At 63.4% G+C, this 104,377-nt stretch carries 99 protein-coding genes and 1 pseudogene; 61 read left to right on the top strand and 39 right to left on the bottom strand.

From position 1 onward, the window contains the following. Positions 1 to 215: 215 nt before the first annotated feature. The 4 genes from gyrB to dnaA are packed head-to-tail and all read right to left on the bottom strand — an operon-like array spanning position 216 to position 6,346. A complete protein-coding gene (gene gyrB, locus NAO55_RS18080; protein ID WP_102839114.1) occupies positions 216 to 2,630 on the bottom strand; it encodes a DNA topoisomerase (ATP-hydrolyzing) subunit B in 2,415 nt (804 codons plus the stop codon). Beyond that, positions 2,627 to 3,739: a DNA replication/repair protein RecF gene (gene recF / locus NAO55_RS18085; protein ID WP_102839113.1), complete on the bottom strand. Its 1,113-nt coding sequence runs from the start codon at positions 3,737 to 3,739 to the stop codon at positions 2,627 to 2,629. The genes gyrB and recF overlap by 4 nt, the downstream gene beginning before the upstream one ends. Before the next feature lie 9 nt (positions 3,740 to 3,748). After that, positions 3,749 to 4,852: a DNA polymerase III subunit beta gene (gene dnaN / locus NAO55_RS18090; protein WP_063540258.1), complete on the bottom strand. Its 1,104-nt coding sequence runs from the start codon at positions 4,850 to 4,852 to the stop codon at positions 3,749 to 3,751. A 33-nt stretch (positions 4,853 to 4,885) separates the two neighbouring features. After that, positions 4,886 to 6,346, bottom strand: a complete 1,461-nt coding sequence (dnaA, locus tag NAO55_RS18095) for a chromosomal replication initiator protein DnaA (protein ID WP_102839112.1) — start codon at positions 6,344 to 6,346, stop codon at positions 4,886 to 4,888. Positions 6,347 to 6,852: 506 nt separating this feature from the next. Here dnaA and rpmH point away from each other — a divergent pair. The 22 genes from rpmH to NAO55_RS18205 all read left to right on the top strand — a co-directional run bounded on the left by rpmH (position 6,853) and on the right by NAO55_RS18205 (position 29,413). Next, positions 6,853 to 6,987, top strand: coding sequence for a 50S ribosomal protein L34 (gene rpmH, locus NAO55_RS18100; protein WP_003290924.1), 135 nt, complete (start codon positions 6,853 to 6,855; stop codon positions 6,985 to 6,987). 14 nt (positions 6,988 to 7,001) lie between these two features. Continuing rightward, entirely contained in the window at positions 7,002 to 7,397 is a 396-nt protein-coding gene (gene rnpA, locus NAO55_RS18105; RefSeq protein ID WP_063540256.1) for a ribonuclease P protein component, read from the top strand. Beyond that, a complete protein-coding gene (gene yidD / locus NAO55_RS18110; RefSeq protein ID WP_102839111.1) occupies positions 7,390 to 7,635 on the top strand; it encodes a membrane protein insertion efficiency factor YidD in 246 nt (81 codons plus the stop codon). Before rnpA ends, yidD begins: the two co-directional genes overlap by 8 nt. Positions 7,636 to 7,637: 2 nt before the next feature. After that, positions 7,638 to 9,308 carry a membrane protein insertase YidC gene (gene yidC, locus NAO55_RS18115; RefSeq protein WP_102839110.1) on the top strand — a complete coding sequence of 557 codons (1,671 nt, stop codon included), beginning with the start codon at positions 7,638 to 7,640 and terminating at the stop codon, positions 9,306 to 9,308. A gap of 72 nt (positions 9,309 to 9,380) precedes the next feature. Next, on the top strand, positions 9,381 to 10,748 hold the full coding sequence (gene mnmE, locus NAO55_RS18120; RefSeq protein ID WP_102839109.1) for a tRNA uridine-5-carboxymethylaminomethyl(34) synthesis GTPase MnmE: 1,368 nt from the start codon (positions 9,381 to 9,383) through the stop codon (positions 10,746 to 10,748). 501 nt (positions 10,749 to 11,249) lie between these two features. Next, complete coding sequence (mnmG, locus tag NAO55_RS18125) at positions 11,250 to 13,142, top strand: tRNA uridine-5-carboxymethylaminomethyl(34) synthesis enzyme MnmG (RefSeq protein ID WP_102839108.1); 1,893 nt, start codon at positions 11,250 to 11,252, stop codon at positions 13,140 to 13,142. Next, a complete protein-coding gene (gene rsmG, locus NAO55_RS18130) occupies positions 13,142 to 13,789 on the top strand; it encodes a 16S rRNA (guanine(527)-N(7))-methyltransferase RsmG (protein WP_102839107.1) in 648 nt (215 codons plus the stop codon). The genes mnmG and rsmG overlap by 1 nt, the downstream gene beginning before the upstream one ends. Before the next feature lie 18 nt (positions 13,790 to 13,807). Then, the gene (locus NAO55_RS18135; RefSeq protein ID WP_003303699.1) at positions 13,808 to 14,596 is read left to right on the top strand and encodes a ParA family protein; all 789 of its coding nucleotides are present in this window, start codon (positions 13,808 to 13,810) and stop codon (positions 14,594 to 14,596) included. A 9-nt stretch (positions 14,597 to 14,605) separates the two neighbouring features. After that, positions 14,606 to 15,478, top strand: a complete 873-nt coding sequence (locus tag NAO55_RS18140; RefSeq protein WP_102839106.1) for a ParB/RepB/Spo0J family partition protein — start codon at positions 14,606 to 14,608, stop codon at positions 15,476 to 15,478. A gap of 133 nt (positions 15,479 to 15,611) precedes the next feature. Beyond that, positions 15,612 to 16,010, top strand: a complete 399-nt coding sequence (locus NAO55_RS18145) for a F0F1 ATP synthase subunit I (RefSeq protein ID WP_073865897.1) — start codon at positions 15,612 to 15,614, stop codon at positions 16,008 to 16,010. A 14-nt stretch (positions 16,011 to 16,024) separates the two neighbouring features. Next, positions 16,025 to 16,897, top strand: a complete 873-nt coding sequence (atpB, locus tag NAO55_RS18150; RefSeq protein ID WP_063540249.1) for a F0F1 ATP synthase subunit A — start codon at positions 16,025 to 16,027, stop codon at positions 16,895 to 16,897. A 70-nt stretch (positions 16,898 to 16,967) separates the two neighbouring features. Next, complete coding sequence (gene atpE / locus NAO55_RS18155) at positions 16,968 to 17,195, top strand: F0F1 ATP synthase subunit C (RefSeq protein ID WP_003290909.1); 228 nt, start codon at positions 16,968 to 16,970, stop codon at positions 17,193 to 17,195. Positions 17,196 to 17,287: 92 nt separating this feature from the next. Beyond that, positions 17,288 to 17,758 carry a F0F1 ATP synthase subunit B gene (locus NAO55_RS18160; RefSeq protein WP_102839105.1) on the top strand — a complete coding sequence of 157 codons (471 nt, stop codon included), beginning with the start codon at positions 17,288 to 17,290 and terminating at the stop codon, positions 17,756 to 17,758. A 12-nt stretch (positions 17,759 to 17,770) separates the two neighbouring features. Next, positions 17,771 to 18,307, top strand: a complete 537-nt coding sequence (locus NAO55_RS18165) for a F0F1 ATP synthase subunit delta (protein WP_011915194.1) — start codon at positions 17,771 to 17,773, stop codon at positions 18,305 to 18,307. Between the two features lie 15 nt (positions 18,308 to 18,322). Continuing rightward, a complete protein-coding gene (gene atpA, locus NAO55_RS18170; RefSeq protein ID WP_019405952.1) occupies positions 18,323 to 19,867 on the top strand; it encodes a F0F1 ATP synthase subunit alpha in 1,545 nt (514 codons plus the stop codon). Positions 19,868 to 19,917: 50 nt separating this feature from the next. Continuing rightward, on the top strand, positions 19,918 to 20,784 hold the full coding sequence (atpG, locus tag NAO55_RS18175) for a F0F1 ATP synthase subunit gamma (RefSeq protein WP_063540246.1): 867 nt from the start codon (positions 19,918 to 19,920) through the stop codon (positions 20,782 to 20,784). A 30-nt stretch (positions 20,785 to 20,814) separates the two neighbouring features. Beyond that, complete coding sequence (atpD, locus tag NAO55_RS18180; protein WP_003284839.1) at positions 20,815 to 22,191, top strand: F0F1 ATP synthase subunit beta; 1,377 nt, start codon at positions 20,815 to 20,817, stop codon at positions 22,189 to 22,191. Between the two features lie 74 nt (positions 22,192 to 22,265). After that, positions 22,266 to 22,694 carry a F0F1 ATP synthase subunit epsilon gene (locus NAO55_RS18185; RefSeq protein WP_003303687.1) on the top strand — a complete coding sequence of 143 codons (429 nt, stop codon included), beginning with the start codon at positions 22,266 to 22,268 and terminating at the stop codon, positions 22,692 to 22,694. 145 nt (positions 22,695 to 22,839) lie between these two features. After that, positions 22,840 to 24,204, top strand: a complete 1,365-nt coding sequence (gene glmU / locus NAO55_RS18190; protein WP_102839104.1) for a bifunctional UDP-N-acetylglucosamine diphosphorylase/glucosamine-1-phosphate N-acetyltransferase GlmU — start codon at positions 22,840 to 22,842, stop codon at positions 24,202 to 24,204. 110 nt (positions 24,205 to 24,314) lie between these two features. Then, positions 24,315 to 25,097, top strand: coding sequence for a DeoR/GlpR family DNA-binding transcription regulator (locus tag NAO55_RS18195; RefSeq protein WP_102839103.1), 783 nt, complete (start codon positions 24,315 to 24,317; stop codon positions 25,095 to 25,097). Between the two features lie 2 nt (positions 25,098 to 25,099). Beyond that, positions 25,100 to 26,950 (top strand): glutamine--fructose-6-phosphate transaminase (isomerizing), encoded by a 1,851-nt coding sequence (gene glmS, locus NAO55_RS18200; protein ID WP_102839102.1) that lies wholly within the window; start codon positions 25,100 to 25,102, stop codon positions 26,948 to 26,950. A 501-nt stretch (positions 26,951 to 27,451) separates the two neighbouring features. Then, the gene (locus tag NAO55_RS18205) at positions 27,452 to 29,413 is read left to right on the top strand and encodes a methyl-accepting chemotaxis protein (RefSeq protein ID WP_180981608.1); all 1,962 of its coding nucleotides are present in this window, start codon (positions 27,452 to 27,454) and stop codon (positions 29,411 to 29,413) included. A 48-nt stretch (positions 29,414 to 29,461) separates the two neighbouring features. On the opposite strand, the gene NAO55_RS18210 is transcribed toward NAO55_RS18205, so the two are convergent. The 4 genes from NAO55_RS18210 to NAO55_RS18225 all read right to left on the bottom strand — a co-directional run bounded on the left by NAO55_RS18210 (position 29,462) and on the right by NAO55_RS18225 (position 35,221). Continuing rightward, positions 29,462 to 30,016, bottom strand: coding sequence for a biliverdin-producing heme oxygenase (locus NAO55_RS18210; RefSeq protein ID WP_102839101.1), 555 nt, complete (start codon positions 30,014 to 30,016; stop codon positions 29,462 to 29,464). Next, entirely contained in the window at positions 30,009 to 32,414 is a 2,406-nt protein-coding gene (locus NAO55_RS18215) for a response regulator (RefSeq protein WP_102839100.1), read from the bottom strand. Before NAO55_RS18215 ends, NAO55_RS18210 begins: the two co-directional genes overlap by 8 nt. Positions 32,415 to 32,480: 66 nt before the next feature. Further along, positions 32,481 to 32,951: a response regulator gene (locus tag NAO55_RS18220; protein WP_102839099.1), complete on the bottom strand. Its 471-nt coding sequence runs from the start codon at positions 32,949 to 32,951 to the stop codon at positions 32,481 to 32,483. Continuing rightward, positions 32,951 to 35,221 carry an ATP-binding protein gene (locus NAO55_RS18225; protein WP_102839098.1) on the bottom strand — a complete coding sequence of 757 codons (2,271 nt, stop codon included), beginning with the start codon at positions 35,219 to 35,221 and terminating at the stop codon, positions 32,951 to 32,953. Before NAO55_RS18225 ends, NAO55_RS18220 begins: the two co-directional genes overlap by 1 nt. A gap of 227 nt (positions 35,222 to 35,448) precedes the next feature. On the opposite strand from NAO55_RS18225, the gene NAO55_RS18230 reads away from it, so the two are divergent. After that, positions 35,449 to 35,856, top strand: a complete 408-nt coding sequence (locus NAO55_RS18230) for an SMI1/KNR4 family protein (protein WP_102839097.1) — start codon at positions 35,449 to 35,451, stop codon at positions 35,854 to 35,856. Positions 35,857 to 35,938: 82 nt separating this feature from the next. Further along, positions 35,939 to 36,313, top strand: coding sequence for a DUF3301 domain-containing protein (locus tag NAO55_RS18235; protein ID WP_102839668.1), 375 nt, complete (start codon positions 35,939 to 35,941; stop codon positions 36,311 to 36,313). Between the two features lie 4 nt (positions 36,314 to 36,317). Here the strand turns inward: NAO55_RS18235 and NAO55_RS18240 are convergent, their stop codons facing one another. Beyond that, positions 36,318 to 37,286 (bottom strand): CobW family GTP-binding protein, encoded by a 969-nt coding sequence (locus tag NAO55_RS18240; protein ID WP_500862665.1) that lies wholly within the window; start codon positions 37,284 to 37,286, stop codon positions 36,318 to 36,320. Between the two features lie 88 nt (positions 37,287 to 37,374). Here NAO55_RS18240 and NAO55_RS18245 point away from each other — a divergent pair, with 88 nt between their 5' ends. After that, positions 37,375 to 37,737, top strand: coding sequence for an NADH:ubiquinone oxidoreductase (locus NAO55_RS18245; protein ID WP_102839095.1), 363 nt, complete (start codon positions 37,375 to 37,377; stop codon positions 37,735 to 37,737). A 60-nt stretch (positions 37,738 to 37,797) separates the two neighbouring features. Here NAO55_RS18245 and NAO55_RS18250 read toward each other — a convergent pair whose 3' ends face one another. Next, positions 37,798 to 38,325, bottom strand: coding sequence for a DUF3617 domain-containing protein (locus NAO55_RS18250; RefSeq protein ID WP_102839094.1), 528 nt, complete (start codon positions 38,323 to 38,325; stop codon positions 37,798 to 37,800). Between the two features lie 166 nt (positions 38,326 to 38,491). Between NAO55_RS18250 and NAO55_RS18255 the strand changes: the two genes are divergently transcribed. From NAO55_RS18255 to NAO55_RS18270, 4 genes are all read left to right on the top strand, one after another. Then, positions 38,492 to 39,007, top strand: a complete 516-nt coding sequence (locus tag NAO55_RS18255; protein ID WP_102839093.1) for a sigma-70 family RNA polymerase sigma factor — start codon at positions 38,492 to 38,494, stop codon at positions 39,005 to 39,007. After that, positions 39,007 to 39,969 (top strand): FecR domain-containing protein, encoded by a 963-nt coding sequence (locus tag NAO55_RS18260; RefSeq protein ID WP_102839092.1) that lies wholly within the window; start codon positions 39,007 to 39,009, stop codon positions 39,967 to 39,969. The genes NAO55_RS18255 and NAO55_RS18260 overlap by 1 nt, the downstream gene beginning before the upstream one ends. 100 nt (positions 39,970 to 40,069) lie before the next feature. Further along, positions 40,070 to 42,607: a TonB-dependent siderophore receptor gene (locus NAO55_RS18265; protein WP_102839091.1), complete on the top strand. Its 2,538-nt coding sequence runs from the start codon at positions 40,070 to 40,072 to the stop codon at positions 42,605 to 42,607. A 68-nt stretch (positions 42,608 to 42,675) separates the two neighbouring features. Then, the gene (locus NAO55_RS18270; RefSeq protein WP_102839090.1) at positions 42,676 to 43,881 is read left to right on the top strand and encodes a PepSY-associated TM helix domain-containing protein; all 1,206 of its coding nucleotides are present in this window, start codon (positions 42,676 to 42,678) and stop codon (positions 43,879 to 43,881) included. A 320-nt stretch (positions 43,882 to 44,201) separates the two neighbouring features. On the opposite strand, the gene NAO55_RS18275 is transcribed toward NAO55_RS18270, so the two are convergent. The 5 genes from NAO55_RS18275 to NAO55_RS18295 all read right to left on the bottom strand — a co-directional run bounded on the left by NAO55_RS18275 (position 44,202) and on the right by NAO55_RS18295 (position 48,331). Continuing rightward, complete coding sequence (locus tag NAO55_RS18275) at positions 44,202 to 44,837, bottom strand: SCO family protein (protein WP_102839089.1); 636 nt, start codon at positions 44,835 to 44,837, stop codon at positions 44,202 to 44,204. A gap of 178 nt (positions 44,838 to 45,015) precedes the next feature. Continuing rightward, positions 45,016 to 45,915 (bottom strand): heme o synthase, encoded by a 900-nt coding sequence (gene cyoE / locus NAO55_RS18280; protein WP_011915172.1) that lies wholly within the window; start codon positions 45,913 to 45,915, stop codon positions 45,016 to 45,018. 17 nt (positions 45,916 to 45,932) lie between these two features. Further along, a complete protein-coding gene (locus tag NAO55_RS18285) occupies positions 45,933 to 46,988 on the bottom strand; it encodes a COX15/CtaA family protein (protein ID WP_102839088.1) in 1,056 nt (351 codons plus the stop codon). Between the two features lie 52 nt (positions 46,989 to 47,040). Continuing rightward, complete coding sequence (locus NAO55_RS18290; RefSeq protein WP_102839087.1) at positions 47,041 to 47,619, bottom strand: PA_0111/PP_0108 family redox-active disulfide protein; 579 nt, start codon at positions 47,617 to 47,619, stop codon at positions 47,041 to 47,043. Then, a complete protein-coding gene (locus NAO55_RS18295) occupies positions 47,594 to 48,331 on the bottom strand; it encodes an SURF1 family protein (protein WP_102839086.1) in 738 nt (245 codons plus the stop codon). The genes NAO55_RS18290 and NAO55_RS18295 overlap by 26 nt, the downstream gene beginning before the upstream one ends. A 70-nt stretch (positions 48,332 to 48,401) precedes the next feature. On the opposite strand from NAO55_RS18295, the gene NAO55_RS18300 reads away from it, so the two are divergent. Beyond that, on the top strand, positions 48,402 to 48,605 hold the full coding sequence (locus NAO55_RS18300; protein ID WP_102839667.1) for a twin transmembrane helix small protein: 204 nt from the start codon (positions 48,402 to 48,404) through the stop codon (positions 48,603 to 48,605). 7 nt (positions 48,606 to 48,612) lie between these two features. On the opposite strand, the gene NAO55_RS18305 is transcribed toward NAO55_RS18300, so the two are convergent. The 6 genes from NAO55_RS18305 to NAO55_RS18330 form a co-directional block, all read right to left on the bottom strand. Then, a complete protein-coding gene (locus tag NAO55_RS18305) occupies positions 48,613 to 49,509 on the bottom strand; it encodes a cytochrome c oxidase subunit 3 (RefSeq protein WP_102839085.1) in 897 nt (298 codons plus the stop codon). Continuing rightward, positions 49,506 to 50,081: a cytochrome c oxidase assembly protein gene (locus NAO55_RS18310; protein ID WP_102839084.1), complete on the bottom strand. Its 576-nt coding sequence runs from the start codon at positions 50,079 to 50,081 to the stop codon at positions 49,506 to 49,508. Before NAO55_RS18310 ends, NAO55_RS18305 begins: the two co-directional genes overlap by 4 nt. Before the next feature lie 88 nt (positions 50,082 to 50,169). Then, positions 50,170 to 51,807, bottom strand: coding sequence for a cytochrome c oxidase subunit I (gene ctaD, locus NAO55_RS18315; protein ID WP_102839083.1), 1,638 nt, complete (start codon positions 51,805 to 51,807; stop codon positions 50,170 to 50,172). 12 nt (positions 51,808 to 51,819) lie between these two features. Next, positions 51,820 to 52,953: a cytochrome c oxidase subunit II gene (gene coxB / locus NAO55_RS18320; RefSeq protein ID WP_102839082.1), complete on the bottom strand. Its 1,134-nt coding sequence runs from the start codon at positions 52,951 to 52,953 to the stop codon at positions 51,820 to 51,822. Positions 52,954 to 53,185: 232 nt separating this feature from the next. After that, positions 53,186 to 53,416: a hypothetical protein gene (locus NAO55_RS18325; RefSeq protein ID WP_305123938.1), complete on the bottom strand. Its 231-nt coding sequence runs from the start codon at positions 53,414 to 53,416 to the stop codon at positions 53,186 to 53,188. 405 nt (positions 53,417 to 53,821) lie between these two features. Further along, positions 53,822 to 54,886, bottom strand: a complete 1,065-nt coding sequence (locus NAO55_RS18330; RefSeq protein WP_102839080.1) for a PA0069 family radical SAM protein — start codon at positions 54,884 to 54,886, stop codon at positions 53,822 to 53,824. Between the two features lie 275 nt (positions 54,887 to 55,161). Here NAO55_RS18330 and NAO55_RS18335 point away from each other — a divergent pair, with 275 nt between their 5' ends. Continuing rightward, positions 55,162 to 56,232: an acyltransferase family protein gene (locus tag NAO55_RS18335; RefSeq protein ID WP_102839079.1), complete on the top strand. Its 1,071-nt coding sequence runs from the start codon at positions 55,162 to 55,164 to the stop codon at positions 56,230 to 56,232. 135 nt (positions 56,233 to 56,367) lie between these two features. Here NAO55_RS18335 and NAO55_RS18340 read toward each other — a convergent pair whose 3' ends face one another. Genes NAO55_RS18340 through prlC form a run of 3 tightly spaced genes read right to left on the bottom strand, consistent with a single transcriptional unit; the run spans position 56,368 to position 59,465 of the window. Beyond that, positions 56,368 to 57,135 carry a DUF1835 domain-containing protein gene (locus NAO55_RS18340; protein WP_102839078.1) on the bottom strand — a complete coding sequence of 256 codons (768 nt, stop codon included), beginning with the start codon at positions 57,133 to 57,135 and terminating at the stop codon, positions 56,368 to 56,370. 3 nt (positions 57,136 to 57,138) lie between these two features. Further along, positions 57,139 to 57,417, bottom strand: coding sequence for a YheV family putative zinc ribbon protein (locus NAO55_RS18345; RefSeq protein WP_095460327.1), 279 nt, complete (start codon positions 57,415 to 57,417; stop codon positions 57,139 to 57,141). Then, positions 57,414 to 59,465 carry an oligopeptidase A gene (prlC, locus tag NAO55_RS18350; RefSeq protein WP_102839077.1) on the bottom strand — a complete coding sequence of 684 codons (2,052 nt, stop codon included), beginning with the start codon at positions 59,463 to 59,465 and terminating at the stop codon, positions 57,414 to 57,416. Before prlC ends, NAO55_RS18345 begins: the two co-directional genes overlap by 4 nt. A 225-nt stretch (positions 59,466 to 59,690) precedes the next feature. On the opposite strand from prlC, the gene NAO55_RS18355 reads away from it, so the two are divergent. After that, on the top strand, positions 59,691 to 60,227 hold the full coding sequence (locus NAO55_RS18355) for a gamma carbonic anhydrase family protein (protein ID WP_013984495.1): 537 nt from the start codon (positions 59,691 to 59,693) through the stop codon (positions 60,225 to 60,227). Positions 60,228 to 60,233: 6 nt separating this feature from the next. Here the strand turns inward: NAO55_RS18355 and NAO55_RS18360 are convergent, their stop codons facing one another. Then, entirely contained in the window at positions 60,234 to 60,659 is a 426-nt protein-coding gene (locus NAO55_RS18360; protein ID WP_102839076.1) for a VOC family protein, read from the bottom strand. A gap of 108 nt (positions 60,660 to 60,767) precedes the next feature. Next, positions 60,768 to 61,301: an REP-associated tyrosine transposase gene (locus NAO55_RS18365; RefSeq protein WP_102839666.1), complete on the bottom strand. Its 534-nt coding sequence runs from the start codon at positions 61,299 to 61,301 to the stop codon at positions 60,768 to 60,770. 284 nt (positions 61,302 to 61,585) lie between these two features. On the opposite strand from NAO55_RS18365, the gene NAO55_RS18370 reads away from it, so the two are divergent. Further along, on the top strand, positions 61,586 to 62,569 hold the full coding sequence (locus NAO55_RS18370) for a zinc-dependent alcohol dehydrogenase family protein (RefSeq protein WP_102839075.1): 984 nt from the start codon (positions 61,586 to 61,588) through the stop codon (positions 62,567 to 62,569). 112 nt (positions 62,570 to 62,681) lie between these two features. Next, a complete protein-coding gene (locus NAO55_RS18375; RefSeq protein ID WP_013984493.1) occupies positions 62,682 to 62,855 on the top strand; it encodes a hypothetical protein in 174 nt (57 codons plus the stop codon). A 21-nt stretch (positions 62,856 to 62,876) separates the two neighbouring features. Here NAO55_RS18375 and pgm read toward each other — a convergent pair whose 3' ends face one another. Continuing rightward, positions 62,877 to 64,541, bottom strand: coding sequence for a phosphoglucomutase (alpha-D-glucose-1,6-bisphosphate-dependent) (gene pgm / locus NAO55_RS18380; RefSeq protein ID WP_102839074.1), 1,665 nt, complete (start codon positions 64,539 to 64,541; stop codon positions 62,877 to 62,879). Positions 64,542 to 64,792: 251 nt separating this feature from the next. Here pgm and NAO55_RS18385 point away from each other — a divergent pair, with 251 nt between their 5' ends. Continuing rightward, positions 64,793 to 64,990, top strand: coding sequence for a DUF2934 domain-containing protein (locus NAO55_RS18385; protein ID WP_102839073.1), 198 nt, complete (start codon positions 64,793 to 64,795; stop codon positions 64,988 to 64,990). Between the two features lie 184 nt (positions 64,991 to 65,174). Further along, complete coding sequence (locus tag NAO55_RS18390; protein WP_102839072.1) at positions 65,175 to 66,656, top strand: YdgA family protein; 1,482 nt, start codon at positions 65,175 to 65,177, stop codon at positions 66,654 to 66,656. 120 nt (positions 66,657 to 66,776) lie between these two features. On the opposite strand, the gene NAO55_RS18395 is transcribed toward NAO55_RS18390, so the two are convergent. Continuing rightward, the gene (locus tag NAO55_RS18395) at positions 66,777 to 67,679 is read right to left on the bottom strand and encodes a LysR substrate-binding domain-containing protein (RefSeq protein WP_014598114.1); all 903 of its coding nucleotides are present in this window, start codon (positions 67,677 to 67,679) and stop codon (positions 66,777 to 66,779) included. Positions 67,680 to 67,806: 127 nt separating this feature from the next. Then, positions 67,807 to 68,346, bottom strand: coding sequence for a DUF421 domain-containing protein (locus NAO55_RS18400; protein WP_102839071.1), 540 nt, complete (start codon positions 68,344 to 68,346; stop codon positions 67,807 to 67,809). Between the two features lie 459 nt (positions 68,347 to 68,805). Here NAO55_RS18400 and NAO55_RS18405 point away from each other — a divergent pair, with 459 nt between their 5' ends. The 8 genes from NAO55_RS18405 to NAO55_RS18440 all read left to right on the top strand — a co-directional run bounded on the left by NAO55_RS18405 (position 68,806) and on the right by NAO55_RS18440 (position 75,806). Continuing rightward, positions 68,806 to 69,627, top strand: a complete 822-nt coding sequence (locus tag NAO55_RS18405; RefSeq protein WP_102839070.1) for a putative phage abortive infection protein — start codon at positions 68,806 to 68,808, stop codon at positions 69,625 to 69,627. Between the two features lie 42 nt (positions 69,628 to 69,669). After that, a complete protein-coding gene (locus tag NAO55_RS18410) occupies positions 69,670 to 70,014 on the top strand; it encodes a hypothetical protein (protein ID WP_146030717.1) in 345 nt (114 codons plus the stop codon). A gap of 598 nt (positions 70,015 to 70,612) precedes the next feature. After that, a complete protein-coding gene (locus tag NAO55_RS18415; protein ID WP_102839069.1) occupies positions 70,613 to 71,179 on the top strand; it encodes a DUF1993 domain-containing protein in 567 nt (188 codons plus the stop codon). 344 nt (positions 71,180 to 71,523) lie between these two features. Then, positions 71,524 to 73,359, top strand: coding sequence for an ABC transporter ATP-binding protein (locus NAO55_RS18420; protein WP_102839068.1), 1,836 nt, complete (start codon positions 71,524 to 71,526; stop codon positions 73,357 to 73,359). A 149-nt stretch (positions 73,360 to 73,508) separates the two neighbouring features. Beyond that, positions 73,509 to 74,129, top strand: coding sequence for a Type 1 glutamine amidotransferase-like domain-containing protein (locus NAO55_RS18425; protein WP_102839067.1), 621 nt, complete (start codon positions 73,509 to 73,511; stop codon positions 74,127 to 74,129). Between the two features lie 143 nt (positions 74,130 to 74,272). Continuing rightward, positions 74,273 to 74,566, top strand: a complete 294-nt coding sequence (locus tag NAO55_RS18430; protein ID WP_102839066.1) for a GNAT family N-acetyltransferase — start codon at positions 74,273 to 74,275, stop codon at positions 74,564 to 74,566. Between the two features lie 170 nt (positions 74,567 to 74,736). Then, the gene (locus NAO55_RS18435) at positions 74,737 to 75,141 is read left to right on the top strand and encodes a hypothetical protein (protein WP_102839065.1); all 405 of its coding nucleotides are present in this window, start codon (positions 74,737 to 74,739) and stop codon (positions 75,139 to 75,141) included. Positions 75,142 to 75,302: 161 nt separating this feature from the next. Continuing rightward, complete coding sequence (locus NAO55_RS18440) at positions 75,303 to 75,806, top strand: DUF4126 family protein (RefSeq protein ID WP_102839064.1); 504 nt, start codon at positions 75,303 to 75,305, stop codon at positions 75,804 to 75,806. Between the two features lie 148 nt (positions 75,807 to 75,954). On the opposite strand, the gene NAO55_RS18445 is transcribed toward NAO55_RS18440, so the two are convergent. After that, complete coding sequence (locus tag NAO55_RS18445; protein WP_102839063.1) at positions 75,955 to 76,731, bottom strand: hypothetical protein; 777 nt, start codon at positions 76,729 to 76,731, stop codon at positions 75,955 to 75,957. Positions 76,732 to 76,959: 228 nt separating this feature from the next. Continuing rightward, the gene (gene yghU / locus NAO55_RS18450) at positions 76,960 to 77,802 is read right to left on the bottom strand and encodes a glutathione-dependent disulfide-bond oxidoreductase (protein ID WP_102839062.1); all 843 of its coding nucleotides are present in this window, start codon (positions 77,800 to 77,802) and stop codon (positions 76,960 to 76,962) included. Between the two features lie 259 nt (positions 77,803 to 78,061). On the opposite strand from yghU, the gene NAO55_RS18455 reads away from it, so the two are divergent. From NAO55_RS18455 to NAO55_RS18470, 4 genes and pseudogenes are all read left to right on the top strand, one after another. After that, on the top strand, positions 78,062 to 78,298 hold the full coding sequence (locus NAO55_RS18455) for a helix-turn-helix domain-containing protein (RefSeq protein WP_224109194.1): 237 nt from the start codon (positions 78,062 to 78,064) through the stop codon (positions 78,296 to 78,298). Continuing rightward, positions 78,295 to 79,536, top strand: a complete 1,242-nt coding sequence (locus tag NAO55_RS18460; protein ID WP_102839061.1) for a type II toxin-antitoxin system HipA family toxin — start codon at positions 78,295 to 78,297, stop codon at positions 79,534 to 79,536. The genes NAO55_RS18455 and NAO55_RS18460 overlap by 4 nt, the downstream gene beginning before the upstream one ends. Positions 79,537 to 79,697: 161 nt before the next feature. After that, a pseudogene (locus NAO55_RS18465) lies at positions 79,698 to 80,070 on the top strand (hypothetical protein). Positions 80,071 to 80,072: 2 nt separating this feature from the next. After that, on the top strand, positions 80,073 to 80,261 hold the full coding sequence (locus NAO55_RS18470) for a DUF1289 domain-containing protein (protein WP_043217728.1): 189 nt from the start codon (positions 80,073 to 80,075) through the stop codon (positions 80,259 to 80,261). 171 nt (positions 80,262 to 80,432) lie between these two features. Here the strand turns inward: NAO55_RS18470 and trpA are convergent, their stop codons facing one another. Further along, complete coding sequence (gene trpA / locus NAO55_RS18475) at positions 80,433 to 81,254, bottom strand: tryptophan synthase subunit alpha (RefSeq protein WP_102839060.1); 822 nt, start codon at positions 81,252 to 81,254, stop codon at positions 80,433 to 80,435. Beyond that, positions 81,251 to 82,462, bottom strand: a complete 1,212-nt coding sequence (gene trpB, locus NAO55_RS18480; RefSeq protein ID WP_102839059.1) for a tryptophan synthase subunit beta — start codon at positions 82,460 to 82,462, stop codon at positions 81,251 to 81,253. Before trpB ends, trpA begins: the two co-directional genes overlap by 4 nt. A gap of 207 nt (positions 82,463 to 82,669) precedes the next feature. On the opposite strand from trpB, the gene NAO55_RS18485 reads away from it, so the two are divergent. Beyond that, positions 82,670 to 83,569, top strand: a complete 900-nt coding sequence (locus NAO55_RS18485; RefSeq protein ID WP_102839058.1) for a LysR family transcriptional regulator — start codon at positions 82,670 to 82,672, stop codon at positions 83,567 to 83,569. Positions 83,570 to 83,688: 119 nt separating this feature from the next. On the opposite strand, the gene NAO55_RS18490 is transcribed toward NAO55_RS18485, so the two are convergent. Next, complete coding sequence (locus tag NAO55_RS18490; protein ID WP_102839057.1) at positions 83,689 to 84,678, bottom strand: GlxA family transcriptional regulator; 990 nt, start codon at positions 84,676 to 84,678, stop codon at positions 83,689 to 83,691. 102 nt (positions 84,679 to 84,780) lie between these two features. Between NAO55_RS18490 and NAO55_RS18495 the strand changes: the two genes are divergently transcribed. Further along, positions 84,781 to 85,332: a cysteine hydrolase family protein gene (locus NAO55_RS18495; RefSeq protein ID WP_102839056.1), complete on the top strand. Its 552-nt coding sequence runs from the start codon at positions 84,781 to 84,783 to the stop codon at positions 85,330 to 85,332. A gap of 62 nt (positions 85,333 to 85,394) precedes the next feature. Here the strand turns inward: NAO55_RS18495 and galE are convergent, their stop codons facing one another. After that, positions 85,395 to 86,456 (bottom strand): UDP-glucose 4-epimerase GalE, encoded by a 1,062-nt coding sequence (gene galE / locus NAO55_RS18500; protein ID WP_102839055.1) that lies wholly within the window; start codon positions 86,454 to 86,456, stop codon positions 85,395 to 85,397. Positions 86,457 to 86,877: 421 nt separating this feature from the next. Here galE and NAO55_RS18505 point away from each other — a divergent pair, with 421 nt between their 5' ends. From NAO55_RS18505 to NAO55_RS18540, 8 genes are all read left to right on the top strand, one after another. Continuing rightward, positions 86,878 to 88,062, top strand: coding sequence for a glycosyltransferase family 1 protein (locus tag NAO55_RS18505; RefSeq protein ID WP_102839054.1), 1,185 nt, complete (start codon positions 86,878 to 86,880; stop codon positions 88,060 to 88,062). Next, positions 88,050 to 89,270 carry a UDP-galactopyranose mutase gene (glf, locus tag NAO55_RS18510; RefSeq protein ID WP_197932487.1) on the top strand — a complete coding sequence of 407 codons (1,221 nt, stop codon included), beginning with the start codon at positions 88,050 to 88,052 and terminating at the stop codon, positions 89,268 to 89,270. Before NAO55_RS18505 ends, glf begins: the two co-directional genes overlap by 13 nt. Before the next feature lie 86 nt (positions 89,271 to 89,356). Beyond that, positions 89,357 to 90,511, top strand: coding sequence for a glycoside hydrolase family 1 protein (locus NAO55_RS18515; RefSeq protein ID WP_102839053.1), 1,155 nt, complete (start codon positions 89,357 to 89,359; stop codon positions 90,509 to 90,511). Further along, the gene (locus tag NAO55_RS18520) at positions 90,508 to 92,313 is read left to right on the top strand and encodes an ABC transporter ATP-binding protein (protein WP_102839052.1); all 1,806 of its coding nucleotides are present in this window, start codon (positions 90,508 to 90,510) and stop codon (positions 92,311 to 92,313) included. The genes NAO55_RS18515 and NAO55_RS18520 overlap by 4 nt, the downstream gene beginning before the upstream one ends. Beyond that, entirely contained in the window at positions 92,310 to 92,525 is a 216-nt protein-coding gene (locus tag NAO55_RS18525; protein ID WP_102839051.1) for a KTSC domain-containing protein, read from the top strand. Before NAO55_RS18520 ends, NAO55_RS18525 begins: the two co-directional genes overlap by 4 nt. Positions 92,526 to 92,737: 212 nt before the next feature. Continuing rightward, on the top strand, positions 92,738 to 95,530 hold the full coding sequence (locus tag NAO55_RS18530; RefSeq protein ID WP_102839050.1) for an autotransporter family protein: 2,793 nt from the start codon (positions 92,738 to 92,740) through the stop codon (positions 95,528 to 95,530). A gap of 146 nt (positions 95,531 to 95,676) precedes the next feature. Further along, positions 95,677 to 96,384, top strand: coding sequence for an alpha/beta hydrolase (locus NAO55_RS18535; protein ID WP_308410938.1), 708 nt, complete (start codon positions 95,677 to 95,679; stop codon positions 96,382 to 96,384). 351 nt (positions 96,385 to 96,735) lie between these two features. Continuing rightward, complete coding sequence (locus NAO55_RS18540; RefSeq protein WP_003303828.1) at positions 96,736 to 96,951, top strand: dodecin; 216 nt, start codon at positions 96,736 to 96,738, stop codon at positions 96,949 to 96,951. Between the two features lie 22 nt (positions 96,952 to 96,973). Here NAO55_RS18540 and NAO55_RS18545 read toward each other — a convergent pair whose 3' ends face one another. The 4 genes from NAO55_RS18545 to NAO55_RS18560 form a co-directional block, all read right to left on the bottom strand. Further along, positions 96,974 to 98,308, bottom strand: a complete 1,335-nt coding sequence (locus tag NAO55_RS18545) for a cation:proton antiporter (protein WP_102839049.1) — start codon at positions 98,306 to 98,308, stop codon at positions 96,974 to 96,976. 143 nt (positions 98,309 to 98,451) lie between these two features. Continuing rightward, positions 98,452 to 99,450 (bottom strand): LLM class flavin-dependent oxidoreductase, encoded by a 999-nt coding sequence (locus NAO55_RS18550; RefSeq protein ID WP_102839048.1) that lies wholly within the window; start codon positions 99,448 to 99,450, stop codon positions 98,452 to 98,454. 40 nt (positions 99,451 to 99,490) lie between these two features. Then, complete coding sequence (locus tag NAO55_RS18555; protein WP_011915133.1) at positions 99,491 to 99,907, bottom strand: PA0061/PA0062 family lipoprotein; 417 nt, start codon at positions 99,905 to 99,907, stop codon at positions 99,491 to 99,493. Positions 99,908 to 99,999: 92 nt separating this feature from the next. After that, entirely contained in the window at positions 100,000 to 100,425 is a 426-nt protein-coding gene (locus tag NAO55_RS18560; RefSeq protein ID WP_102839047.1) for a PA0061/PA0062 family lipoprotein, read from the bottom strand. A gap of 143 nt (positions 100,426 to 100,568) precedes the next feature. Between NAO55_RS18560 and NAO55_RS18565 the strand changes: the two genes are divergently transcribed. From NAO55_RS18565 to NAO55_RS18575, 3 genes are all read left to right on the top strand, one after another. Beyond that, a complete protein-coding gene (locus NAO55_RS18565) occupies positions 100,569 to 101,627 on the top strand; it encodes an aminopeptidase (protein WP_102839046.1) in 1,059 nt (352 codons plus the stop codon). 216 nt (positions 101,628 to 101,843) lie between these two features. Continuing rightward, positions 101,844 to 103,013, top strand: a complete 1,170-nt coding sequence (locus NAO55_RS18570; protein WP_102839045.1) for a hypothetical protein — start codon at positions 101,844 to 101,846, stop codon at positions 103,011 to 103,013. Between the two features lie 10 nt (positions 103,014 to 103,023). After that, a complete protein-coding gene (locus NAO55_RS18575; protein WP_102839044.1) occupies positions 103,024 to 103,743 on the top strand; it encodes a ferritin-like domain-containing protein in 720 nt (239 codons plus the stop codon). Positions 103,744 to 104,377: the final 634 nt, after the last annotated feature.

Here is a 104,377-nt window from a genome sequence, read left to right on the forward strand (position 1 = left end):
AATCCAACATTGGCGACTTACCCCGTCAAAGTGTATTGGCCCTTAGGGCTCTTAAGATGAATGACTCGAATGAGACAAACTCTACTCCGCAGTAGGGATATTCCGAAATTGATTAAAACATTGGCGTCGATTCGATCTGTCTATTTTTAAAATGAAAACCCCGGCCGGGGCCGGGGCTTTCTTTGCACCACTTTGACTCTACAAGTGCCGCCGCATCAGAAGTCCAGATTGGAGACTGCCAAGGCGTTGGACTCGATGAACTCCCGGCGCGGTTCCACTGCATCGCCCATCAGCGTGTTGAAGATCTGGTCGGCCGCGATAGCGTCCTCGATCGTCACCTTGAGCATGCGCCGCACGTTCGGGTCCATGGTGGTTTCCCACAGTTGGTCCGGGTTCATCTCGCCGAGACCCTTGTAGCGCTGAACGCTGTGTCGACGGGTACCCTCGTTCATCAGCCAGTCCAGCGCTTCCTTGAAGCTGGCGACCGGCTTCTTGCGCTCGCCACGCTGCACGTAGGCACCTTCTTCCAGCAGACTGTTGAGCTTCTCGCCCAGCGCGGTCACCGTGCGGTAATCGTTGCTGCCGAAGAAATCACGGTTGAAGGTGATGTAGCTGGCCAGGCCGTGGGAGCTGATCTCCACCTCCGGGAGCCACAGGTGGCGTTCCTTGTCCTCGCGCAGGCTGAGGTTGTAGACCAGCCCCGAGCGCTCGCCACCCTTGAGCCGCGCGCTGTACTGCTCGAGCCAGGACTGCATCGCGGAGTGGTCAGCCAGCTGCTCGAGCGTAACCCGAGGCAGATAGATGAAGTGCTCGGTCAGCTCCAGCGGGTACAGCCGCGACAGGCGCTGCAGGGTCTTCATTACCGTACGGTAGTCGTTGACCAGCCTTTCCAGCGCTTCGCCGGCCAGGCCTGGCGCATCATCGTTGACGTGCAGGCTGGCATCTTCCAGGGCCGATTGAGTGAGGTACTCCTCCATCGCCTCGTCGTCCTTGATGTACTGCTCCTGCTTGCCGCGCTTGACCTTGTACAGAGGCGGCTGCGCGATATACACGTAGCCACGCTCGATCAGCTCGGGCAACTGGCGGAAGAAGAAGGTCAAGAGCAGGGTGCGGATGTGCGAACCGTCAACGTCAGCATCGGTCATGATGATGATGTTGTGGTAGCGCAGCTTGTCGATGTTGTATTCCTCGCGGCCGATGCCGCAACCCAGCGCGGTGATCAGCGTGCCGACTTCCTGGGACGAGAGCATCTTGTCGAAGCGTGCCTTCTCGACGTTGAGGATCTTGCCCTTGAGCGGGAGGATCGCCTGGGTCTTGCGGTTGCGGCCCTGCTTCGCCGAGCCACCCGCGGAGTCACCCTCCACGATGTACAGTTCGGACAGCGCAGGATCCTTCTCCTGACAGTCGGCAAGCTTGCCCGGCAGGCCGGCGATATCCAGCGCACCCTTGCGGCGGGTCATTTCCCGCGCCTTGCGCGCCGCCTCACGGGCACGCGCGGCGTCGATCATCTTGCCAACCACAGCCTTGGCTTCGTTGGGATGTTCCAGCAGGAAGTCGGCGAAGTACTTGCCCATTTCCTGTTCCACCGCCGTCTTCACCTCAGAAGAAACCAGCTTGTCCTTGGTTTGCGAGCTGAACTTCGGATCCGGCACCTTGACCGAGATGATTGCGGTCAGGCCTTCACGCGCATCGTCACCGGTGGTGGAGATCTTGTGCTTCTTCGCCAGACCTTCCTGCTCGATGTAGTTGTTCAGGTTGCGCGTCAGCGCGGAACGGAAGCCGGCCAGGTGGGTACCGCCGTCACGCTGGGGAATGTTGTTGGTAAAGCAGAGGATGTTCTCGTTGAAGCTGTCGTTCCACTGCAGCGCGACTTCGACGCCGACGCCATCGTCACGCTGGACGTTGAAGTGGAAGACCTGGTTCACCGCGGTCTTGTTGGTGTTCAGGTAGGCGACGAAGGCGCTGAGGCCGCCCTCGTACTTGAAGAGTTCTTCCTTGGCCGTGCGCTCGTCGCGCAGGACGATACCCACGCCGGAGTTGAGGAAAGACAGCTCGCGCAGACGCTTGGCCAGAATGTCCCAGCTGAAATGGATGTTCTGGAAGGTCTCGGCGGAGGGCTTGAAATGGATCTGCGTGCCCGACGTATCGGTTTCGCCCACCGCCGCGAGCGGAGCTTGCGGGACGCCATGGCGATAGAGCTGTTCCCACACCTTGCCTTCGCGGCGGATGGTCAGCAGTAGCTCCTCGGACAATGCGTTCACCACCGAGACACCCACGCCGTGCAGACCACCGGATACCTTGTAGGAGTTGTCATCGAACTTACCGCCAGCGTGCAGCACGGTCATGATGACCTCGGCTGCCGATACACCTTCTTCGTGAATATCCACCGGAATGCCGCGCCCGTTATCGCGCACGGTAATGGATTCGTCGGTATGGATGGTGATGGAAATATCGCTGCAGTAGCCGGCCAGCGCTTCATCGATCGAGTTATCGACGACCTCGAAGACCATGTGGTGCAGGCCGGTGCCGTCATCGGTGTCGCCGATATACATGCCAGGGCGCTTACGCACGGCATCAAGACCTTTCAGCACCTTGATGCTCGAAGAGTCGTACGTGTGGTTCTCACTCATGCCTTCACTCCCGAGGGGCCGTGGAGTTGGGTTATTTGCCCATGTTCCACGTGAAACATTGAGACTGGTGTCTGTTCACCCCAGCCTTCTTGCAAAACGGTTGAATCGACGCAGGTAATAAACACCTGACAGTTCAGCTGCTCGAGCAACCTGCACAACGCCAATCGGTGCTGCGCATCCAGCTCCGAGGGCAGGTCGTCGACCAGATAAATGCATTGCCCGCGCTTGGCCTCGCTGACGAGATGACCTTGGGCAATGCGCAATGCACACACCACCAGCTTCTGTTGCCCACGCGACAACACTTCAGCCGCGTTATGAGTACCCACCTTGAGTCGTAGATCCGCACGCTGTGGGCCGGACTGCGTATGGCCCATCGCACGATCGCGCTCCAGTGACGAAGCAAGCACATCGACCAATGGGCGACCCTTGTCCCAACCGCGGTAATAGCTCAGCGTCAGGCCATCCAGGTTCAGCAGCGCCTTGAGCGTCTTCTCGAAGACCGGTTTAAGCGCTTGGATGTAAGCCCGGCGATAACCATCGATCTCGTCGCTGGCCAGGCTCAGTTCCCGGCTCCACGCGGCGTCCGAAGCGCCGTCCAGTGTACCATGCCGGAGCCATGAGTTCCGTTGCCGCAGGGCCTGCTGCAGGCGCTGCCAGGCACTCATGAAACGATGTTCCACGTGGAACACACCCCAGTCTAGGAACTGCCTGCGCAGCTTGGGGGCCCCCTCCAGCAAGCGAAAACTGTCCGGGTTGATCAGCTGCAGCGGCAGGGTGTCAGCCAGCTCGGCGGCAGAGCGAACGCTCTGCCCATCGATACGAATCCTGACTTCGCCGCTGCGATCTCTGGAAACCCCCAGGGCTCGACTGTGCTGGTCCGGAAGCTCGACCTGGCCGAACACCGTGCAGGCCGGCTGCTCATAGGTGATCACCGGATTCAGTCGAATACTGCGAAAGGAACGTGCGAGCCCGAGCAGGTGGATGGCTTCCAGCAGGCTCGTCTTGCCGCTGCCGTTGTCGCCGAAGAGGATGTTGATGCGCGGGGAAGGGGTCAGCGTCACCGGGTGCAGATTGCGAACCCCGGTGACGGAGAGACGGCTGAGGGACATTAAGCGGGGTTACAGACGCATCGGCATCACGACGTAAGCGGAATCGTCGTTGTCGAACTCCTGCACCAGAGCGCTGCTGTTGGCGTCGGAGAGAATCAGACGCACCTGCTCGGTGGTCATCACGCCCAGGACATCGAGCAGGTAGCTGACGTTGAAACCGATCTCCAGCGATCCTCCGTTGTAATCGACTGCAACTTCCTCTTCGGCTTCCTCCTGCTCCGGGTTGTTGGCCTGGATCTTCAACAGGCCGCTTTCTAACTGCAGGCGAATGCCGCGGTACTTCTCGTTGGAGAGGATCGCCGTGCGGCTGAACGCCTCGCGCAGCAGCTGGCGATCACCGACCACCAGCTTGTCACCGCCCCGCGGCAGCACACGCTCGTAGTCCGGGAATTTTCCGTCCACCAGCTTGGAGGTGAAGGTGAACTCGCCAGTAGTCGCGCGAATGTGATGCTGACCCAGTACGATGCTGACTTCGGCATCCTGATCGTTGAGCAGGCGCGCCAGTTCCAGGATGCCCTTGCGCGGGACGATCACCTGATGGCGATCCGGCTGTTCGATGCCGGCCTGCATCGAGCACATGGCCAGGCGATGGCCATCGGTGGCCACGGCACGCAGCATGCCGCTGGACACTTCGATCAGCATGCCGTTGAGGTAATAGCGCACATCCTGCTGGGCCATGGCGAACGCGCTGCGCTCGATGAGCTTGCGCAGCTTGCCCTGCTCGACGGTAAACGACAGTGAGCCAGGACCTTCTTCCACTGTGGGGAAATCGTTGGCCGGCAGGGTCGACAGCGTGAAGCGGCTGCGCCCCGACTTGATGACGACCTTCTGGTCATCCAGGCGAATACTGATCAGCGCATCGCTCGGCAGGCTCTTGCAGATATCCATCAGCTTGCGTGCCGGCACGGTGATCTCGCCAGGCTCGGCGGCATCTTCGAGCGCGACGCGCCCCACCAGTTCAACCTCGAGATCGGTACCGGTCAGCGACAACTGCTGCCCCTGTACGACAAGAAGAACGTTGGACAGCACCGGCAAGGTCTGACGGCGTTCTACGACGCCAGCAACCAGCTGCAGGGGTTTCAACAGGGCTTCGCGCTGAATGGAAAAATGCATGGTCTGGTCCCTTGCCTATAGATTAGGTCGCACTCACGTTGTCAAAGTTCGCAGCAGATTTTTGTAATCTTCGCGTATATCCGCGTCTGTTTCCCGCAATTCGGCGATCTTACGACAGGCATGCAGAACCGTGGTGTGATCTCGACCGCCGAACGCATCGCCGATCTCCGGCAGGCTGTGATTGGTCAATTCCTTGGACAAAGCCATAGCCACTTGCCGCGGACGCGCGACCGAACGAGAACGCCGCTTGGACAGCAGATCGGAAATCTTGATCTTGTAGTACTCGGCCACGGTGCGCTGGATATTGTCGACGCTGACCAGTTTATCCTGCAACGCCAGAAGGTCCTTCAGCGATTCGCGTATCAGCTCGATGGTGATGTCGCGGCCCATGAAGTGGGCATGGGCGATCACCCGCTTCAGCGCACCCTCGAGCTCGCGGACGTTGGAGCGAATGCGCTGGGCGATGAAGAAGGCCGCATCGTGGGGCAGGTCCACCTTGGCCTGATCCGCCTTCTTCATCAGGATCGCCACACGGGTCTCCAGTTCAGGTGGCTCGACCGCTACGGTCAAACCCCAACCGAAACGCGACTTAAGACGCTCTTCCAGCCCATCTATCTCCTTCGGATAGCGGTCGCTGGTGAGAATGACCTGCTGGCCGCCTTCAAGCAGCGCATTGAAGGTATGGAAGAATTCTTCCTGGGAACGCTCTTTCTTGGCGAAGAACTGGATGTCATCGATCAGCAGCGCATCCACTGAACGGTAGAAGCGCTTGAACTCGTTGATCGCGTTGAGCTGCAGGGCCTTGACCATGTCGGCCACGAAACGCTCCGAGTGCAGGTACACCACTTTGGCGTTCGGATTCTTCTTCAGCAGATGGTTGCCCACCGCATGCATCAGGTGGGTCTTGCCCAGGCCCACCCCCCCATAAAGGAAGAGCGGGTTGTAACCGTGCTTGGGGTTGTCCGCCACCTGCCAGGCCGCAGCCCGCGCCAGCTGGTTGGATTTGCCTTCGACGAAATTCTCGAAAGTGAAGGTGCGATTCAGATAGCTGGTGTGCTTTAGACCACCTTCGACCTGGACGGTACGCTCGGTACGCGGCGGCTCCGGCTCTGGGGGGTCGGCAACCACCGGCTCGAACCGGGCCGCTTGCGGTTGCGCCACCGCTGCGGGCGTGACCGGCGTGGTTGTTGCTGGTTGCGGCTGGGCGCGCGCAGCTGCGGCCGCGGAGGGCAGGGCTGCGGACGAGGTGCGCTTGCTACCTATAAGAAGGGAGAGTGCCGGCGCCAGCCCGGTCGACCGTTCGGAAAGCAGCTCCAGCAGTCGCGACAGGTACTTTTCATTGACCCAGTCGAGCACGAAGCGATTGGGGGCATAGACGCGCAGTTCATCGCCGTCGCCCTCCACCTGCAGGGGACGAATCCATGTGTTGAATTGCTGAGCAGGCAGTTCATCGCGCAAAAGCTCAACACACTGCTGCCAAAGTTCCACCGACACGGAAGCTCCTATCGACTCTGTCGAGGTAAGACGGCGGCCATTGTAGCTGTGCACCGGTTGGTTATCCACAAGAACCCGACCCGTGCCACTGCGATTCCGGCTTAGCAGACAGAACGAAAAGCCACCCTGCAAGCCTGTTGATAACTCCACCTAAGAGCGGTGTTCAACCCTGTGGGAAAGCGATGGGCTATGTCCTCTGTGGATAAATCCGGACTTCATCCCCAGGCTGCACAGAGGCTCCCCACCCCCGCCGCACCGCTTTTCCACCTGCTTTTCAATCGCTGCAGCCCTTGCTGCGTATGGCCTGCAGAAAGGTATCCACAGATCGTGGTGGGTACATACATAAGCATTACATCTTAAGAGCTTATATTTCTTTTCTTTCTTATCTATTTTCTGGCTCGGCGGAACTGGTTGGAAATTGACCTGGCTGGACAGCTTCTCTACAATCGCCGGTCTCTTAAAAGGGGGCCATTCCGGCCCGCAATGGATCACCAGGTAACCGCACCATGAAACGCACTTTCCAACCCAGCACCATCAAGCGCGCTCGTACCCATGGCTTCCGTGCCCGCATGGCCACCAAGAACGGTCGTCAAGTTCTGTCCCGCCGTCGCGCCAAAGGCCGTAAGCGTCTGACCGTCTGATATCGGAACAGGTAGTGAGTCGGGGCTTCGGCCGGGAAAAGCGTCTGCTGACTCCCCGCCAATTCAAGGCAGTCTTCGACTCCCCTTCCGGTAAGGTGCCTGGCAGGAACGTCCTGCTGCTGGCACGCGAGAACGATCTGCAATACCCCCGCCTCGGGTTGGTGATCGGCAAGAAAAGCGTCAAGCTTTCGGTGGAACGTAACCGCATAAAGCGGCAGATACGGGAAACCTTTCGCCACCACCAACTGGAATTGGCGGGCTGGGACATCGTGATCATCGCTCGCAAGGGATTGGCTGATCTGGACAATCCCGAACTGGCGAAGCAGTTCGCCAAGCTCTGGAAGCGACTGTCACGCAACCCAGCCAAGGCCGCCGTCGAACCTGGAGCCGCCAACAGCACCCATGCGTAAATTGGCCATTGCTTCGATCAAGGTCTACCAGTACGCCATCAGTCCGATGATGGCCAGTCACTGTCGTTTCTATCCAAGCTGCTCCTGCTATGCACTAGAGGCCATCGAAACCCATGGTCTGTTGCGTGGCGGCTGGCTGAGCCTGCGCAGGTTGGGGCGTTGCCACCCGTGGAACCCTGGTGGCTACGATCCTGTGCCTCCTCACAACACTTCCAATTCATCTCCGATGGCCAAGTAACCATGGATATCAAACGCTCGATACTGCTCGTAGCTCTGGCAGTCGTTGCCTACCTGATGGTTCTTCAGTGGAACCAGGATTACGGTCAGGCAGCTTTGCCGACCGAAACCGCGCAAAGCCAGCCAGCCGCGCCGGCACTGCCGGACAGCCCGAGTGCGACGACCGAAGGCAATGCTGATGACGTCCCGGCCGTGGCCGGTCAGCAGCAGGCCAGCGCCCTGCCAGCCAGCGCACCGAGTAGTCAACTGATCCGGGTGCGCACTGACGTATTGGATCTGGCCATCGATCCGCGTGGCGGGGACATCGTCGAGCTGCATCTGCCGCAGTATCCTCGCCGTCAGGATCGGCCCGATGTGCCGTTCCAGCTGTTCGAGCGCAGCAGCGAGCGCACCTATGAAGCGCAGAGCGGCCTGATTGGCGATGGTCCGGACAAGGCCAGCGGCCGTCCGCAGTACAGCAGTGAGAAAACCGAGTATCGACTGGCCGAAGGGCAGGATGAGCTGGTTGTCGACCTGAACTACAACGCCGATGGGGTCAACTACACCAAGCGCTTCACTCTGGAGCGAGGCAACTACGCGCTGAAGGTCAACTACCTGATCGACAACCAGAGTGAAAAGCCCTGGACCGGCTATCTGTTCGGCCAACTCAAGCGCGACAACAGCGGCGACCCATCCTCGAGCACCGCCACCGGCACCGCCACTTATCTGGGTGCCGCGCTGTGGACCAAGGACGAGCCCTATCGCAAGGTCTCCATGGGCGACATGGATGAAAGCAACCTGCGTGAAAGCGTGCAGGGCGGCTGGATCGCCTGGCTGCAGCACTACTTCGTCACCGCCTGGATCCCGCAGGCGGACAACACCAACCAGGTGCAGACCCGCAAGGACAGCCAGGGCAACTACATCATCGGTTTCACCGGCCCGGCGGTCACGGTGCCGGCCGGTGCTCAGGGTGAGACCGGCGCCACGCTGTATGCCGGCCCGAAGAGCCAGGACAAACTGGAAGAGCTCTCGCCGGGTCTGCGTCTGACGGTCGACTACGGCATTCTCTGGTTCATCGCCCAGCCGATCTTCTGGCTGCTGGAGAACATCCACGCGCTGCTCGGCAACTGGGGCTGGTCGATCATTGTGCTGACCATCGTCATCAAGCTCGCCTTCTTCCCGCTCTCTGCCGCTAGTTACCGGTCGATGGCCCGCATGCGCGCGGTCTCGCCGAAGATGCAGGCGCTGAAGGAACAGCATGGCGACGATCGCCAGAAGATGTCCCAGGCGATGATGGAGCTGTACAAGAAGGAAAAGATCAATCCGCTGGGTGGCTGCCTGCCGATCCTGGTGCAGATGCCGGTGTTCCTGGCGCTGTACTGGGTCCTGCTGGAAAGCGTCGAGATGCGCCAAGCGCCCTGGATGTTCTGGATCACCGACCTGTCGATCAAGGATCCGTTCTTCATCCTGCCGATCATCATGGGCGTGACCATGTTCATTCAGCAGCAGCTCAACCCGACGCCGCCGGACCCCATGCAGGCTCGGGTGATGAAGCTGTTGCCGATCATCTTCACCTTCTTCTTCCTCTGGTTCCCTGCCGGTCTCGTGCTGTACTGGGTCGTCAACAACGTCCTGTCCATCGCTCAGCAGTGGTACATTACCCGCAAGATCGAGGCCGCGGCGAAGCCCGCCTGACGCCTCAGATGCTCATGCACAACGCCCCTTGATTGGGGCGTTCTGCTATCTGCGATCCAGAAAGGAGGCCGCATGAATCCAGTTCGCGACACCATAGCTGCCGTCGCTACCGCCCCGGGGCGCGGAGGGGTCGGTATCGTCCGGGTCTCAGGGCCACGGGCCAAGGCCATCGCCATTACCCTGACCGGTCGTGAGCCAACACCACGGCATGCGCACTACGGTGGATTTCACGCAGACGATGGCGAGGTGATCGACGAGGGCTTGCTGCTGTTCTTTCCAGGCCCGCATTCGTTCACCGGTGAGGACGTACTCGAACTACAGGGGCATGGTGGCCCGGTTGTTCTGGACATGCTCCTGCAGCGCTGCGTCGAACTCGGCGTGCGTCTGGCTCGACCAGGCGAGTTCAGTGAGCGCGCCTTTCTCAACGACAAGCTGGATCTGGCCCAGGCCGAGGCGATCGCCGATCTCATCGAAGCGAGCTCGGCACAGGCGGCGCGCAACGCGGTGCGTTCGCTGCAGGGCGAATTCTCTCGCCGCGTGCACCAACTGACCGAGAAGTTGATTCAGCTACGCATCTACGTAGAAGCAGCGATCGATTTTCCTGAAGAAGAGATCGACTTTCTGGCCGATGGGCATGTCCTGGCGCAGCTGAACGCCGTGATAGCAGAGTTATCCACAGTGCTGCGGGAGGCCGGCCAGGGTGCCTTGCTGCGGGACGGGATGACGGTAGTGATCGCGGGACGCCCGAACGCCGGTAAATCCAGCCTGCTCAATGCACTGGCGGGCCGCGAGGCTGCGATTGTGACCGATATTGCCGGGACCACCCGCGACGTGCTGCGCGAACACATCCTCATCGATGGCATGCCGTTGCATGTCGTCGACACGGCCGGTCTGCGCGACACCGACGATCAGGTCGAGCGCATCGGCGTGCAACGTGCGCTCAACGCCATCGGCGAAGCGGACAGAGTGCTGCTGATGGTCGATGCCAGTGCACCTGAAGCGCTGGACCCCATGGCCCTCTGGCCGGAGTTTCTCGAGTTCAGCCCGGCACCGAACCGGGTGACGCTGATCCGAAACAAAGCCGATCTGAGCGGTGAGCCGATCGCGATTCGCTTTGACGACAGCGGACAGGCAACCCTGAGCCTGTGCGCCCGATCAGGTGAAGGGATCGAGCTGCTCCGCGAACACCTCAAGCAGTGCATAGGTTACGAGCAGACTTCTGAAAGCAGCTTCAGCGCTCGGCGCCGCCATCTGGACGCACTGCGTCTGGCCGACCAGTATCTGCAGCATGGACATGCCCAACTGACACTGGCCGGCGCGGGCGAGCTGCTGGCCGAGGATCTGCGCCTGGCACAACAGGCGCTCGGCGAGATTACCGGAGCGTTCAGCTCGGACGACCTGCTCGGGCGAATCTTCTCCAGCTTCTGCATCGGCAAATGACTCAGAACGGGCGTTGATCGCGCCCGCTTCACTTCCTCTCCCTTCACCCACAACGCGCAACGTCGCGCTGAAGAAACCCAGCGCAGGCATTCGGCTGCCCGTTGTACCGTCAATAAGCCCTGTGGAAAAGCCCGCCTGAAGGCAGTAGAAAAGTCATCTTAAAAGCGGGTGTCAAATCCATATGTGCATAACCAGAGCTTTAATCCACAGGATGCGCGCCGCGTTCACACGGCTAACACCCAGCCGAAGCACAGCCTTATCCTTTTCTGGAGAACTAGAGCGACGCGGGCTTCAGAGGCTTATCCACAGGACGGTACTCCACCATACATAAACATAAAAATAAGCTTCTTATCTATTTCTTCTCTATTTCTATGTTTACCCACTGACATACCTCCGTCGAATGGTTGGTCATTTTTTGCTCAGAGCCCTTCTTTAGCTCCGGCTAAATCCCTATACTTCGCGGTTTCCCAAACTCCCATCTAGACAGGCACGAGGTGCGTGGTGGACTTCCCTTCCCGTTTTGACGTGATCGTTATCGGCGGCGGCCATGCCGGCACCGAAGCTGCGCTGGCAGCGGCACGCATGGGCGTGAAGACCCTGCTGCTCAGCCACAACGTGGAAACCCTCGGCCAGATGAGCTGCAACCCTGCCATCGGTGGCATCGGCAAGAGTCATCTGGTCAAGGAAATCGACGCTCTGGGCGGCGCCATGGCGACCGCGACCGACAAGGGCGGCATCCAGTTTCGTGTGCTCAACAGCCGCAAGGGACCTGCCGTGCGTGCCACCCGTGCACAAGCTGACCGGGTGCTTTACAAGGCTGCAGTTCGCAAAGCCTTGGAAAACCAGCCCAACCTGTGGATATTTCAGCAAGCGGCCGACGACCTGATCGTCGAGCAGAACGAGGTCCGTGGCGTCGTCACGCAGATGGGGCTGCGTTTCCTCGCCACGTCAGTGGTGCTGACCACCGGAACCTTTCTTGGCGGACTTATCCACATAGGTCTGCAGAATTATTCAGGCGGACGTGCAGGCGATCCGCCTTCGATCGCCTTGGCCAAGCGCCTGCGCGAACTGCCGCTGCGCGTCGGTCGGCTGAAGACCGGCACGCCGCCACGCATCGACGGCCGTTCGGTGGACTTTTCGCAGATGACCGAGCAACCTGGCGACACGCCGCTGCCGGTGATGTCCTTTCTCGGCAGCCGGGAGCAGCATCCGCCGCAGGTCAGCTGCTGGATCACCCACACCAACGCGCGTACTCACGAGATCATCGCCGCCAACCTCGATCGCTCGCCGATGTATTCCGGCGTGATCGAAGGCGTGGGACCGCGCTACTGCCCTTCGATCGAAGACAAGATTCATCGTTTTGCCGACAAGGACAGCCATCAGGTCTTCCTCGAGCCGGAAGGCCTGACGACTCACGAGCTTTATCCCAACGGCATCTCCACCTCGCTGCCGTTCGACGTGCAGCTGCAGATCGTGCAGAGCATTCGTGGCATGGAAAATGCGCACATCGTGCGGCCGGGCTACGCCATCGAATACGACTATTTCGATCCACGTGATCTCAAGTACAGCCTGGAGACCAAGGTCATTGGCGGGCTGTTCTTCGCCGGCCAGATCAATGGCACCACCGGTTACGAAGAAGCCGGTGCTCAGGGCCTGCTCGCCGGCGCAAATGCGGCGCTGCGTGCTCAGGGCAAGGACAGCTGGTGTCCGCGACGCGATGAGGCCTATCTCGGCGTGCTGGTCGATGACCTGATCACCCTCGGCACGCAGGAGCCGTATCGCATGTTCACCTCGCGCGCCGAGTACCGGCTGATTCTGCGCGAGGACAATGCCGACCTGCGCCTGACCGAGAAGGGCCGCGAGCTCGGGCTGGTGGACGACGCCCGCTGGGCGGCGTTCTGCGCCAAGCGCGAGGGCATCGAGCGCGAGGAACAGCGCCTGAAGAACAGCTGGGTGCGCCCCGGCACGCCGCAAGGCGATGCCATCGCCGAACGCTTCGGCAGCCCGCTGGCCCGCGAGTACAACCTGCTCAATCTGCTTGCGCGTCCCGAAATCGATTATCAGAGCCTGATCGAACTGACCGGGCCGGGCGAACCGGATCCGCAGGTCGCCGAGCAGGTTGAGATCAAGACCAAGTACGCCGGTTACATTGAGCGGCAGCAGGACGAGATCGAGAAGCTGCGGGCCAGCGAGAGTGTCGCGCTGCCGGCAGATCTGGATTACGCGACCATCCCGGGGCTGTCCAAGGAAATCCAGCACAAGCTCGGCCAGGCTCGCCCCGAGACGCTTGGCCAGGCCTCACGTATTCCCGGGGTCACTCCCGCTGCGGTGTCTCTGCTGATGATCCACCTGAAGAAGCGCAGCGCCGGTCAGCAGCTGGAGCAGAGCGCCTGATGAATCTGGTCAGCGAATCCCACGCCGAAGAACTTGTCCGCGGCGCCAGACAGCTCGGCATCCCGCTGGACGACCGCCAGCAACAACTGCTGCTGGCCTACCTGGCGCTGCTGATCAAGTGGAACAAGGCCTACAACCTGACCGCCGTACGCGACCCGGACGAGATGGTGTCGCGGCACCTGCTCGACAGCCTCAGCGTGGTGTCCTTCGTCGCCGAAGGTGGGCGCAACTGGCTGGATGTCGGCAGCGGTGGCGGCATGCCTGGCGTGCCGCTAGCGATCATGTTCCCCGAGCTGGCCTTCACCCTGCTGGACTCGAACGGCAAGAAGACGCGCTTTCTCACCCAAGTGAAGCTGGAGCTGAAACTGGCCAATCTCGAGGTGGTGCACAGCCGTGTCGAGCAGTTCCAGCCAGCCATCGCTTTCGACGGCATCACCTCGCGTGCCTTCAGCTCGCTGGAGGACTTTGCCAGCTGGACACGCCATCTGGGCGATACCGAAACGCGCTGGCTGGCGATGAAAGGCGTGCAGCCGGACGACGAGCTGCAGCGCCTGCCTGCGGACTTCCGCCTCGATGCCTGTCACGTACTCAAGGTTCCCGGTTGCCAAGGCCAGCGCCATCTGCTGATACTGCGCCGCACTTCATGACCCGGACTGACACTGACCATGGCTAAAGTCTTCGCCATTGCCAACCAGAAAGGCGGTGTCGCCAAGACCACCACCTGTATCAACCTGGCCGCTTCGCTGGTTGCGACGCGCCGGCGCGTGCTGCTGATCGATCTCGATCCGCAGGGCAACGCCACCACCGGCAGCGGTGTGGACAAGCTCGGCCTGGAATACTCGATTTACGATGTGCTGATCGGCGAATGCAGCCTGGTTGATGCCATGCAGTTCTCCGAGCACGGTGGCTACCAGTTGCTGCCGGCCAACCGCGACCTGACCGCGGCCGAGGTGGCCCTGTTGAATCTGCCGGCCAAGGAAAAGCGCCTGCGCGAAGCCCTGGCGCCGGTCCGCGAAAATTATGACTACATCCTCATCGACTGCCCCCCGTCGCTGTCGATGCTGACTATCAATGCTCTGGCTGCATCGGACGGAGTGATCATCCCAATGCAGTGCGAGTACTACGCGCTCGAAGGGCTCACCGACCTGGTCAACTCGATCCAGCGCATCGGTCAGGCACTCAATCCGAGTCTGAAGATCGAAGGTCTGCTGCGCACCATGTACGACCCGCGCAGCAGCCTGACCAACGATGTCTCCGAGCAGCTCAAGGCGCATTTTGGCGACAAGCTCTACGACACCGTCATCCCGCGCAACGTCAGGCTTGCCGAGGCACCCAGCCACGGTATGCCGGCGCTGGTCTACGACAAGCAATCCAAGGGCGCACTGGCCTACCTGGCCCTGGCCGGAGAACTGTCGCGACGCCAGCGCCAGTCGGCGCGTGGCGCCCTCGCATAAGGACTACTCATGGCGACCAAGAAAAGAGGCCTAGGCCGTGGACTCGATGCCCTGCTCGGCGGCGCCAGTGTTTCGGCCATGCAGGAAGAGGCTGCCAAGGTCGATACCCGCGAACTCCAGCATCTGCCGCTGGAGCTGATCCAGCGCGGCAAGTACCAGCCGCGACGTGACATGGACCCGCAGGCACTGGAAGAGCTGGCCCAGTCGATCAAGAACCACGGCGTGATGCAGCCGATCGTGGTGCGACCGCTGAGTGGTGGTCGCTACGAAATCATTGCTGGCGAGCGGCGCTGGCGGGCCAGCCAGCAGGCCGGGTTGGAGAAGGTGCCAGCGCTGGTTCGTGAGGTCCCGGACGAAGCGGCGATCGCCATGGCGCTGATCGAGAACATTCAGCGCGAGGATCTCAACCCGATCGAAGAGGCGGTGGCGCTGCAGCGTTTGCAGCAGGAGTTCCAGCTGACCCAGCAACAGGTCGCCGATGCGGTCGGCAAGTCGCGTGTCTCCGTCAGTAATCTGCTGCGACTGATAGCCCTGCCGGACGAGATCAAGACGCTACTTGCCCATGGTGATCTGGAGATGGGCCATGCGCGCGCCTTGCTGGGTTTGCCGGGTGACCAACAGGTCGAGGGCGCGCGGCATGTTGTCGCACGTGGTCTGACGGTCCGCCAGACCGAGGCCCTGGTACGTCAGTGGCTGAGCGATAAAGAAAAGCCGAAGGCCGAGGTCAAGAGCGATCCGGATATCAGCCGCCTGGAACAGCGCCTTGCCGAACGGCTGGGCTCGCCGGTTCAGATCAAGCATGGGCAGAAGGGCAGGGGCCAACTGGTGATCCGCTACAGTTCGCTGGACGAATTGCAGGGCGTTCTGGCGCACATTCGTTGATACAAAATCCATGTAGTGCCGGTCGGAAAATACTACCGGAGAGTTGAACCCCGGCTGGCCTGCTCCTATACTCGCCGCGCTTTTTTGACTGCGGACAATTATTTACGCGGCCCGCTGCAGCGATGGAAATCCGGTGAACATACGCAACAGAACACCCTTCCATCGCCTCCCGGCTTTTCGCGTATTGCTGATGCAGGCGATGGTCGTGGTTGCGACCGCTGTGTCATGTGGCCTGGTATTTGGTATGGTCGCCGGCTACTCCGCACTGTGTGGCGGTCTGATTGCGCTGTCGGCGAACGTGTATTTCGCGTACAAGGCCTTTCGGTACTTTGGCGCACGTTCGACTCGGGCAATCATCCAGTCCTTCTGGTCTGGCGAGATGGGTAAACAGATTCTGGCAGCAGCGCTGTTTGCGTTGGTGTTCGTGGGAGTGAAGCCGCTGGACCCGATTGCCTTGTTTGCCGGCTATCTGCTGGTTCTGGGTGTCGGAGCAAGCGCGCTCCTGCTGATGAAAAACAATCCGAAGCATTGAGCATTGAGGCGTTTATGGCGAGTACCCCCGCTGAATATATCCAGCACCACCTGCAAAACCTCACCTACGGCAAGCTGCCGGCAGGTTACGAGCGTGCTGATGGCTCCGTTCTCGATCAGGCCACCTGGACCATCGCCCAGACGGGGCTGGAAGCTCGTGACATGGGCTTCATGGCATTTCACCTGGATACCCTTGGCTGGTCGCTGCTGATGGGCGCCATCTTCATCCTGCTGTTCCGCAGCGCTGCCAAGTCTGCCACCGCCGGTGTACCGGGCAAGCTGCAAAACTTCGTCGAGATGTGCGTCGAGTTCGTCGAAGGCGTGGTCAAGGACACATTCCATGGCCGCAACCCACTCATTGCTCCGCTGGCGCTGACCATCTTCGTCTGGGTGTTCCTGATGAACAGCCTGAAGTGGATCCCGGTCGACTACATCCCGGGCATCGCTGGGCTGCTCGGTCTGCCGGCATTCAAGATCGTGCCGACCGCCGATCCCAACGGCACCTTCGGTCTGTCGCTCGGCGTGTTCATCCTCATCCTGTTCTACAGCGTCAAGGTCAAGGGTATCGGTGGTTTCAGCAAGGAGCTGGCTTTCACCCCGTTCAACCACTGGTCGCTGATTCCGTTCAACCTGTTCCTGGAAATCCTCGGTTTGCTGACCAAGCCGCTCAGCCTCGCGCTGCGTCTGTTCGGCAACATGTATGCCGGTGAGGTGGTGTTCATCCTTATCGCGCTGCTGCCGTTCTACGTGCAGTGGACCCTGAATGTGCCCTGGGCGATCTTCCACATCCTGGTGATCCCGCTTCAGGCGTTCATCTTCATGGTTCTGACCGTGGTGTACCTGAGTTCTGCTCATGAAGATCATGGGCACGCCGAGCTCACGCCGTAACAGCTGAACCGTTACAACCGTTTTGCTTTACCCAAGAAAACCTTAACCCCCTTAGCTTCAGGAGCTTTACATGGAACTCGTCTACATCGCCGCCTCCATCATGATCGGTCTGGGTGCCCTGGGCACCGGTATTGGCTTCGCCCTGCTGGGTGGCAAGCTGCTGGAATCCACTGCTCGTCAGCCAGAGCTGGCTCCTCAGCTGCAAACCAAGACCTTCCTGATGGCCGGCCTGCTCGACGCCGTACCGATGATCGGCGTTGGTATCGCGATGTACCTCATCTTCGTTGTCGCCGGTTAATCACTTTCCGGTTTGAGATGGGGTTCGCCGGGCGGACCCCGTCGCCGTGGAATGACTCCCGCGTTGAACGAGATAGCACGAGGTAAATCGCTGTGAACATTAACTTGACGCTGTTCGGTCAAACGCTCGCCTTCGCTATCTTCGTCTGGTTCTGCATGAAGCTCGTATGGCCGCCAATCACGGCAGCCATGGCAGCGCGCCAGAAGAAGATCGCCGAAGGACTGGATGCGGCAGGCCGTGCGCAGCAGGACCTGAAACTGGCTCAGGACAAGGTGTCCAACACCCTCCGCGAGACCAAGGAGCAGGCTGCCCAGATCATCGAGCAGGCGAACAAGCACGCCAATGCGATCATCGAGGAAGCCAAGCAGCAGGCACGTGCCGAAGGCGAGCGACTGGTCGCCGGCGCCCGCGCCGAGATCGAACAGGAAGTGAACCGTGCCAGGGACCAACTGCGCAGCCAGGTAGCGGCTCTTGCCGTCGCCGGTGCAGAGAAGATCCTGGAGTCCCAGGTGGACGCCAAGGTACACAACGAGCTGGTCGAAAAACTGGCCTCCCAACTCTAAGCGAGGCAAGCGATGATCAATACCCAGACGCTTGCTCGGCCTTACGCGAAAGCCGCTTTCGAGTTTGCCAGCGCCGCAGGACAGACCGATTCCTGGTCGAAAATGCTCAACCTGGCTGCCGTCGCTGTTGAAGTCCCAGAAGTCGCAGCGTTGCTGAACGACCCTCGTCTGACCAGCGAAAGCAAGGTCCAGGCGCTGGTACGTGTACTTGGTGACGATGCCGACGAGGCGTTCCGCAACTACGTTCAGACCCTTGGCGAAAACGATCGCTTGTCGGTCCTGCCGACCGTGTGGGAGCTGTACGAGGACATCAAGGCGCAAGCCGAGAAAACGCTCGAGGCAGAAGTTGAAACCGCCTTTGAGCTCAGCAACGCGCAACTCCAAACTTTGGCTGCCGCCCTGTCGAAGCGGCTAGATCGCACCGTCAACCTCCAGCAGGTCGTGAATCCTGCGCTGATCGGCGGCGTGTTGATTCGCGCCGGTGATGTGGTTGTCGACGGTTCGGTCCGCGGCAAACTGAGCCAGTTGGCCGAATCGTTGAAATCCTGATTTGAGGGTCATGGCATGCAGCAACTGAATCCTTCCGAGATTAGTGAAATCATCAAGCAGCGCATCGAGAAATCGAATGTCGCTGCTCAAGCCCGTAACGAGGGCACCGTCGTCAGCGTTTCTGACGGTATCGTACGCATCTACGGTCTGGCCGACGTCATGTACGGCGAAATGATCGAGTTCCCTGGCGGCATCTTCGGCATGGCACTGAACCTGGAGCAGGACTCCGTAGGTGCCGTGGTTCTGGGTAACTACCTGGGCCTGACCGAAGGCATGAGCGCCAAGTGCACCGGCCGCATCCTCGAAGTTCCGGTTGGTCCGGAGCTGCTGGGTCGCGTGGTCGACGCGCTGGGCAACCCGATCGACGGCAAAGGCCCGATCAACGCTCAGGCAACTGATGCGGTCGAGAAAGTCGCACCGGGCGTGATCTGGCGTAAGTCGGTCGACCAGCCGGTACAGACCGGTTACAAGTCGGTCGACGCCATGATCCCGGTAGGCCGTGGCCAGCGTGAGCTGATCATCGGTGACCGTCAGATCGGTAAGACCGCCCTGGCCATCGACGCCATCATCAACCAGAAGAACAGTGGCATCCGCTGCGTCTACGTTGCCATCGGTCAGAAGCAGTCGACCATCGCCAACGTAGTGCGCAAGCTGGAAGAGCACGGTGCCCTGCAGAACACCATCGTGGTGGCTGCTTCGGCTTCCGAGTCCGCTGCGCTGCAGTACCTGGCTCCGTATGCCGGCTGCACCATGGGCGAGTACTTCCGCGACCGCGGTGAAGACGCGCTGATCGTCTATGACGATCTGTCCAAGCAGGCCGTGGCCTACCGCCAGATTTCCCTGCTGCTGCGTCGTCCGCCGGGACGTGAAGCCTACCCGGGCGACGTGTTCTATCTCCACAGCCGCCTGCTGGAGCGTGCATCGCGCGTATCCGAAGAGTATGTCGAGAAGTTCACCAACGGCGCCGTGACTGGCAAGACCGGTTCCCTGACCGCTCTGCCGATCATCGAAACCCAGGCGGGCGACGTTTCCGCGTTCGTTCCGACCAACGTGATTTCCATCACCGACGGTCAGATCTTCCTGGAATCGGCCATGTTCAACGCAGGCATCCGTCCGGCCGTCAACGCCGGTATCTCGGTATCCCGCGTCGGTGGTGCCGCGCAGACCAAGATCGTCAAGAAGCTGTCCGGTGGTATCCGTACCGCACTGGCTCAGTACCGTGAACTGGCCGCATTCGCACAGTTCGCTTCCGACCTCGACGAAGCGACCCGCAAGCAGCTGGAGCATGGTCAGCGCGTTACCGAGCTGATGAAGCAGAAGCAGTACGCGCCGATGTCCATCGCCGACATGTCCCTGTCCCTGTATGCCGCCGAGCGTGGCTATCTGGCGGACGTGGAAGTGGCCAAGGTTGGCGCCTTCGAGCAGGCCCTGATCGCCTTCTTCAACCGCGAGTTCGCCGACCTGATGGCGAAGATCAACGTGAAGGGCGACTTCAATGACGAAATCGACGCTGGCCTGAAGGCTGGTATCGAGAAGTTCAAGGCCACGCAAAGCTGGTAAGCCGCAGCGGGAGCCGCGAGGCTCCCGCCTGCTAACCCGATAGGTGTCAAATGGCAGGCGCAAAAGAGATTCGCAGCAAGATTGCGAGCATCAAAAGCACGCAGAAGATCACCAGCGCCATGGAAAAGGTGGCGGTCAGCAAGATGCGCAAGGCACAGATGCGCATGGCTGCCAGCCGCCCTTATGCGGAGCGGATCCGGCAGGTAATCGGCCATCTGGCCTACGCCAACCCGGAATACCGTCACCCGTTCATGGTAGAGCGTCCGGTCAAGCGTGTCGGCTATATCGTCGTGTCTACTGATCGTGGTCTGTGCGGTGGCCTGAACATTAACCTGTTCAAGGTCCTGATCAAGAACATGAAGGAGTGGCACGATCAGAAGGTCGAAGTCGACCTCTGCGTGATCGGCAACAAGGGCGCGAGCTTCTTCCGCAGCTTCGGCGGCAACGTCGTCGCGGCGATCGGCAACCTCGGCGAAGAGCCATCGATCAACGATCTGATCGGCAGCGTCAAGGTCATGCTGGACGGCTTCCACGAAGGCCGTATCGATCGCTTGTACCTGGTATCCAACAAGTTCATCAACACCATGACCCAGAAGCCCACGGTCGATCAGCTGCTGCCCCTGGCCGCAGACGAGAACGCCGAGCCGGTCAAGAAAGGTCAGTGGGACTACCTCTACGAGCCGGACGCCCAGCAGCTGCTGGATGCCCTGCTGGTTCGTTTCATCGAGTCCCAGGCCTATCAGGCGGTGGTTGAGAACGGCGCAGCCGAACAGGCCGCGCGGATGATTGCCATGAAGAACGCAACCGACAACGCCGGTGAGCTGATCAGCGACCTGCAACTGGTCTACAACAAGGCCCGTCAGGCTGCGATCACTCAGGAAATTTCGGAAATCGTCGGCGGCGCTGCCGCGGTTTAAGAACGGTTCAAATATTCAGAGGAACCAAACATGAGTAGCGGACGTATCGTTCAAATCATCGGCGCCGTTATCGACGTGGAATTTCCGCGCGATCTGGTACCGAACGTCTATGACGCACTGAAAGTTCAGGGCGCCGAGACCACCCTGGAAGTCCAGCAGCAGCTGGGTGACGGCATTGTCCGTACCATCGCCATGGGTTCGACCGAAGGCCTCAAGCGCGGCCTGGACGTCGTCAACACCGGCACCGGTATCTCCGTACCGGTCGGCAAGCAGACCCTGGGTCGCATCATGGACGTCCTGGGTAACCCCATCGACGAAGCCGGCCCGATCGGCGAAGAAGAGCGCTGGACCATTCACCGCGCTGCGCCGTCCTATTCCGAGCAGGCTGGTGGCAACGAGCTGCTGGAAACCGGCATCAAGGTTATCGACCTGGTTTGCCCGTTCGCCAAGGGCGGTAAGGTCGGTCTGTTCGGTGGTGCCGGTGTCGGCAAGACCGTAAACATGATGGAGCTGATCCGTAACATCGCGATGGAGCACAGCGGTTACTCCGTGTTCGCCGGTGTGGGTGAGCGTACTCGTGAAGGTAACGACTTCTATCACGAGATGAAAGACTCCAACGTTCTGGACAAGGTAGCCCTGGTGTACGGCCAGATGAACGAGCCGCCGGGAAACCGTCTGCGCGTTGCTCTGACCGGTCTGACCATGGCCGAGAAGTTCCGTGACGAAGGCCGTGACGTACTGTTGTTCGTCGACAACATCTACCGTTACACCCTTGCCGGTACCGAAGTATCCGCCCTGCTGGGTCGTATGCCTTCGGCGGTAGGTTATCAGCCGACCCTGGCCGAAGAGATGGGCGTTCTGCAGGAGCGCATCACCTCCACCAAGAACGGTTCGATTACCTCCGTACAGGCCGTATACGTACCTGCGGACGACCTGACCGACCCGAGCCCGGCGACCACCTTCGCCCACCTCGACGCTACCGTCGTACTGTCGCGTGACATCGCCTCCCTGGGTATCTACCCGGCGGTCGATCCGCTCGACTCGACTTCGCGTCAGCTGGATCCGCTGGTCATTGGCCAGGAGCACTACGACACCGCTCGCGGCGTTCAGTACGTGCTGCAGCGCTACAAGGAGCTGAAGGACATCATCGCGATCCTCGGTATGGACGAACTGTCCGAGACCGACAAGCAGCTGGTATCCCGTGCTCGTAAGATCCAGCGCTTCCTGTCCCAGCCGTTCTTCGTGGCCGAAGTCTTCACTGGCTCGCCAGGCAAGTACGTGCCGCTGAAGGAAACCATCCGTGGTTTCTCCGGCATCCTCAATGGCGACTACGACCATCTGCCGGAACAGGCGTTCTACATGGTCGGCAGCATCGACGAAGCCATCGAGAAAGCCAAGAAACTGTAACTGGCGCGCCCGTTCGCGGGCGCCAACCAGCCTGACCCGCAGCTGCTGGTCAGGCTGATTACCGAGGCATGAACATGGCTATGACAGTGCATTGCGACATCGTCAGTGCGGAAGAAGAGCTGTTCTCGGGGCTGGTGGAAATGGTCGTCGCCCACGGCAACCTGGGTGACATCGGCGTTCTGCCGGGTCACGCGCCGCTGCTGACCGATCTCAAGCCGGGTCCGGTTCGAGTGATCAAGCAGGGTGGGGACGAGGAAATCTTCTACATCTCCGGCGGCTTCATCGAAGTCCAGCCGAACATGGTGAAGGTTCTCGCCGATACCGCTACCCGCGCCAAGGACATCGACGAAGCTGCCGCGCAGGCCGCCGTCAAGGCTGCCGAGAAGGCCCTGCACGAGAAGGGCGCTGAGTTCGATTATGGCTCCGCGGCCGCTCGCCTGGCCGAGGCTGCAGCCCAGCTGCGGACCATCGAGGCAATGCGCAAGAAGTACGGTCGTCACTGATCGACTCGCAACTTCATCGCGCACGAGTAAAAGGGTAGCCTTGGCTACCCTTTTTCTTTGTCTGCCATTTGTCGGCGCTGATACCAGCTGCACCCTGACTACCTACAGGTGAGCTGTCGGGCCGAACCCGTTCAGGAATCGCTTCATGTCCCTCGATATCGTCATTCTCGCCGCCGGTCAGGGCACCCGCATGCGTTCGGCACTGCCCAAGGTGCTGCATCCAGTCGCCGGCCAATCCATGCTCGGTCACGTCATAAGCACGGCGCGTGCGCTGCAGCCGCGCAGTATTCAGGTGGTGATCGGCCACGGTGCCGAGCAGGTGCGCCAGCGGCTGGTCGGGGACGACCTTAACTACGTGGTTCAAGCCGAGCAGCTGGGTACCGGGCATGCGGTGGCCCAGGCGTTACCGAATCTGTCGGCCGAGCGCGTGCTGATCCTCTACGGCGATGTGCCGCTGATTGAGGCCGAGACCCTTCAGCGTTTGCTGCAGAAGGTCGGACCCGAGCAGCTGGCATTGCTGACGGTGACCCTGGATGACCCGACTGGCTACGGCCGGATCGTCCGTGACGCACAAGGCGAAGTGCAGGCCATTGTCGAGCACAAGGATGCCAGTGCCGAGCAGAAGGCGATCCGTGAGGGCAACACCGGGATTCTCGCCGTACCGGGCAGCCGCATCGGCGAATGGCTTGGCCGCCTGTCCAACAGCAACGCCCAGGGCGAGTACTACCTTACCGACGTGATTGCCATGGCCGTGGCCGACGGCCTGCGGGTGGCCACCGAACAGCCACAGGACGCCATGGAGGTGCAGGGCGCCAACGACCGCATCCAGCTCGCCGAACTGGAGCGCCACTACCAGCTGCGTGCTGCGCGCCGGCTGATGGCCCAGGGCGTCACGCTGCGCGACCCGTCGCGTTTCGATCTGCGCGGCGAAGTGAGTGTCGGCCGGGACGTGCTCATCGACGTCAACGTGGTGCTCGAGGGCGAGGTGGTCATCGAGGATGATGTACAGATCGGCCCGAACTGCGTGATCAAGGACAGCACCCTGCGCCGCGGCGCTATCGTCAAGGCCAATTCCCATCTGGACGGTGCGGTGGTGGGCGAGGGCGCCGACTGCGGACCGTTCGCCCGGCTGCGTCCCGGCAGCACACTCGGTGCCAAGGCGCATGTGGGCAACTTCGTCGAGATGAAGAATGCGAGCCTCGGCGACGGCGCCAAGGCCGGTCATCTGAGCTACCTGGGCGACGCCGAGATCGGCGCGCGGACCAACATCGGCGCCGGGACAATCACCTGCAACTACGACGGCGCCAACAAGTTCAAGACGGTGATGGGCGAGGACGTGTTCATCGGCTCCAACAGCTCGCTGGTGGCGCCGCTGAATCTGGGCGACGGCGCCACTACCGGCGCCGGGTCGACCATCACTGCGGACGTTCCGGCGCATACCTTGGCACTCGGTCGCGGACGTCAGCGCAACATCGATGGCTGGCAGCGACCGGTGAAAAACAAATCCTGAGGAAAAAGGACCTTGGCCGGATGGCTTGTGCCGGCTGCCGGGCAGGGCTTGCGATCACCTCGGGCATATGTTTTGATTCGCGCCGTTAACTTTCGAATCGAAACATGTAAATGTCGAAGCGCAATACGCCACAACGTCGTCACGTCATCCTGGCGCTGCTCAACGAGCGCGGCGAGGTCAGCGTCGATGAGCTGTCGCGGCGCTTCGAGACGTCCGAAGTCACCATCCGCAAGGACCTCGCCGCCCTGGAAAAGAATGGCCTGCTGCTGCGCCGCTACGGCGGTGCCGTGTCGCTGCCGCAGGAGCTGATCGGCGACACTGCACAGCCCGTCTCGCCCTACAAGCAGGCGATCGCCCGCGCGGCTGTCGGCTGCATTCGCGAGCACGCGCGGGTCATCATCGACAGCGGCACCACCACTGCGGCGATGATCCCTCAGCTCGGCTACAAGCACGGGCTGGTGGTGATGACCAATTCGCTGAACGTGGCCAATGCCCTGCGCGAGCTGGAGCACGAGCCGGTGCTGCTGATGACCGGCGGCACCTGGGACCCGCACTCGGAGTCCTTCCAGGGCCAGGTGGCCGAACAGGTGCTGCGTTCCTATGACTTCGACCAGCTGTTCATCGGCGCCGACGGCATCGACCTGGAGCGCGGTACCACCACCTTCAACGAGCTGCTTGGGCTGTCGCGGGTGATGGCCGATGTCGCACGCGAGGTCATCGTGCTTGCCGAGGCCGACAAGATCGGCCGGCGCATCCCCAATCTGGAGCTGCCCTGGAGCAGCGTGCACACCCTGATCACCGATGAGCGCCTCAGCGACGAGGCGCGCACCAGCATCCTGGCCCGCGGCGTGAAGCTGATCTGCGTGGCCATCGAACCCCATTTGGAGACCTGAGTATGTGTGGCATCGTTGGCGCCGTCGCCGAACGCAACATCACCGCGATCCTTCTCGAAGGCCTCAAGCGCCTGGAATACCGTGGCTACGACAGTGCCGGTGTTGCCGTGCTGGACGAGAACGGCACACTCGAGCGCCTGCGCCGCAACGGCAAGGTTGCCGAACTGGAGCAGGCTCAGCAGCAGACGCAGCTGGCAGGCCGCCTGGGCATCGCTCACACCCGCTGGGCCACCCATGGCGCGCCCTGCGAGCGCAATGCCCATCCGCATTTTTCCGGTGATGACCTGGCGGTGGTGCATAACGGCATCATTGAGAACCACGAGGCGTTGCGCGCTCGGCTCAAGGAAATGGGTTACGTATTCGTCTCGGATACCGACACCGAAGTCATCGTCCATCTGCTACACCACAAGCTCGATTCGCTCGGCGACCTCACCGCTGCACTGAAGGCAGCGGTCAAGGAACTGCATGGCGCCTATGGTCTGGCAGTGATCAGCGCCAAACAGCCGGATCGCCTGCTCGCCGCACGCAGCGGCAGTCCGCTGGTGATCGGTCTGGGCCTGGGCGAAAACTTCCTCGCCTCCGACCAGCTGGCACTGCGGCAGGTCACCGACCGCTTCATGTATCTGGAAGAAGGCGATATCGCCGAGATTCGCCGTGACGCCGTGCAGGTCTGGGATGTCGATGGCCAGCCGGTGAAGCGCGAGGCCGTGCAGTACCACGAAGGCGCCGAGGCGGCGGACAAGGGCGAATACCGCCACTTCATGCTCAAGGAGATTCACGAGCAGCCCAAGGTCGTGCAGCGCACCCTGGAAGGCCGTCTGAGCGATCGTCAGGTGCTGGTCGAGGCCTTCGGTCCGCAGGCCGGCGAGCTGTTCGCCAAGGTCCGCAACGTGCAGATCGTCGCCTGTGGCACCAGCTATCACGCCGGCATGGTGGCGCGTTACTGGCTGGAAGAACTGGCCGGCATCCCCTGTCAGGTCGAAGTCGCCAGCGAGTTCCGTTACCGCAAGGTGGTGGTGCAGCCGGACACCCTGTTCGTCACCATCTCCCAGTCCGGCGAGACGGCCGACACCCTGGCGGCGCTGCGCAACGCCAAGCAGCTGGCCAGCGGCGAGGGCGGCTATCTCGCCAGCCTGGCCATCTGCAACGTCGGCATCAGCTCACTGGTGCGCGAGTCGGACCTGACCCTGCTGACCCAGGCCGGGCCGGAAATCGGCGTCGCCTCGACCAAGGCCTTCACCACCCAGTTGGTCGGGCTGATGCTGCTGACCCTCGCCCTGGGCCACGTCCGCGGCACTTTGAGCGCGGCCCGCGAAGCGGAGCTGGTCGACGAACTGCGGCGCCTGCCGACCCGCCTGGGCGAGGCGCTGGCCATGGATGCGACGGTGGAGAAGATTGCCGAGCATTTCGCCGAGAAGCACCACACGCTGTTCCTCGGCCGCGGCGCGCAGTACCCGGTGGCGATGGAAGGCGCGCTCAAGCTCAAGGAGATCTCCTACATCCACGCCGAGGCCTATCCGGCTGGCGAACTCAAGCACGGCCCGCTGGCCCTGGTGGATGCCGATATGCCGGTGGTCACCGTGGCGCCGAACAACGAGTTGCTAGAGAAGCTCAAGTCGAACCTGCAGGAAGTGCGCGCCCGTGGCGGCGAGCTGATCGTCTTCGCCGATCGCGAGGCGGGTTTCGACAATGGCGAGGGCATCTTCCTGGTGAACATGCCGCACATCCACGATGCGCTGGCGCCGATCCTCTACACCCTGCCGTTGCAGCTGCTGTCGTACTACGTCGCCGTGCTGCGCGGCACCGACGTCGACCAGCCGCGCAATCTGGCCAAGTCGGTAACGGTGGAGTAATACCGACCTCGCAGGGTTCTCGGCGTCGTCGTCGGTATTGATGATGACGCCGTGGTCGCCGCCGCCATTGGCCGGCCTGGCTCCTGGCAGCAGGTCTCCTCAGCGATTTCTCCGCGAGCGCGCCAGCCGTTCGCGGATGATCGCGAACATCCCTTCCTGCTGTCACAGTCCACGTCCGGGTGAGCATTGCCGGGCGCAACTCCATGGATGTGTGAACGCATGGCTGCGCTGCGTCGCTCAGCCGGCAGATCGCAATAGCGCGTTGCCAGGTGATTTCCGCCTTCGGCAAGCCTGTGCAAGCAGGGGCTGAGCGTCGTCGTAGCCCGTTCGTCGGCTAGCCGCTCGCCGCCATCACGAGACACTGCCAGCACCCGATACAGAGGCCAAATTCATAACCTCTGTGACTACCCGATTCGTTCGCTACTGGCCTTCGAATTCGAGCAGAAGATGCCTTGCACTACCCAAGCCCCAGTCAGGTCAGCTGGGGCCCCGAGGTGCCACATGCTGAAAAACATCTCCTTGAGCCGGAAACTGATTCTGATCGTACTGGCGCCCCTGTTGGGGTTTCTCTGGCTCGGAACGCTGTACGTCAATGAAAGCTACAAGACGTTGCGGCAGATGGAGTACACCGTCGAGGCCAGCTCTGCGGCGCAGCAGGTGAGTCAGCTGATCACCACCCTGCAGCGTGAGCGTGGCGCAAGCGGTGTGTTCCTCGGCAGCCAGGGACGGCTCATGAGCCGGCGGCTGCCGGGCCTGCGTCAGGCGACGGACGAAGCCTCCAACGCCGTTGCAACACTGGCGCTGAAAGACGACGCCCAGCTGGCCAGCGCCTTGCTCGCGCTGAGCGAACTGCGCGGCACTCGAGTGCAGATCGACAGTTTCGCGATCAGCAACGTGGAGTCCGGCGCCCGCTTCACCGGCATCATCAAATCACTGATCGGTTTCACCCACGCGCTTGAAGCGCGCGTCGAGGATGCCGAGCTGGCGCGGGCGCTGAGCGGGCTCAACCAGTTCATCGAGATGAAAGAACGCGCCGGCCGTGAGCGCGCCATGCTCGGTGTGGTGTTCGGCCAGGACCGGTTCGATGCCACGTTGCTGGCCTCATTCAGCCGCAACCTCGGCGAGTTCACCGCCTACCTGGACGGCTTTCGGCGTACGGCAGCTGAGCGTCTCGTCGGCCTGCTCGACCAGCAGATGCAGCAGGGCAGTGCACAGGAAGTCGCCCGACTGCAGCGTCTAGCCTTCGACGTACCGATCGGCCAGAGCCTCGGTGTGGACAGCGAAACCTGGTTCGAGACGGCCACCAGCCGGATCGATCTGATGGGCGAGGTGGAACGCCAGCTGGCCGAGCATGTGGGCGAGCTCGCAGCCGCCTCGCGCGATGAAGCACGCAGCGCCCTGTGGATGACTCTGACAGCGGTGATCATTGCCCTTGTTGCAGTCACGGTGTTGTCGTTGCTGATCATCCGCAACATCAAGACGGCGGTACATGAGGTCAACCACACCCTGCTGGCGCTTTCCGCACGAGACCTTACTGCCAAGGCCGACTACCAGGGGCGCGACGAATTTGGCGAGATTGCCAATAACCTCAATGTCATGGCCGGTGAGCTGCAGCAGATCGTCAGGGAGATCGGTAGCGCCACGGCACAAGTCGCGACGGCCGCGGAAGAGTCGTCGGCGGTGACGGTGCAGACCAGCGCCAGCATCGATCGCCAGCGCCAGGGAACCGAGCTGGTGGTGACCGCGATCAACGAGATGAGCGCGACTGTGCGCGATGTGGCGCGCAGCACCAGCGATGCTGCCGAACTGTCCCAGCGGCTGAACACGAACGCTGCACAGGGCCGCGCCGAAGTGCAGGACACCATCGACCTGATCCGTCAGCTGTCGGATCAGGCCGATCAGACCGCGCAGATCATCGAAAACCTGAAGCAGGAAAGCGATTCGATCTCCTCGGTACTGGACGTGATCCGTGGCATCGCCGACCAGACCAACCTGCTGGCGCTCAATGCCGCCATCGAAGCGGCACGAGCCGGTGATCACGGGCGCGGCTTCGCCGTGGTGGCGACGGAAGTGCGCATGCTGGCGCAGAAGACCCAGGAGTCGACCGGCAGCATCCAGACGATGATCGGCAACCTGCAGACGGGCGCTGACCGCGCGGCGCGCTCCATGCAGGACACCCTGAGCAAGGCTCAGGCAGGCTCCAGCAACATCGGCCGCACCGGCGAGCTGCTCGAGGAGATCGCCGCAGGGGTCGCCGCGATCAGTGACCGCAATATCCAGATCGCCACAGCGGCGGAGGAACAGAGCGCGGTTGCCGAGGACATCAACCGCAATGTCGTGGAGATCAACGACGTCGCCATCCAGGTCAGCGCCGGTGCCGAACAGACCGCCATGACCAGCCTGGAGCTGCCGCGCCTGGCCGAGCAACAGCAGCAGCTGGTCGGTCGCTTCAGGGTCGCCTGACCGGATTTCAGCCGAGCAAGGAAAGGCCCCCACGTGGGCCTTTCTCTCTCAGCCGTAGGCGCCCTTGGCTTCCAGCGCGGCGGCACTGGCGAATAGCCCGAAGGTGGCTTCGGCTGCAGCCAGCATCGGCGCCCATGAAGACGCCGAGGCCTGCTGCTCGAGGCGGCTGAGAAATGTCGGCCAGAGCCGGGCGACGTCGCCGTGTTCGAGGTAGCGAACGGGTGCGGTCGGATCGGCCTGACGAACCCGCCGTGCAAGCACCTGCCCGCCCAGACGGGAGCCTTCCAGAACATAAGCGGCGCCCCAGCAGCTGGCGATCTCGCTCAGCTCGGGAGCGGGCAGCGCGACGGGCGCCTGGCAGTCCAGATCGGCCAGGTCATCGAGCAGGGCATGCCGTCTTGCCCGCGCGGGCCAGTCCATCAGCAGGGTGGCGATGCCGGCCTGCTCCAGGGCTGTCTCCACCGCGCGCAGCGCCCGCGCATGGGCACGCAGGAAGCGACGGTAGTCCTCAGGCCGCCCGAGATCGAACTCCGAGTAGGCGGCATCGACCCGCTCGTGCAGCGGTGCCGTTGCTTCACGCAGGCGCAAACGCAGTTCAGCCATCCGCCAGACTGCCCTCACTAAGTGCCAGATGAAGCTTGTTCGCCAGCTGTTCCTCGCGAAACGGCTTCTGGATGATCGAGTAGCCTTCCAGGCCCAGTTCGCACAGCTCGGCATAACCGGTGACAAACACCACCGGCAGCTCCGGGTGACGTACTCGCACCGCACGCGCCAGCTCGCCGCCGTTCATACCCGGCATGGCGAAGTCGGCCAGCAGCAGGTCGACCTCCGCGCCCTGGGTGAGCAACTGCAGCGCGTCATCGCCGCTATCCGCGGCGATCACCGTAAAGCCCAGATTCTCGAGCATCTGGGCGGTCACTTCGCGCACGCTGTGGTCGTCGTCCACCAGCAGGATGCAATGCTGATTGTTGCTCTCGGCGGAGCCACTGCTCGCCGCGCTGGCCGGCTCCGGTTGGCGTGGCGCCGAAGTACGCGGGAGGAACACCTTCACGGTCGTGCCGACGCCTTCGCGGCTTTCGATGCGCGCACCACCACCGGACTGTTTGGCGAAGCCGAACACCTGGGCCAGGCCGAGCCCCGAGCCCTTGCCGACTTCCTTGGTGGTGAAAAACGGCTCGAACGCCTTGCTCAGCACGGCTTCGCTCATGCCGGACCCGGTGTCGGCGACCGACAGCATCACATACTCACCGGGGCTCGGGTCTTCGGCGCGCTGCGCCGGCTGGTCGATCACCACGTTGCGTGTACCCAGCGTCAGCCGGCCGCTATCAGCCATTGCGTCGCGGGCGTTGATTGCCAGGTTGAGGATGATCATCTCGATCTGGGTCGGGTCCACCAGGGCGTGCCAGATGTCCGCCTGGGTGTCCGTCTCGATGCTGACGCTGCCACCCAGGGTGCTCTTGAGCAGGCTGAGCAGGTTGACCAGGGTGTCGTTGAGGTCGATGGCGGTGGGTGCGAGCTGCTGGCGCCGGGCGAAGGCCAGCAACTGGCTGGTCAGGGTGGCGCCGCGCTCGCCCGACTCGCGGATGTACTGCAGGCGACGCAGGCTGCGCTCCAGTGGCGCGCCGTTCTGCAGGTCGTTTTGCAGGAAGCTGGCGCTGGTGAGGATCACGGTCAACAGGTTGTTGAAGTCGTGGGCGACGCCGGCGGTCAGCTGGCCGACGGCTTCCAGGCGCTGCATCTGCTGCAGTGTGGCCTCGACACGCTCGCGCTCCTGGATCTGCGCGCGCAGCTCGCGGTTGGCATCGGCCAGTTTGTCGACCGCGGCGATTTCGCTGGTGATGTCGCGTGCTGCCGAGTAGATACGGCCGCCATCGGCCACGGCCGACCAGGACAGCCAGCGGTAGCTGCCGTCGCGGTGGCGCATGCGATTGACGAAGCGGGTGGTGACCTTGCCACGGCCCACTCGCGCGGTCTCTTCCAGCGTCGCCTGCAGGTCGTCCGGGTGTACCAGGCGGGTCAGCGGATGCTCCATCAGCTGCTCCAGCGGCCAGTCGAAGGCCTGTTCCCACATCGGATTCAGCGCGACCGGCATCATGTCCGTATGGGTCACGGCGAGCAGATCGCGCGACAGCTCCCAGGTGCGATCGCGCTCTCGGGTGCGTTCCTGAACGCGCTCACCGAGGGTTTCGTTCATCTGCCGCAGCGTCTGGGTCGCCAGCTGCTGCTCGGTGATGTCCATCAGCACGCCGACGAAGCGCGTACAGCGCTCGCCGTCGAAAAACGCCTGGCCGCGGGTTTCCATCCAGCGCATGCGGCCGTCCTCGAACAGCACGCGATAGGTGGTGCTGAATTGGCCGGCGTCGCTACCGGAAATGGCGCGGGCAACCTGCTCGCGCATGCGTTCGCGGTCGTCCGGATGGCAGAGCCGCTCGAACAGCGGCATGTCGACCGGCGTCTCGGCAGCGATTCCCATCATCGCGCGGCAGCGCTCGTCCCAGATCAGCGTGCCGCTCTGCGGTTCGTAGTCCCACATGCCCAGGCGTGCCGCATCGATAGCCAGGCGCGCGCGTACCTCGACCTCGCGCAGCGCCTGCTCGGCCTGCAGCCGGCGCCGGCGCTCGTTGACCTCGCCCATCGCGCGTTCCACGGCCTTGGGCAGGAAGCCGAGGTTCTGCTTGAGCACGTAGTCGACCGCGCCGGAGCGCATCATGTTGACCGCATGCTCTTCGCCGAACACACCGGAGAGGAAGATGAAAGGGGTCTGCGGCGCGAGCCGACGCGCTTCCTGCAGCGCCTGGCTACCGGAGAAACCGGGCAGGATGAAGTCAGCCAGGATCAGGTCGAATTCGCGCCGTTGTAGGGCTTCGACCACACCGGCCCGGTCATATACCAGCTCGGTGCGCAGGTCGTAGCCGCTACGTTCCAGCGCCAACTGGGCCAGTTCGGCGTCGTGCGGGCTGTCCTCGATGAACAGGACGCTGATGTTCTTTGACGCTGGCATATCCAACCTGTCGAGGAAGCAGGAATCATCGAAACGGCCCGCCAGGCACGGGCCGGCAATGCTCGTTCAGTTCTTTTCGTCTTTGTTGCGCGCGCGCTTGAGACGCAGCGAACCGGGTGGCGGCTCGTTGAGCACGGCCCAGAAGATGCCGAGGTCGGAGATTGCGGCGACAAAATCTTTGAATTCGACCGGTTTGACGACGTAAGCGTTCACCCCGAGCTCGTAGGCTTTCATCAGGTCGGGTTCTTCCCGCGAAGAGGTCAGCATGACCACCGGAATGCTGCGCAGCTCGGCGGTCTCGCGGACGGTCTTGAGCACTTCCAGCCCGTCGACCTTGGGCAGCTTCAGGTCCAGCAGCACTGCCGGATTGCCATCGGCTCGATCGGCGTAGGCGCCGGTGCGCTGCAGGTAGTTCAGCGCCTCGGCGCCGTCACGCATGATCACCACCTCATTGGCCAGCTGGCTGCGCTCCAGCGCGATCAGGGTGAGTTCCAGGTCGTGGGGGTTGTCTTCGACCAGCAGTATCGGTTTCAGCATCAGATGTCTCGGTCCAGGAGGGACGATGTATAGGACAGTTTTGGGAGTGAGAAGTAGAACGTGGCGCCCTTGTCCAGCTGGCCTTCGGCCCAGACCTGGCCGTCGTGGCGCTCGATGATGCGGCGCACGCTCGCCAGGCCGATGCCGATACCTTCGAACTCCTCCATGCGGTGCAAGCGCTGGAACACGCCGAACAGCTTGCTCGAGTACTGCATGTCGAAGCCGACGCCGTTGTCGCGCACATAGACGACCACTTCGGCGGCGCGCTGTTCGGCACCCACCTCGATGACGGCCACCTCCCGGGTGCGGCTGTACTTGACCGCGTTGTCGATCAGGTTGCGCAGCACCATGTGAATGAAGGCGGCATCGGCGACTACGATCGGCATCGGCAGCAGGTGCCATTCGATCTGGCGACCTTCGCAGTCAGGCGCCAGCTCCTCGCGAATCGAGGCGACCAATGCACCGAGGTCGACATCCGACAGGCGCAACGCCGAACGGCCCATCTGCGAGAAGCTCAGCAGGTTGTCCACCAGCGTGCCGGCGAAGCGTGCGGCGTCGGCGATGTTGTCGAGAAAGCGCATCCCACGTTCGCTCAGTTGCTTGCTCTCCATCTCGCTGAGCAGCTCGGTGTAGCCGGCGATATGCCGCAGCGGAGCGCGCAGGTCGTGGGAAACGCTATAGGAGAAGGCCTCCAGCTCCTTGTTGCTGGCGCGCAACTCGCCGGCCAGCTGGGCCATCTCCTCGGCTTTGCGCAAGACAATCCCGAGCACCGCATTGCGCAGTTCCAGCGCGCCCTCGATCACCACCTGATCCCAGGGCTGTGCATAGCCGCGCAGGGTTTCCTGCCATTGTTCGAAGCTGTGTCGCGGAGTGAGCGCACCACTCTGACGGTCGATCTGTTTTTCCGGCTGACCGGCCCAGTTGACGGTCTTGATCTGCTCGTGGCGAAACCAGATCAGATAGTGCGCGTGCAGGCGCGAGATGGAGATGGCCATGACCCCGGCACAGTGCTCGCCGAGCGCCGGCATGTCGGGAATGTCGCGGCTGATGCAGTCACTGTGGAAGACCAGTTCGTCGCGCCGTTCGCCCAGCCACCGGGCCAGCTGCAGGATCTGTTCATGGTCCGGTGTGTCGCCGACGGTTTCGCACTTGTCGGCGGAAATGATCGCCGCGCCATCGGCACCGGCGAACCCCAGCACCACCTCGGGGAAGTGGCGGAAACCCTCGACCACGCTGTCGCGATCGGCCATGGCCGCTAGCAGGTGGACGATCTGGTGACGCAGTTCCAGCTTGCGCTGAGCAACGATCTCGCTTTCCCGCGCCTCGATTTGCAGCGAAAGGATGCGTCCGAGCAGCTCGCAGGCGGTGCGGGTCTGGTAGCTGACCGCACGCGGTTCGGCATCATGGCAGGAGATCAGCCCCCAGAGGCGGTCGCGAATGACGATGGAGATCGACATCGACGCCAGCGTGCCCATGTTGCGCATGTACTGCAGATGCACCGGGGAAACGCTGCGCAGTGCGGCGAAGCTCAGGTCGAGCGGCGCGCCGGAGATCGGGTTGAGCGCCGGCACCAGGGGCGAGGGTTGATAGTTGGCGTCCTGAATCACCCGGATCAGGTTTTCACGATACAGCCGGCGCGCCTGCTGCGGGATGTCGGCAGCCGGGAAGCACAGCCCGAGATAGCTTGGATAGCCGGGGTCGGCGACCTCTGCCAGCACTACGCCATTGTCTTCGGCATCGAAGCGATAGGCCTTGACGCGACCGAAGCCGGTGATGCGCTTGACCTCCCGAACCGCCAGTTGGCAGAGCGCTTCCAGCTCGCGGCTGTCCTGTAGCTGGGCGACGAAGGTGCGCATCAGCGGGTAGAGGGTGTCATAGGCCTGGCCGGAGGTTTCCGCGCGTTCGAACTCGAGGATCAGCTGGCCGCGATGGCGATGGCCGAGCAGGGCGAACGCCTGGCCGGGGACGCCGGTGAGACCGATGCTCACATCGCTTAGGTGGAAGGGATTGTGGTCGTCTTCGCTCAGTGCCGTGAGACCGGCTTCGATGCGTGCGGTGGGTAGCAGGTTCGACAGAGGCTGGCCGACCAGCGAGCGGGCGTCGATTCCGAGCCAGTGCTGAACGTTTTCACTGGCCTGCTGCACACGTAGCTCGGGCTCGCTGACCACCAGCAGGAAACCATGGGGCTGGATGCTACCGGGGATATGGATTGGTTCGTCGGCGCATCGATCGATGGCCTGGAGCAACTCCTGGGCTTCGGTAGTGGTCATTGCGTGTCCTTGTTCAGGTCCGAGCGGACCAGATGTGTTTGGCAGGCACCAATGCAAATTGCTACCTAATTTCTGCAATTGTGCGTATTGAAACGGGCAAGTCGCCGTGAATGTATTAACCGAGCGTTTCGCTAAGCCATGCACTTTAACGCGACAGAACTGGCTCGCCAATCCGGCGGGCTGTATAAACGGGGCCTTGCCTGGGGGGCATACGACAGGAGGTGGATGTGGAAGAAGTCATCGAACAGCTGCGCGAGCTCAACGAGCCGGTGCCGGTACCGCTGGAACTGCCCGACGACGATCTCTTGGTGGAGATCGAGGAACAGCTGTTGATCAACCTCCCGTTCGGCCTGCGCGAGTTCCTGCTTCAGGTCAGCGATGTGATCTACGGGCGCCTGGAGCCGGTCACCGCCACCGATCCGCAATCGCACACCTACCTGCCGGAAGTCGCCGCCAATGCCTGGGATGCCGGCGTGCCGCGCGATCTGATTCCGATCTGCCAGGACGGGCGTGACTACTATGTGGTCGACCTGGAAGGTGAAGTCACCCTGTGGGACGGCGACGACGGTGAACTCACCGAAGAAACCTGGGAGACGGTCTGGCACTGGGCGCGCGACGTCTGGCTGGAAAGCTGAAACGGATGTACGACGCTGTCCACACGGCCCCGCCGTGGCGGCCTGCTAAGCTGTGTACCCGCCGGTCACTTTGCCTTACTTCATGCTGACTCTTAGCAATCTCTTCCTGTTCATGTTGCTGGCAGCCGCGGCCGCCTGGCTCTGGCATTCCCATGGCATTCGCGAGCGTGCCCTGCAGGCAGTGCGGCGACATTGTCAGAAGCTCGATGTGGAACTGCTCGACGGTAATGTAGCGTTTCGCAAGCTGACCCTGTTGCCGGATGCACGCGGCCAGCGCCGGCTTGCCCGCATCTACGGGTTCGAGTTCACGGTCACCGGTGAGCAGCGGCACCCCGGTACCATCGTCATGTTCGGTGCCCAGGTCGGCCGTATCGAGCTGGCGGCACACCCGTTCCAGCCCGCCGACGAGCCGGGGCGGGTGATCCAGCTGGACGACTGGCGCCGCCCCCGCGATTGACGGGTCAGTCGTCGATACGACACGCCGTCATGCCCTGTTGCAATTCCGCCTGCGACTGCGGTTCGCTGAAGATCAGCTCTATCCGCGAATCCCGCCGCCACTCGCTGCTCCTGAAGACCAGCACCTGACCATCCAGTGCATTGGCTGACTGCCAGCCGCTGCGGCCGTGGACCACCAGTTTGGCGCGACGCCAGGACCAGCGCGCCAGCCATTGCGAGAGCTGGTCGAGATCGAAACGCTGGCTCGGGTGCCAGCGCCAGCCGATGCTCCAGTACTCCGCTGTCACCTGAACCTGGCAGATCGGCTGGCGCGGATCGAGCCAAACCTGCGCCAGCGTCGCCGACCCGCAGGGCAGGGTGGTCGCGCGTGCTGATTCACTGGCGCGAGCGTCGATACCGGGAAGCCGTTCCAGGGGCAACTGGCCTTGCGTGGTCCAGTAAAGCGTTTGCTTGGGCAGTTGCTCAGTCAGTCGTGTTCGACCGGATGCGTCCAGTGATTCGCTCTTGTTCATCAACAGCAGTCCGGCTTGCGTCAGGGCCTGCCGCTGGCTGTCGGGCAGGGCTTCGCCGCGGCTGAGTGCCTGCGCATCCAGCACCAGCACGCTCGGCTGGATGCTCAGCACGCTCTGCCATGGTGGCTGCCCAAGCTGACGCAGCAGTTCCGCCGGGTGACCCACGCCGGAGGGCTCGATCAGCAAGCGGTCTGGTTTTGCCTGGCGCAGCAGGCGCGCCAGGCCAACCTGGAACGGCACGCCGTTGACGCAGCACAGGCAGCCGCCGGGGATCTCAGCCAGACTGATACCGTCTGCTTCGGTCGTCAGCAACGCGGCGTCCAGGCCGATCTGGCCGAACTCGTTGATCAGTACGGCCCAGCGTTCGTCGGCGGGCTTCTGATCGAGCAGATGGCGGATCAGGCTGGTTTTGCCGGCTCCAAGCGGGCCGCCGATGAGATGGGTCGGGATATGTTCGAGCATGGCGGCTATGTTGCGCATTTTGCGCTGGGTCTGAAAGGGGCCGGTGGCTCATGCTAAAGTCGCCGGCGGTTCTCGGAGAGGTGAAATCGTGCGGCTACCGTTCTTGCTGACAGGCCTGTGCGGCCTGCTCGTCGCTGGCGATGTGATGGCTGAAGCGTGCGTCATTAACAGCCACGACGACCGCGTGGCAGTGAAGCTATGCCAGGCGAACATCAACATTCCCGCAGAGCTGTTCCGCACCGGCTTCTGTCAGCCGCAGTTGAAGGATCACGAGGTCGAAGTCGAGTTCGTCGATCAGTGCCCGGACGGTGCCTTCGGTGTCTGCCGCAACGCGCAGGTGTCGAACATGCCGTACCGGCAGGACATCCACTATTACGGCATCGCCAGTGATGCGCGCTTTCTCCAGCCCGCTTGCGAGCAGAACAACCAGGGCCGCTGGGAGAAGAACTGACGCCAGCCCAGCAGGCATAAGGGTTTCACGTGGAACCTCTGCTGATTTCCCGGTTGCCTCCTACCGAGCCGGTTTCAATGCGCCGCAATCGTCCGCTATCCAGCGCGCGTGGGATTGGATTCGTGACGTTCCAGTCTCGGTGCCCTGGCGGTATTGGCTTTCCACGGTGCTGACGAACTCCTTGTCGCTGATGAAGCGCGTCTCGCCCTGACCTTGGGCATCAGGGCACTCGAACCTGAATTTCCACAGCTTATCGCCACGCTCGGTGATCTCTTGGGTACAGGCCGGATCATCCTGGAAGGGCAGCTCATCGGCCTCCACCTGGGCCTTGCTCAGGCAGATGCGTACCCCGTTGGCGCCCAGCTGCACACCATGCGCGGCAAACATTCCTTCCATCATCCGGCGCTGGTCGGCAGGCAGGTTGCGCATCTGCTCCATCATCTGCTGCATGGCCGGCAGTTGCTGGCCGTCCACCTGGATGTCGCCACTGCTGAATTCCCACAGGCCCGGCAGGATCTGCTGCGCATGGGCCGGCAGCAGGGCCAGCGAGAGGCTGAACGACACGGCTAGTGATAGAGGGCGGATCATGCTTGAGCTCCTGAGGCTATGTCCCTCTCAGCCTAGCCGAACGGTCGCCGCAGTACCGGCCAAATGCTGACGGTCATCCGATCGATGAGCAAATGCGGCGATTGCCATGGATTTATGTTGTTGAGAAGCGTTAGCATTAACGCCTGCTGCGCTCATGGGAGGCCGCATGGCAACTGAAGGCATGCTTCGGCAACAGATGCTGCACCGTCTCTACGCCGATCATCACGGCTGGCTCAATGGCTGGCTGCGTCGGCAGCTGGGCTGCAATCAGCGTGCGGCTGACCTGGCGCAGGATACCTTCGTGCGCGTGCTCAGCAAGGATCAGGACATGGCTGCCATTCGCGAGCCCAGAGCCTACCTGCACACCATCGCCAAGGGGCTGCTGATCAACCATTGGCGGCGTCGGCAGATCGAGCAGGCCTATCTGGATGCGCTTGCCCTGCAGCCGGAACCGGTCGTGCCATCGCCCGAATCCCAGGCGTTGATCGTCGAAACCCTGTTGCAGATCGATGCCATGCTGATGCGTCTGCCGACCCGGGTCCGCAGTGCCTTCCTGATGTCGCAGCTGCACGGCATGACCTACGCGGCGATCGCCAGCGAACTCGGCGTCTCCGAGCGTATGGTGAAGAAATACATGAGCCAGGCCATGCTGCACTGCCTGATGCTGGTCGAGGACGATTGATGGGCATCGATTACCGCGTGCTGCAGGAGGCGGCGAAATGGTTCGCCGTGTTGCAGTCCGGCTCGGCCAGTCGCGCAGAGCATCAGGCATGGTCCGCATGGCTGGAACAGCCGGAACATGCCCGCGCGTGGGCTCGGGTCGAGCGCATCAGCGGGCAGTTCCAGCCCCTGGCGGCCGACCCGGTCGGCCGAAGCGCGGGTGGGCTTCTGCACAGCCGCCGATCGAATCGGCGCCAGGCGCTGAAGATGCTGTCGGTGCTGTGCGGTGGCACTGCGCTGAGCCTGGCCAGCGGACATATGCCGTGGCGACAGTGGGCCGCCGACGAGCGCACCGCGGTGGGCGAGGTGCGCGACATGAAACTGGCCGATGGCTCACGCCTGTGGCTGAACACCGATACGGCGCTGGATATCGCCTTCGATACCAAGACACGGCAGCTGGCGCTGTATCGTGGCGAGTTGCTGATCGAGGCCCCCGCCAGCCGGCGGGCGCGCCCGTTGCTGGTCACCAGCCGCGAAGGGCGCTTGTACAGCGAGCAGGCCGCGTGCTTTTCGGTGCGCCAGGACGATGGGCGGGCCCGGGTCAGTGTCTTCGCCGGAATAGTGGATATTCAGCTGGAGGGCTTCGGCATCACCAGCATCCCGGCCGGGCAGCAGACGGCGTTCGGCAGTCGCGGCGTCGAACCGCTCGAGGCGGCCAGCGCCGAGCACCAGGCCTGGACCACCGGCGTGTTGCTGGCCGATAACCAGCGCCTGGAGGACTTCCTCGCCGAACTGTCGCGCTATCGGCATGGCTACCTTGGCTGCGATCCCCGTATCGCCGATCTGCGTGTGGTCGGGGCATTTCCCCTTGCCGATACCGAGCGGGTGCTGGACGCGCTTGCCGCCACGCTGCCGGTGCGTATCGAGCGACGTATGGCCTGGTGGGTCAGTCTCGAGCCGGCGATCGAGCGCGCTGGCGTTTGAGCCAATACGGACACGAATAAAAAATATTCGCATCTGCAGTTCCCTTTCTTCGAACTGGCCGGGCATAGGACGAAACCCGTCACGTCGAACAGGATCATTCATGCGCTCTTCCGCCTTGCCTTTCACCCCCAATCGCTCCCGCGCCTTGGCGCTCGGCATTCGTGCCGCGCTGCTGTGCCTGCCGCTGGCCAGCGTCGTGCCCGGCGCTGCCATGGCGCAGTCTGCGACCCAGCAGGTGGTGCGCAGCTACGACATTCCCGCCGGCCCGCTCTCCAGCGCACTGAGCCGTTTCGCCGGTGAAGCAGGTGTGCTGCTCTCGGTGGATGGCAGCCTGCTGCAGGGCCTGGACAGCAACGGTCTGCAAGGGCAGTACGGCGTTGACGACGGTTTCGCTGCGTTGCTGCAGGGTAGCGGCCTGCAGGCCGTCCGCGACAGCCAGGGCAATTACTCGCTAGCGCGCCGTAGCGCGCAGACCGATGCCGTCGAACTGCAACCGATGACCGTCGAAGGTTTCGCCCTGGGCAACGCGCTGGGTTCGATGGAAGGCTACAACGCGACCCACAGCAGCGTGGCGACCAAGACCAGTATGCCGTTGGTGCGCACCTCGCAAAGCGTTTCCGTGGTCACGCGGGAGCAAATTGAGGATCAAGGGTCTCAAACTGTCTCGGAGGCGATTCGTTATGCCCCTGGTGTTGTGACAAACCCTTACGGGGCGACCAAACGCTATGACTATGTCGCCATGCGCGGCTTCAATGATGGTTCTGTGGATAACATCATCGTCGACGGACTCAAGTCGATGAGCGACGCGGGTACCTTCAGTAGCCTGCAGGTCGACCCATATTTCGTTGAGCGTATCGACGTGCTCAAGGGGCCGTCCTCGGTTCTGTATGGTAGAAGCAATCCCGGCGGCCTTGTTGCATTGACCACCAAGCGGCCCCAGTTCGAAGCGCGTCGTTCAGTACAGCTGTCTGCAGGGAGTAACGACTACAAAAGCATCGGATTCGACTTCACCGGTCCGCTGACCGACAGCGTTGCGTATCGCCTCGTGGGTATCGCCAAGGATGCGAATTCGCAGTTCGATCACGTTGAAGAGACGCGGTATACCTTGATGCCCAGCGTGGCGATCAATTTCAGCGACGATACCTCACTAAACCTGTATGCCTATCTGCAGAGTGATCCGCAAAGCGGATATCACGGTGGTCTGCCGGCTTCCGGGACGCTTTATCCCCACACCAACGGCCAGAGGATCTCGGACAGTTTCTTTGAAGGTGAGCCGGGTCTAGATACCGCGAAACGCGATCAGCAAATGTTTGGCTATGAGTTTCAGCATCGACTGAATGATGTTTGGAGCGTGCGGCAGAACTTTCGTTATTTGGATTCTGAGCATAGTCAGGAACAGATATACGCTTGGGGCTATGACAACTTTGATCCATACCCAGGGTACGTGCCGCGCCCGAATGAACTCTATCGGCAATATACCGGTGCTGAAGAAGCACTGCACTCCTGGATCATCGATAACATGGTCCAAGCGGAGTTCATGACTGGATCAGCGATCCATACATTGGTAATGGGGCTTGATTATCAGCGCATCAAGAATGTGGTCGACTGGGCGTATGGGCAGCCTAGCAATATTGATCCGTTTAACCCCAGCTATGGAAACGACGAGGTTGCCTATTACCCACCCTTTGACCTTTACAGTTACCTGCGCCGCAAGGAGCAGACTGGCGCCTATATTCAGGATCTGATTGAGGTGGGTCGCTGGAACCTTTCGCTGGGCCTGCGCAAAGACTGGTTCGAGGTGTCGGAAACCAACCGACTTGATGAATTCAGTTCTGTAACCGGTCTTCTCAGCCGAGCTAGCGGCACCGAAAACTCGCTTAATGATAGTAAGTTGACCGGTCGTGCCGGCGTGCTCTACCAGTTCGACAATGGCATCGCGCCGTATATCAGCTATTCAGAGTCCTTCAATCCGTCGACCTACAGTGATGCTGCCGGAAGCCTGATTGATCCCTCCGAAGGTAAGCAGTGGGAACTGGGGATGAAATATCAGCCAACAGGCACAGACGATTTTTATACCGTCTCGCTTTTCCACATCTCGCAGGAAAACGTCGCGACCAAACAGGCCAGCGAAGACTTTTACCGCAACGCCGGCGAGGTGGAATCCCAAGGGGTTGAGCTGGAAGGGCGGGTTCATCTAACCGAGAACCTGAGAGTATTGGGCAGCTATACGTATACGGAGGTCGAATACACCAAGCCTTACTTCAACCGGGCCGCCGATAATATTACTCGCAACGTAAAGGGCAACACACCGGCACAGACGCCAGAGCATATGGCTAGCCTGTGGGCAGACTACAGGTTCACCGCTGGCGGCCTAGCAGGGCTTAGCGCAGGGCTTGGCGTGCGCTACATGGGTAAGAGCTGGGCTGATGCCGAGAACACCGTACATGTTCCGTCGTACACCCTGTATGACGCATCGCTAAGCTACGATCTTGGCCAGGTTGGTATGAAAGGTACGGAGGTCCGTCTGAATGCCAATAATCTAACTGACGAAAGCTACGTAGCCTCCTGTGGAAGTCTCAACTTCTGCTACTACGGTGCTGAGCGCAGCGTAACCGCAACAATCAGCCACGAGTTCTGATCGATAAACCAGCCGCCGGCCCCACAGGGCCGGCGGCTTTGTGCTTTCTGAAGGACGGACAACCGACGATGCGTTCGATTCTTGTGCTCCTGCACCGCTACATCGGCCTGGCCACGGCGATCTTCCTGTTTCTCGCCGGCATTACCGGCAGCATCCTGGCCTTCCATCACGAGCTGGATGAATGGCTCAACCCGGAGTTCTACCACACCACCAGCGAGGGGCCGGTGCTGGCGCCGGGGACGCTGGTGGAGCGCGTCGAGCAGGCCAACCCGCGCATGCAGGTCTGGTACATGGAGTTCCCCAGCGAGCCCGGCCATGCCGCGCTGATGGCGCTGGTGCCGCGCAACGATCCGGCCACCGGCAAACCGTATGACGAGCGCCCGGTGGTGCAGTACATCGACGCGGTAACCGGCGAGCCGGTGGGTACACGCTACTGGGGCGAATGCTGCTTCTCGCGCAAGAACTTCGTGCCCTTCATCCTCGAGTTCCACTACAACCTGTCGTTGCCGGGCAACTGGGGGCTGTGGTTGATGGGTATCGTGGCCATCGCCTGGGTGATCGATTGCTTCGTCTCGCTGGTGCTGACCTTTCCCCGTGGGCGGCCGTTCCTTTCCAAGTGGTGGACGGCCTGGAAGATCAAGCGCCAGCGCATGAACCACGACGTGCACCGTGCCGGTGGCCTGTGGCTGTGGCTGCTGCTCACCCCGGTGGCGGTCAGCAGCGTGGCGATGAACCTGCCGGAGCAGGTGTTCAAGCCGGTGGTTTCACTGTTCTCGCCCGTTGAGCCGAGCGTCTACGAGGCCCGCGGGCGGATGCCGGCAGAGCAGCTGGGCACTACCGCCTACGACTTCCACCAGGCGTACGAATACGCCATGCAGCACGCCTCCGAGCTCGGCCTGAGCGAGGCAATCACCGAGCTGTACTACAGCTTCGAATACAACTTCTACGGCGCCGGCTTCGGCGAGCACGACAGCAACCAGGGCAACGCCTGGCTGTTCTTCCATGGCACCGACGGTCGTCTGCTGGGGCAGGAGATTCCCGGCCAGGGCACGCTGGGGCAGCAGTTTCATCTGCTGCAGCCGGCGATCCATGGCGGGCGCATCCTCGGCCTACCAGGGCGCATCCTCATCGCCGTGCTGGGCGTGGCGATCGCGGTGTTGTCGGTCACCGGTGTGGTGATCTGGTGGCGCAAGCGACGAGCACGCATCAGCGCGGTGCTGCGTGAACCTCGTAGGGGAAGCGCGGCGTCGGTAAGTTCGGTCGGTGAGCCATGATGGTCATGAGGTGAAGCGTCCCCTCAACCCTATGCTGGACGCCCCAGCCGTCTCCCCGGAGGGGCGAGGGGGGTTGGATCGCAGAGGTATCTGAGTATTACGGCAGTGTTCGATGATTGTGCAGCCAAAGATGGTTGCTGCGCCGTGCTGACGTCCGAAGCGTGCCGCCTCTGGGCCGGGTGTTGATTCGCCAGAGCCTGCGTCACCATCGAACAGTCCCCTCGCCATCCTTGGGGAGAGGGCTAGGGAGAGGGGGCGGGCTTCCAGGCCCAGCGCCAGCCATAGTCTGTACACCGCGAACGCCAACAGGCTCGCTTTCCTCACTCCGCCTGCTTGACCAGCTCAGGCAACTGCTCGGCCAGTTTCTGCACCCGCAAAGGCGAGCGGATAAAGCCCTGCTGCCGACCATCCGGGCCGATCAGCACCAGGTTGCCGCTGTGGTCGACGGTGTAGTTTTCCTTGCTGGTATCCCCCGGAATGAAGGGGATGCCGACGCCATTGGCCAGCGTCTGGATATCGTCCAGTGGGCCGGTCAGGCCCTGGAAACCGGCGTTGAAGTAGCCCAGATATTGCTTGAGCTTCTCCGGTGTGTCGCGATTCGGGTCGACGCTGACGAGGATGATGCGCAACTGGCCGCGCACCGTCTCCGGCAGCATGCCGTTGAGCTGGCGCAGCTCGGCCAGGGTGGTGGGGCAGATGTCCGGGCAGAAGGTGTAGCCGAAGAACAGCAGCGTCCATTGTCCGTCCAGCTCGTCCACCTTCACTGCTTCGCCGTCCTGATCCGTCAGGCTCAGTGACGGCACCGGGCGGCTCTGCGGCAGCAGGACGATGCCGGCATCCAGCAGCTGGGTGGGGTCTAGCTGGCGCTGGCTGTTGAGCACCTTGGAAACCGTCAGCCCGACGACCAGCGCCACCAGCGCCACGAGAATGAAGACGGTTTTCTGGATGCGGGTCATGGATGTCCTTAGTGCAGCTGGGTGGCCTGTTTGGTGAGCTTAGTTGGTCAATTTCGGCGCCCATGGCCCCGACACTGCGTTGCTGCTCCTTGCCATAGCTCGCTATGACTCGTCGCAGCGCCTTGTCTCGGAGCCATGTTCATCCGAACTTGCCTCAACCCACTCACCGCACAGGCCACTAGAAATCGAGCAGCAGATAATGATCAACCAGCAGCGCGATGAACAGCGCGAACAGGTACCAGATGCTGAATTTGAACGTCTTGATTGCCGCATGTGGCCGGCTGTCGCGGTACAGCGCGATGGTCCAGTAGAGGAAGCGCGCGCCCAGCAGCACCGCGGCGGCCAGGTACAGCGGGCCGCTCATGTGGATGGCGAAGGGCATGAAGCTGACCGCCAGCAGCATCGCGGTGTAGAGCAGGATGTGCACCTTGGTGTAGTGCACGCCATGGGTCACCGGCAGCATCGGCACGTTGACCTTGGCGTACTCGTCCTTGCGGTGAATGGCCAGGGCCCAGAAGTGCGGCGGCGTCCAGGCGAAGATGATCAGCACCAGCAGCAGCGGTTCGGCCGTGACCTGGCCGGTTACCGCGACCCAGCCGAGCAGCGGCGGCGCGGCGCCGGCCAGGCCGCCGATGACGATGTTCTGCGGCGTGGCGCGCTTGAGAAAGCCGGTATAGATCACCGCGTAACCGATCAGCGAGGCCAGCGTCAGCCAGGCGGCGAGGGCATTGGTGAAGGTCAGCAGCAGGGCCAGCCCGCTGACGCCAAGGACGAAGGCGAAGGTCAGTGCCGCCGCCGGTGAGACCCGTCCTTCGGCCAGGGGCCGTTTGTGGGTGCGGGCCATCACCGAATCGATCTGCCGGTCCACCACATGGTTCACCGCCGCCGCGCCGCCGGCACACAGGGCGATGCCCAGGTTGCCGAACAGCAGCACCGTCCAGGGCACGCCGGCGCGGGTGGCGAGGAACATGCCCACCAGCGAGGTGATGAGCATCAGCAGCACCACCTTCGGCTTGGTCAGCTCCAGGTAGTCGCGCCAGCTGGCCTGGGCGCCGCGTTCGCTGAGTAGAGTCGCCATGGGGGTTCTCCTTGTGGTCATGCGCGGGGCAGATCGAGCTGCCCCTTCGTGTTCGAAACCGATGCCGGCTCGGTTTGCCGGGCGGCATGTGCAGGCTGGCGCAGCCGGTAATTGACCAGTACCAGCACCAGCAGCAGCGCGGCGCCGCCACCGTTGTGCGCCACGGCCACCGCCAGCGGCAGGTTGAGCAGCACGTTGCTGATGCCCAGCCCGACCTGCAGCGCCAGCGCGGCGACGAGCAGCCCGGCCAGGCGGCCGAGGCCGCGGCGCCAGAGCATGGCGGCGAGCGCCAGCAACACCAGCGTCACCAGCAGCGCACCGATGCGGTGGGTGAGATGGATGGCCGTGCGCGCCTCGCCGTAGAGCAGGCCGCCGAGGTAGTTGGGGCCGATGTCGTGGTGGGTCAGGTTGAAGGCGTTGGCGAAGTCCATCCGCGGCCACCATTCGCCGTGGCAGGTGGGGAAATCGGTACAGGCCACCGCCGCATAGTTGCTGCTGACCCAACCGCCCAGGGCGATCTGCGCCACCACCGCGAGCAGGGCGATGCCGGCGAATCTGCGCAGACGATTGTCCACGGCCGGCAAGGGAGCAAGCGCGCCGGATAGCCGCAGGCACAGCAGAAACAGCAGGCTGAGCGTGGTGAAGCCGCCGAGCAGGTGCGCCGTGACCACTTGCGGCCAGAGCTGCAGCGTCACCGTCCACATGCCGAAGATCGCCTGGGCGATGACCACCGCGAACAGCAGCAGCGGCAACTTCACCGGCTGCCCGGGTTGGCTGCGACGGCGTATCGCCTGTACCGCGAGGGCGAGGATCACCAGCCCGAGGGCGCCGGCGAAATAGCGGTGGACCATCTCGTTCCAGCCCTTGCGCACCTCCAGCGGTGCATCGGGAAAGCGCAGCGCGGCAAGGTTCTGCTTGTGTTCGCTCATGGGCACGGCGAGAAAACCGTAGCAGCCGGGCCAGTCCGGGCAGCCGAGGCCGGCGTGGGTCAGCCGCGTATAGGCGCCGAGCAGCACGACCACCACGGCCAGCGCGGTGGCGATCAGGGCGAGGCGGTATCCGGGTCTGGCCATCGGGTTCTCCTTGGGCGGTCTGTTTGGGACCGCAGCGCAGCGGCGCAGTGCCTCAGCCGATCTGCGAGATTTTCAGCAGGTACTTCAGGTCGTCGAGGATCGCCTTGCCGTCGGCGCCAGCGTCGTAGCGCAGCACCAGGTTGCCGTGCGGATCGACGATCCACAGCTGTGGCGTGGCGGGCGCCTCGGGGTTGCGGGCATAGACGGCGGCGTCCAGGGCATGGTGTTGTAGCTGTGGATATTCGCGGCGCAGGCGCTGTTCGTAGGCCTCATCCAGCGCCGTTGCGCTCGCCAGTGCGTGGCTGGCGCGGGCCGCCTCGCGGGCCAGGCCGATATTGATCTGCCGGGCCAGATAGACCAGTTGCTGGCATTGCGCCTCGCAACCCTGCGGCGCGGTGACCAGCAGCTCCCAGCGGCGTTCGGGCGCCGCAGCGCTGACGCCGATGGCCGCGCGGTCCTGGCCGTTGGCGATCAGCACGCCGTCATAGCTGCGGCTTTCCGGCACCCAGAAGCCGAAGCGGTACATGGCCGAGGCCAGCAGCATCGGGCCGAGCACCACGCCGATGATCAGCAGCAGTTGCAGCCGACCGCGGCCGCGTTTTCCGTCACCGCTGGAGAGGGTTGGGTTCATCGTGCTCACTGTGCTTCCCCCGTGCCTGATGCACACCGAAATAGATGAACAGCGCCAGCAGGGCCGCCGCCAGGGCGAACCACTGCACGGCGTAACCCAGGTGCTGCGAAGGGCGCATGCTGGTGATCGCCCAGTCGGCGCGGTAGGCACTCGGGCCTGGTTCCAGGCGCAGCTCGTGAATCAAGCCCGCGCGGCCGGCCTGCTGCCACATCGCCTCGATGTCTACATGGTTGATCAGCCGCGGCCAGCCCTCGGCCGTGCGATGGCTGAAGACGAACGGCTTGCCCGGCGGCACGTAGACCCAGGCGGCGAGCTTGAGCGACTGCGCGGGGGTATCGAAAGCCGGCGGTACGCGGCGATCCGGCCAGGGAATCCAGCCGCGGTTGACCATCACCCATCGATCGCTGAGTTCGTCATGGAAAGGCTGCAGCAATTCGACGCCGACCTTGCCATTGCGGGTGCGGCTGTCGAGCAGAAAGCTGTGTTCGGCATCGAAGCGACCCTGCAGGAACACCCGGGCGAAGGCCGGATCGTTCAGCCGTTCGATCTCGTGGGGCGCCAGCGGCGCGGCCTCTCGGCGGGCTTCCTGGCGCTCCAGCAGCTCGCGCTTCTGCTCGCCACGCTCCAGCTGCCAGAAGCCCAGCCACACCAGCACCGGCAGCATGGCCAGCACCAGCAGGGTCGGCAGCAGCCCGGGCCTGAAGCCGCTCATGGCCGGCAGCCTGATGTGTCGATACGGCTGGCTATACTCCACCCCCAATACCCCTGTCGTGGAATCGCTCATGCTCAAGGCGGCGATCGTTCTGTTGTTAGTGGCCACGCTGGTCAGTCTGTTCAGTGGGTTGTTCTTCCTCGTCAGGGACGAGGGCCGTACCTCCCGCGTGATCACGGCCCTGTTCATTCGCGTCACGCTCAGCGCGCTGACCGTTGCGCTGATCGGCTGGGGTTTCTATACGGGGCAGCTGCGCCCCGCCTTCAGCTTCTGAGCGCTCGCTAAAGCACGTAAACGAATACGAACAGCGCGATCCACACCACGTCGACGAAGTGCCAGTACCAGGCCGCCGCCTCGAAACCGAAGTGCTGCTCCGGGCTGAAGTGCCCGCGCAGGATGCGCACCAGCATCACCGTGAGGATGATCGCGCCCATGGTCACGTGGGCGCCGTGAAAGCCGGTGAGCATGAAGAAGGTCGCGCCATAGATGCCCGAGTCCAGGGTCAGCCCGAGTTCGGTGTAGGCATGCACGTATTCTTCGATCTGCAGGACCAGGAACGCCGCACCGAGTAGCACGGTCAGGCCCAAGCCGAGCTTCAAGTGCTGGCGGTTGTTCTTGCGCAGCGCATGGTGCGCCCAGGTCAGGGTGAAGCTGGAGCTGACCAGCAGGATGGTGTTGATCAGTGGCAGGCCCCAGGCGCTGATGGTGCCTTCCGGTGCCGGGTAGAGCTTCGGGTCGGGATTGTTCAGCAGCGGCCAGCTGTACTCGAAGTTGGGCCAGAGCATGTTGCTGATGCCCTTGTCGCCCTCACCGGCGAGCCAGGGGCCGGTCCAGTAGCGGATGTAGAACAGCGCGCCGAAGAAGGCGAGGAAGAACATCACTTCGGAAAAGATGAACCAGCTCATGCCCCAGCGGAACGAGCGGTCCATCTGTGCGCTGTACAGTCCGGCGCGGCTTTCCCTGACCACCGAGCCGAACCAGCCGAACATCATGTAGGCGATCAGCAGCGCGCCGACGAAGAAGATCAGCGGCCCGTTGGACGAATCACGGGCGGCCTTGAGGTCGTTGAACCAGCTGCCCAGGCCGTAGAAGGTGACCAGCAGGGCGATGGTGGCGATGATCGGCCATTTGCTCTGATCAGGAACGTAGTACTGCTCGTGGGTGGTCTGTTGGCTCATTGCAGACTCTCCTTGGCCGGGGCCGATGTGGCGTTGACGGCCACCGGCGGCTGGCGGGACGTGATGTCGAACAGCGTGTAGGCAAGGGTCAGGTTGTGCACATCGGCGGGCAGGTCGCGATCGACGATGAAGCGCACCGGCATTTCGATGCGCTCGCCCGGTTGCAGCACCTGCTGGGTGAAGCAGAAGCATTCGGTCTTGTGGAAGTACGCGGCCGCCCGCGACGGCGAGACGCTGGGGATCGCCTGCGCGGTCATCGGCTTGTCGGTGGGGTTGTAGGCGACGAAACGGATTTCCTGGCTGGCGCCCGGGTGCACGCTGAGCTGGTCGGCCAGCGGGCCGAACTCCCAGCGCATGCCGGCAGCGTTGGTGGCGAGAAACTGCACCCGCACCGCCCGCGCCGCGTCGGCGCTCTGCAAACCGGTGTAGGCGCCGGCGGTCTTGCCGTTGATGCCGAACGCCTGGCACATGACGTCGTAGATCGGCACCAGCAGAAAGCCGAAACCGAACATGCCGACCACGACGAACAGCAGGCGGCGGACCAGGCGCCGGGTGGGCAGGGACTCGTTCATGAGAGCATCCCCGTTTGGTGGGAGCGGGCCATTTCGCGGTCGACCTGGCAGACCCGGCCGGGCCTGCCAGCGACGCCCAGTTGCCTGCTCACGGCGTCAGCTCCCCGCCGGTGCCCTTGCGGTGTTCGTGCACATCGCTCATGTCCGGCGGTGTCTGGAAGGTGTGGTAGGGCGCCGGCGAGGGCACGCTCCATTCCAGCCCCTCGGCGCCGTCCCAGGGCTTGGCCGGCGCCGGTACGCCGCCGCGGATGCACTTGATGACGATGAACAGGAACAGCAGCTGAGTGGCGCCGAACATGAAGGCGCCGACGCTGGAGACCATGTTGAAGTTGGCGAACATCATGTTGTAGTCGGGGATGCGTCGCGGCATGCCGGCCAGGCCGACGAAGTGCATCGGGAAGAACGCCAGGTTCATGCCGATGAAGCTCATCCAGAAATGCAGCTTGGCCAGGGTCTCGTCATACATGTGCCCGGTCCACTTCGGCAGCCAGTAGTAGGCCGAGGCGAAGATGCCGAATATCGCCCCCGGCACCAGCACGTAGTGGAAGTGCGCCACCACGAAGTAGGTGTCGTGGTACTGGAAGTCCGCCGGGGCGATGGCCAGCATCAGCCCGGAGAAACCGCCGATGGTGAAGAGAATGACGAAGGCCACGGCGAACAGCATCGGCGCCTCGAAGGTCAGCGAGCCGCGCCACATCGTCGACACCCAGTTGAACACCTTCACCCCGGTGGGCACGGCGATCAGCATGGTGGCGTACATGAAGAACAGCTCGCCGGTCAGCGGGATGCCGACGGTGAACATGTGGTGCGCCCAGACGATGAAGGAGAGGAAGGCGATCGCGCCGGTGGCGTAAACCATCGAGGTGTAGCCGAACAGCGGCTTGCGGCTGAACGCCGGGATGATCGAGCTGACCGCGCCGAAGGCCGGCAGGATCATGATGTACACCTCGGGATGGCCGAAGAACCAGAACACGTGCTGGAACAGCACCGGGTCGCCGCCACCGGCCGCGCTGAAGAAGCTGGTGCCGAAGTGGATGTCCATCAGCATCATGGTCACCACGCCCGCCAGCACCGGCATCACCGCGATCAAGAGGAAGGCGGTGATCAGCCAGGTCCAGACGAACAGCGGCATCTTCATCAGCGTCATGCCTGGCGCGCGCAGGTTGAGGATGGTGGCGATCACGTTGATCGCACCCATGATCGAGCTGATGCCCATCAGGTGGATGGCGAAGATGAAGAAGGTCACCGACTCCGGCGCGTAGGTCGTCGATAGTGGCGCATAGAAGGTCCAGCCGAAGTTCGGCCCGCCGCCTTCCATGAACAGGGTCGAGACCAGCAGGCCGAAGGCCGCCGGCAGCAGCCAGAAACTGAAGTTGTTCATCCGCGGCAGGGCCATGTCCGGCGCGCCGATCATCAGCGGGATCATCCAGTTGGCCAGGCCGACGAAGGCCGGCATCACCGCGCCGAACACCATGATCAGGCCGTGCATGGTGGTCATCTGGTTGAAGAATTCCGGCTGCACGATCTGCAGGCCCGGCTGGAACAGCTCGGCGCGGATCACCATGGCCATCGAGCCGCCGAGCAGGAAGGCGCAGAAGCTGAACCACAGGTACATCGAGCCGATGTCCTTGTGATTGGTGGTCAGCAGCCAGCGCGAGAGCCCCTTCGCCGGGCCGTGGTGGTGGTCATGCCCGACATGACCATGGTCGTCGATCACTGCACTCATCACCTGATCCTCTTACTGGGTGGCTTCTTCGGCCTGTTTGAAGTCGAGCACGTCTTTCGGCGTGACCATGTCGCCCGTGTTGTTGCCCCAGGCGTTGCGCTCGTAGGTGATGACGGCAGCCAGATCGACCTCCGACAGCTGCTTGCCGAACGCCGCCATGGCGGTGCCCGGCTTGCCGTTGACGACGATGTCGATGTGCGCCTCGACGTCGCCGGTGGCGATGGCCGAGCCCTTGAGGGCCGGGAACATCGGCGGGATGCCTTCGCCACCGGCCTGGTGGCACGAGGCGCAGGCGGTCTGGTAGACCTTCTCGCCGCGCTCGGAGAGCTCTTCCAGCGTCCATTCCTTGCTGGTCAGTTCAGCCAGCTTGGCGGCCTCGGCCTTCTTCTCGCCGAGCCAGCTGGCGTAGTCCTCCTGCGACTTGACCTCCACCACCACCGGCATGAAGCCGTGGTCCTTGCCGCAGAGTTCGGTGCACTGGCCGCGGTAGATGCCCGGCTGCTCGACGCGGGTCCAGGATTCATTGATGAAACCGGGAATGGCGTCCTTCTTCACCGCCAGATCCGGTACCCACCAGGAGTGGATCACGTCCGCCGCGGTGATCAGGAAGCGGACCTTGGCACCGGCCGGGATCACCAGCGGCTCGTCGACTTCCAGCAGGTAATGCTCGCCCTTGGGCGACTGGTTGTTGATCTGATCGCGCGGCGTGGTGAGGTTGCTGAAGAACTCCACGTCCTCGCCCAGATACTTGTAGTGCCACTTCCACTGGTAGCCGGTGATCTGCACGTCCACGTCCGATTCGCTGGAGTCGTAGATGTGGATCAGCGTGCGCGTTGCCGGGATCGCCATGCCCACCAGGATCAACAGCGGGATGACCGTCCAGAGCACCTCGACGCGGGTGTTTTCGTGGAAGTTGGCCGATTGCTGACGCTTGGAGCGGCGGTGCGCGATCATCGAATAGATCATGACGCCGAACACCAGCACGCCGATGACCACGCAGATCCAGAAGATGGTCATGTGCAGATCGAACACCGACTGACTGACGTCAGTGGCGCCGGAGCGCATGTTCACGTCCCAGGCCGCCTGGGCCTGGCCAAATACTGCCGAAAGCCCAAGCCCCATCCCGATGCATGGATGTCGAGACATTGCGGGTTCCCCTTATGATTCTTGTTATCCCGCCGACCGCCATCGCACCGCCGAGAATCGGCTGGCCGGGGAAACCATTCCCGTCATGCCAGCTACGTTCTCGATCAGTCCGATTCTGCCCAGCACGACCACCGGAAGGCCCGGCGGCCGACTGGACGCTTGCACGCGCAGTCGGAACTCAATCAGGTACGCCTACGATTCGGAGTATAGACAGCGATCCCACTCTCGCAATTTAAGCGCCGGGCGTGTCTGGCTCGGGCTGTGCGGGGTCGTCGTTCTTCTTCACGCCACGAATGTTCATCGCCGCCAGGCAGACCTGCAGGACGATCAGCGCCCAGGCCTCGGCGTGCCAGCCCCAGATCACCCAGAGCAGGTTGCTCAGCAGGAAACAGCAGAAGCCGACGAAGCGCCGGCCGGGTCGCAGCGAGCCGATCAGCCAGGCGGCGATCACCGTGACCGCCATGGCCGGCCATTGCAGCAGATCGATCCAGTCCACGATGCCTCCGGTGCGGGAATACAGGGATTGGTGCCGTGGCGGGTTGGGATAGTTCCTTGCCGGCGCGCCTGGCAGACGGGCGCAACGGCCGATGACGGGCTGCGCCATCAACCCCGTACCGCAATGCATGCCTGCGTTGCGGTGGATGGGTGAAGCGCCAGCCACCCTACGTCTGCTCCCCTGTGAATAAGCGGAGCGTTATCTACATCCACTGATCCGCCGCGTAGCGTGGAAAACTGCGAAGCATTTTCCACGCGTCTGATGGCACCCGCGCGCAGCCCAGGCCGGGCCGCAGCCCGCTGCGTGGCAGTGTGCCTCACGATGGATGAATGACGCGTCATCCACCCTAGGCCCCTACCGTCAGGCAACCGCTCAGATCAGACTCAGCTGCTGCCCGGGCGGCGCAAAAATGCTGCAATCCAGCCCGTAGTTCTGATCGCGCCGATTGAAGCCCAGGCGCTTGCAGGCGAGCTGGAAACGCTGGGCGAGCAGCTGGGCGAACTGGCCTTCGCCGCGCATGCGGCTGCCGAAACGGCTGTCGTAGTCCTTGCCGCCGCGGGACTGGCGCACCAGGCTCATGACATGGGCGGCGCGCTGTGGGAAGTGTTCCTCCAGCCAGCCCTCGAACAGCTCGGCTACCTCATGGGGCAGGCGCAGCAGCACGTAGCCGGCCGAACGCGCACCCGCCTCGCGGGCGGCTTCGAGCAGGCGCTCCAGCTCCATGTCGTTGATCATCGGGATCATCGGCGCGCACATCACGCTGACCGGCACGCCGGCCTCGTGCAGCGTGCGCAATACCCGCAGGCGCGCCGAGGGCGAGGCTGCGCGCGGCTCCATGATGCGTTTGAGTTCATCGTCCAAGGTCGTGAGGCTGACCGACACGCTCACCAGCCGCTGCTCGGCCAGCGGCACCAGCAGGTCCAGGTCGCGCAGCACCAGCGAGCCCTTGGTGATGATGTGCACCGGGTGCTTGAAGCGCAGCAGAATCTCCAGCGCCTGACGCGTCAACCGCTGCTCGCGCTCCAGCGGCTGATAGGCATCGGTGTTCACCCCCAGGGCGATGGGCTGCGGCACGTAGCCCGGCTTGCTCAGCTCGGCCTCCAGCCGTTCGGCAAGGTTGGTCTTGGCGATCAGCCGGGTCTCGAAGTCGATGCCCGGCGAAAGATCCCAATACGCGTGCGTTGGCCGCGCAAAGCAGTAGATGCAGCCATGTTCGCAACCGCGGTAAGGGTTGACCGAGCGATCGAAACCTACGTCCGGCGACTGGTTGCGCGCCAACACCGACTTGGCGATCTCGCGACGTACCTCGGTGGCGCGGGTCGGCGGGACGTCCTGTTCCCAGCCATCGTCATAGGCCTCACTGCGCGTCGGGGCGAAGCGGTTGTCGGGGTTGGTCGCGGTCCCGCGGCCGCGGGGTGTGGAATGCGGAGCGCTCATTGCTTCGGCTATGATTGCTACTGTTCATGCGTACAGTACTCGTCGCTTCGACAGCATGCCAGCCGGGGCGATCGGTGGTGCTAGCGACCGTCGGTCGTTTCTGGCGGGAACATTTGCCCTGTCCCCGGGACAAAAGGGGCTGACGCAAACGGAGCCAGCCGGCGAATACAAGGACGATCGGCGCGCGCACGCGCAGCCGATCCGGCAGTACCGGCATGCACGTGCAGTGCGCTCCCGTCTTTCTTCACTGCCGCCACTCGTCAGGAGCAGACCCCATGCATCCCACCGGTTCCTTCCATACCCGGGAGAACAATTTCGACTTCCTGCGCTTCTTCGCTGCCGCGCTGGTGCTATTCGCCCACAGCTATCCGCTGGTTGGCCGCCGCGGTGATGAACCCCTGACGTTGCTGACCGGCTACGAAAAGGGCGGCTCGATCGCCGTTGGCATCTTCTTCGTCATGAGCGGCTATCTGATCGCCTCGTCCTGGCTGGCCAGCAGCAGCCCGAAGAGCTTTCTCATCAAGCGCGCGCTGCGCATCTTTCCCGCGCTGATCGTTGCGGTACTGCTTTCGGCCTTCGTCATCGGTCCGTTGGTCACGCAATTCGACCTCGCGCGCTACCTGGCCGCCGACGGTACCTGGACCTATCTGCAGAACATCCTGCTGGTGACGCGCTACGAACTGCCCGGGGTGTTCACCGGCAACGCCTACCCCGACGTGGTCAACGGCTCGCTGTGGACACTGCCGCTGGAAGTGCTGATGTACATCGGCGTGATGATTCTCGGCCTGACCGGCTTTCTCAAGCGCCGCCTGATCTTCCTGCCGATCGTGGTGCTGGCGGTCGGGCACTTCTGGCTGCTGGGCAAGCTGGGTATCGAGTCCTACTTCATCAAGAACATCTTCAAGCTCGGCCTGCTGTATTACAGCGGCTCGGCACTGTTCCTCTATCGCGACGACATTCCCTGGCGCGGCTGGGTCGCGGCGCTGCTGTTCGCCGCGCTGGTGGCAACCTTCCGCACCGACATCGGCCCGCTGGTGTACTTCGTCGCGCTGCCGTACCTGGTGCTTTACCTGGCCTACGCGCCGCTGCCCTGGGTGTCGCGTTTCGGCAAGTACGGCGACTTCTCCTACGGCCTGTATATCTACGCCTTCCCGTTCCAGCAGCTCACCGTCTACCTGTTCGGCCCGCAGGTCGGCGTGCTCGGCCTGACGCTGATCGCCTTCGTGCCGACGCTGATCCTCGCCGCGCTGTCCTGGCACCTGATCGAAGCGCCGGCGATGAAGCTCAAGCGCCTGTTTGCTTCGCCACCGCAGCCGGGGCGGGCGACGCCGAAGGTTGAGGGCTGAGCGAGCCTGGCACCGAAAAAGAACCCGCCACTCGGCGGGTTCTTTTTTATCAGCGGTGCGGCTGCGTAAGCGCTGGCGTGGCGGTGACCGCTGTCTGTCGTGAGGCCGCGAAGCAGAATCGTTCGGCGTGCGCCTTCACCTCCGGCGCACCTGCAGATCACAATAACCGGCGGCGGGGTCGCCCCGTACTTCCAGATGCCCCGCGGTAGCCAGCTCGCGGGCGCGCCAGTAGAGGAAGAGATCGGTGGCGAAGAAACCGTCGCAATGGCCCATGACCTCGGCCATCGCGCGCGCCAGCGGCGCGAATTCATCCGGGCTGGCGGCGATCAGCGCCGCGTCGATCAATTGATAGTCTTCGCCGCTAAAGGTCCCATTGTCCCAGCGCCGAATGCCGTAGGTGCCGGCGCATTGCTGATGCCAGACCGCGGCAAGTTCGGTCTGGCGGGACACCGAAACGGCCTGCGGCCGGTAGAGCGCCGCCAGCGCCTCGGGCGAATGCATGGACACCGCTTTGCGCCGACCGGCGCGGCTGTCGCCTGTACCGCAGGCCACTTCTTGCAACCGGCAGCCCTGCAACGCCGCGCAGACCCGTGCCAGCAGCAGCTGTTCGGACGCGCTGTCGCCATGCCAGACGATCACGTCGTTGGCTTGCCCGGCGAGCTCTGCCAGCCAGCGCGCATCGGCGGCCAGGTCGTGGGCGAACAGCGGGCGCGGCGTCAGCTCGTCAGGCCATAGCTGCTCCCAGAAGGCGACACGGGCGGCGCACGGCGGGCTGTCCACATCGCTCAGCGGGCCGACTGCCAGGTCATCGCGCAGCACCCGGACCTCCGCACCCGGTTCGCGGTCGGTCAGCAGGTTGCGAACACCATCGCCGGCCAGGTCACCGCAGGTCAGGTGCAGCACCCCTTACTCCGGCTTCTTCAACTTCGGATTAGGAAAAAACTGCACCGACTGCACCTGCGGGTTGGCCGGCTTGGACTGGACCTTGTTCACTCGCGTGCCCAGCTCCATGGGTACCGACTGGCCCTGGGCGTTGAGGGTGTCGGCGTAGCCGCAGTCGATGCATTCGCGGTGCGGCACACCGTCGACATCCCACATCTTGATGCAGTCCGTGCCGCTGCATGCCGGGCATACGGCCCCGGCGATGAAGCGCTTGGTGGTGACTCGGGATACTTCGTTGCTCATGCCGCGGCCTCCGCTACCAGCCCGAGGTGGCGCAGCAGGGCGTCGATAGACGGCTCGCGGCCTCGGAAATCGACGAACAGTACCATCGGCTCCTGGGAGCCGCCACGCGCCAGGATGGCCTCGCGGAAGGCGCGGCCGGTCTCGGCGTTGAACACCCCTTCTTCCTCGAAGCGCGAGAAGGCGTCGGACGACAACACCTCGGCCCACTTGTAGCTGTAGTAGCCGGCCGCGTAACCGCCGGAGAAGATGTGCGCGAAGCTGTTGGGGAAGCGGTTGTACGCTGGTGGGCGCATCACCGAGACCTCGTCGCGGATATGTTCGAGCACCTCGAGCACACTGCGGCCGTCGCCGTGGGTGGCGTGCAGTTCGAAGTCGAACAGGGAGAACTCCAGCTGGCGCGCCATCATCATGCCGGACTGGAAGTTCTTCGCCGCCAGCATCATGTCCAGTTTGTCCTGTGGCAGGGCTTCGCCGGTCTGGTAGTGACCGGAGATCAGCGCCAGGCCTTCGGGGTCCCAGCACCAGTTCTCCATGAACTGGCTGGGCAGCTCCACCGCATCCCAAGCCACGCCGTTGATGCCCGACGCGCCGGCGTGCTCGACCTGGGTCAGCAGGTGGTGCAGGCCGTGGCCGAATTCGTGGAACAGCGTGGTGACCTCGTCATGGGTCAAGAGCGCCGGGCGCTCGCCCACCGGCGGGGTGAAGTTGCAGACCAGGTTGGCCACCGGCGTCTGCAGCGTGCCGTCTGCGGTGCGGCGCTTGTCGCGGGCGCCGTCCATCCAGGCGCCGCCGCGCTTGTTCGGCCGCGCGTAGAGGTCGAAGAAGAAGCGCCCGACGTGCTCGCCGTTCTCGGTGATCTCGAACAGCCGCACATCCGGGTGCCAGCCGTCGAACTGCTCCAGTTCATGGATCTGGATGCCATACAGGCGCTGGACGATGCCGAACAGCCCGGACAGCACCTTGTCGATCGGGAAGTAGGCGCGCAGCTCTTCCTGGTTCAGGCTGTAGCGCTGCTGGCGCAGCTTCTCGGCGTAGTAGCCCAGGTCCCAGCTCTGCAGGTCGTCCAGACCCTGCTCGGCGGCGAAGGCGCGCAGTTCGGCCAGGTCGCGCTCGGCGAACGGCTTGCTGCGCACCGCCAGGTCGCGCAGAAAGCTCAGTACCTGCTCGGTGGATTCGGCCATCTTGGTCGCCAGCGACAGCTCCGCGAAGTTGCGATAGCCCAGCAGGCCGGCCAGCTCGTGACGCAGCTCGAGGATCTCGGCCATCACCGGGCCGTTGTCGAACTGCCCGGCATTCGGGCCCTGGTCCGAGGCGCGGGTGCAGTAGGCGGTGTAGACCTCCTCCCGCAGGTCGCGATTGTCGGCGTAGGTCATAACCGCGTAGTAGCTGGGGAATTCCAGGGTGATCAGCCAGCCGTCGAGGCCCTTGGCCTTGGCCGCCTCGGCCATCTGCGCCTTGGCCGAGTCGGTGATGCCTGCCAGCAGGCTCTCGTCGGTGATGTGCCGGGTCCAGGCCTGCGTGGCGTCCAGCAGCTGGTTGGAGAACTTGCTGCCCAGCTCGGCAAGCTTCATCTGGATGGCGCCGAAGCGCTGCTGCTCGACCGGCGGCAGGTCGATACCGGACAGGCGGAAGTCGCGCAGCGAATGCTCGAGGATGGTCTTCTGCGCCACCTCGAAACCGGCCGCCGCGGGGCTCGTGGCCAGCGCCTGGTAGGCCTCGAACAGCGCGCGGTTCTGCCCGAGTTCCGTGTAGTAGGCCGACAGCTTGGGCAGGCAGGCCTCGTAGGCGGTGCGCAATTCCGGGCTGTTGCACACGGAGTTGAGGTGGCCGACCGGCCCCCAGGCACGGGCGAGGCGGTCGTTCAGCTCGTCCAGCCCGACCACCAGAGTCTGCCAGTCCAGGCTTTCGGCCGGGCGGCTGAGCAGCTCCTGGATCGCCACGCGGTTGTCGCCGAGGATGGTGTCGACGGCCGGCTCGACGTGCTCCGGGCGGATTTCGGAATAGGGCGGCAGGTCGAATTGTTGCAGCAGGGGATTGTTCGCGCTCACGGGGACACCTTGTGACGAAGAGGATTGCAGGCCGCTCGCTGGAGCGAGGCCGGACGTGGCAGGCAGATGTCCTAGATGGACGCGCTGTCGTGCTTTTTCAACGCCGGTCGGCCGGTTGTTACTCTGACCACGGCGGGCGGCATGCTGCTCAGCCCGGGTCCGCAGCGGCAATGCCGGCCATCTTAATTACAATCGACCCTTCCCGCAGCCAAAGAGGTTTCTATCGTGGCGATACGCAGCTACCAAAACAGCACTCCGACACTGGGCGAGCGCGTGTTCGTCGACGACTCCGCCGTGGTCATCGGCGATGTGGAAATCGGCGCCGACAGCTCGGTGTGGCCGCTCACGGTGATCCGCGGCGACATGCACCGCATCCGCATCGGTGCGCGCTCGAGCATCCAGGACGGCAGCGTGCTGCACATCACCCATGCCGGGCCGTACAACCCGGACGGCTTCCCGCTGACCATCGGCGACGAGGTCACGGTCGGGCACAAGGTCACGCTGCACGGCTGCACCCTGGGCAACCGCATTCTGGTGGGCATGGGCTCGATCGTGATGGACGGCGTGGTGGTCGAGGACGAGGTGATCATCGGCGCCGGCAGCCTGGTGCCGCCTGGCAAGACGCTCGAGTCGGGCTACCTCTATGTCGGCAGCCCGGTGAAGCAGGCGCGCCCGCTGACCGACAAGGAGCGCAGCTTCTTCAGCTATACCGCCGGCAACTACGTCAAGCTCAAGGACCAGCACCTCGCCGAGCGCGGCTGATCCCGCTCACTTGGCGAACAGCTGGCCGATGTCCTTGAACGCCTTGAACTCCAGGGCGTTGCCGCAGGGGTCGAGCAGGAACATGGTCGCCTGTTCGCCGACCTGGCCCTGGAAGCGCACGTAGGGCTCGATCACGAAGCGCGTGCCGCGCGCCTTCAGCCGATCGGCCAGCGCCTCCCATTGCTCCCAGCCGAGTACCACGCCGAAGTGCGGTACCGGCACGTCGTGGCCATCCACCGGGTTGCTGTGCGCCGCCTCCTGATGCGACATCTTCGGCGCCTCGTGGATCACCAGCTGGTGGCCGAAGAAATCGAAATCCACCCAGTGATCGCTGCTACGGCCCTCGGCACAGCCGAACGCCTCGCCGTAGAAGGCACGGGCGGCGGCTAGATCGTAAACAGGAATGGCGAGATGGAAGGGCGAAAGCGTCATCGGGTCGTACTCCGGAAATGGCAAGACGTTTCGAGTGTAGAGGCTTTCTGCCGTACCGAGCACCGCTGGTGGGCTGAAGCCCACCCTACAAAGCCCAGCTATCACCGGTCAGTTCCGTTCGCCGGCGAGCAGGTCCAGCCGAACCGCGTCGCCGCCCCAGTGCGCCGGCAACAGACCCTGCTGAACGAAGCGGTGAAAGCTGGAGTACGGCCAGTCCGCGGCGCGAGCGCACCAGCCATGCTTGACCGGGTTGTAATGCAGGTAATCGACATGCCGCTGCAGATCCGTCCCATCGCGGATCTGATGCTCCCAGTAGCGCCTTTGCCAGATGCCTTTCTCGCGCTTGCGCAGTTGGCTGGAGCAGCGCGCGCCGCCTGGTAGCCGACGGGAGAACTGGCTCTTGATCAGGCTCCAGCGGAGGGCGTAGTCGCTGTCGCCGTGGGGTAGCGTCCAGACGGCGTGCAGGTGATCCGGGAGGACGCAAATGGCGGTGGTATGAAATGGCAATCGAATCTGCGCCGCTCGATAGGCGGCGCGCAGCTGATCGATCTGCTCGACGAGCAGGGTGGAACGGCGATCGGCGAGCGTTACGGTGAAGAACCAGGTTCCGCCCGCGACTGTGCTTCTGCGGTAGTTGGGCATCGAGGCCTCCATGCCTCTGGTGAATCGGATACCACGCCAACCATGCTCCAGGGAGGCCGCATGAGTTTTTGCCCTGCGTCACATGACTGAGTACGAATGCGCCGGGGAACGCTCGGGTTACCGGTGGGAGCGCGGAGCGCCACCTGCCGCAACCTACAGAACCACGCCGAACCGTAGGGTGGGCTTCAGCCCACCAGAAGCGCCTTGAATCGCCGCTGAATCTAGAGCCTTTTTCCGCCGATCGGCCTACGATCAGCAGAACGCAGACGAAAGGAGAGACGTCGATGCGTGCCATGTTGCTGGAACAGATTGGCCAACCCTTGCAGCTGCGCGAGCTGCCCGTGCCGCAACCGGGGTCTGGCGAGGTTCGCGTGCGGGTGCTGGCCTGCGGCGTCTGCCGCACCGATCTGCACGTGGTCGACGGCGAACTGCCGGAGGCGCCGCTGCCGATCATTCCCGGCCATGAGATCGTCGGTCTGGTCGATGCCTTGGGCGAGGGCGTGACCGGCTTCGAGCCGGGCCAGCGGGTCGGCATTCCCTGGCTGGGGCACACCTGCGGCACCTGCAGCTACTGCCAGCACGCCGAGGAAAACCTCTGCGACGCGCCGCAGTTCACCGGTTACACGCGGCCCGGCGGCTATGCCGAATACGTGGTGGCCGATGCCCGCTTCGCCTTTGCCCTCGGCGAGGAGGGCGACACCGTGGCGCTGGCACCGCTGCTCTGCGCCGGGCTGATCGGCTGGCGTTCGCTGGTCAAGGCCGGTGACGGCAAGCGTCTCGGGTTGTACGGCTTCGGTGCCGCGGCGCATATCGTCATGCAGGTGGCGCGCTGGCAGGGGCGCGATGTCTATGCCTTCAGCCGCCCGGGCGATGTGGCCGCGCAGGACTTCGCCCGTTCGCTGGGCGCGGTCTGGGCTGGTGATTCGGGCGAGCTGCCGCCGGTGCCGCTGGATGCGGCGATCATCTATGCGCCGGCGGGCGAGCTGGTGCCGGCCGCCTTGCGCGCGCTGCGCAAGGGTGGCCGGGTGGTCTGCGCCGGCATCCACATGAGCGATATCCCGAGCTTTCCCTACGACATCCTCTGGCAGGAGCGCGAGGTGGTCTCGGTGGCCAATCTCACCCGCCAGGACGGCCTGGAGTTCTTTCCGGTGGCCGCCCAGGTCGGCATCCATACCGAAACCCATGCCTACCCGCTGGAGCAGGCCAACCAGGCGCTGGATGACCTGCGCAACGGGCGTTTCCAGGGTGCTGCGGTGCTGGTGCCCTAGCGAGATGCGCCAGGGCGCAAAGCCCTGGCGCGGTGCGGCGAACGGCAAGGATCGGATTGGCGATGGCGCAGTCACACTCCAGACAGCCAATGCCAAATGAAGGAGCCCCGCCATGAGCGTCACCGTGAGCAAGCTCCAGGGCGACGAGATTCCCGAGCATCTGCGCGGGCCGGATATCCGGGTGGTCTACCGGGTGACCGATGCCGAGGGCCACAGCCGCTACCTCACCGACGAAGTCGAAGCTGCACAGCTGGCGGTCAGCATCAGCGACCGCCAGCAGCGATAGCCCGGCGTGGGGGCGTGAGCCTCAGCCGGCCAGCACCGAGTCCACCAGCGCCTTGGCCTCGGCCTGGATGCGTGCCAGGTGCGCTTCGCCCTCGAAGCTCTCGGCGTAGATCTTGTACACGTCCTCGGTGCCGGATGGCCGCGCGGCGAACCAGCCGTTCGCCGTTTCCACCTTCAGCCCGCCGATGGCTGCGCCGTTGCCCGGTGCCTCGGTGAGGATGCGCGTGATCGGCTGGCCGGCCAGCTCCTTCGCCGAGACCTGCGATGCCGACAGCTTGCCCAGGCGTGCCTTCTGCTCACGATTGGCCGCAGCGTCGATGCGCTGGTACACCGGCGCGCCGAAGCGGTCGGTCAGCGCCTGGTAGCGTTCGCTCGGGTCCTTGCCGGTGACTGCGGTGATCTCCGCCGCCAGCAGGCCGAGGATCAGCCCGTCCTTGTCGGTGGACCAGGCGCCGCCCCTCTTGTCGAGGAACGAAGCGCCGGCCGACTCCTCGCCGCCGAAGCCCAGGCTGCCATCCATCAGGCCGTCGACGAACCACTTGAAGCCCACCGGTACCTCCACCAGACGGCGGTCGATGCCGGCGGCAACACGGTCGATCATCGACGAAGACACCAGCGTCTTGCCGATGCCGGCCTCGGCGCTCCAGCCCGGGCGATGGGTGAACAGGTATTCGATGGCCACCGCCAGGTAATGGTTGGGGTTCATCAGCCCGCCGGAGCGGGTGACGATGCCGTGGCGGTCATGGTCGGTGTCGCAGGCGAAGGCCACGTCGAAACGGTCCTTGTTCTCGATCAGCCCGGCCATGGCGTGCGGCGAGCTGCAGTCCATGCGGATCTTGCCGTCCCAGTCCAGGCGCATGAAGCGGAAGGTCGGGTCGACCACCGTGGACAGCACCTCCAGCGGCAGGCCGAAGCGCTCGGCGATGCGCGGCCAGTAGTGCACACCGGCGCCGCCCAGCGGGTCGACGGCGAACTTCAGGCCCGAGCCGCGGATGGCGTCGAGGTCGATCACCCGCTCGAGCCCGCCGACATAGGCGTCGATGAAATCGAAGCGCTGGGTGGTGGCGGCCTTGAGCGCCTGGCGGTAATCCATGCGCTTGACGCCATCGAGACCGGCGACCAGCAGCGCATTGGCGCGCTCCTGAATCCACTTGGTCACGCCGGTGTCGGCCGGGCCGCCATTGGTGGGGTTGTACTTGAAGCCGCCGTCGCCCGGCGGGTTGTGCGACGGCGTGATGACGATGCCGTCGGCCAGCCCGCTCGTGCGGCCGCGGTTGTAGCTGAGGATCGCGTTGGAGATCGCCGGGGTCGGGGTGTAGCCCGGCTCGCCGCCGGTTTCCGGGCAACCGGCGTCGATGCGCGTCTCGATGCCGTTGGCCGCCAGCACTTCCAGTGCCGAGACGAACGCCGGCTCGGACAGCGCATGGGTGTCCATGCCCATGAACAGCGGGCCGTCGATGCCTTCCTGGCGGCGGTAATCGCAGATCGCCTGGGTGGTGGCGAGGATGTGCCACTCGTTGAAGCTGCCCTTGAGCGAGGAACCGCGATGCCCGGAGGTGCCGAACGCCACCTGCTGCGCCGGGTCGGACGGGTCCGGTCGGTCGCTGTAGTAGCGCGCCACCAGGCGCGGCAGATGAGTCAGGGTGTGCGGGTCGGGCAGGCGTCCGGCGTTGGGGGCGATGCTCATGGGGCGGTCCTTTGTGAAGAAGGCGATGCGCCGGCCGATCCGGGCGCGGCGAAGAGCGAATGAAACGCCAGTCGGCGTCGTTTATCCAGAGCTAAGACCGCAGCGACGGTGGCGGTTCCCTGATCGGCAGGTCCCGCGCTGCTGCGTCCCGGCCAAGCGCGCTCGTCGCCCCGCCGGAACCTGTAGCGGGCCGGCCTTTTTTCTGCTTAACGGCCGGCAATTCGCCGGCCCGTTACCCGGAGATTTCAGCCATGAACGTCGACGAACGCATCCGCCAGCGCGCCTATGAAATATGGCAAGCCGAGGGCCGCCCCGAAGGCCAGGAAGCCGACCACTGGCAGCGCGCCCGGGACGAGATCGAACCCTTCTACAAGGAAGGCAACGCCGAAGCCGGCGGCATCGAAAGCAGCGTGGCCATTCCGATGCCGAAATCGGGTGGCGACCGATAGCGGCGCCGGCAGGGCGGCGAGGACGCGGCACGCGTCGTCCCGCCCGAATCTGCTGCGACGTTCTCAGCCTTTTCATCTGGATGCCTGGTGCGCTGGAGCCTGTCGAGGCGCGCTGCTAGAGTGCCGCCGCTTGCCAACCACCGGCTGACAGGACGTCTGCCCAGCCGCCGCACAGGATGCTTCCATGAAAAAGCTAGCGCTCGCCGTAGCCGTACCCCTGGCCCTTTTCGGGGCCGCCACTTTCTACACCAGCACCCAGGTCGAATCGACCGCCCGCGATGCCGTCGACCAGGCCAACCTCAAGTTGCGCGAAATGGGCGTCGGCGCCGGTGCCGATGTCAGCCTCAGCCTACTCAGCTTCGAACGCGGCCTGCTGTCCAGCACCGCGCGCTACCAGATCGACATCGATGTAGCGGATGACGAAGGCAACGCCGAGCACTACGCCCTGCTGCTGAATGATCGCCTCGAACACGGCCCCTTTCCCGTCTCGCGCCTGAGCCGCGGCCAGCTGATACCGGTCGCCGCGCAGAGCCACTTCGAACTCGAACGCACGCCGCTGACGCAGAAGCTGTTCGACGCCGCCTCCGGCGAAGTGCCGCTGGTGGGCGAGGTGACCATCGGCTACGACGGCGGCCAGGCCGGCGATCTGCGCACGGCCGCGCTGAATATCGAAGACGAGGACGGCAGCGTGCGCATCGCCCCCGCCAGCCTCAACTTCGAGGCGAACAGGGACGGCAGCGACGTACGCATGGACGGCGAGCTGGCGGAAATCGATATCGACCTGCAGCACAGCGACAGTGGCCAGCCGGTACAGGTGAGCTTGCGCGGCATCGGCCTGAGCGCCGACAAGCAGGATTACGACGCCGGTTTCGGCTTCGGGCCGTCCGCTATCACCCTGCAGCGCATGGAAATCAAGGCCGGCGACGAACCCGCCGTGGTCATCCAGCAGGCCTCCGTCGAGGAGGCACTGAGCCGCGGCAGCCGTGGCCTCGACCAGACCATCGGGTACCGCATCGGCGAGGTCAGCGCCAAAGGCCAGACCTTCCGCAACCTCGCCCTCGTCTTCAGCCTGCGCAACCTCGAGGAAAGCAGCCTCAAGGCCCTGGTGGCGAGCTACAAGGACATCCTCGACCAGAGCGCCACCCCGCAGGAATCCTTCGCCGGCATGACCAGCGCCCAGCAGCAGGAACTGCAGGCCCGTGCCCTGCAACTGCTCGAGCACAAGCCCACCCTGGCCCTCGACGAGTTCGGCTTCGAAACTGCCCACGGCGCGGCCCGCCTGTCGGTTGTGCTCGACCTGCAATCGCCGAGCGCAGAAGCCTTCACCCCGGACGCGATGATCACCAGCATGCTCGCCTCGCTCAAGGCCGACGCCGGCATCGACAGGAACCTGGTGCGCGACATCGCCGGGCTGGTCGTGCAGAACAACGCGCGTGACGGCCAGCTCGACCAGGCGGCACTGCAGCAGGAAACCGAGGCCGCCACCGAGCTGTTCAGCGGCATGGCGCTGAACACCGGCTGGTCGCGTCTGGAGGGCGAGCGGCTGGTCAGTTCGCTGCACTACGCCAATGACAAGGTGACCTTCAACGGTCGCGAAATGAGCGTGCCGGAGTTCCTCGGCTTTGCCTTCGGCTCCGTACAGAACGCCGGCCTGCTGGGGCAATAGTCGGCGCTACTGACGCACCTGGGAAACGGCCCTGCCAGCGATGACCGATGGACAGGGCCGTTTCACTTCCTGGCGTTCGACCGGCGCCACCGCCTGGATACCCGGACGCGCGACCCATGCTCAGTCGTGCGGGGCGCCGGCTCCCAGGCGCTCACTCAGATAATCCAGAAAACAGGTGATGCGCGAAGCCAGCGCGGTGTTGCGGTAGTACACCGCGTTGATCGGCTGGCGCACGTCGACCCGCTGTGCCGCCAGCACCTCCACCAGCTCGCCGCGCTGGCGGTCCCGGCCAGTCATGAAGTCCGACAGGCTGGCGATCCCTTCGCCGGCCAGCGCCAGCTCGCGCACCGTGTCGCCGCTGGAGGCGCGTAGCGCCGGGTTGATTCGCCAGCTCTCGCCCAGCGCGTGGCGCAGCGGCCAGTCGTTGAGGCGATCCGGCTCGGTAAAGCCGATCAGGCTGTGCTCCGCCAGGTCCTCGACCTGTTGCGGCGTGCCATGCCGCGCCAGATAGGCCGGGCTCGCCAGCACCCGGCGCGTGGTATGGCACAGCGGCCGTGCATGCAGGCTGGAATCGGGCAGCGGGCCGATGCGGATGGCCAGATCGATGCGCCGCTCCAGCAAATCGACGATGCGGTCGTCGCTGTGCAGCTCCAGCTCGATCAGCGGATAGCGCGCGCGGAAATCGCCGATCAGCGGGACGATCACATGCAGCATGAACGGCGACGCGGTATTGACCCGCAAGCGCCCGGCCGGCGCCTGCCGCCGCAGCGCCATCTGCTCCTCGGCTTCCTCGACGCTGGCCAGAATCCGCCGCGCCTGCGCCAGGAACGCCTCGCCTTCCTCGGTCAGCTCGAGGCGCCGCGTGGTGCGGCGCAACAACGTCACCGTCAGCTTGTCCTCCAGCCGACTCAACGCCCGGCTTACGCCCGAGGCGGTCTGTTCCAGCTGCTCGGCCGCAGCGCTGATCGAGCCACTGTCGACCACGCTGACAAAGGCGAGCATTTCGTCGAGGTTGGTTTTCATGGGTGGGAATCGCATCGAAGGGCGGGAACAACGAGTCTGGCGACAGCGCCGTGTGGCGGCAACCGGGCCGGCGCGGGCCCCCGGCGGCGGGCCCGTCGATCAGCCGCTGGCGAAAGGGGCCACGGCCTCAAACGCCCTTTTCATTCGGCCCCGGCACATTCACCCCGTCCAGTGTGGAACGGCTGTCGCCGGCGCCATCGGTGATCACGCTGAAACTGCCATCGGTTTCCAGCACCACCGCCTCGATGCCATCCAGCGCGGCCAGCCCCTGACTGCGCGCGGCAGCCCGCACCTCGTCCTCGGTCACCCGCGCCACGCGCATGGCATCGCCGAGAAAACGCCCGCGAAAGAACAGCAGCGCCGGCTCGCCCGTCACCGTCCGCCGCACCCATGCCACCCGCACGCTGGACCAGGTGACCACGTACTGCAGCCCGATCAACAGCGCGAACGCCAGCACCCCCTCGGCCAGCGACACATTGCGATTGAGCAGAATCGTCGCGAACGTCGAACCCAGCGCCACCGTCACCACCAGATCGAACGCATTCATCTTCGACAATGTCCGCCGCCCCGACAGACGCAACAGCAACACCAGGCTGACATAGGCCAGCACGCCCACCACCAGCGTGCGTATCAACGTCGTTGCGCTACTGAAAAACATGCCTTCCACGATCACCTCCGCAACTGAACCATGCAGGGGTGGACAGGGTAGATGGGCGGAAAGTGCATACGTCGCGAGTCACCGCGCGTCAGGCGGAAGCGTGAAAACCGGGGATTAATCCATCGTCTGCTTTACCCATACGGAAGCAGTGGCTAATGTGCCAGCACGCGCAGCAACTGCGCACTCGATCACGGTTCCGCTGCGACGCTACGGTCTGCACCGGTCCGCTACCAAGGAAGGTACAGATGGCGCGCTTTTCCCCTGTTCGCTTGCAATGCCAGTTCGATAGGCCCGGCGAGCGGCGTCTTTCCGATAAGAAAAGCTAGAGAAAAAGATGGCGATTTATTATTCGCAGAATTCCGTCCTGTTAAATAATAAATCTGTCCCCTTTTTCCACATTCGCTTCGCTCACTGGGACGGGCTAAAGCCCGCCCTTCAACCAAACGTTAGCCCCCACATGAGATACACATGACATCACGCGATTACAAAGTTATTGGCTCCGTCTTGGCAATATTTGGGATCTATGCCGGCGCGTTGCTCTGGAATATCTGGCCAATCGAGGAAATATCTGTCGCAAAATCGGGTGTATTTGGCGATAGTTTTGGCGCACTTACAGCCCTGTTTTCAGGTCTGGCATTTGCTGGCCTTCTAATCACTATTTTTTATCAAAGGGAAGATCTTGGCCTGACGAAGAAGGAGCTTCGCCTGACCAGAGAGGAAATAAAAGCTCAGCATCTCGAAACGACATTTTTTCATATGCTAAGGCTTCAACAAGACATCGTCGCTGGAATTGACCTACAAAGACAGAGAGAAGGCGGGCAGCAAGAAACAAAAGGGCGCGATTGCTTTAAGGTCTTTGTAAAACGAATTCAGCGCAACTATCAGGATGAATTAAAAACCAACCTAAATAATGATGAACGATCACTTTCAAATGCTGCGTATGAATCACTCTGGATGAAGTCGCAGAGCGACCTAGGTCATTACTTTCGCAGCCTATACAACGTCTTTCGTTATATTTCAGAGCATGAATTCACTGACAAAAAGCAATATGGAAGTATTGCTAGAGCACAATTGTCTGACTTTGAATTAGTAGTCCTACTATATAACTGCACAAGCCATCGAGGCAGGAACTTTATTCGATATGCAGAAGAATTTGAGATTTTCGACAACCTAGATATTTCTCTCCTTATAAAAGCAGAGCATGTGGACTTTCTGCCTATATCTGTCTTTGGTGACAATCAGGCAGCGCTAACAATTCATTCCAGCGGACCCGCTAAAGCGGGTCGCTGAATTCAACGTTATGAACCCAAACCAAACCACTTCAGGTGACCCATGAAATTTATTGATGCCAAGAAAGAGCTTATTCAGATACTACAAGATGCAGATGCACGGTTTATTTCCGCATATCAAATTTGTCTTGCCGTTGAAGCAAAATTTCCAAATCTATGGAGTGTAATTCAAAGCGAGTACGGCACCGCTACAGGTAATCCCACAATGGGTTCTGGTGCAGGGCAACACTACTCTCCAGCCTCATTTGTTTCCCAAGCTCTCGAATACTTCAGCAAGACGCTAAAAGAAATCAAAAAAGAATATTTCACTTGCGAGGGTGTGACATTTAGCAACATAGAGCCTGGCTACACCGGAAACGTTGTGGCAATCTGGGCATGGCAAGAATAAAAAAGTGAATAAAAACTGGTTCAAGACCTTCGCTTCGCTCACTCGGGGCCGGCTAAAGGCGGCCCCTTAACAAAACGTTATGTGAAGGAAATCAATTGAAGTCTGTACTTGCTGCTCTGACAGGATTGATAGCTGGCTGGATTCTAACTAAGTCACACGACTTTATGCCTGATTCCTATTTTGGATTTTGTGGGCAAAGCAGTCGCTAGTAGCGAAACGGTAAGTTCGTTACTTTATGCGCTGCCAATGAGTCCTGCTGCTGCGGAAACTGTGCATGTTTGGCTCATAATGGCAGCTCTTACTGTTGTCCCGGAAATGTGCTTCGGAGTACTCGCAGTTGCGTTCTACATGTGGGTCGCATCGCGCGACTAATTATCTATTCATCATTGGTCGCGCCTCTGTTCATGGTGGGTATGGGGCTCTACTACAGATTTCAATTGGCAAAAAGCGATCCATTGTTAGCGCGGTCCTTTTGGAATAACGCCGAGTCGAATATTCAACGAAAAAGGGGACAGATTTATTTATCCGCAGGTTGCTAGGCTCGTAACACGCTGCCACTTTCTCCGGCGTAGCCTTCAATCGCTCAAGGTAAGCATCCATGCAGCTAACCACCCTCCTCGTCCCAACCTACACGCAAATGCTCAAAACCCTCTCCGGCTGGCTGAAGAAGGCGCAGGCCCAGCTACCGGAAGCAGAGGCGCAGGCGTTGTTATCCGCGCGGCTGGCGCCGGATATGTTTCCGTTGTCGACGCAGGTTCGCTTTGCCTGCGTGCAGGCGCGGGAGGCGGTGTGCCGGCTGAGAGGCGAGGCCTTTCCGGCTGTGATCAACGAGCTGATGGACGAGGGGCGGCAGGCGGGTGAGCGGCCGGGCACGCTGGCTGATGCCTATGCCCGGATCGATGAAACGGTGGCGTTGCTCGACGGCCTCGCCGCCGATGCGCTGGATATGGACGCGGACAAGCCAATCGCCCACGAGCTGGCGAATGGGATGATCTTCGACCTGACTGCGGACCAGTACGCCCGTGACTGGACGCTGGCGCAGTTCTATTTCCACGTGATGACCGCGTATTCGATCCTGCGTAAGGAAGGGATCGAGCTGGGCAAGGCGGACTACGTGGCGCATATGCTGCCCTATCTGCGGCCGGAATCGGTTCCGAAGGGGTAGCCGAGTAGGGTGGGCCTTAGTCCACCGGGGCGGTTCGGTTATGGCGGGTGGTGGGCTGAAGCCTACCCTGCGGTGCTGCGCTCGGAGCAGGCAGCGAGGTGGTCCGGACGTGACGCGTGGAAAAGGCTTCGCCGTTTTCCACCCTACGCATGCGCGGTGTCGGCAGAGGAGGCCGAGTGGCGTAGGGTGGACAACGCTGCGCTTGTCCACCGATGCGAATCGACGGGCCGGTTATGTGGTTGGCGAAACGCTCCGGGGCTTGGGGCGTCCAACCGGGATGCCGCGCCCGCGCGGTCGTATTTGCGAACGACGTTTGCCCACCTCGCCACAAAGCAGACCTCCCCATGTTGTTCCGCCGTTTCGAAAATCTGATCGACGTCTTCAAGCCCAGCCCGGACGTTGCGCCGCCGGCCGGGATGCTGCGCTTCTATGCGCATTATCTGAAGCAGGTCTGGCCATTGATGACCGCCGTGCTGGTGGTCGGCTTTTTCGCGGCGCTGATCGAGGTGGCGTTGTTCAGCTTTCTCGGCCAGTTGATCGATATGGCCCAGGCTACCGATGACGCGCGGACCTTCTTTGCCGAGCACCGCAGCGAGTTGCTGTGGATGGCGGCGGTGGCGCTGGTCATCCGGCCGCTGGTGTTCGGCCTGCACAACCTGCTGACGCATCAGGCGATCAACCCGGGGCTGACCAACCTGATCCGCTGGCAGAACCACCGCTACGTGCTCAAGCAGAGCCTGAACTTCTTCCAGAATGACTTCGCCGGGCGCATTGCCCAGCGGGTGATGCAGACCGGGCCGTCGCTGCGCGATTCGGCCATGCAGGTGATCGATGCGCTGTGGCATGTGGTGGTCTACGCCGGCAGTGCGCTGTACCTGTTCGCCGCCGCCGACCTGCGCCTGATCGTGCCGCTGGCCTTGTGGATCGTCGGCTACAGCGCCGCGCTCTGGTACTTCGTGCCGCGTATTCGCGCGCGTTCGGCGGCCGCTTCCGCGGCGCGTTCGAAGGTGATGGGGCGGGTGGTGGACGGCTACAGCAACGTCGCCACGCTCAAGCTGTTCGCCCATTCGCGGGAGGAGGAGAGCTACGCCCGCGAGGCGATGCAGGAGCTGCTTGGCAAGTTCCGCCTGCAGTCGCGCGTCATCACCAGCCTGGATTTCCTCATCACCTGCATGAACGGCCTGCTGATCGTCGGCACCGGCGCGCTGGCACTGTGGCTGTGGAGCGAGGCGCTGATCACCACAGGCGCCATCGCCCTGGCGCTGGGCCTGGTGATCCGCATCAACAACATGGCCGAGTGGATCATGTGGGTGGTCAACGGCATCTTCGAGAACGTCGGCACCGTGCAGGACGGCATGAAGAGCATCGTCCGGCCGCGCGATGTGCTCGACCCCGAGGACGCCAGGCCGCTGCAGGTGGAGCAGGGCGGCGTGCGCTTCGAGGATGTGCATTTCCACTACGGCAAGCAGGGCGGGGTGATCAGCGGGCTCTCCATTGATATTCGTCCGGGCGAGAAGATCGGCCTGGTCGGGCCGTCGGGTGCGGGCAAGTCGACGCTGGTCAACCTGCTGCTGCGCCTCTATGACCTGGAGAGCGGGCGCATCCTTATCGATGGGCAGAACGTCGCCGAGGTCAGCCAGGAGAGCCTGCGCGCCAACATCGGTGTGGTCACCCAGGACACCTCGCTGCTGCACCGTTCGATCCGCGACAACCTGCGCTACGGCAAGCCCGACGCCACTGAAGAAGAACTCTGGGCCGCGGCACGCAAGGCCCGCGCGGATGCGTTCATCAAGACCCTGGACGACAGCCAGGGCGGCAAGGGCTTCGAGGCGATGGTGGGCGAGCGCGGCGTGAAGCTCTCCGGCGGGCAACGGCAGCGCATCGCCATCGCCCGGGTGCTGCTCAAGGACGCGCCGATCCTGGTGCTCGACGAAGCCACCTCGGCGCTGGATTCGGAGGTCGAGGCGGCGATTCAGGAGAGCCTGGATGCCCTGATGGAAGGCAAGACGGTGATCGCCATCGCGCACCGGCTGTCGACCATTGCGCGCATGGATCGGCTGGTGGTGATCGACAAGGGCCAGGTGATCGAGGCCGGCACCCACGCCGAGCTGATCGCCCGCGGCGGGCTCTATGCGCGGCTGTGGCAGCACCAGACCGGTGGTTTTGTCGGGGTGGATTGATAGGAAACGGGCAAGCCAGGGGTTTTTCGTTCACTCTGCTTGCCGGCCTGTTGGAAGGCGCGGCGCAGCAGCGCTGAGCTAGCCCGCCGTGTTCTCAATAACCAGGGGCGGTTGGGCGAGCCTGAATCCAGTCGAGCGCAGAGGTGCATATGAACATTTTCCTGACATCCTCCTTTGCTGAAGTCGTGGACTTGTTTGTCAGCTTCACCAAGGGCGACTGCAGCGGTAAGACGGTTACGTTGATTCCTACGGCAAGTCTTGTTGAGGAGGTCAATTCATACCTGCTCGCGGCCAAGGACGCACTCGTCAAAGCGGGCCTGGTTATTGATGAGCTGGACGTTTCCAGCGCAAGTCGGGACGAGATCGTCAGCAAGCTCGAACGCGGCGATTACATCTATGTGTCCGGCGGCAACACCTTCTTTCTGCTGCAGGAGCTCAAGCGCACAGGCGCGGACCTGCTGATCGCCGAACACGTCAGAGCCGGGAAGTGCTACATCGGCGAATCCGCCGGCTCCGCGATACTCGCCCCCAGCATCGAATACATAACGGCGCTGGACGATGTTTCTGCCGCGCCTGATCTCGGGTCCTATGCCGCCTTGGGGTTGGTCGATTTCTACCCGCTGCCGCATTACCGAAACGAGCCGTTTGCCGAGGCTGTCGAGCAGGTGCTGAAAGAGCATGGGGATGCGCTGGATCTCCGACCATTCAGCAATAACCAGGCGATCGCCTTGTCGGGCGGCCATGCCGAGCTTCAAACCAGCGGTGATTGAGTTTCATACCCGGCCCGAGCCTACCTGCGGCAGATCTTGGGCAAGTCGGCGCAGGGCGCTTCGTCGTCGCTCCATCTGAACCCTCCCACACCGCGTCCACTCGTACCTCTAGCCACAGCCAAAGAACCGAGAGGGAATCTGCCATGACCGACAGACAAGCCAGCGTCCGCCACGATGCCGCGCAGCAGCGCTATGAACTGCTGGTGGAGGGCCAGCCACTCGGCTTCGCTGCGTATAGCGAGCAGGGCGAGCGGATGATCTTCACCCATACCGAGGTCGACCCCAGCCTGTCCGGGCAGGGGCTGGGAAGCGTGCTGGCCGAGGGTGCGCTGGACGATGCGCGGCGGCGCGACAAGCGCGTGGTGCCGCAATGCGAGTTCATTGCCCGCTACATCGAGCCCCACCAAGAATGGCAGGACCTGGTCGATCCGGCCTGACCGGCCGTTACCGCTCGGACGACCGGGTAAAGCGGTGGGCTGAAGCCCACCCTACGGGTGCGGTGGTCGATGCGCTGTAGGGTGGGCTTCAGCCCACCAACGGTAGCGACCGGGGCGGCGGTCTTGTCGAATGCTAGTTGCCGCCGCCTGGTTTAGCAGAGGGTGATCGCATGGATGGTCGAGAGTTTGTCTGGGCGCATTTCAAGCTCAATGCCGAGCAGCGCCTGCGGGGCTTCAACTTCTTCGTGGTGCTGGCGATCTTTGCCGATGGCGGTGTGCTGGCGGCCCTGCAGCAGGGCTTCTCGCCGGGGCTGCTGGTTCTGCTGGGCGCCTTCACCGTCTTGCTGGCGCAGGTGTTCTGGCTGGTGGACGCGCGCAGCCGGCAACTGCTGGAGCTGACCATCGTCGCACTCAAGGAGATGGAGGCCGACTATCCCGAGAGTTACCGGCTGTTCGCCGCCGATGCGCTGGGGCAGAGCCGGGTGATCAGCTACACCTTCGCCATCCGCGCACTGCTGCTGGCGCAGATGGGCTTTGGTCTGGGTGTGGTCGGCTACGGGCTTAACCAGTGGTGATGTGCGGTGCAGTTGTCTGGCGCGGTGGAAGCTGCGCATCGAAGTCTGACGCGCGGAGTCACCGAGGCGGCTGGCGTGCCATCCGTCGATGGCCACGGGACTGCGTCGAACGCTCCTTGCGTCAGGCCGGTCGGTACTAGCAACTACCGGGAGAACTGACGATGTCGACATCAAGCAATCTGTTATGGGCCGCTCTGGCGATCGGCGCGGTGACGGGCATGCGCAGCATGCTGGCGCCGACGCTGGTCAGTCGCGCATTGAGCGAGCGGGATGATCTGCGCGGTGCGGGCGAGGCGGCGCGGCTGCTGACGTCCGATTCGGCGCAGACCTTCCTGCCGGTACTGGCAGCCGGGGAGATTGCCGGCGACAAGATGCCCTTCGCCCCGGATCGCACCATCGTGCCGTCGATGATGTTTCGCGCGGTATCGGGTGGGGTCAGTGCTGCCGCGCTGGCCGGCGTGCGGCGCGAGCCGGTGGTGCTGCCGGCACTGCTGGGGGCGACGGCGGCGCTGCTCGCCTCGAAGATCGGCCTGAGCCTGCGCAAACCCTATCAGCCGCATTCGCTGCTCAACGCCGCATTCGGCGCCGCCGAAGATTGCCTGGCGCTGAGTCTGGGCCGAAGCGGGCTGCGCCAGGCGCTGGGCGAGAACCAACGCCGGCGTTGAGGTGTGAACGCGTAGGGTGGGCTTCAACCCATCAGAGAGGATGCGCATGTGGCGGTGGGCTGAAGCCCACCCTACGGGCGGATCGGGACGCGGCGTGGAGGGGTGACAACATGGTTCGCCCTGTTCTCACCCTCCCAGGCGAAAGCCGTCAGCTGGGCCGCTGGATCACGCAGATGCGGTCACGGCACAGCCCCGACTCGCGTGTACCGACACCGGGCGCTACCTCTGGAGTGCTGGCGCTGGCGCCGTAGCCGCTGCTGCCGGCCCCGGTCGGCGCCGTGGTCGCGGTGGTTGGCGGGTAGTCGGTACCGGCGCGTTTGCCGGCACTGCCAATGCCGTGGCTGCCCGTATCCTGCTCGGTGGTACGCGAAGTGCTGCTGCCCGCGCCCAGGGTTTCGCTTTCCCCGTGGCGACCTGCCATGGCGCCAGCATGGTGCATCTGCTGGCCGGTGAAATGCTTGTCCAGATGGCTGTCACCGCCGGTTGCGCCGGCATAGGGGCTGGTAGGGCCGGGGTAACCGTCCGCTGTGCCAGTGGCGCCATGTTCGTCGATATCGATGGCGCCGTTGTACTCCAGCGCATCACGTGCCTTGGCCAGCTGATCCTCGTCGACCACGTCCACCGCGATCACCAGAGCACCGCGACGCACCGCCTCCGGATAAGCCGTCGCATGATGGCGATGCTGCTCGTGCGGCTCATGGCCGAACAGCGATTTGAAGAAGTGCGCGACCTTCGATTCGTGCTCGGTGCGGTCCACCGGCGTATCGGGCGTGGTGCTATAGGGCGCGTCATAGGCGTGGATGTCGGCGCTCTCGGCGCCCACCGCATGGATCTGTTCACGCGGGATGCCGCGTGCCATCAGGTCGCCGCGGGTTCGATTGGCGTCGGTCAGCGTGGCGAACGCTGCTACCAGTGTGTGTTTCATGGCTCACCTCACGTTGTGCTGTACAACCGGGTTGGAGCGCTGCGCATGGCGAACACGAAGAGGGATCAGGACATGAGAGCCCCGGCTGATCGATGGCAGCGCTCATATCTGATTGGGTAGGCAGCTGCCGTGAGAGTTCAGCAGGCGGGATCGGCGGTCAGTGGGCTCGGCCGCCGGCGCAGGCGGGAAAGGCGCTGCCGTTCGCACCTGCGCAGGGTTGTCGACGGTTCAGTCGAGGTCGGCGGCGCTGTGGCGCTCGGGCGCCTGCTCGGACTCATCGCCCCAGCTGCGGTTGACCTTGCGCCCGCGGATGACCGCCGGTCGCGCTGCAACCTCCTTGGCCCAGCGCTGCACGTGCTGGTACTCGTGCACCGAGAGGAATTCGCCGGCGCCATACAGCTCGCCCAGCACCAGCCAGCCGTACCAGGGCCAGATCGCCATGTCGGCGATGCTGTAGTCGTCACCGGCCACGTAGCGATGCTCCGCCAGCTGGCGATCGAGCACGTCGAGCTGGCGTTTGACCTCCATGGCGTAGCGGTTGATCGGGTATTCGTACTTCTCCGGCGCGTAGGCGTAGAAATGGCCGAAACCGCCACCGAGGAAGGGCGCCGAACCCATCTGCCAGAACAGCCAGTTCAGCGTCTCGGTGCGCGCGCGGACCTCGGTCGGCAGGAAGGCGCCGAATTTCTCGGCAAGGTAGACCAGGATCGAGCCGGACTCGAACACCCGCAGCGGCCCGCCCGCGGCGCTGCGGTCGACCAGCGCGGGAATCTTCGAGTTCGGGTTGATCTCGACGAAGCCGCTACCGAACTGGTCGCCCTCGCCAATCTTGATCAGCCAGGCGTCGTACTCGGCGCCGCTGTGACCGAGGGCGAGCAGCTCCTCGAGCATGATGCCCACCTTCACCCCGTTGGGCGTGGCCAGCGAATACAGCTGCAGCGGGTGCTTGCCCACCGGCAGCGCCTTCTCCTCGCGCGCGCCGGCGGTTGGCGCATTGATATTGGCGAACTTGCCGCCGGAGGGGGCATCGTGGGTCCAGACCTTGGGCGGTACGTAAGTGGTGTCGGGCATGTCGATCTCCTCGAGCGGGAACGGGGTGTGCAGGGCATGCTACGCGCTCGGCGGGCGCGGTCGAAATCAAGTAGGTCGATATTGGTCATCGATGGGTAAGCGTTTGTTCTACGTGGTAGTTCTTTGAGATGCACCAGAAGATCTTTTTTCCCGATCGGTAAAAATTCGGTGCACCGGCCAGCGGCAGAGAGTATTTTCCCTATTGGGAAAAAATCGGAACTGAGCTATTTCCGAAGGACAAATTGTACGGAACGGGAAAATGGCTGAACCTACTGCATTTGTTTCGATGGCCGAGCTGGGCAAGCTGATCCAGCGCACTCGCAAGGGTCAGGGGCTGCGTCTGGTGGACGCTGCCGGCCTCTGTGGCGTGAGCGTGCGCTTTCTGAGCGAGCTGGAAAATGGCCGCGAGAGCTGTTCGTTCGGACGGGTGCTGAACGTGTGCCACACGCTGGGCATCGAGCTGCTGGCGGCTAGACGTGACGGGGGCGACCTGTGAGCGGACTGCTCGGCGTCTACCGGGGTGATGACCGTATCGGTGAGCTTTGGCTGGGTGACGATGGCCGGAGCATGGGTTTTCGCTATAGCGAAGCAGCGCGGTTTGCAATTTCCAATAGCTTGCCGCTTGCAACCGGTATGTTTGCGCCAACGCTCGGCACGGCACACAACTGGTTTGCCAATCTACTTCCCGAAGAAGCTTCGCGGCAGTTGCTGGTGAACCGGCTTGGGATCGCCGATGACGACTTTTCGCTGTTGGCCGCCATAGGTGGTGATTGTGCCGGTGCGTTGCGCATTGTTGACCCGGAGCGGGCCGATGCGTTGATCGAATCTGGCCAGGAGCCGGTCGACCCCAATCAGCTGGCGCGCTGGGCACAGGGTAAAGAGCGCTACGCCTTGTTCCAGCCGGGCAAGGCGACACGTCTTTCCCTTGCCGGCGCTCAGGACAAGATTCCCGTAATCCTCGAAGGCGGCCAGCTCTACCTCCCGAGCGGTGCCGCCGCTTCTTCGCATCTGATCAAGTTCTCGCTAAAGCCGGCGTTGGTTTTCAACGAGCTCTATATGAACCGTCTGGCTCGGATCGCTGGGCTTTTGGTTCCCGACTCGCACGCAGGTCAGGCAGGGAAGGCTCACTATCTTGCCGTGGCTCGTTACGATCGTGAGCGAGTGGATAACCAGATCGAGCGTGTGCACCAGGAGGACATGTGCCAGGCGCTTGGCTATCCGCGGCGGCTCAAGTACCAGGAAGAGGGCGGTCCGACGCTGGCGGCCTGCGCAGGGCTGTTGCGCGCGGTGACGACCACGCCTGCGCTGCAGGTGCGTCAACTGCTGCGCTGGCAGATATTCAACGTGCTGGCCGGCAACAGCGATGGCCATGCCAAGAATATTTCGCTGTTGCAAGACGCCAAGGGGCGCTGGTCACTGGCGCCGGCCTATGACCTGGTATGTACGATGGTGCTGCCATACAGCCCCAATCTTGGTTTCGCGGTCGGCAGCAACTTCCATCCGCAGCAGCTGCGCAGAGCCGATTGGGAAGAGCTGGCACGCCACATGGGCCTTGCGCCGCCGTTCGTACTGCGGGAGCTGCGGCAAATGCTGGATCTGCTCGAGCCAGCTGCCAATAGCGCCGAGTTGCAAGCCGAGCTGGAGACGGTTGGCATGGATGAGGTGGGTTGGGCGAAGGTGCAGCATGTGCGCAAATATGTCGTTCAGCAGTGCCGCCGCTATCGCAAGTTGTAGTGGCTAGGGTCCTGCCTTCGGGAACGTGCTTCGCAGCCTGCGATGTATCGATCAGCGGTACTGCCAACAAGCGCTGCCGACGATCCGGCATGGAGCGCTCGCGTTAGACTCCTCCTTTCTGTCCCCCAGACTCGGGGCCAACCCTGATACAGGACGTCACGATGCTTCTCGGCAAACGCGATCAGACCCGTATGGAACGGCAACTCTCCAGCTGCCTGACCCAGGCCTGCGAAGCGGGCAAGGCGGAAATCGTCGGCTTCAGCTGGCTCACCCATGAGGTCGATTACGCGCGCTTCCCCGAGAGCCTGCAGGGTCACCTGGGTATTCGCCACGGAGGCGCAGCGCGCTATGGCGATTGGTCAAGGTCAGGGCGCACGTATGCAGGTGCTCACCCGGGCGGCGCTCGCTGAGGCGGGTATCGACATGGATGCCCTGATCGCACCGGTGCGTTTCGACAGCGAGGAAGCCTGCAAGCGCAACGATGGCGGTGACTGGCAACGCCGCCTGGCCCGCAACGCCACGACACGGCACTGACCGTGGGCAAGGACGTCGAGAATCCGTGCATTTCCGTCTGCAAGCTCACGGACGAGGTGTGTACCAGCTGTGGTCGCACCAAGGACGAGATTCGCAAATGGAAACGCATGAAGCGCCCGGACAAGAAGGCGACAGTGGAGCGCGCGGCGCAGCGGTTGAAGGCACTGAAGAAGAAGAAAAAGAAAGGCTGAGCCCACAAGGGGCGCCACGCATGGGTGTCGCCTGTCGGCGCTGGATGGGGTGGCCGGCATGTCCATGCGTGATGCCGGTAGGCCGGAATCTGCGGAAAAGCCCGCTACAGGAATGAAAAAGCCGCTGCCCTCTCACGGGGGCAGCGGCTTTTCGGTCACGGCACTAAAGCCTCAGCCGCGGGCGCCGTGCACGCCAGCGCTGATCTCGCGGCACAGGCCAAGCACGCCTTCTACCGCAGCCTCCGGGCTCTTGGCCCCGGCGATCTGGTCGATCAGCGCCGAGCCGACCACCACACCCTCGGTGAGACGGGCGATAGCCGCGGCCTGCTCCGGGGTGCGGATGCCGAAGCCGACGCACACCGGCAGATCGGTGTGGCGCTTCAGGCGTGCCACGGCCTCCTCGACGTGTTCCAGAGTCGCCGAACCGGCACCGGTCACGCCGGCCACCGAGACGTAGTAGACGAAGCCGGAGCTGCCGTTGAGCACTGTGGGCAGGCGCTGGTCGTCGGTGGTCGGGGTGGTCAGGCGGATGAAGTCGATGCCGGCGGCCTGGGCCGGGTCGCAAAGCTCGTCGTTATGCTCCGGCGGCAGGTCGACGACGATCAGGCCATCGACACCGGCCTCTTTCGCATCGCTGACGAAACGCTCGACGCCATAGGCGAAGATCGGGTTGTAGTAGCCCATCAGCACCAGCGGGGTGCTCTGGTTGGTCTCGCGGAAGTCGCGGACCATCTGCAGCGTCTTCGGCAGGTTCTGCTTGCCGGCCAGGGCGCGGATGTTGGCCAGCTGGATCGCCGGGCCGTCGGCCATCGGGTCGGTGAATGGCATGCCCAGCTCGATCACGTCGGCGCCGGCGTCCGGCAGGCCCTTGAGGATGGCGAGGGAGGTGGCGTAGTCCGGATCACCGGCGGTCACGAAGGTGACCAGCGCGGCGCGGTTTTCCTGCTTCAGCTGTGCGAAGCGGGCCTGCAAGCGGGAATTCACCGAGCTCATATGTGTTCTTCCTGTTCGTCGTAGTGGTGCATGACGGTTTGCATGTCCTTGTCGCCGCGGCCGGAGAGGTTGACCACCATCAGGTGCTCCCTGGGCAGCTTGGCCGCGCGCTTGAAGGCTTCGGCCAGCGCGTGGGCCGATTCCAGCGCGGGGATGATGCCTTCCAGGCGGCAGCACAGATGGAACGCGGCCAGGGCTTCGTCATCGGTGCAGGGCACGTATTCGACGCGCTTGATCTCGTGCAACCAGGCGTGCTCCGGGCCGACGCCTGGGTAGTCGAGGCCGGCGGAAATCGAATGCGCGTCGGTGATCTGGCCGTCTTCGTCCTGCAGGAGGAAGGTGCGGTTGCCGTGCAGCACGCCCGGCGCCCCGCCGGCCATGCTGGCGGCGTGCTTGCCGGTGTCGATGCCGTGGCCGGCCGCTTCGACGCCGACGATCTGTACGCTCTCGTCATCGAGGAAGGGGTGGAACAGGCCGATGGCATTCGAGCCGCCGCCGATGCAGGCGACCAGCGAGTCGGGCAGGCGGCCCTCCTTCTGCATGATCTGTTCGCGAACCTCGTTGCCGATCACCGATTGGAAGTCGCGCACCATGGCCGGGTAGGGGTGCGGACCGGCGGCGGTGCCGATCAGGTAGAAGGTGTTGTGGACGTTGGTCACCCAGTCGCGCAGCGCCTCGTTCATCGCGTCCTTCAGCGTGCCGGTGCCGGCGGTGACCGGAATCACTTCGGCGCCCAGGAGCTTCATGCGGAAGACGTTGGCCTGCTGGCGCTCGATGTCGGTGGTGCCCATGTAGACCACGCACTGCATGCCGAAGCGCGCGGCCACGGTGGCGGTGGCCACGCCGTGCATGCCGGCGCCGGTCTCGGCGATGATGCGCTGCTTGCCCATGCGCTTGGCCAGCAGGATCTGGCCGATGCAGTTGTTGATCTTGTGCGCGCCGGTGTGGTTCAGGTCTTCGCGCTTGAGGTAGATCTTCGCGCCGCCGAAGTGCTCGGTCAGGCGCTCGGCGTAGTACAGCGGGCTGGCACGGCCGATGTAGTCGCGCTGGAAGTAGGCCAGCTCCTCGAGAAAGGCCGGGTCGCTCTTGGCTTTTTCGTATTCGGCGGCCAGCTCGTTGATCAGTGGCATCAGGGTTTCGGCGACGAACTGGCCGCCGAAGCGGCCGAACAGCCCGCGGTTGTCCGGGCCGGTGCGGTATGAGGTCATGCGAGGCTCCTTGGAGGGTGCCGACACGCAGTCGGGGTGAGCGTAGGGTGGACAACGGTGCAGCCTTGTCCACGCGATCGATACGCCAGCGTGGAAAATCGCTTCGCGGTTTCCACCCTACGGCAATCATTGAGGGTGAGCTTACGGCTGCCGGCGCCGGGTTAAAAGCGATAAGATCGCCCGAACCTGTCAGGAAAACTCACATATATGGCCCGCGATCTGCCACCGCTCAATGCCCTGCGTGCCTTCGAGGCGGCTGCCCGCCTGGGTAGCGTAAGCGAAGCCGCACGCGAGCTGCACGTCACCCACGGGGCCATCAGCCGGCAGCTGAAGCAGCTCGAAGAAGCCCTCGGTCTGGCCCTGTTCGCCAAGGAAGGGCGCGGCGTAAAACTCACCGATGCCGGCGTGCGTCTGCGTGACGCCGCCAGCGAGGCCTTCGAACGCCTGCGCAGCACCTGCATCGAGCTGCAGCGACAGACCAGCGAGGCGCCGTTCGTGCTCGGTTGTCCCGGCAGCCTTTTGGCGCGCTGGTTCATTCCGCGGCTGGACCGGCTCAATCGCGACCTGCCCGAGCTGCGCCTGCAGCTGTCGGCCAGCGAGGGCGAGCTGGACCCACGCAAGCCGGGGCTGGATGCGACGCTGTGGTACGCCGAACCGCCATGGCCGGCGGACATGCAGGTGTTCGAACTCGCCGCCGAGCGCATCGGCCCGGTGCTCAGCCCCTACCATCCGCGTTGCGCCGAGTTGCGCGGCGCGGCGCCGGCGGCCCTGCTCGAGGAGACGCTGCTGCATACCGCTTCACGCCCGCAGGCCTGGCCAAATTGGACGCGCCAGCAGGGGCTGGACCCTGCACGGCTGCGCCTGGGGCAAAGCTTCGAGCACCTGTATTTCCTCCTGGAGGCGGCGCTGGCCGGGCTTGGCGTGGCCATCGCGCCCCAGCAACTGGTCGCCGATGATCTGAAGTCCGGCCGGTTGCTGGCGCCCTGGGGCTTCGTCGAGACCGATGCCCGGCTGGCGCTCTGGGTACCGGCGCGGCGGCTGGATCGGCGCGCGGAGCGGCTGGCGGACTGGCTGCGTGCCGAACTGGGTGACAAGCCGATCGAATGACACGACCTTAGGCGCATCGGCGACTCGCCGCTCCAGCGGGACGTCGTCATCCGCCCCCAGTGGATCGATCGCCAGTTGCGTCGGACGTACTCCTGGGCTGGCATCTGGCCGGCCGGGCCCTACAACGGCGGCGCACCGATGCCGAAGCGTCGGCGGTAATCGCCGGGCGACAGCCCCACCAGTTTCTGGAACACCTTGCGAAATGCGCCGGGGTCCTGATAACCCACCGCCCAGGCCACCTGTTCGATGCCCCGATTGGTCAGCTCCAGCAGCTCCCGGGCCTTGCCGACCCGCAGCTGCTGGCAGTATTCGGTCGGCTTGAGGCCGGTGGCGGCGCGGAATCGACGCAGAAAGGTGCGCTCGCCCATCCCCGCCTGGGCGGCCATAGCAGCGACCGGCACTGCGCCGGTGCTGTGGGTCTGCAGCCAGTGCTGCACCCGCAGCACGGCCTCGTCGCCATGGTCCAGCCGCGGGGCGAAGCTGCTGAAGTAGCGCTGCGAATGGCGGGTCAGATCGATCACCAGAAAACGCGCGGTTTCCGAGGCGATGGTCGGCCCGAGCAGCCGCTCCACCAGCGCCAGCCCGAGGTCGGTCCAGGCCATCAGGCCGCCGGCGGTGATGATGTCGCCGTCATCGACGATCATCCGGTCCGCATCGACCTGCACCTTCGGAAAGCGCTCGCGCAAGGCCTGGGCCAGGCCCCAGTGGGTGGTCACGGTGCGGCCGTCGAGCAGCCCGGTTTCGGCGAGCAGAAAGGCCCCGGCGCAGACCGAGCCGAGGGTGACGCCAGCCTGGTGGCACTGCCCGAGCCAGGCGGCGAACGGCTGGATCACATGCGCCTCGGGGCGGGCGTCCAGACACGGCGGCAGGATGACCATACGCGGCGAGCTCGCGCCAGTCGGCTGGCTGTCGAAGACCCGCCGAATGTCTGGCGTGCCGTCCTGCCTGGCCCAGTGGCTGACACGCAGGGTCGGCAGCTTTGCGGCCTGGCGCTCGGCCGCCATGCGGTTGGCCACGCTGAACAGGTCGGTCAGCCCGTAAACGGCCGCCAGCTGGGCGCCCGGGTATAGCAGCAGGCCGATTTCCAGCGTCTCGGGTGCGCCAGGCATGTCAGTTTTTCCCGCGTTATTGTCGGTCTCGCCCATCCACGGCCGTGGCCGGGGGATCTAAAGTCTCGCTGCGGGCAACGGGCTCGCTGACAGGAGAGAGCGATGGGCAAGCGAGCGTTGGTTCTGGTCGACATCCAAAACGATTATTTCCCGGGCGGCAAGTGGACGTTGCATGGGATCGAAGCGGCAGCGGACAACGCGGCGCGTGTGCTCGAGGCTGCGCGTGCCGCGGGCGATCTGGTGGTGCATGTGCGGCACGAGTTCGCCTCGGCGGATGCTCCGTTCTTCACGACGGGCTCGGAAGGCGCGCGGATCCATCCCAAGGTCGCCGTGCGCGAAGGCGAGGCGGTGATCCTCAAGCATCAGGTCAACTCGTTTCGTGACACCGAACTGGAGGCGCTGCTGAGAGGGCGCAGCATCGAGCAGCTGACCATCGTCGGCAACATGAGCCATCTGTGCATCGACGCCATCACCCGCGCCAGCGTCGACCTGGGGTTCAGCGCCACGGTGATCCATGACGCCTGCGCGTCGCGTGACCTGGAGTTCGATGGCACCCAGGTGCCGGCGGCGCAGGTCCATGCGGCGATCATGGCGTCGCTGGCCTTCGCTTACGCCAAGGTGCAGTCCACCGAGGCCTACCTGGCCGAGCACTAGCCGCGCCGGGCGATTGCCTCGTCGTGCCTGTCGCGCGCTGCGGTTCGCCGCGCGGCCCGGCCTCAGCTGGCCAGAGCGGTCTGCGAGGCGGCCTCTGCGGCGGCGACCTTTTCCTCGGCGTAGCCGCGCGGGTTGCGGCTCTGCCAGCGCCAGGCGTCGGCGAGCATGCTGGTGAGGTCCTTCTCGGCGCGCCAGCCGAGTTCCAGTTCGGCCTTGCTCGGGTCCGACCAGCACTGGGCGATGTCGCCGCGGCGGCGCGGCTTGATCACGTGCGGCAGCGGGCGGCCGGTGACTGCCTCGAAGGCGGTGATCATCTCGCGCACCGAATGGCCCTTGCCGGTGCCGAGGTTCCACGTGGAAACACCGTGGACCAGTTGCAGGCGCTCCAGCGCCTTGAGATGACCTCGGGCCAGGTCGACCACATGGATGTAGTCGCGGATGCCGGTGCCGTCCGGCGTCGGGTAGTCGTCGCCGTAGACGCTGAGCTGCTTACGCCGGCCCACCGCCACCTGCAGCATGTACGGCAGCAGGTTGTTCGGCACGCCGTTGGGATCTTCGCCGATCAGCCCGGACTCGTGGGCGCCGATCGGGTTGAAGTAGCGCAGCAGCCCGATGGACCAGCGCGGGTCGGAATCGGCCAGGCCCTTGAGCACGTTCTCGGCCATCAGCTTGGACTGGCCATAGGGATTGGTCTGCACGCCGGTGGGGCGGTCCTCGGTGATCGGCATCAACGGCGACTCGCCGTAGACAGTCGCCGATGAGCTGAACACCAGCTTGAAAATGCCCGCTTCGGCCATCGCCTGGCACAGCGCGATGCTGCCGCCGACATTGGTCTCGTAGTAGGAAAGCGGCTCGCGCACGCTTTCGCCAACGGCCTTGAGGCCGGCAAAGTGCATCACCGCAGTGATCGGGTAGGCAGCGAACAGCGCCTTGAGCAGCGCGCGGTTGCGCACATCGCCCTTGACGAACTGCAGTGGGCGGCCGGCCAGTTGCTCGACACGGTCCAAGGCCAGCTGCGAGCTGTTGCACAGGTTGTCCAGCACCAGTACCTCATGCCCCGCCTGCAGCAGTTCGAGTGCTGCGTGCGAGCCGATGTAGCCGGCCCCTCCTGTCACCAGAATCATCTGTATACCTCCGCGGTTCGCTGTCTTTTGGACACGCTCGGGACGCTGCAGCGGGGCCGTAGGCGGCGCTGCATGAGTCTCCATGATTGGGTTCGGCGAAACGGAACGGGAGGGGCAACGACGGGCTGCGCGCCGGTTCCGGTGCCGGATCTGTTCGGGCGTCCTGCTGATACGGACGGAGCAAGGTGCGGGCGAGTTCAATTCACCCGCCAGCCGGCCGACGGCCTGCACATCGGATGACTGGCGGGAACCCGGGGCGAGGAAAGCCGTCCATTGCCGGCGGATGACGCGGCCTGCAGGACCCTGCTCGGCCGGCGACATCGCGAGATGAATCGCCTTACGCAGGGCAGCGCTGGCTTTGCAGTGACGGGTGATCGGGCAGTGGAGGCCTGGGCGCCGCCACCGAAAAGAGGTGCTCCAGATGAGCTGGGCCGGCCCGTTCCAGTACGACATCGGTAAATCCCGCAACGCGCAGCAGGCGCCGGCCGAAGTGGTCTTCGACGATCAGATCCCGACCCTGCTGTGTCTGTCGCATCTGCGCTGGAGCTTCGTCTACCAGCGCCCGCAGCACCTGATGTCGCGCTTCGCCCGCGACTACAACGTGCTCTTTCATGAAGAACCGATTCCCACCGAGGATGCCGAGCCCTGGCTGGAAGTGCGTCCCGAGGAAAATGGCGTGCAGGTGCTGATTCCGCGCCTGCCGGCCGGCTGCGAAGGCGATGCGGCGAACCGCGCGCAACGCAAGCTGCTGGACGATTACCTGGAGAAGCTTGGCGTCGGCGAGCTGATGCTCTGGTACTACACGCCGATGAGCCTGGCCTTCTCCGAGCATCTGGCGCCGAGCCTGATCGTCTATGACTGCATGGACGAACTCTCGGCGTTTCGCGGCGCGCCGCCGCAGCTGATCGAGCGCGAAGTGGAGCTGATGTGCCGCGCCAACCTGGTCTTCACCGGCGGCTACAGCCTCTACGAGGCCAAGCGCCAGCGCCACGACAATGCCCACCCGTTCCCCAGCAGCGTGGATGTCGAACACTTCGCCGCCGCGCGCCGGCCGCAGCATGACCCGGAGGATCAGGCGGAAATCCCCCATCCGCGTCTGGGCTTCTACGGCGTGATCGACGAGCGCCTGGACCTCGAGCTGATCGAGCAGGTCGCACGGATGAAGCCGGAGTGGCAGATCGTGCTGGTCGGCCCGGTGGTCAAGATCGACCCCGCCGAGTTGCCGCAGCGCGACAACATCCACTACCTGGGCGGCAAGACCTACGACGAGCTGCCGCAATACCTGTCTGGCTGGGACGTGGCGATCATGCCGTTCGCGCTGAACGAATCGACTCGCTTCATCAGCCCGACCAAGACCCCCGAATACCTCGCCGGTGGCTGTCCGGTGGTGTCCACGCCGATCACCGATGTGCTGCGCACCTATGGTGACACCGGCATCGTGCGCATCGCCGACAGCGCCGAGGCGTTCGTCGCTGCCAGCGAAGCCGCCCTGGCCGATGCCGAAGACCGTGACGCTCTCCTGGCCAAGGCCGACGAGATCCTCGGCGACATGTCCTGGGATCACACCTGGAGCCTGATGAAGGAGAAGATGCAATGCGTGATATGAGCCTGCAGGACAGCAACCCGGAACGTCTCGGCGGTGGCGCGGGCGACCAGCCACAGGCGCGCAGACGTGGCTTCGATTACCTGATCGTCGGTGCCGGTTTCGCCGGCAGCGTGCTCGCCGAACGGCTGGCGGCGGGCTTGAACAAGCGCGTGCTGGTGGTCGACCGACGTCCGCATATCGCCGGTAACGCCTACGACTACCACGACGAGTCCGGCGTGCTGATCCACCGCTACGGCCCGCACATATTCCACACCAACGCCCAGCGCATCGTCGATTACCTCTCGCAGTTCACCGAGTGGCGCCCCTACGAGCATCGCGTGCTGGCGCAGGTGGACGGCCAGGAAGTGCCGATCCCGATCAACATGACCACGCTGAACCGGCTCTACGGTCTGAATATGACCACCGAACAGGAAGCGGCCGACTTTCTCGCCAGCCGCGCCGAACCGGTGGAAAACATCCAGACCAGCGAGGATGTGGTGATCAACGGCATCGGCCGCGAGCTGTACCAGAAGTTCTTCCGCGGCTACACCCGCAAGCAGTGGGGGCTGGACCCGTCGCAGCTGGACAAGTCGGTGACCTCGCGCATCCCCACGCGCACCAACACCGACGACCGCTACTTCACCGACACCTTCCAGCAGATGCCCAGGCATGGCTACACGAAGATGTTCGAGAAGATGCTGGCGCACCCGAACATCAAGGTGATGCTCAACACCGACTACCGCGAGATCCGCGACGAGGTGCAGCACGATCACCTGATCTTCTGTGGACCGATCGACGAATACTTCGACTACCGTTTCGGCAAGCTGCCGTACCGCTCGCTGAAGTTCGAGCACAAGCAGCTCGACCAGGAACAGTTCCAGGCCGTGGGCACGGTCAACTACCCCAGCGAGGACGTGCCCTACACACGCATCAGCGAGTACAAGCACCTCACCGGGCAGGTCCATCCGAAGACCAGCATCACCTACGAATACCCCTCGGCCGAGGGCGATCCCTACTACCCGATCCCGCGGCCGGAGAACGCCGAGCTGTACAAGCGCTACCAGCAGCTGGCGGACGAGACGCCGAACGTGACCTTCGTCGGCCGTCTCGGCACTTACAAGTACTACAACATGGACCAGGTGGTCGGGCAGGCGCTGGCACTGTACAAGCGCATCGAGGAAGCCGAGCTGGCGAGCCAGCCGCAAGCGGTGCCCGAGCAACTCGGCTGAAGCGCAGCGGTCGTTATGCCTGAGGCTCGCCGGACGGCGAGTCCTCGGCCGCCCTGACGGCCATCGAGTCATCCATGAGGTCAGCGATGCACCACCCCAGTCTGTTCAAGAGCTTTTTCCTTGGCGGTTTCGAGTGTTCCAACCACCGGCGCAGCGACGGGCGCCGTCTCGACCTGATCGCCGCGACCGGCCACGACCGCTGGGCCGCGCACGACTACGCCGAGCTGCACCGGCATGGCCTGCACAGCGTGCGCGACGGCCTGCGCTGGCACCTGATCGAGCGCACGCCGGGACAGTACGACTGGTCGAGCTTTCTGCCCATGCTTGAGGCGGCGCGGCGCCAGGGCACCCAGGTGATCTGGGACCTCTGTCATTACGGCTGGCCGGACGACATCGACATCTGGCGGCCACAGTTCGTCGAGCGCTTCGCCCGCTATGCCGCGGCGGTGGCGCAGCTGATCAGGGACGAGACCGACGAGGTGCCGTTCTACGCACCGCTCAACGAGATTTCCTTCTGGGCCTGGGCCGGTGGCGACGAGGCCTACTTCAACCCCATGGCCCGCGGCCGCGGCTTCGAGCTCAAGCACCAGCTGGTGCGCGCCACCATCGCCGCGATGCAGGCGATCCGCGCGGTCGAACCGCGGGCGCGTTTCGTCCAGGTCGACCCGGCCATCCATGTGGTCGCCGGCAACGACCGGCCCGGCCCGCAGCGCGATGCCGAGCGTTTCCGCCAGTCGCAGTTCGAGGCCTGGGACATGCTCTGCGGCGAGCAATGGCCGGGGCTCGGCGGTGCGCCGGAGTTTCTCGACATCATTGGCGTCAACTACTACTCGGACAACCAGTGGTACCACGGCGATGGCCGCACCATCGAGCGCGACAACCCGGATTACCGGCCCTTCAAGGGCATCCTGCGCGAGATCCACCAGCGCTACCAACGCCCACTGCTGATTGCCGAGACCGGCGCCGAGGGCGACCTGCGCGGCGACTGGCTGCGTTACGTCAGCGAGCAGGCCGGGCTGGCGATGCAGACAGGGGTGCCGGTGGAAGGCATCTGTCTGTATCCGGTGCTGGACTACCCCGGCTGGGCGGACGAGCGGCATTGTCCGGTCGGCCTGCTCGGTTTTCCCGACGAGCACGGCAAGCGCTGCGTGCACGCGGGGCTGGCCGACGAGCTGCGTCTGCAACAGGCGCGTTTCAGCCAGTCGAGTCCCACACCGCGCGTCGCCGAAGCCCTGCCATGAACCAGGCGGCCGCCGCGCCCCCGGCAAAGGCCGCCGAGCTGCCCCTGCCCAGCCGGCCGGTGGCCTTCCTCTGGCACTACATCTGCGCCCGGCCCTGGCATTTCGGCGGCCTGCTGGCACTGATCATCGGCGCGGCCAGCTGCGCGGTGGCGGTGCAGTACGGCATGAAGCTGCTGGTCGATGCCATGGCCCAGGGCAGCAGTGATCGCGCCTCGGCCAATGTCTGGTGGCCGCTGGGGCTGTTCATCGGCCTGATCGTCACCGAGAACCTGTTCTGGCGCCTCGGCGGCTGGCTCGGTTGCCGCACCGTGGTGGCCAGCGTGGTGGATATCCGCGTCGACCTGTTCAAGCACCTGACCGGCCATCCGATGCGCTATTTCACCGAGCACTTCGCCGGCTCGCTGGGCAATCGCATCTCCGCCCTGGGCGCCGCGGCCGGTTCGATCTATGGCGGCCTGGCGTGGAAGATCGTGCCGCCGATCGTCGACTTCCTCGGCGCCGTGGTGGTGCTGTTCACCGTTGGCTGGCAGATGGCGCTGGCGCTGATCGTCTTCGTCGCCATCGTCGCCGCGCTGATCACCGGCTTCGGCATTCGCGGGCGGGCCAAACACCAGCGTTTCGCCGCGCAGTCGGCGCGGGTCGGCGGCGAGCTGGTGGATGCGGTGTCCAACGTCTGGACGATCAAGGCGTTCTCCGCCCGCGATCGCGAGGCCGAACGCCTGGCCCACGAGATCGGCTACGAGGCCCGCGCCCAGCGGCGCAGTTGGATGTATCTGGAAAAGGCGCGGGTGATGCACGACATCTGCCTGTCGGTGATGGCCGGCGGCATGCTCGTCTGGGCGATCAGCCTGTGGGTCGACGGCTCGGTGACCGCCGGCGACGTGGTGCTGGTCAGCGCGCTGACCTTCCGCATCCTGCACGGCTCGCGCGACCTCGCCCTGGCGCTGGTGGACACCACTCAGCAGCTCGGTGCGATCGACGACACCCTGCGCATCATCGTCCAGCCCCATGGCCTGGAAGACCCGGACAACCAGCTGCTGCTGGCCGAGGGCGATATCACCTTCGACGGCGTCTGCTTCAGCTACCCCGACCGTGGCGCGGTGTTCGACCACCTCGACCTGCACATTCCGGCCGGGCAGAAGGTTGGCGTGGTGGGCTCGTCCGGGGCCGGCAAGTCGACCCTGATCAACCTGATCCAGCGCCTCGACGATGTGCGTGACGGGCGCATCCTGATCGATGGTCAGGACATCCGCAGCGTCAGCCAGGACAGTCTGCGCGAGAAGATCGCCGTGGTCCCGCAGGAAACCGCGCTGTTCAACCGCAGCATCCGCGAGAACATCCGCTACGGCCGCCCGGAAGCCAGCGATGAAGAGGTGATCCAGGCCGCGCGCAGTGCCTTCTGCGACGCCTTCATCCGCGAGCTGCCGCAGGGCTATGACACCCTGGTCGGCGAGCGCGGCGTGATGCTTTCCGGCGGCCAGCGCCAGCGGTTGGGCATCGCCCGGGCGTTCCTCAAGGATGCGCCGATCCTGATTCTCGACGAGGCCACCTCGGCGCTCGACACTCACTCCGAAGCGGAGATCCAGGCGGCGCTGAACAACCTGGTGCATAACCGCACCGTGGTCGCAGTGGCGCATCGGCTGTCGACCCTGGCGAGCTTCGACCGGATCATCGTGCTGCGTAACGGCCGCATCGTCGAAGACGGCGCGCCGCAGGAACTGCGCCGCCAGGGCGGTGAGTTCGACAGCCTGTGGCGCATGCAGGCTGAGGGCTTCACCCAGCAACCCGATGTGGTGCCATGAAGCGTGTCGTGGTGAATTCCAGCAGCCTGCGTGCGCTCGGCTATGACCCCGAGCAGCAGGTGCTGGAGGTGGAATTCAGCAGCGGTGCGCTCTATCGCTACGAAGCGGTCCCGCCCGAGGCGGTGCAGGCCTTGCTCGAAGCCGACTCGCTGGGTCGGCATTTCAATCAGGTGTTCAAGCCGCAGCATTACCGCTATCGGCGCTTAAGGTAGGGGTTGCGCAGTCTGGCCTAGTTTCTCCCGCGTCGATGCCTGATGGCACAACGCGCTGTAGTAGGCACGTCGGCAGTCCGGCGAATTAATCCTCCTCGCAAAAAGTGCCCGATGGCTTTAGGATGTCGCCCGCCCAAATATGGCCCTTTGCCATCTAGCTCAGGGCTGAGTTGAAATTGAAATTTTCGTCATGTTTTCAGAGGGAATTGATCATGCTTCCGTCTTTCCGCAAAAGCCTTCTCGCCCTCGCGGTGACTAGCACCGTTATGCCCGTTTATGCACAGACGTTGGCGCTTACCAACAGTGGCCTTCGTATTAACGAGACTACCTACGACTCGCTAGACATCACGGGCACCTTTGAGGGTGCGGGTGAGGCTGTAGTGCTGGATCGCATCAACGTCACAAACGACCTGTTGTTAAACGCCAACATCAATGTGGAATCGCTTGAAGCAAGCGGTATTGATTTGTTGGTGGACGGTCCGTTCGGCTCAGAGCTGAACATTGGCGGTAACGTGATCCAGCGAGGCAATGTCCGCGCGATTGGCGACGGTTCCGTCGCGCTGATCGTCGATCCCGCGAACATTGGTGGGAGCCTAGTCAACGAGGGTACGTTGAGCGTCCAAGGCGGGCGCTACTTCGAGGATGGGGATTACGACAATAGCCGTGCCCTGCATGTAATGCTCTCCAACATTGAAGGTGATCTGAAAAACGGCGCGACCGGCAAGATTATTGCTGAAGGTGAGCACGCCTCCGCGTTGTCGGTAGGTGATAACACCGAGGTAGGTGGACAGCTAATCAACGAAGGCCTGATCGTTGCGAGTGGCCTCAATTCCACGGCTTTGGGCGTCGAAGGTCGCAATATTCGTATTGACGGATACGAAATCCGAAACGAGGAAGGCGCCACAATTAGCGCTACAGGCACGGATTCAGTTGGCGTACGCTTGACAGACCTTGATCGCTTCGGCGGTGTACTACTTAACAATGGCACCATTGAAGCCACTGGCGAGAACGCCCGGGCCATCTTCGTCGAGGGTGGGTACCTATTCGCTATCGACAGCGAAGGCAAAATTGTTGCCACCGGCGAGGACTCACACGGGATTGTCATCAACGAAACCACATTCGATGGCTACAACGGGGTTCTAGATCACCCCAACGACCGCCACATCCGCAATAGTGGGCTGATTCAGGCTGACGATGCGGCAGTTCTGATTGGCTCGTTCGAGATTGACGACAGTATCGATTTTACCGGTGACTATACCGGCGTGAAGCGTCTCGGAATCGAAAACCTTGGTCACATCGTCTCCAAGGACGAAGCGATTGACGCCTCCCTGGCTACCGGCGACGTAGATCTGTATTGGGGTATTGTTGACCCCAACGACGATGACATCGACGACCATAACGAAGTCAGCACCATCACTGGTAACCTGATCGGTCTGAGCAACATCGAAATTCGCCAGAATGCCCTGTTCACCGGTACCGACATTACTGTAGACGGCGCCAACATCGTCATGAAGAGCGATGGCTGGGTGAATGTCGGCAGTAGCAGCGATAACCTTCCTGGCAATCTGGAGCTAGGCCTGCCGCATACCGTCATCGACGGTAACCTATACGTGGCAGGTAATTCCTCCTTGACCCTTAATTTGAGTAAGGAGACCAATGCTGACCAGGCCGTACTGAGCATTACCAAGACTGCTGAATTCAGTGACGGCGCGCAGATCAAGCTTGCAGCTAAGGGCAGCGATTTCCGTGCCGATGGTGTCACCTATACGTTGGTCGAGGCTGGGAGCGTTGAAAACGAAGGACTCAAAGTAGTCAGCAGCTCCTCGCTCCTGAACGTAGATACTTATGCCGTTGAAGGTAACCGGATCGTAAGCAAGGTCACCGCCAAGGGTACGGATCAGGTAGCCGAGGTCATCCGGCAGAGTGGCGCTAGTGGCAACGGACAGGCCGCCGGTTCCAAGTTCTATAGTGAAGTATTCCAAACGCTGGCCGTTTCCGGCAGTGATCCGGTTGCTCAAGTGTTCCTGGCTGCCTCTGCAGATCCGGAAGCTCTAAAGCGGCTAAGCGAGCAACTGGCCCCGGAAATCAACGGTGGCGCCACCCAGGCAGCGCTGTCCGGCCAAAGCCTGGTCAGCGGCGTCGCCGCCGGCCGTACCAGCGGTGCTCGGGGTATGTCTTCGGGTGATGGTTTCCAAGAGACCGGCGTGTGGTTGCAAAGCCTTTACAGCGACGCCAATCAGGATCTGCGCGACGGCGTGGCCGGCTATAACGCCCACAGCCGCGGCATTGCTTTGGGTGCAGACGGCAAGCTCAACGATCAGCTGACCCTTGGCCTCGCCTACAGCTTTCTCAACACTGATGTGAACAGTGATGGCGGCAACAATACCGAAGTGGATGGCCATGCCTTCACCCTGTACGGTGGTTACGAGCTGAGCAACTATTTCGTAGACGCAAGCCTGACCTACGGCGTCAGCGATAACAGCAGCAAGCGCCATATCGCTAGCACCACTGCGAAGGCTGATTACGACAGCGATCTGCTGGGGCTCAACCTGATGGGTGGCTATAGCTTCCAGCTGGACAACGGTCTGCTGATCGAGCCACGTCTGGCTGCCCGCTACAGCAACGTGAAGATCGACGGCTATAGCGAGAAAGGTTCGTCTGCAGCGCTCAAGACGGAAGCCCAGCGCTACGAGGTTGCTGAGCTCGGCGCCGGTTTCCGTTTGGCCAGCAGCTTCGGCGTCGGCCGAGGTACTTTGGAGCCGCAGGCCAAACTGATGGCTTACCACGACTTTGCTGGCGACCGCGCGTCCAGCACCTCTACTTTCGTGTTGGGTAGCACCCCGTTCGTCACCACCGGTGCAAAGCCGGTGCGTAACAGCTACGAAGCGGGTGTGGGCGCGGACTATCGCCTCGGCGCGGTGACCCTTGGAGTCAGCTACGACTACGTCGGCAAGACCGGCTTCGATGCCGACACCGTCCAGGCCAAGCTGCGTTACGACTTCTGATGAGGCGTAGGGACCTCGGCCTGTATTTGTGCGCCGCGGTTCGCCGGCTCGGCATGGCGCTACTATGCGGCGTCATGTTGGTCGGATGTCAGTCTCCCCGCCAGTCTCTGCAGGACTTGGCGGGAAGGCATGGGCAACAATTGGAAGTGTTGCCCACCCAACCCTTTCCCCTGCTGCTCGGAACCCCTGCAGTAGCTCCGAGCGGTTCTCGATTAAGAATCTACCTAGAAGGCGATGGTCGCGCCTGGGCTACGCCTAGACAGCCAAGTGTCGATCCAAGTCCGCGTAATCTGCTGGTAGCGCGTCTGGCCTTTGATGATCCGACCACCAGCCTGTACCTTGCCCGGCCCTGCCAGTTTGTCAGCGCCTCGGGCTGCACGCAGAAGGTATGGACAAAGCGGCGTTTCTCAGACGAAGTTGTGGATAGTCTCGATCAAGCGCTGTCGCGCATAAAGGCGCGTTATGGCAATGATCAGTTCGAGTTGATCGGTTATTCCGGAGGTGCTGCACTGGCCCTGCTGCTGGCGGCTCGCCGCGATGACATCGGGCAGGTCCAAACCCTGGCTGGCAATCTGGCGCCGCGTGAATGGGTGCGCCAGCAGCGGCTCTCGCCGCTGAACGGCTCGCTCGAGCCCCTCGACTACCGTGAACGTCTCCGCAATCTGCCTCAACGCCACTTCGCGGGTCGCGATGATCGCATAGTGCCACCTGAGCTACTGCGCTATTACCGCGAATCGTTGGGACCGACGAGTTGCTTTGAAAGTGAGATATTGCCTTCTGTCACCCATGCTAGTGGATGGGAACAGGCTTGGCGGAGCTGGCGCTCTCGGTCGGTTGACTGCTCGGCGGAGTAGCCAGAGCTTTGCGGCTCACCCGCAAATTGTTTCATTTGTTCATTTGTTTATTGACGGCCTCCTAGCTGTAGCATCAGCGGCGCTTCGTTTGGATATTCGTCTCCCTTGGTGGGGCGGAGTTGGCGTGCGTTCTGCTAAGAGTGTTCAGCAGCACCAATGCTGATCCGCGTCGCAAAGACTTCGGCACCCTGCCAGGTGCCCATGCAGAAGCGTGGCCACCCTTTTTGGATCCAACCCGATCTGGCGGCATCTTCTGCCCGCTCCGCTGAACTTCCGGGGCGCTCTGCGGGCCTCAATCAGGCAGGACGCGTCATTCCCGAGCGGAGGCTCTTCAGACCAGAAGGGGACATCATGTCGGATCATCACACGTACAAGAAGGTTGAAATCGTCGGCTCCTCGCGCAACAGCGTCGATGAGGCGATCCAGAACGGTATCGCTGAGGCGTCCAAGTCTCTGCAGAACGTCGAGTGGTTCGAGGTCGGTGAAATCCGCGGCCATGTCGAGAACGGCAAGGTCGGGCATTTTCAGGTCACCATGAAGGTCGGCTTCCGCCTCGAGAACAGCTGATCGCCACGCGCGCGGCCGCCGTTCAGTCGGCGACTGCGCGGCTGCGTTCGTCGCGACGCAGCAGCGGCTGGGTGCTGAGTCCGTGCAGCACGATGCTCAGCGCCACCACCGATAGCACCAGGCCGATGATGGTCTGCGCTTCGTCCGGCAGCAGGCCGTGGGTCACTGCGTAGCTCAGGTAGTACAGGCGGCCGATGCCACGGATGCCAAACCAGCCGGCGGTCAGGCACTGGGCATGGTCGAGGTAGCGCCGCGGCATCAGCAACATCACGCTCAACGGCCGAATCAGCAGGAACAGCGCCAGGCCGAGCGGAACCGCACGCCAGTCCCAGTGCACCGAGACCAGCACCCCGAGCATGGTCACCAGCAACACTTCCAGGCTGCGTTCCAGCTGTCCGCCGAATGCCAGTACGTCACCCATCAGCACGCCGGCGGCGACCCGTGGTTGTCCCAGCTGTCGGTCATCCAGCGACAACGCGCGAGGGGCCAGGCCGCCTTCGGCGAGGTGCGGGACGGCGTCGTTGATCAGCTCCTCGGATGGCGTCTCGGAGCGCCCGGCGGCAGCGATTTCCGCGTGACGCAGGCCGAGACCGGCGGCGAACACCGCGAGAAAGCCCCAGGCACCAACCAGTTCGGCGCCGACGTAGGCCAGCGCGATCAGCGCCAGGGCCAGCGAGTCGTTGGGCGACATCGCCGTATCGGTGTGGCGTGCGCGCAGATAGATGGCTACGCGGCCGACCAGTTTGCCGAGCAGAAAGCCGATTAGCAGTCCCGCCGGTACCGCCCACAGCAGCCGGTGCAGCGCCCACTCGCTGACCCAGTCGGCCTCAAGCTGGCCCTGGGCGATGAGCATCAGGCCGAACACCACGAAGGGAAACGCGGTGCCGTCGTTGAAGCCCGCCTCGCCGGACAGGCCGTAGCGCAGGCGGTCGCTGTCACGGGCATCGTTGACCTGCACCAGGCTCGCCAGTACCGAATCGGTGGGCGCCAGGATCGCCCCGATCAGTACCGCGACACCCCAGCTCTGGCCGAACAGGTAGTGGCAGAGCAGTGTGACGCCGCCGATGCAGGCGAGCATCACCGGCCCGGCCAGTACATAGGCGCTCTTCCATGCCGGGTGCCTGAGCGGCATACGCAGCTTGAGGCCACTGACGAACAGCGAGACCAGCACGGCGACCTCGGTGAGGTGTTCCATCCAGCCGGCGATATGCAGGAATTCCATCTCCCACAGGCCGATGCCGAGCTGGCCGATGAGCACGCCGAAACCGAGGTAGATCAGGGACGTGGTGATTGGCAGCCAGCGCAGGAAGGCCGAAGCGAGGGCGAGGATCAGCAGCAGGACGCCGAGTACGGCCATCCATTCGAGAAAATTCGTGCGTGTTCCGATGGCGGGGCGCGGTGCTGCGCCCAGGGGTGTATGCCATTGGAACGGTGGCCGGCGGCAGGGTTCGCCGGCAGTGCCGCGTGAGGCCGCCGCCGGTCAGGGCAGCGGCCGGCTATCTACTGACGCAGCTCGGCGACGATCTCGAAGGCGCGATGGCGGTCGGCGGTTTCGTAGAGGTCGCAGGTAAAGATCAGCTCGTCGGCCTGGGTCTGCTCCAGCAGCACGTCGAGACGCGCGCGAACCTTCTCCGGGCCGCCGATCAGCGCCAGGCCGAGGAAGTCGCCCACGGCCTGCTGCTCATGCGGCAGCCACAGGCCCTGCATGCTCTGCACCGGCGGGCGCAGCACCAGGCTCTGGCCGCGGATCAGCGAGAGAATGCGCTGGTAGACGCTGGTCACCAGATACTCGGCCTGCTCGTCGCTGTCGGCGGCGATCAGCGGCACGCCGAGCATCACGTAGGGTTTGTCGAGCACCGCCGAGGGCTTGAAGTTGTCGCGATAGAGCTTGATCGCCTGATGCATGTAGCGCGGCGCGAAGTGCGAGGCGAAGGCGTAGGGCAGTCCCTTGGCCGCGGCCAGCTGGGCACTGAACAGGCTGGAGCCGAGCAGCCAGATCGGTATGTTGCTGTTCACTCCCGGCATGGCGATGACGCGCTGATTGGGCTGGCGCGGACCGAGCAGCAGCTCCAGCTCCTCGACGTCCTGCGGGAAGTCGTCGGCGCTGCCCATGCGGTCGCGGCGCAATGCATGGGCGGTGAACTGATCGGCGCCGGGGGCGCGACCGAGCCCGAGGTCGATGCGGCCCGGGTAGAGCGCTTCCAGCGTGCCGAACTGCTCGGCGATCACCAGCGGCGCGTGATTCGGCAGCATCACCCCGCCGGCACCGAGGCGGATGCGCGTGGTGTTGGCGGCCAGGTAGCCGATCAGCACGGCGGTGGCGGCGCTGGCGATGCCGTCCATGTTGTGGTGTTCGGCCACCCAGAAGCGCTGGAAGTCGAGCCCCTCGACGTGACGCGCCAGGGCCAGGGCGTTGTGCAGCGCCTGAGCCGGCGTGCCGTCGTCGCGGATCGGCGCCAGGTCGAGCGCGGAAAAGCGGGTGTTTGCAATGCGGGACATCGTTTACCTCATGACGTAAGGCGGTCGGGTGCGAGCGGGCTCAGTGGCAATGCTCGGCCTCGGCCTCGACCAGCACGTTGCGCTGTTCGTCGCGCAACCAGCCTTGCGGGGTGAAACCCAGCGAGCGGGCCTGGAACAGGTAGCGCTGGCCGGGTTGGAAGTCGTCGTAGCGGATCACCAGGGTGCAGCGAATGGTGTGGGTTTCGCCGAACAGGCCGAAGTCGCCCCCTGTCACTTCGAATTCGTAGCGTGCTTCGAGTTCATGGGCTCCCGGCGGGACCTGGAAATAACGGCCGTCGGGGGTGCGTTTGCCGTCCAGCTGGTCGGACATGAAGATATCGCTGGGCTGCGCGGTCATGTCGACCCAGGCCATGTTCGGGTCGGGTTGCGGCAATGGCCCGGCGCAGCCGGCCAGGGCGAGAAGGGCGGGCAGGACGAGGGGGAGTGCGCGACGCATGGCTGGATCCTCGGCGAATGGCGGGGTGAGACGCGCTGCGCCTCACCGATGCTGCGAGGGTGCGCCAGATGACGGCGCATTTCAACGCGGACTCAGCGGCCGGCGAGGTCGCCGCAGCCCTTTTCCTCGGCGCGGGCCAGCACGTACTGGTGCTGGTCGTAGAGCTTGGCCCAGGGCCGGAAGCCATAGCCGCCGGCCACCAGGCGATAGCGCGCGCCTGCAGTGAAGCGGTCGTAGGCCAGGGTCAGCTTGCAGTCACGGGGCAGGGCACCGCTGTCGGGGCCGACATTGGTGCCATCGACCTCGAAGCGATAGCGCATTTCCAGCGTGCGACTGCCCGGCTGGACCTGGAAATAGCGGTCGTCCTCCAGCGTCTTGCCGTCCACGGCCACCGCCTGCAGCTGGGTTTCGCCGTTCGGGTTGAGCTCGATCCAGGCCTGCTCGGGATCGGGCTTGGGCATCCACATGGAGCAGCCGGCCAGGCTGGCGAGCAGCGTGACGAGAAGGAAACCGCGCATGTACAAGGCTCCAGCCGGTGATCGTAGGCCGGCAAGGGTTCGATTGAGGACGTCATGGCTGCCGCAGGTTGCAATCGGCAGCACGGCCTTTGTAGGGTGCGCTACGCACGCCGGCGCCAGACCGACCACCGAGCGGTAACCCGATGCCCAAGCCCAACGCCGCCTCCATCGACAGCCTCAGCCTGCGCTGGGTTCCCCTGCTGCTTGCCGTCTGTCTGAATGGTTGCAGTTATTACGGCCAGCTCGCCGCCGGCCAGCTGGAGCTGCTGCGCCAGCGCGAACCCATCGAGGCGCTGATCGCCGATGAATCGCGCGATGCGGCATTGCGCCATCGGCTGGGCGAGGTGTTGCAGGCGCGCCGCTTCGCCAGTCAGGCGCTGGCGCTGCCGGACAACGACAGCTATCGGCTCTACGCGGAACTCGGCCGACCTTATGTGGTGTGGAATCTGTTCGCCACCGAGGAGTTTTCGGTCAAGCCGCTGGAGCACTGCTTTCCCATCGCCGGCTGCGTGGCCTATCGCGGCTATTTCCGCCAGGGTGCCGCCCGCGGCGAGGCAGCGCGGCTGCAGCTGAGGGGGCTGGATACCCATGTGGCGGGTGTCGAAGCCTATTCCACGCTGGGCTGGTTTGCCGATCCGCTGCTCAGCTCGATGCTGCGACGCAACGACGAGCAGCTGGCGGCGCTGATCTTCCACGAGCTGGCCCATCAGCAGCTCTATCTTCCCGGCGACACCGCCTTCAACGAGTCCTACGCCACCTTTGTCGAGCGCGAGGGCCTGCACCAGTGGCGTGCCAGCCGCGGGCTGCCGCAGCGGGATGAACAGGCGCGGGTGCGCTATCGACAACTGGTTGAGCTGCTACTCGAGACGCGCCAACGGCTGGACCGGCTCTATGCCTCGGGTCGCCCGTTAACCGAGTTGCGCGCGCTGAAGCAGGCCGAGTTCGCGACGCTGCGTCAGCGCTATCGACATCTGCGCGACAGCCAGTGGAACGGCGATAGGCGCTTCGATCGCTGGTTCGCCCAGCCGCTGAACAACGCCACGCTCTTGCCGTTCGGCCTATACGACCGCTGGGTGCCGGCGTTTGCCGCGCTGTTCGAGCTGTGCGAGCGAGACTGGGCGCGTTTTCACCAGGCGGTTGCGGCGCTCACGGAACTGCCGGCCGACGAACGGGAAGCCAGACTTTCGGAACTGGCCGACTGATCAAGCGAAACGGCGCGGCCTGTTGCTGTGGGCGTTACGTGCCGTCATGGGTTTTGCGTCGAAAACCCCCTATCTGCCGTTCATCGGCTGCGATACGCCTGTCCGCTGAATGGCGCGAATCGTTTTTCGAACCCTCCGGTCCTCTTTACTAGGTCGCCGATTTCATACGGCGGCAATCCCTCATGCCTGATACCCACGCATAACAACGGAGGCTCCATGGAGACCATTTCCGGAATTCTCGATAACAAAGGCACGCCACTGGAGAAGCAGAAGTTCACCTGGAAGGAAATGGCCGGCAAGCCGATCAGCAAACTCGATGACGATGCGTTTACCCGTGTGCGCATCATCCTCATGAACGGCGTCGAGACCGACGCCCTGCGCCTCAAGCATGGTATTGCGCGCTTCAACAAGGAGCTGCGCCTGCCGCTGGCCGAGATCCGCCGCGTCGAGCAACACCAGGCGACCATGGTCAACTGGCTGATCGGCGCCGACCACTCGCCGCTGGAAACCACCGTCGCCTACGAACAGGTGGCCATCGAGGTGACCGCGGCCGTGGCGCAGAATGAGCCCGACCCCTACCAGGCGCAGACCTATCGCTTCGGCCTGCTGGAAGACTTCGATCACCTGTACCGCTACTCGGCGATGCTCGATCGCCTTGAGGGCAAGGATGCCAACAACATCCTGCAGGGCTATACCGACATCGTGCCCGGGCGGAAAACATCGGAGCACCATCGTCATCCGGAAAACGACATCCGCGACAACTACGAGAAGAACTCCGCCGCGCTCATTACCAAGATCCACGCGGCGCTTATCACCGGCGCGGAATACCAGACCCACGACTACTACATGAACATCGGCCCGCTGTTCGCCGACCCGCTGGCGCGCCAGCTGTATGCCGAAATCGCCTCGGTGGAAGAGCAGCACGTGACCCAGTACGGCGCGCTCTCCGACCCCAGCGAAAGCCATATGGAGAAGTGGCTGGTGCACGAGGCGATGGAGGTCTACATGTACGCCAGCTGCGCCGAGCAGGAGAGCAACCCGCGCATCAAGGCGATGTGGGAGCGTTTCCTCGACTACGAGCTGGGCCACCTCAACGTCGCCTGCGAGTGGTTCAAGAAGCTCGAAGGCCGCGACCCGGCCGAGGTGCTCGCCGGCCCGCTGCCGAAGATGGTCGAGTTCAAGAGCCAGCGCGATTTCGTGCGCCAGGTGCTGGCCGCCGAGGTCAACCTGCGTACCGCCGGCCCCGCCTACGTGGACAAGGGCAAGGAGCCGCAGTCCTCGCTCGATTACCGCGACCACCTCGCCTCGGAAGGGCTCGCCTCGGACATCGTCTCGGCGGGTTACCAGTGGGCGCCGGGTGGCGAACTGATGCGCAAGGCTTCCTGAGGAGACGAACATGGCTACTGCAGCGAAAGTAGGTACCAATTACACCGGCGTGCAGATGTCCCCGAAGGACACCAAGCGCCTGCTCGACGCCGTCAACGACATCCACCCGGACGTGCCGGGCGATGAGCGTGGCATGCTCGTCGAGCGCACCGAACGGGCCGCCGAGGCCGGCCGCATCGGCTCCGTGCCGGTGCCTGGCTCGGCCAAGGGCATGCTCAAGACCAGCTTCGACATGATGAAGGGCAAGAGCCCCGAGGTGTTCATCGACAAGCTCGGCGAGCGCCTGGCCTTCGAACGCAACGGCGTGCGCCTGTACGAGGCGATGATCGCCAAGGCGCGCAACCTCGACTCGGGCAACGACCTGGTGGGCGTGCTGCAGCACATCCGCGACGAAGAGTTCGAGCACATGATGCTGGTGCATACGGCGATGGAAAAACTCGGCGCCGACCCCACCGCGCAGACGCCGAGCGCAGATGTCGCCGGGGTCATGGCGATGGGCATCATGCAGGTGCTGACCGATCCGCGGACCAACGTCGCGCAGTGCATGAACGCACTGCTGACGGCCGAGCTGGCTGACAACGCCGCCTGGGAACTGCTGATCGAACTGGCGCAGGCGGCCGGTCATCCGAACATCGCCGACAGCTTCGGTCATGCCAAGACTCAGGAAGACGACCATCTGGTGAAGATCAAGACGCTGATGCGTCGGGATCTGATCATGCAAACCAAGTAACAGCGTGCGAGCGGGACGCTTTGGCGCACATCACCGAAAGGGATGTGCGTCTTTTTTTTGGGCGGGGAAGGGCTGCCTTGTTGTCTTGTGACGGCGGATCTTGTGACGGCGGGCTGGCAGGCTTTTGCTTCATGGCGCTTGGCGAGCTGCTTGAAAGGCTGGTTTCGCCCTGCTGGGCGAGTCACTTTTTCCAGACGCCGAAAAAGTAACCAAAAACGCTTTGCCCCTGCATCCGGCCCTGCGCTTCGCTCCGGGTTCGTTCACTACGCCGCCGCTCCGAGGGTCGCCGTACAAGGGCCATCCATGGCCCTATACGGCTCTCGCCGCATCCCTGCGGCTCGCCCCTCTCCACGACGGCTTCGTTCACCCTCCTGAAGGGGCGTTTGGAGTCGCCTGGTGGACCGTACAAACAGAACAGATGTTCGGCGTTTAGGTGGTCGCTGATGGCTTCAAAGCTCCAAGTTCCTACGCGTGGGTTTAGCCCTCGCATTCTCCGTTGAGGACGCGAAAAATCCCTACGGCGTGCCCACGCAGAACAGTCGGCACGACCATTCGCTTTGCTTTGTTTCTTGCGCACTGGACGCCAGGCGACACCATTCGCCCCTTTCAGGAGGCCGAGTGCAATCGTTGCGTA

The organism is Stutzerimonas frequens, assembly GCF_024448335.1.
In the GTDB taxonomy this organism is placed as follows: Bacteria; Pseudomonadota; Gammaproteobacteria; order Pseudomonadales; family Pseudomonadaceae; genus Stutzerimonas; species Stutzerimonas frequens.

What these genes read in the sequence shown, in the direction of transcription:
- NAO55_RS18575 (WP_102839044.1), top strand. Translation starts at nt 103,024, where the DNA reads ATGGCTACTGCAGCGAAAGTAGGTACCAATTACACCGGCGTGCAGATG.
- NAO55_RS18435 (WP_102839065.1), top strand. Translation starts at nt 74,737, where the DNA reads ATGGATGGTCGAGAGTTTGTCTGGGCGCATTTCAAGCTCAATGCCGAG.
- galE (WP_102839055.1), bottom strand. Translation starts at nt 86,456, where the DNA reads ATGATTCTGGTGACAGGAGGGGCCGGCTACATCGGCTCGCACGCAGCA.
- atpG (WP_063540246.1), top strand. Translation starts at nt 19,918, where the DNA reads ATGGCAGGCGCAAAAGAGATTCGCAGCAAGATTGCGAGCATCAAAAGC.
- dnaN (WP_063540258.1), bottom strand. Translation starts at nt 4,852, where the DNA reads ATGCATTTTTCCATTCAGCGCGAAGCCCTGTTGAAACCCCTGCAGCTG.
- NAO55_RS18370 (WP_102839075.1), top strand. Translation starts at nt 61,586, where the DNA reads ATGCGTGCCATGTTGCTGGAACAGATTGGCCAACCCTTGCAGCTGCGC.
- ctaD (WP_102839083.1), bottom strand. Translation starts at nt 51,807, where the DNA reads ATGAGTGCAGTGATCGACGACCATGGTCATGTCGGGCATGACCACCAC.
- NAO55_RS18550 (WP_102839048.1), bottom strand. Translation starts at nt 99,450, where the DNA reads ATGTCCCGCATTGCAAACACCCGCTTTTCCGCGCTCGACCTGGCGCCG.
- rsmG (WP_102839107.1), top strand. Translation starts at nt 13,142, where the DNA reads ATGAATCTGGTCAGCGAATCCCACGCCGAAGAACTTGTCCGCGGCGCC.
- NAO55_RS18335 (WP_102839079.1), top strand. Translation starts at nt 55,162, where the DNA reads ATGCATCCCACCGGTTCCTTCCATACCCGGGAGAACAATTTCGACTTC.
- NAO55_RS18425 (WP_102839067.1), top strand. Translation starts at nt 73,509, where the DNA reads ATGAACATTTTCCTGACATCCTCCTTTGCTGAAGTCGTGGACTTGTTT.
- NAO55_RS18275 (WP_102839089.1), bottom strand. Translation starts at nt 44,837, where the DNA reads ATGACCCGCATCCAGAAAACCGTCTTCATTCTCGTGGCGCTGGTGGCG.
- NAO55_RS18295 (WP_102839086.1), bottom strand. Translation starts at nt 48,331, where the DNA reads ATGAGCGGCTTCAGGCCCGGGCTGCTGCCGACCCTGCTGGTGCTGGCC.
- yghU (WP_102839062.1), bottom strand. Translation starts at nt 77,802, where the DNA reads ATGCCCGACACCACTTACGTACCGCCCAAGGTCTGGACCCACGATGCC.
- NAO55_RS18210 (WP_102839101.1), bottom strand. Translation starts at nt 30,016, where the DNA reads ATGGCTGAACTGCGTTTGCGCCTGCGTGAAGCAACGGCACCGCTGCAC.
- rpmH (WP_003290924.1), top strand. Translation starts at nt 6,853, where the DNA reads ATGAAACGCACTTTCCAACCCAGCACCATCAAGCGCGCTCGTACCCAT.
- atpA (WP_019405952.1), top strand. Translation starts at nt 18,323, where the DNA reads ATGCAGCAACTGAATCCTTCCGAGATTAGTGAAATCATCAAGCAGCGC.
- NAO55_RS18430 (WP_102839066.1), top strand. Translation starts at nt 74,273, where the DNA reads ATGACCGACAGACAAGCCAGCGTCCGCCACGATGCCGCGCAGCAGCGC.
- NAO55_RS18285 (WP_102839088.1), bottom strand. Translation starts at nt 46,988, where the DNA reads ATGGCCAGACCCGGATACCGCCTCGCCCTGATCGCCACCGCGCTGGCC.
- NAO55_RS18440 (WP_102839064.1), top strand. Translation starts at nt 75,303, where the DNA reads ATGTCGACATCAAGCAATCTGTTATGGGCCGCTCTGGCGATCGGCGCG.
- NAO55_RS18360 (WP_102839076.1), bottom strand. Translation starts at nt 60,659, where the DNA reads ATGACGCTTTCGCCCTTCCATCTCGCCATTCCTGTTTACGATCTAGCC.
- NAO55_RS18565 (WP_102839046.1), top strand. Translation starts at nt 100,569, where the DNA reads ATGCCCAAGCCCAACGCCGCCTCCATCGACAGCCTCAGCCTGCGCTGG.
- NAO55_RS18325 (WP_305123938.1), bottom strand. Translation starts at nt 53,416, where the DNA reads ATGGCGGTCACGGTGATCGCCGCCTGGCTGATCGGCTCGCTGCGACCC.
- NAO55_RS18540 (WP_003303828.1), top strand. Translation starts at nt 96,736, where the DNA reads ATGTCGGATCATCACACGTACAAGAAGGTTGAAATCGTCGGCTCCTCG.
- NAO55_RS18305 (WP_102839085.1), bottom strand. Translation starts at nt 49,509, where the DNA reads ATGAGCCAACAGACCACCCACGAGCAGTACTACGTTCCTGATCAGAGC.
- atpD (WP_003284839.1), top strand. Translation starts at nt 20,815, where the DNA reads ATGAGTAGCGGACGTATCGTTCAAATCATCGGCGCCGTTATCGACGTG.
- atpE (WP_003290909.1), top strand. Translation starts at nt 16,968, where the DNA reads ATGGAACTCGTCTACATCGCCGCCTCCATCATGATCGGTCTGGGTGCC.
- NAO55_RS18195 (WP_102839103.1), top strand. Translation starts at nt 24,315, where the DNA reads ATGTCGAAGCGCAATACGCCACAACGTCGTCACGTCATCCTGGCGCTG.
- NAO55_RS18560 (WP_102839047.1), bottom strand. Translation starts at nt 100,425, where the DNA reads ATGCGCGGTTTCCTTCTCGTCACGCTGCTCGCCAGCCTGGCCGGCTGC.
- NAO55_RS18505 (WP_102839054.1), top strand. Translation starts at nt 86,878, where the DNA reads ATGAGCTGGGCCGGCCCGTTCCAGTACGACATCGGTAAATCCCGCAAC.
- NAO55_RS18250 (WP_102839094.1), bottom strand. Translation starts at nt 38,325, where the DNA reads ATGATCCGCCCTCTATCACTAGCCGTGTCGTTCAGCCTCTCGCTGGCC.
- yidC (WP_102839110.1), top strand. Translation starts at nt 7,638, where the DNA reads ATGGATATCAAACGCTCGATACTGCTCGTAGCTCTGGCAGTCGTTGCC.
- NAO55_RS18410 (WP_146030717.1), top strand. Translation starts at nt 69,670, where the DNA reads ATGAAATTTATTGATGCCAAGAAAGAGCTTATTCAGATACTACAAGAT.
- yidD (WP_102839111.1), top strand. Translation starts at nt 7,390, where the DNA reads ATGCGTAAATTGGCCATTGCTTCGATCAAGGTCTACCAGTACGCCATC.
- NAO55_RS18530 (WP_102839050.1), top strand. Translation starts at nt 92,738, where the DNA reads ATGCTTCCGTCTTTCCGCAAAAGCCTTCTCGCCCTCGCGGTGACTAGC.
- NAO55_RS18260 (WP_102839092.1), top strand. Translation starts at nt 39,007, where the DNA reads ATGGGCATCGATTACCGCGTGCTGCAGGAGGCGGCGAAATGGTTCGCC.
- NAO55_RS18140 (WP_102839106.1), top strand. Translation starts at nt 14,606, where the DNA reads ATGGCGACCAAGAAAAGAGGCCTAGGCCGTGGACTCGATGCCCTGCTC.
- NAO55_RS18240 (WP_500862665.1), bottom strand. Translation starts at nt 37,286, where the DNA reads ATGCTCGAACATATCCCGACCCATCTCATCGGCGGCCCGCTTGGAGCC.
- gyrB (WP_102839114.1), bottom strand. Translation starts at nt 2,630, where the DNA reads ATGAGTGAGAACCACACGTACGACTCTTCGAGCATCAAGGTGCTGAAA.
- NAO55_RS18490 (WP_102839057.1), bottom strand. Translation starts at nt 84,678, where the DNA reads ATGCCTGGCGCACCCGAGACGCTGGAAATCGGCCTGCTGCTATACCCG.
- NAO55_RS18215 (WP_102839100.1), bottom strand. Translation starts at nt 32,414, where the DNA reads ATGCCAGCGTCAAAGAACATCAGCGTCCTGTTCATCGAGGACAGCCCG.
- NAO55_RS18330 (WP_102839080.1), bottom strand. Translation starts at nt 54,886, where the DNA reads ATGAGCGCTCCGCATTCCACACCCCGCGGCCGCGGGACCGCGACCAAC.
- NAO55_RS18205 (WP_180981608.1), top strand. Translation starts at nt 27,452, where the DNA reads ATGCTGAAAAACATCTCCTTGAGCCGGAAACTGATTCTGATCGTACTG.
- NAO55_RS18555 (WP_011915133.1), bottom strand. Translation starts at nt 99,907, where the DNA reads ATGCGTCGCGCACTCCCCCTCGTCCTGCCCGCCCTTCTCGCCCTGGCC.
- glmU (WP_102839104.1), top strand. Translation starts at nt 22,840, where the DNA reads ATGTCCCTCGATATCGTCATTCTCGCCGCCGGTCAGGGCACCCGCATG.
- NAO55_RS18415 (WP_102839069.1), top strand. Translation starts at nt 70,613, where the DNA reads ATGCAGCTAACCACCCTCCTCGTCCCAACCTACACGCAAATGCTCAAA.
- NAO55_RS18235 (WP_102839668.1), top strand. Translation starts at nt 35,939, where the DNA reads ATGCTGACTCTTAGCAATCTCTTCCTGTTCATGTTGCTGGCAGCCGCG.
- coxB (WP_102839082.1), bottom strand. Translation starts at nt 52,953, where the DNA reads ATGTCTCGACATCCATGCATCGGGATGGGGCTTGGGCTTTCGGCAGTA.
- NAO55_RS18525 (WP_102839051.1), top strand. Translation starts at nt 92,310, where the DNA reads ATGAAGCGTGTCGTGGTGAATTCCAGCAGCCTGCGTGCGCTCGGCTAT.
- pgm (WP_102839074.1), bottom strand. Translation starts at nt 64,541, where the DNA reads ATGAGCATCGCCCCCAACGCCGGACGCCTGCCCGACCCGCACACCCTG.
- NAO55_RS18485 (WP_102839058.1), top strand. Translation starts at nt 82,670, where the DNA reads ATGGCCCGCGATCTGCCACCGCTCAATGCCCTGCGTGCCTTCGAGGCG.
- NAO55_RS18185 (WP_003303687.1), top strand. Translation starts at nt 22,266, where the DNA reads ATGGCTATGACAGTGCATTGCGACATCGTCAGTGCGGAAGAAGAGCTG.
- trpA (WP_102839060.1), bottom strand. Translation starts at nt 81,254, where the DNA reads ATGAGCTCGGTGAATTCCCGCTTGCAGGCCCGCTTCGCACAGCTGAAG.
- trpB (WP_102839059.1), bottom strand. Translation starts at nt 82,462, where the DNA reads ATGACCTCATACCGCACCGGCCCGGACAACCGCGGGCTGTTCGGCCGC.
- atpB (WP_063540249.1), top strand. Translation starts at nt 16,025, where the DNA reads ATGGCGAGTACCCCCGCTGAATATATCCAGCACCACCTGCAAAACCTC.
- NAO55_RS18300 (WP_102839667.1), top strand. Translation starts at nt 48,402, where the DNA reads ATGCTCAAGGCGGCGATCGTTCTGTTGTTAGTGGCCACGCTGGTCAGT.
- NAO55_RS18375 (WP_013984493.1), top strand. Translation starts at nt 62,682, where the DNA reads ATGAGCGTCACCGTGAGCAAGCTCCAGGGCGACGAGATTCCCGAGCAT.
- NAO55_RS18135 (WP_003303699.1), top strand. Translation starts at nt 13,808, where the DNA reads ATGGCTAAAGTCTTCGCCATTGCCAACCAGAAAGGCGGTGTCGCCAAG.
- NAO55_RS18385 (WP_102839073.1), top strand. Translation starts at nt 64,793, where the DNA reads ATGAACGTCGACGAACGCATCCGCCAGCGCGCCTATGAAATATGGCAA.
- NAO55_RS18520 (WP_102839052.1), top strand. Translation starts at nt 90,508, where the DNA reads ATGAACCAGGCGGCCGCCGCGCCCCCGGCAAAGGCCGCCGAGCTGCCC.
- NAO55_RS18265 (WP_102839091.1), top strand. Translation starts at nt 40,070, where the DNA reads ATGCGCTCTTCCGCCTTGCCTTTCACCCCCAATCGCTCCCGCGCCTTG.
- cyoE (WP_011915172.1), bottom strand. Translation starts at nt 45,915, where the DNA reads ATGGCGACTCTACTCAGCGAACGCGGCGCCCAGGCCAGCTGGCGCGAC.
- NAO55_RS18310 (WP_102839084.1), bottom strand. Translation starts at nt 50,081, where the DNA reads ATGAACGAGTCCCTGCCCACCCGGCGCCTGGTCCGCCGCCTGCTGTTC.
- NAO55_RS18365 (WP_102839666.1), bottom strand. Translation starts at nt 61,301, where the DNA reads ATGCCCAACTACCGCAGAAGCACAGTCGCGGGCGGAACCTGGTTCTTC.
- NAO55_RS18395 (WP_014598114.1), bottom strand. Translation starts at nt 67,679, where the DNA reads ATGAAAACCAACCTCGACGAAATGCTCGCCTTTGTCAGCGTGGTCGAC.
- NAO55_RS18345 (WP_095460327.1), bottom strand. Translation starts at nt 57,417, where the DNA reads ATGAGCAACGAAGTATCCCGAGTCACCACCAAGCGCTTCATCGCCGGG.
- NAO55_RS18515 (WP_102839053.1), top strand. Translation starts at nt 89,357, where the DNA reads ATGCACCACCCCAGTCTGTTCAAGAGCTTTTTCCTTGGCGGTTTCGAG.
- NAO55_RS18255 (WP_102839093.1), top strand. Translation starts at nt 38,492, where the DNA reads ATGGCAACTGAAGGCATGCTTCGGCAACAGATGCTGCACCGTCTCTAC.
- NAO55_RS18290 (WP_102839087.1), bottom strand. Translation starts at nt 47,619, where the DNA reads ATGAACCCAACCCTCTCCAGCGGTGACGGAAAACGCGGCCGCGGTCGG.
- NAO55_RS18225 (WP_102839098.1), bottom strand. Translation starts at nt 35,221, where the DNA reads ATGACCACTACCGAAGCCCAGGAGTTGCTCCAGGCCATCGATCGATGC.
- NAO55_RS18495 (WP_102839056.1), top strand. Translation starts at nt 84,781, where the DNA reads ATGGGCAAGCGAGCGTTGGTTCTGGTCGACATCCAAAACGATTATTTC.
- glmS (WP_102839102.1), top strand. Translation starts at nt 25,100, where the DNA reads ATGTGTGGCATCGTTGGCGCCGTCGCCGAACGCAACATCACCGCGATC.
- NAO55_RS18390 (WP_102839072.1), top strand. Translation starts at nt 65,175, where the DNA reads ATGAAAAAGCTAGCGCTCGCCGTAGCCGTACCCCTGGCCCTTTTCGGG.
- mnmE (WP_102839109.1), top strand. Translation starts at nt 9,381, where the DNA reads ATGAATCCAGTTCGCGACACCATAGCTGCCGTCGCTACCGCCCCGGGG.
- NAO55_RS18455 (WP_224109194.1), top strand. Translation starts at nt 78,062, where the DNA reads ATGGCTGAACCTACTGCATTTGTTTCGATGGCCGAGCTGGGCAAGCTG.
- recF (WP_102839113.1), bottom strand. Translation starts at nt 3,739, where the DNA reads ATGTCCCTCAGCCGTCTCTCCGTCACCGGGGTTCGCAATCTGCACCCG.
- NAO55_RS18220 (WP_102839099.1), bottom strand. Translation starts at nt 32,951, where the DNA reads ATGCTGAAACCGATACTGCTGGTCGAAGACAACCCCCACGACCTGGAA.
- NAO55_RS18570 (WP_102839045.1), top strand. Translation starts at nt 101,844, where the DNA reads ATGGAGACCATTTCCGGAATTCTCGATAACAAAGGCACGCCACTGGAG.
- NAO55_RS18165 (WP_011915194.1), top strand. Translation starts at nt 17,771, where the DNA reads ATGATCAATACCCAGACGCTTGCTCGGCCTTACGCGAAAGCCGCTTTC.
- glf (WP_197932487.1), top strand. Translation starts at nt 88,050, where the DNA reads ATGCGTGATATGAGCCTGCAGGACAGCAACCCGGAACGTCTCGGCGGT.
- NAO55_RS18545 (WP_102839049.1), bottom strand. Translation starts at nt 98,308, where the DNA reads ATGGCCGTACTCGGCGTCCTGCTGCTGATCCTCGCCCTCGCTTCGGCC.
- NAO55_RS18270 (WP_102839090.1), top strand. Translation starts at nt 42,676, where the DNA reads ATGCGTTCGATTCTTGTGCTCCTGCACCGCTACATCGGCCTGGCCACG.
- NAO55_RS18405 (WP_102839070.1), top strand. Translation starts at nt 68,806, where the DNA reads ATGACATCACGCGATTACAAAGTTATTGGCTCCGTCTTGGCAATATTT.
- NAO55_RS18445 (WP_102839063.1), bottom strand. Translation starts at nt 76,731, where the DNA reads ATGAAACACACACTGGTAGCAGCGTTCGCCACGCTGACCGACGCCAAT.
- NAO55_RS18420 (WP_102839068.1), top strand. Translation starts at nt 71,524, where the DNA reads ATGTTGTTCCGCCGTTTCGAAAATCTGATCGACGTCTTCAAGCCCAGC.